General features: G+C 63.5%; 100 protein-coding genes, 6 tRNA genes and 1 other RNA gene (2 of these 107 cut by a window edge). 58 read left to right on the forward strand and 49 right to left on the reverse strand.

Annotated features, from left to right (window positions below):
* Positions 1–303: the beginning of a tRNA (N6-isopentenyl adenosine(37)-C2)-methylthiotransferase MiaB gene (gene miaB / locus AC5WNI_RS03175; protein WP_175090591.1), read on the reverse strand. Its footprint begins 1,047 nt before the window's first position; only the first 303 of its 1,350 coding nucleotides appear in the window; its start codon is at positions 301–303; its stop codon lies beyond the left edge, outside the window.
* A gap of 834 nt (positions 304–1,137) precedes the next feature.
* Between miaB and AC5WNI_RS03180 the strand changes: the two genes are divergently transcribed.
* Together AC5WNI_RS03180 and tmpT are read left to right on the forward strand one after the other, a co-directional pair.
* Positions 1,138–1,836, forward strand: coding sequence for a TIGR04211 family SH3 domain-containing protein (locus AC5WNI_RS03180; RefSeq protein WP_175090590.1), 699 nt, complete (start codon positions 1,138–1,140; stop codon positions 1,834–1,836).
* Between the two features lie 40 nt (positions 1,837–1,876).
* A complete protein-coding gene (gene tmpT, locus AC5WNI_RS03185; RefSeq protein WP_487885908.1) occupies positions 1,877–2,548 on the forward strand; it encodes a thiopurine S-methyltransferase in 672 nt (223 codons plus the stop codon).
* Between the two features lie 137 nt (positions 2,549–2,685).
* On the opposite strand, the gene AC5WNI_RS03190 is transcribed toward tmpT, so the two are convergent.
* The 3 genes from AC5WNI_RS03190 to ggt all read right to left on the reverse strand — a co-directional run bounded on the left by AC5WNI_RS03190 (position 2,686) and on the right by ggt (position 6,697).
* Positions 2,686–3,291, reverse strand: a complete 606-nt coding sequence (locus AC5WNI_RS03190) for a YajG family lipoprotein (RefSeq protein WP_495928669.1) — start codon at positions 3,289–3,291, stop codon at positions 2,686–2,688.
* 178 nt (positions 3,292–3,469) lie between these two features.
* A complete protein-coding gene (locus AC5WNI_RS03195) occupies positions 3,470–4,753 on the reverse strand; it encodes an MFS transporter (protein ID WP_282627796.1) in 1,284 nt (427 codons plus the stop codon).
* Positions 4,754–4,936: 183 nt separating this feature from the next.
* Entirely contained in the window at positions 4,937–6,697 is a 1,761-nt protein-coding gene (gene ggt / locus AC5WNI_RS03200) for a gamma-glutamyltransferase (RefSeq protein WP_285461932.1), read from the reverse strand.
* A 350-nt stretch (positions 6,698–7,047) separates the two neighbouring features.
* On the opposite strand from ggt, the gene rpe reads away from it, so the two are divergent.
* Both rpe and AC5WNI_RS03210 read left to right on the forward strand, forming a co-directional pair.
* On the forward strand, positions 7,048–7,755 hold the full coding sequence (rpe, locus tag AC5WNI_RS03205) for a ribulose-phosphate 3-epimerase (RefSeq protein ID WP_043335268.1): 708 nt from the start codon (positions 7,048–7,050) through the stop codon (positions 7,753–7,755).
* Positions 7,756–7,759: 4 nt separating this feature from the next.
* The gene (locus AC5WNI_RS03210) at positions 7,760–8,095 is read left to right on the forward strand and encodes a GIY-YIG nuclease family protein (RefSeq protein ID WP_348994684.1); all 336 of its coding nucleotides are present in this window, start codon (positions 7,760–7,762) and stop codon (positions 8,093–8,095) included.
* A 99-nt stretch (positions 8,096–8,194) separates the two neighbouring features.
* On the opposite strand, the gene AC5WNI_RS03215 is transcribed toward AC5WNI_RS03210, so the two are convergent.
* A complete protein-coding gene (locus AC5WNI_RS03215) occupies positions 8,195–9,496 on the reverse strand; it encodes an NAD(P)/FAD-dependent oxidoreductase (protein WP_175090585.1) in 1,302 nt (433 codons plus the stop codon).
* A 466-nt stretch (positions 9,497–9,962) separates the two neighbouring features.
* Between AC5WNI_RS03215 and AC5WNI_RS03220 the strand changes: the two genes are divergently transcribed.
* The 5 genes from AC5WNI_RS03220 to trpC all read left to right on the forward strand — a co-directional run bounded on the left by AC5WNI_RS03220 (position 9,963) and on the right by trpC (position 15,113).
* Positions 9,963–10,610: a phosphoglycolate phosphatase gene (locus tag AC5WNI_RS03220; RefSeq protein WP_285461944.1), complete on the forward strand. Its 648-nt coding sequence runs from the start codon at positions 9,963–9,965 to the stop codon at positions 10,608–10,610.
* Between the two features lie 108 nt (positions 10,611–10,718).
* Positions 10,719–12,206, forward strand: a complete 1,488-nt coding sequence (gene trpE, locus AC5WNI_RS03225; protein ID WP_175090614.1) for an anthranilate synthase component I — start codon at positions 10,719–10,721, stop codon at positions 12,204–12,206.
* 323 nt (positions 12,207–12,529) lie between these two features.
* Entirely contained in the window at positions 12,530–13,165 is a 636-nt protein-coding gene (locus AC5WNI_RS03230) for an anthranilate synthase component II (RefSeq protein ID WP_254627205.1), read from the forward strand.
* 77 nt (positions 13,166–13,242) lie between these two features.
* A complete protein-coding gene (trpD, locus tag AC5WNI_RS03235) occupies positions 13,243–14,289 on the forward strand; it encodes an anthranilate phosphoribosyltransferase (RefSeq protein WP_175090584.1) in 1,047 nt (348 codons plus the stop codon).
* Positions 14,289–15,113 carry an indole-3-glycerol phosphate synthase TrpC gene (trpC, locus tag AC5WNI_RS03240; protein WP_175090583.1) on the forward strand — a complete coding sequence of 275 codons (825 nt, stop codon included), beginning with the start codon at positions 14,289–14,291 and terminating at the stop codon, positions 15,111–15,113. The genes trpD and trpC overlap by 1 nt, the downstream gene beginning before the upstream one ends.
* A 154-nt stretch (positions 15,114–15,267) precedes the next feature.
* Here the strand turns inward: trpC and AC5WNI_RS03245 are convergent, their stop codons facing one another.
* The 7 genes from AC5WNI_RS03245 to ugpB all read right to left on the reverse strand — a co-directional run bounded on the left by AC5WNI_RS03245 (position 15,268) and on the right by ugpB (position 22,559).
* The gene (locus tag AC5WNI_RS03245) at positions 15,268–16,086 is read right to left on the reverse strand and encodes an HAD family hydrolase (RefSeq protein WP_487885910.1); all 819 of its coding nucleotides are present in this window, start codon (positions 16,084–16,086) and stop codon (positions 15,268–15,270) included.
* Between the two features lie 105 nt (positions 16,087–16,191).
* Positions 16,192–17,013 (reverse strand): DeoR/GlpR family DNA-binding transcription regulator, encoded by an 822-nt coding sequence (locus AC5WNI_RS03250; protein ID WP_175090581.1) that lies wholly within the window; start codon positions 17,011–17,013, stop codon positions 16,192–16,194.
* The gene (locus tag AC5WNI_RS03255; protein ID WP_368448291.1) at positions 17,010–17,837 is read right to left on the reverse strand and encodes a glycerophosphoryl diester phosphodiesterase; all 828 of its coding nucleotides are present in this window, start codon (positions 17,835–17,837) and stop codon (positions 17,010–17,012) included. The genes AC5WNI_RS03250 and AC5WNI_RS03255 overlap by 4 nt, the downstream gene beginning before the upstream one ends.
* A 213-nt stretch (positions 17,838–18,050) precedes the next feature.
* Complete coding sequence (gene ugpC / locus AC5WNI_RS03260) at positions 18,051–19,166, reverse strand: sn-glycerol-3-phosphate ABC transporter ATP-binding protein UgpC (RefSeq protein ID WP_495928672.1); 1,116 nt, start codon at positions 19,164–19,166, stop codon at positions 18,051–18,053.
* 98 nt (positions 19,167–19,264) lie between these two features.
* Positions 19,265–20,110, reverse strand: coding sequence for a sn-glycerol-3-phosphate ABC transporter permease UgpE (gene ugpE / locus AC5WNI_RS03265; protein WP_175090578.1), 846 nt, complete (start codon positions 20,108–20,110; stop codon positions 19,265–19,267).
* Positions 20,110–20,985 carry a sn-glycerol-3-phosphate ABC transporter permease UgpA gene (gene ugpA / locus AC5WNI_RS03270; RefSeq protein ID WP_175090577.1) on the reverse strand — a complete coding sequence of 292 codons (876 nt, stop codon included), beginning with the start codon at positions 20,983–20,985 and terminating at the stop codon, positions 20,110–20,112. Before ugpA ends, ugpE begins: the two co-directional genes overlap by 1 nt.
* A 203-nt stretch (positions 20,986–21,188) precedes the next feature.
* Entirely contained in the window at positions 21,189–22,559 is a 1,371-nt protein-coding gene (ugpB, locus tag AC5WNI_RS03275; protein WP_175090576.1) for a sn-glycerol-3-phosphate ABC transporter substrate-binding protein UgpB, read from the reverse strand.
* A 342-nt stretch (positions 22,560–22,901) separates the two neighbouring features.
* Between ugpB and AC5WNI_RS03280 the strand changes: the two genes are divergently transcribed.
* Entirely contained in the window at positions 22,902–23,489 is a 588-nt protein-coding gene (locus tag AC5WNI_RS03280; protein ID WP_487885912.1) for a hypothetical protein, read from the forward strand.
* Between the two features lie 139 nt (positions 23,490–23,628).
* On the opposite strand, the gene AC5WNI_RS03285 is transcribed toward AC5WNI_RS03280, so the two are convergent.
* The 4 genes from AC5WNI_RS03285 to betI form a co-directional block, all read right to left on the reverse strand.
* Complete coding sequence (locus AC5WNI_RS03285; protein WP_175090574.1) at positions 23,629–26,097, reverse strand: acyl-CoA dehydrogenase; 2,469 nt, start codon at positions 26,095–26,097, stop codon at positions 23,629–23,631.
* A gap of 356 nt (positions 26,098–26,453) precedes the next feature.
* Positions 26,454–28,169, reverse strand: a complete 1,716-nt coding sequence (gene betA / locus AC5WNI_RS03290; RefSeq protein ID WP_495928675.1) for a choline dehydrogenase — start codon at positions 28,167–28,169, stop codon at positions 26,454–26,456.
* Between the two features lie 374 nt (positions 28,170–28,543).
* Entirely contained in the window at positions 28,544–30,025 is a 1,482-nt protein-coding gene (gene betB / locus AC5WNI_RS03295) for a betaine-aldehyde dehydrogenase (protein ID WP_285461941.1), read from the reverse strand.
* Positions 30,018–30,674, reverse strand: coding sequence for a transcriptional regulator BetI (gene betI, locus AC5WNI_RS03300; protein WP_175090571.1), 657 nt, complete (start codon positions 30,672–30,674; stop codon positions 30,018–30,020). The genes betB and betI overlap by 8 nt, the downstream gene beginning before the upstream one ends.
* A 424-nt stretch (positions 30,675–31,098) precedes the next feature.
* Here betI and AC5WNI_RS03305 point away from each other — a divergent pair, with 424 nt between their 5' ends.
* From AC5WNI_RS03305 to AC5WNI_RS03325, 5 genes are all read left to right on the forward strand, one after another.
* The gene (locus AC5WNI_RS03305) at positions 31,099–32,052 is read left to right on the forward strand and encodes a choline ABC transporter substrate-binding protein (RefSeq protein WP_439329793.1); all 954 of its coding nucleotides are present in this window, start codon (positions 31,099–31,101) and stop codon (positions 32,050–32,052) included.
* An 86-nt stretch (positions 32,053–32,138) separates the two neighbouring features.
* Positions 32,139–32,215, forward strand: a tRNA-Met gene (locus tag AC5WNI_RS03310).
* A 174-nt stretch (positions 32,216–32,389) separates the two neighbouring features.
* Positions 32,390–32,465: transfer RNA gene (locus tag AC5WNI_RS03315), tRNA-Asn, on the forward strand.
* 78 nt (positions 32,466–32,543) lie between these two features.
* Positions 32,544–32,619 (forward strand) — tRNA-Asn (locus AC5WNI_RS03320).
* Positions 32,620–32,715: 96 nt separating this feature from the next.
* Positions 32,716–32,791, forward strand: a tRNA-Asn gene (locus AC5WNI_RS03325).
* 451 nt (positions 32,792–33,242) lie between these two features.
* Here AC5WNI_RS03325 and AC5WNI_RS03330 read toward each other — a convergent pair.
* Complete coding sequence (locus AC5WNI_RS03330; protein WP_368448300.1) at positions 33,243–35,351, reverse strand: carboxy terminal-processing peptidase; 2,109 nt, start codon at positions 35,349–35,351, stop codon at positions 33,243–33,245.
* Positions 35,352–35,642: 291 nt separating this feature from the next.
* Between AC5WNI_RS03330 and AC5WNI_RS03335 the strand changes: the two genes are divergently transcribed.
* Positions 35,643–36,971 carry a M18 family aminopeptidase gene (locus AC5WNI_RS03335; protein WP_487886420.1) on the forward strand — a complete coding sequence of 443 codons (1,329 nt, stop codon included), beginning with the start codon at positions 35,643–35,645 and terminating at the stop codon, positions 36,969–36,971.
* A gap of 205 nt (positions 36,972–37,176) precedes the next feature.
* Here the strand turns inward: AC5WNI_RS03335 and AC5WNI_RS03340 are convergent.
* A tRNA-Met gene (locus AC5WNI_RS03340) sits at positions 37,177–37,253 on the reverse strand.
* A gap of 81 nt (positions 37,254–37,334) precedes the next feature.
* A complete protein-coding gene (locus AC5WNI_RS03345) occupies positions 37,335–38,669 on the reverse strand; it encodes an FAD-dependent oxidoreductase (RefSeq protein ID WP_487886414.1) in 1,335 nt (444 codons plus the stop codon).
* A 196-nt stretch (positions 38,670–38,865) separates the two neighbouring features.
* Here AC5WNI_RS03345 and AC5WNI_RS03350 point away from each other — a divergent pair, with 196 nt between their 5' ends.
* The gene (locus AC5WNI_RS03350) at positions 38,866–39,816 is read left to right on the forward strand and encodes a LysR family transcriptional regulator (RefSeq protein WP_487886413.1); all 951 of its coding nucleotides are present in this window, start codon (positions 38,866–38,868) and stop codon (positions 39,814–39,816) included.
* 148 nt (positions 39,817–39,964) lie between these two features.
* Here AC5WNI_RS03350 and ychF read toward each other — a convergent pair whose 3' ends face one another.
* The 8 genes from ychF to AC5WNI_RS03390 form a co-directional block, all read right to left on the reverse strand.
* Positions 39,965–41,056 (reverse strand): redox-regulated ATPase YchF, encoded by a 1,092-nt coding sequence (gene ychF, locus AC5WNI_RS03355; RefSeq protein WP_175088361.1) that lies wholly within the window; start codon positions 41,054–41,056, stop codon positions 39,965–39,967.
* A 288-nt stretch (positions 41,057–41,344) separates the two neighbouring features.
* Positions 41,345–41,929 (reverse strand): aminoacyl-tRNA hydrolase, encoded by a 585-nt coding sequence (gene pth, locus AC5WNI_RS03360; RefSeq protein ID WP_043335900.1) that lies wholly within the window; start codon positions 41,927–41,929, stop codon positions 41,345–41,347.
* Positions 41,930–41,961: 32 nt separating this feature from the next.
* A complete protein-coding gene (locus tag AC5WNI_RS03365; protein WP_175088360.1) occupies positions 41,962–42,594 on the reverse strand; it encodes a 50S ribosomal protein L25/general stress protein Ctc in 633 nt (210 codons plus the stop codon).
* 179 nt (positions 42,595–42,773) lie between these two features.
* Positions 42,774–43,715 (reverse strand): ribose-phosphate pyrophosphokinase, encoded by a 942-nt coding sequence (locus tag AC5WNI_RS03370; protein ID WP_172978614.1) that lies wholly within the window; start codon positions 43,713–43,715, stop codon positions 42,774–42,776.
* Between the two features lie 72 nt (positions 43,716–43,787).
* Positions 43,788–43,862: transfer RNA gene (locus tag AC5WNI_RS03375), tRNA-Gln, on the reverse strand.
* 29 nt (positions 43,863–43,891) lie between these two features.
* Positions 43,892–44,764, reverse strand: a complete 873-nt coding sequence (ispE, locus tag AC5WNI_RS03380; RefSeq protein WP_175088359.1) for a 4-(cytidine 5'-diphospho)-2-C-methyl-D-erythritol kinase — start codon at positions 44,762–44,764, stop codon at positions 43,892–43,894.
* A 50-nt stretch (positions 44,765–44,814) separates the two neighbouring features.
* Positions 44,815–45,459: a lipoprotein insertase outer membrane protein LolB gene (gene lolB / locus AC5WNI_RS03385; protein WP_175088358.1), complete on the reverse strand. Its 645-nt coding sequence runs from the start codon at positions 45,457–45,459 to the stop codon at positions 44,815–44,817.
* 122 nt (positions 45,460–45,581) lie between these two features.
* Positions 45,582–47,309, reverse strand: a complete 1,728-nt coding sequence (locus AC5WNI_RS03390) for a tetratricopeptide repeat protein (protein ID WP_487886394.1) — start codon at positions 47,307–47,309, stop codon at positions 45,582–45,584.
* Positions 47,310–47,948: 639 nt separating this feature from the next.
* Between AC5WNI_RS03390 and hemA the strand changes: the two genes are divergently transcribed.
* The 5 genes from hemA (at position 47,949) to AC5WNI_RS03415 (ending at position 52,771) form a co-directional block, all read left to right on the forward strand.
* Positions 47,949–49,220 (forward strand): glutamyl-tRNA reductase, encoded by a 1,272-nt coding sequence (hemA, locus tag AC5WNI_RS03395; protein WP_368448310.1) that lies wholly within the window; start codon positions 47,949–47,951, stop codon positions 49,218–49,220.
* The gene (prfA, locus tag AC5WNI_RS03400) at positions 49,217–50,302 is read left to right on the forward strand and encodes a peptide chain release factor 1 (RefSeq protein ID WP_285460091.1); all 1,086 of its coding nucleotides are present in this window, start codon (positions 49,217–49,219) and stop codon (positions 50,300–50,302) included. The genes hemA and prfA overlap by 4 nt, the downstream gene beginning before the upstream one ends.
* 1 nt (position 50,303) lies before the next feature.
* The gene (gene prmC, locus AC5WNI_RS03405) at positions 50,304–51,152 is read left to right on the forward strand and encodes a peptide chain release factor N(5)-glutamine methyltransferase (protein ID WP_285460092.1); all 849 of its coding nucleotides are present in this window, start codon (positions 50,304–50,306) and stop codon (positions 51,150–51,152) included.
* Positions 51,153–51,439: 287 nt separating this feature from the next.
* Positions 51,440–51,940, forward strand: coding sequence for an Lrp/AsnC ligand binding domain-containing protein (locus AC5WNI_RS03410; protein WP_043335877.1), 501 nt, complete (start codon positions 51,440–51,442; stop codon positions 51,938–51,940).
* A 72-nt stretch (positions 51,941–52,012) separates the two neighbouring features.
* Entirely contained in the window at positions 52,013–52,771 is a 759-nt protein-coding gene (locus AC5WNI_RS03415; protein ID WP_175088354.1) for a HesA/MoeB/ThiF family protein, read from the forward strand.
* 93 nt (positions 52,772–52,864) lie between these two features.
* Here the strand turns inward: AC5WNI_RS03415 and gatB are convergent, their stop codons facing one another.
* The 3 genes from gatB to gatC all read right to left on the reverse strand — a co-directional run bounded on the left by gatB (position 52,865) and on the right by gatC (position 56,215).
* Positions 52,865–54,319, reverse strand: coding sequence for an Asp-tRNA(Asn)/Glu-tRNA(Gln) amidotransferase subunit GatB (gene gatB, locus AC5WNI_RS03420; RefSeq protein WP_175088353.1), 1,455 nt, complete (start codon positions 54,317–54,319; stop codon positions 52,865–52,867).
* Positions 54,319–55,797 (reverse strand): Asp-tRNA(Asn)/Glu-tRNA(Gln) amidotransferase subunit GatA, encoded by a 1,479-nt coding sequence (gene gatA / locus AC5WNI_RS03425; RefSeq protein ID WP_285460094.1) that lies wholly within the window; start codon positions 55,795–55,797, stop codon positions 54,319–54,321. The genes gatB and gatA overlap by 1 nt, the downstream gene beginning before the upstream one ends.
* A 130-nt stretch (positions 55,798–55,927) precedes the next feature.
* On the reverse strand, positions 55,928–56,215 hold the full coding sequence (gene gatC / locus AC5WNI_RS03430) for an Asp-tRNA(Asn)/Glu-tRNA(Gln) amidotransferase subunit GatC (RefSeq protein ID WP_054555110.1): 288 nt from the start codon (positions 56,213–56,215) through the stop codon (positions 55,928–55,930).
* A 329-nt stretch (positions 56,216–56,544) separates the two neighbouring features.
* Between gatC and AC5WNI_RS03435 the strand changes: the two genes are divergently transcribed.
* The 7 genes from AC5WNI_RS03435 (at position 56,545) to tldD (ending at position 67,451) form a co-directional block, all read left to right on the forward strand.
* Positions 56,545–57,582 carry a rod shape-determining protein gene (locus tag AC5WNI_RS03435; protein ID WP_043332576.1) on the forward strand — a complete coding sequence of 346 codons (1,038 nt, stop codon included), beginning with the start codon at positions 56,545–56,547 and terminating at the stop codon, positions 57,580–57,582.
* A gap of 64 nt (positions 57,583–57,646) precedes the next feature.
* On the forward strand, positions 57,647–58,624 hold the full coding sequence (gene mreC / locus AC5WNI_RS03440; protein ID WP_487886001.1) for a rod shape-determining protein MreC: 978 nt from the start codon (positions 57,647–57,649) through the stop codon (positions 58,622–58,624).
* Positions 58,624–59,106 (forward strand): rod shape-determining protein MreD, encoded by a 483-nt coding sequence (gene mreD, locus AC5WNI_RS03445; RefSeq protein WP_043332574.1) that lies wholly within the window; start codon positions 58,624–58,626, stop codon positions 59,104–59,106. Before mreC ends, mreD begins: the two co-directional genes overlap by 1 nt.
* A gap of 102 nt (positions 59,107–59,208) precedes the next feature.
* Positions 59,209–59,967, forward strand: coding sequence for a Maf family protein (locus tag AC5WNI_RS03450; protein WP_487885995.1), 759 nt, complete (start codon positions 59,209–59,211; stop codon positions 59,965–59,967).
* Positions 59,968–60,151: 184 nt separating this feature from the next.
* Complete coding sequence (rng, locus tag AC5WNI_RS03455; protein WP_175088351.1) at positions 60,152–61,615, forward strand: ribonuclease G; 1,464 nt, start codon at positions 60,152–60,154, stop codon at positions 61,613–61,615.
* Between the two features lie 80 nt (positions 61,616–61,695).
* Positions 61,696–65,994 (forward strand): YhdP family phospholipid transporter, encoded by a 4,299-nt coding sequence (locus AC5WNI_RS03460; protein ID WP_487885996.1) that lies wholly within the window; start codon positions 61,696–61,698, stop codon positions 65,992–65,994.
* The gene (gene tldD / locus AC5WNI_RS03465; protein WP_175088349.1) at positions 65,991–67,451 is read left to right on the forward strand and encodes a metalloprotease TldD; all 1,461 of its coding nucleotides are present in this window, start codon (positions 65,991–65,993) and stop codon (positions 67,449–67,451) included. Before AC5WNI_RS03460 ends, tldD begins: the two co-directional genes overlap by 4 nt.
* A gap of 88 nt (positions 67,452–67,539) precedes the next feature.
* On the opposite strand, the gene yjgA is transcribed toward tldD, so the two are convergent.
* The gene (gene yjgA, locus AC5WNI_RS03470) at positions 67,540–68,043 is read right to left on the reverse strand and encodes a ribosome biogenesis factor YjgA (protein WP_285460096.1); all 504 of its coding nucleotides are present in this window, start codon (positions 68,041–68,043) and stop codon (positions 67,540–67,542) included.
* A gap of 76 nt (positions 68,044–68,119) precedes the next feature.
* Here yjgA and pmbA point away from each other — a divergent pair, with 76 nt between their 5' ends.
* A complete protein-coding gene (gene pmbA, locus AC5WNI_RS03475) occupies positions 68,120–69,490 on the forward strand; it encodes a metalloprotease PmbA (RefSeq protein WP_175088347.1) in 1,371 nt (456 codons plus the stop codon).
* Positions 69,491–69,591: 101 nt separating this feature from the next.
* Here pmbA and mgtE read toward each other — a convergent pair whose 3' ends face one another.
* The 12 genes from mgtE to AC5WNI_RS03535 all read right to left on the reverse strand — a co-directional run bounded on the left by mgtE (position 69,592) and on the right by AC5WNI_RS03535 (position 80,711).
* A complete protein-coding gene (mgtE, locus tag AC5WNI_RS03480) occupies positions 69,592–70,947 on the reverse strand; it encodes a magnesium transporter (RefSeq protein ID WP_175088346.1) in 1,356 nt (451 codons plus the stop codon).
* Between the two features lie 414 nt (positions 70,948–71,361).
* The gene (locus tag AC5WNI_RS03485; RefSeq protein ID WP_175088345.1) at positions 71,362–71,631 is read right to left on the reverse strand and encodes an HPr family phosphocarrier protein; all 270 of its coding nucleotides are present in this window, start codon (positions 71,629–71,631) and stop codon (positions 71,362–71,364) included.
* Positions 71,618–72,541, reverse strand: a complete 924-nt coding sequence (gene rapZ / locus AC5WNI_RS03490) for an RNase adapter RapZ (protein ID WP_175088344.1) — start codon at positions 72,539–72,541, stop codon at positions 71,618–71,620. The genes AC5WNI_RS03485 and rapZ overlap by 14 nt, the downstream gene beginning before the upstream one ends.
* Positions 72,542–72,678: 137 nt before the next feature.
* On the reverse strand, positions 72,679–73,149 hold the full coding sequence (locus tag AC5WNI_RS03495; protein WP_043332557.1) for a PTS sugar transporter subunit IIA: 471 nt from the start codon (positions 73,147–73,149) through the stop codon (positions 72,679–72,681).
* A 9-nt stretch (positions 73,150–73,158) separates the two neighbouring features.
* The gene (gene hpf / locus AC5WNI_RS03500) at positions 73,159–73,467 is read right to left on the reverse strand and encodes a ribosome hibernation-promoting factor, HPF/YfiA family (RefSeq protein ID WP_175088343.1); all 309 of its coding nucleotides are present in this window, start codon (positions 73,465–73,467) and stop codon (positions 73,159–73,161) included.
* 651 nt (positions 73,468–74,118) lie between these two features.
* A complete protein-coding gene (locus tag AC5WNI_RS03505; RefSeq protein WP_487885997.1) occupies positions 74,119–75,567 on the reverse strand; it encodes an RNA polymerase factor sigma-54 in 1,449 nt (482 codons plus the stop codon).
* 233 nt (positions 75,568–75,800) lie between these two features.
* Complete coding sequence (gene lptB, locus AC5WNI_RS03510) at positions 75,801–76,541, reverse strand: LPS export ABC transporter ATP-binding protein (protein ID WP_487885998.1); 741 nt, start codon at positions 76,539–76,541, stop codon at positions 75,801–75,803.
* A 3-nt stretch (positions 76,542–76,544) separates the two neighbouring features.
* A complete protein-coding gene (lptA, locus tag AC5WNI_RS03515) occupies positions 76,545–77,123 on the reverse strand; it encodes a lipopolysaccharide transport periplasmic protein LptA (protein WP_225347607.1) in 579 nt (192 codons plus the stop codon).
* A gap of 108 nt (positions 77,124–77,231) precedes the next feature.
* Entirely contained in the window at positions 77,232–77,915 is a 684-nt protein-coding gene (gene lptC, locus AC5WNI_RS03520) for an LPS export ABC transporter periplasmic protein LptC (RefSeq protein WP_175088341.1), read from the reverse strand.
* Positions 77,915–78,484: a KdsC family phosphatase gene (locus tag AC5WNI_RS03525; RefSeq protein ID WP_487885999.1), complete on the reverse strand. Its 570-nt coding sequence runs from the start codon at positions 78,482–78,484 to the stop codon at positions 77,915–77,917. The genes lptC and AC5WNI_RS03525 overlap by 1 nt, the downstream gene beginning before the upstream one ends.
* Positions 78,485–78,612: 128 nt before the next feature.
* Positions 78,613–79,668 (reverse strand): KpsF/GutQ family sugar-phosphate isomerase, encoded by a 1,056-nt coding sequence (locus AC5WNI_RS03530; RefSeq protein WP_285460098.1) that lies wholly within the window; start codon positions 79,666–79,668, stop codon positions 78,613–78,615.
* 98 nt (positions 79,669–79,766) lie between these two features.
* Complete coding sequence (locus AC5WNI_RS03535; RefSeq protein WP_175088339.1) at positions 79,767–80,711, reverse strand: calcium/sodium antiporter; 945 nt, start codon at positions 80,709–80,711, stop codon at positions 79,767–79,769.
* A gap of 303 nt (positions 80,712–81,014) precedes the next feature.
* On the opposite strand from AC5WNI_RS03535, the gene AC5WNI_RS03540 reads away from it, so the two are divergent.
* The 9 genes from AC5WNI_RS03540 (at position 81,015) to hisD (ending at position 88,346) form a co-directional block, all read left to right on the forward strand.
* Positions 81,015–81,935 (forward strand): ABC transporter ATP-binding protein, encoded by a 921-nt coding sequence (locus AC5WNI_RS03540; RefSeq protein ID WP_175088338.1) that lies wholly within the window; start codon positions 81,015–81,017, stop codon positions 81,933–81,935.
* Positions 81,932–82,732, forward strand: a complete 801-nt coding sequence (mlaE, locus tag AC5WNI_RS03545) for a lipid asymmetry maintenance ABC transporter permease subunit MlaE (protein WP_175088337.1) — start codon at positions 81,932–81,934, stop codon at positions 82,730–82,732. Before AC5WNI_RS03540 ends, mlaE begins: the two co-directional genes overlap by 4 nt.
* Entirely contained in the window at positions 82,732–83,196 is a 465-nt protein-coding gene (mlaD, locus tag AC5WNI_RS03550) for an outer membrane lipid asymmetry maintenance protein MlaD (RefSeq protein WP_043332545.1), read from the forward strand. The genes mlaE and mlaD overlap by 1 nt, the downstream gene beginning before the upstream one ends.
* A gap of 124 nt (positions 83,197–83,320) precedes the next feature.
* Positions 83,321–83,983: an MlaC/ttg2D family ABC transporter substrate-binding protein gene (locus tag AC5WNI_RS03555; protein ID WP_175088336.1), complete on the forward strand. Its 663-nt coding sequence runs from the start codon at positions 83,321–83,323 to the stop codon at positions 83,981–83,983.
* Positions 83,984–83,997: 14 nt separating this feature from the next.
* The gene (locus AC5WNI_RS03560; protein ID WP_254626951.1) at positions 83,998–84,369 is read left to right on the forward strand and encodes an STAS domain-containing protein; all 372 of its coding nucleotides are present in this window, start codon (positions 83,998–84,000) and stop codon (positions 84,367–84,369) included.
* Between the two features lie 223 nt (positions 84,370–84,592).
* A complete protein-coding gene (locus tag AC5WNI_RS03565) occupies positions 84,593–84,847 on the forward strand; it encodes a BolA family protein (RefSeq protein ID WP_043332541.1) in 255 nt (84 codons plus the stop codon).
* Between the two features lie 12 nt (positions 84,848–84,859).
* Complete coding sequence (gene murA / locus AC5WNI_RS03570) at positions 84,860–86,125, forward strand: UDP-N-acetylglucosamine 1-carboxyvinyltransferase (RefSeq protein ID WP_495928692.1); 1,266 nt, start codon at positions 84,860–84,862, stop codon at positions 86,123–86,125.
* Positions 86,126–86,208: 83 nt separating this feature from the next.
* Positions 86,209–86,853 carry an ATP phosphoribosyltransferase gene (gene hisG / locus AC5WNI_RS03575; RefSeq protein WP_043332537.1) on the forward strand — a complete coding sequence of 215 codons (645 nt, stop codon included), beginning with the start codon at positions 86,209–86,211 and terminating at the stop codon, positions 86,851–86,853.
* 188 nt (positions 86,854–87,041) lie between these two features.
* Complete coding sequence (gene hisD / locus AC5WNI_RS03580; RefSeq protein WP_487886000.1) at positions 87,042–88,346, forward strand: histidinol dehydrogenase; 1,305 nt, start codon at positions 87,042–87,044, stop codon at positions 88,344–88,346.
* Between the two features lie 116 nt (positions 88,347–88,462).
* Here the strand turns inward: hisD and AC5WNI_RS03585 are convergent, their stop codons facing one another.
* Positions 88,463–89,779, reverse strand: a complete 1,317-nt coding sequence (locus AC5WNI_RS03585) for a S1C family serine protease (protein ID WP_175088333.1) — start codon at positions 89,777–89,779, stop codon at positions 88,463–88,465.
* 187 nt (positions 89,780–89,966) lie between these two features.
* On the opposite strand from AC5WNI_RS03585, the gene AC5WNI_RS03590 reads away from it, so the two are divergent.
* The gene (locus AC5WNI_RS03590; protein WP_495928696.1) at positions 89,967–90,734 is read left to right on the forward strand and encodes a Nif3-like dinuclear metal center hexameric protein; all 768 of its coding nucleotides are present in this window, start codon (positions 89,967–89,969) and stop codon (positions 90,732–90,734) included.
* 87 nt (positions 90,735–90,821) lie between these two features.
* On the opposite strand, the gene AC5WNI_RS03595 is transcribed toward AC5WNI_RS03590, so the two are convergent.
* Complete coding sequence (locus tag AC5WNI_RS03595) at positions 90,822–91,274, reverse strand: Z-ring associated ZapG family protein (RefSeq protein WP_043332529.1); 453 nt, start codon at positions 91,272–91,274, stop codon at positions 90,822–90,824.
* Positions 91,275–91,787: 513 nt separating this feature from the next.
* Between AC5WNI_RS03595 and zapE the strand changes: the two genes are divergently transcribed.
* The 8 genes from zapE (at position 91,788) to AC5WNI_RS03635 (ending at position 98,519) form a co-directional block, all read left to right on the forward strand.
* Positions 91,788–92,945 (forward strand): cell division protein ZapE, encoded by a 1,158-nt coding sequence (gene zapE / locus AC5WNI_RS03600; protein WP_043332526.1) that lies wholly within the window; start codon positions 91,788–91,790, stop codon positions 92,943–92,945.
* Positions 92,946–93,196: 251 nt separating this feature from the next.
* Complete coding sequence (gene rplM, locus AC5WNI_RS03605) at positions 93,197–93,625, forward strand: 50S ribosomal protein L13 (RefSeq protein WP_043332524.1); 429 nt, start codon at positions 93,197–93,199, stop codon at positions 93,623–93,625.
* A 13-nt stretch (positions 93,626–93,638) separates the two neighbouring features.
* The gene (gene rpsI, locus AC5WNI_RS03610) at positions 93,639–94,028 is read left to right on the forward strand and encodes a 30S ribosomal protein S9 (protein ID WP_043332522.1); all 390 of its coding nucleotides are present in this window, start codon (positions 93,639–93,641) and stop codon (positions 94,026–94,028) included.
* Positions 94,029–94,245: 217 nt separating this feature from the next.
* On the forward strand, positions 94,246–94,842 hold the full coding sequence (petA, locus tag AC5WNI_RS03615) for a ubiquinol-cytochrome c reductase iron-sulfur subunit (protein ID WP_175088330.1): 597 nt from the start codon (positions 94,246–94,248) through the stop codon (positions 94,840–94,842).
* The gene (locus AC5WNI_RS03620) at positions 94,842–96,104 is read left to right on the forward strand and encodes a cytochrome b (RefSeq protein ID WP_285460101.1); all 1,263 of its coding nucleotides are present in this window, start codon (positions 94,842–94,844) and stop codon (positions 96,102–96,104) included. Before petA ends, AC5WNI_RS03620 begins: the two co-directional genes overlap by 1 nt.
* Complete coding sequence (locus tag AC5WNI_RS03625; RefSeq protein ID WP_254626950.1) at positions 96,101–96,913, forward strand: cytochrome c1; 813 nt, start codon at positions 96,101–96,103, stop codon at positions 96,911–96,913. Before AC5WNI_RS03620 ends, AC5WNI_RS03625 begins: the two co-directional genes overlap by 4 nt.
* A 215-nt stretch (positions 96,914–97,128) precedes the next feature.
* Positions 97,129–97,755: a stringent starvation protein SspA gene (gene sspA / locus AC5WNI_RS03630; protein WP_043332516.1), complete on the forward strand. Its 627-nt coding sequence runs from the start codon at positions 97,129–97,131 to the stop codon at positions 97,753–97,755.
* A 167-nt stretch (positions 97,756–97,922) separates the two neighbouring features.
* Positions 97,923–98,519 (forward strand): ClpXP protease specificity-enhancing factor, encoded by a 597-nt coding sequence (locus tag AC5WNI_RS03635; protein ID WP_175088328.1) that lies wholly within the window; start codon positions 97,923–97,925, stop codon positions 98,517–98,519.
* 182 nt (positions 98,520–98,701) lie between these two features.
* On the opposite strand, the gene AC5WNI_RS03640 is transcribed toward AC5WNI_RS03635, so the two are convergent.
* Genes AC5WNI_RS03640 through AC5WNI_RS03655 form a run of 4 tightly spaced genes read right to left on the reverse strand, consistent with a single transcriptional unit; the run spans position 98,702 to position 102,237 of the window.
* The gene (locus AC5WNI_RS03640; RefSeq protein WP_054555092.1) at positions 98,702–99,280 is read right to left on the reverse strand and encodes a BON domain-containing protein; all 579 of its coding nucleotides are present in this window, start codon (positions 99,278–99,280) and stop codon (positions 98,702–98,704) included.
* 37 nt (positions 99,281–99,317) lie between these two features.
* Complete coding sequence (locus tag AC5WNI_RS03645) at positions 99,318–99,911, reverse strand: phosphoheptose isomerase (protein ID WP_043332512.1); 594 nt, start codon at positions 99,909–99,911, stop codon at positions 99,318–99,320.
* Between the two features lie 21 nt (positions 99,912–99,932).
* Positions 99,933–100,334: a YraN family protein gene (locus AC5WNI_RS03650; protein ID WP_495928703.1), complete on the reverse strand. Its 402-nt coding sequence runs from the start codon at positions 100,332–100,334 to the stop codon at positions 99,933–99,935.
* Between the two features lies 1 nt (position 100,335).
* Positions 100,336–102,237, reverse strand: coding sequence for a penicillin-binding protein activator (locus tag AC5WNI_RS03655; protein ID WP_495928705.1), 1,902 nt, complete (start codon positions 102,235–102,237; stop codon positions 100,336–100,338).
* Between the two features lie 196 nt (positions 102,238–102,433).
* On the opposite strand from AC5WNI_RS03655, the gene rsmI reads away from it, so the two are divergent.
* From rsmI to ftsW, 10 genes are all read left to right on the forward strand, one after another.
* The gene (rsmI, locus tag AC5WNI_RS03660; RefSeq protein WP_175088325.1) at positions 102,434–103,297 is read left to right on the forward strand and encodes a 16S rRNA (cytidine(1402)-2'-O)-methyltransferase; all 864 of its coding nucleotides are present in this window, start codon (positions 102,434–102,436) and stop codon (positions 103,295–103,297) included.
* A gap of 102 nt (positions 103,298–103,399) precedes the next feature.
* Positions 103,400–103,752: RNase P RNA component class A (gene rnpB, locus AC5WNI_RS03665), an RNA gene on the forward strand.
* A 284-nt stretch (positions 103,753–104,036) separates the two neighbouring features.
* Positions 104,037–105,023 (forward strand): 16S rRNA (cytosine(1402)-N(4))-methyltransferase RsmH, encoded by a 987-nt coding sequence (gene rsmH / locus AC5WNI_RS03670; protein WP_176676302.1) that lies wholly within the window; start codon positions 104,037–104,039, stop codon positions 105,021–105,023.
* Positions 105,024–105,273: 250 nt separating this feature from the next.
* Entirely contained in the window at positions 105,274–105,594 is a 321-nt protein-coding gene (gene ftsL / locus AC5WNI_RS03675) for a cell division protein FtsL (protein ID WP_175088323.1), read from the forward strand.
* A gap of 107 nt (positions 105,595–105,701) precedes the next feature.
* Positions 105,702–107,363, forward strand: coding sequence for a peptidoglycan D,D-transpeptidase FtsI family protein (locus AC5WNI_RS03680; RefSeq protein ID WP_054555193.1), 1,662 nt, complete (start codon positions 105,702–105,704; stop codon positions 107,361–107,363).
* Positions 107,364–107,468: 105 nt separating this feature from the next.
* Positions 107,469–109,067: a UDP-N-acetylmuramoyl-L-alanyl-D-glutamate--2,6-diaminopimelate ligase gene (locus AC5WNI_RS03685; RefSeq protein WP_487885872.1), complete on the forward strand. Its 1,599-nt coding sequence runs from the start codon at positions 107,469–107,471 to the stop codon at positions 109,065–109,067.
* A complete protein-coding gene (locus AC5WNI_RS03690) occupies positions 109,064–110,527 on the forward strand; it encodes a UDP-N-acetylmuramoyl-tripeptide--D-alanyl-D-alanine ligase (protein WP_495928707.1) in 1,464 nt (487 codons plus the stop codon). Before AC5WNI_RS03685 ends, AC5WNI_RS03690 begins: the two co-directional genes overlap by 4 nt.
* 9 nt (positions 110,528–110,536) lie before the next feature.
* Positions 110,537–111,619, forward strand: coding sequence for a phospho-N-acetylmuramoyl-pentapeptide-transferase (gene mraY / locus AC5WNI_RS03695; protein ID WP_175088321.1), 1,083 nt, complete (start codon positions 110,537–110,539; stop codon positions 111,617–111,619).
* A 13-nt stretch (positions 111,620–111,632) separates the two neighbouring features.
* Entirely contained in the window at positions 111,633–113,144 is a 1,512-nt protein-coding gene (gene murD / locus AC5WNI_RS03700; RefSeq protein ID WP_495928709.1) for a UDP-N-acetylmuramoyl-L-alanine--D-glutamate ligase, read from the forward strand.
* Positions 113,137–113,555, forward strand: the start of a protein-coding gene (gene ftsW, locus AC5WNI_RS03705) for a putative lipid II flippase FtsW (RefSeq protein WP_175088319.1). It continues 811 nt past the right edge of the window; the window shows 419 of its 1,230 coding nt (coding positions 1–419); its start codon is at positions 113,137–113,139; its stop codon lies off the right edge, out of view. The genes murD and ftsW overlap by 8 nt, the downstream gene beginning before the upstream one ends.

Here is a 113,555-nt window from a genome sequence, read left to right on the forward strand (position 1 = left end):
CATGTCCACATGCGGGGCACGCTTGCGCAGGTTGTCGCCTTCCTGACTGGCCACGCAGCCGCCGACGCCGATCACCAGCTCCGGGTTCTTTTCCTTGAGCTTCTTCCAGCGTCCCAGCTGGTGGAACACCTTCTCCTGCGCCTTCTCGCGGATGGAGCAGGTATTGAGCAGGATGACGTCTGCTTCGGATTCGTCGCTGGTGACTTCCATCTGATGCGATTCGCCGAGCAGATCCGCCATGCGCGCGGAGTCATACTCGTTCATCTGGCAGCCGTGAGTCTTGATGAAGAGTTTCTTCGCCATTGCCTTGTGTGAACGCTCTGAGCTGCGCACCCGGGCTTCGTGCGCCTCGCGCCCGGGCACCTGGTGGCGGCGGGCAGCGTCAGCGGTCAGGAGAAGCGGGCGCGACTTGTAATGAATGAGCCCCGGCGCCGATGGCTGGCCGGGAATCGAGGGCGCGACGATACCGTGCCAAGCGGCACGCTGATCGGGTCGAGGCCAAAATCGGGACGGCACAGTATAGGAGTCTGCCGGCCATGCGGCCAGCCCTGTCGCATCGCTGTCAGCAATGAGGAGGATGCCTGCCAACCACCGGTTCAGCCTGATGGTGGCTGTGGTATCCTCACGAGATAGTCCGCGCATGCCCTGACGCTACAACAGGGGCTTGGCATGTTTCATAGTTATCAGGCAGGTGTTGCGCAACGCACATCAGGCTGTCAATGGCTTGATTTGTTGAGGTTTTCATGCCGATAGCCCGGCTGCCTGAGCTGGTTAAAATTTGATCGATTTGTTGGCGGAGCAGGCATTTCGCCGTGCGCAGACCTGCCCCTTTGAGGTTGTCCCAAGACTTATCCACAGAAAGTGTGGATGTCTGAAGACACTGAAATGACAGTCTCGGATTTTTCTCGCGGCAATTTCGTTACCGTACGTCCAAGCGCGACAGCGATGCCAGGCAGGACGCCTTGCATTGCGCAACCTGGCAGACACCGCATGGGCAGACAGGGCGAGCTTCCCTTCGCCCAAAAGCGGTCGATCATGTTCGGCATGTGGGGACGCAGGGTTCAGCGTGTTTCCTCCGCGTCTCCACACGCCTGACACGGTCGGCTTACGCCCTTAGACAGCCATGAAGAACACGATATGACGCGATTCTCCATTACCAGCACCCCTTCATCTTTCGGTCTCCTGTCACCCCGATCGCCGTGTTCGTCGCTTGCGCGCTCACTGCGCCGTGTGGTGCTGGGGGCTGGCGTCGCCGGCAGCCTGCTGTTGGGCGCACCGCTGGCCAATGCGGCCACCGACCGTTGGGTCGCCGATGACCTCACCACCTTCGTGCGCAGTGGCCCGACGGATGGCTACCGCATCGTGGGTACGGTGAAAGCCGGCCAGCCGGTCGAGCTGCTCGAGGTCAAGAATGACTACAGCAAGATCCGCACTGCCAGCGGCGACGTGGTGTGGATTCCCTCCGCTGACCTGCAGGACACCCAGAGCGTCAATGCCCGGGTGCCAGAGCTGAGCGCCAGGGTCAAGGAATTGACAGCCAGGCTCGACGGCATCAATGAAGAGTGGGAAACCCGTGTCGAGGACATGAAGACCGGCCTCGAGACGCGTCAGGCGCGTATCGAAGAGCTTGAGCAGGCCAGCAACAGCCAGTCAGCCGAGCTTGCCCAGGCGCGCAGCAAGATGCAGGACATGGAAACCAAGCTCGATACCAAGAAGCAGGACCTGCTGATGCGCTACTTCATGTACGGCGGTGGCGTGGCGGGTGTCGGCCTGCTGGTCGGCCTGATCGTGCCGCATCTGCCGCGTCGCAAGAAGAAGCGTCACGGCTTCCTGTAAGGCATTCTGGTAACCGATAGCAGAGGGAGTGAGCCAGCTCATGTCGGCAGAAGATACGACGATGGACGCGACGCCGGCCAGTGACCCTTGGCTGGCGCGATGGCAGGAAGGGCGGATCGGCTTTCATCTGCCTGCCACACATTCGGCGCTGGAGCGCTGGTGGCCGCGACTTGAGATCGCGGCGGGCGCCAAGGTGCTGGTGCCGTTGTGTGGCAAGAGTCTCGACATGCGCTGGCTGGCGTCGCAGGGCTATCCGGTGCTGGGCATCGAGCTTGCCCGCCAGGCCTGTGAGCAGTTCGTCGCCGAAGGCGCCGGGGATGTCTCGCGCTATCGGCTGGAGCACTTCGAATGCTTCCGCCAGGGCATGGTCGAGTTGTGGTGCGGAGACTTCTTCCACTTCCATATCGACCATGTCGATCATCTGGACGCCTTCTATGATCGCGCCGCGCTGATCGCCTTGCCGCCGGCCACCCGGCAGCGCTATGCCTTCCATCTGGCGCAGCTGCTGCCCCCGGGCGCGCGTGGCCTGTTGATCAGTCTCGAGCGGCAGACGGAGCAGCATCAGGGCCCGCCGTTCCATGTCGCCGAAGACGAGATTCGTCAGCTGTTGAGCGCCAACTTCACGCTTGAGGTGCTGGAGCGTCGCGCCCCGGATGATCGCGGCCTGCGTGAGACGGTGTGGAGTCTGGTGCGCAAGGGACCGCGTCGCTGACGACTCAGGGGGGATCTTGTCAGTCAGGTCCAGTCTTCTTGAGGGCCCAGTCCTCATGAAAAACGCCACCGCCGCCCAATGGGCGGCGGTGGCGTTTTCGTTGGTGGCGAGCTGCTGATTGAGCTTGCTGATTGGACTTACTGGTCGAGCTGGCGGATCAGCGTGGTGTCCTGGAAGGCGCGAGTCAGTGCATCGCCGATCACCTCAGAGACCGTCTCGGTATTCTTCTCCTGACACGGCTTGAGGGCATAGCCCTGGTCACGCGTCGCGGTGTAGCTGCCGGTATAGCGCTGCTTGCCGGACACGGCGACGGCCTTGATCACGCCATTGAGTGTCGCGGTGTCGGTGATCAGGCCGCCGCGCTTCACGCCATAGGCCAGCTCGGTCAACGAGATGGTCAGCTCAGCAGCACCTTGGTTGGCCTGTTCGGCGGACACCGGCACGAAGCCCATGCGGCGCAAGGCGCTGATGGTCTGGGCCTCAAGCTTGGGCGTCAGGTCACCGGTCGGCACGACCAGATAGCTTGAAGCGTTGGTGGCGCCATCGCGAGAGCCGATGCGCTCGGACGGGCGTTCATCCATCACCTCTACCACGACCTGCTGACCATGGCCGACCACGCCCATCTCACCGACTTGTGGATTGACGTACAGGCGCTGCGGGCTGGTGCCGCAAGCGCTGAGAACTGCCGCAGTGGCGATCAGGGCCACGCTCATGCAGGTGGTACGCAATTGACGCATCATCATCAAAAATCCTTGGCCTTGGGCCGGTAATCGTGGAAGTCGTCTCGGTCATCCGCTGCCAATGAGTGGCGTGATGCGGGAGCCCGGAGACTGGATGGCGCGAGTATAGGGGCAGAATCATCCGTGGCGTAGTGGAAATTCATGCTCACGCATGTCACTTGATGGCGACATTCTCGAGAGTTCATGCGGGATCGACACGGCGCGCCAATGCCAGCAATCCCAGCAGGGGGCCGGGCAGCAACGTCAGCAAAAGAAGCGTGCCGTGACTGGCGATCAATGGAGTGAGCAGCGCGATCGAGACCAGTGACAGACTGAAGCCGCAGGCATTCATCAGGGCCAGTGCACTGGCCTGCAACTCCACTGGGGTACCGCCCGCCGCGAGTGCCGAGAACTGTGGGGAATCGATGGCGGCCAACAGGCTCCAGAGTGCGAGCAGGCAGAACAGAAGTCCGTAACCTGCCTCCAGTTGCATGGCGGCAACGAAGCACAGTGTCAGGGTGACGGAACCCGCCAGACCAAGGCGCGCGACCCACAGGCTGCCGCGTTTGCGTGATACCCAGCCACCGGCGATGCAGCCCGGTGCACCGACCGCGATCACGATGAAACTATGCAGGGCCAGAGTCGCGGGTGTCAGCGTCATGCCCGTTGCGCTTGCCATCCGCGACAACAGCCAGGGGACCAGTGCCCATAGCGTGTATAGCTCCCACATATGACCGAAGTAACCCAGTGCGCCGCGCACGAAACCCGGGTATTGCCAGGCCGCCATCCCGCGGGTGGCGCGCGCAAGAAAGGTGCTGCTGCCGGGAGTGATGCCGCTGGATGGTGGGGGATTCGCTGTCTGCGCCACGGGGGGTGGTGCCAGTAGCGCGATCAGGCCAGCGCCCGTGAGCGCCAGAAGTGAGGCCATGACGATGGCCGTGCCCCATGACAATGAGAGCCCGCCGCTCTGTTGCAGCGCCGCCAGTGCATGCGGTAGCGACGTGCCCAGCACCAGCATGCCGACCAGCCAGGCAAGTGCCGCGCCGGCTCGGTCAGGGGCGCTCTGCAACATCAGCTTCAAGCCGATGGGGTAGATGCCGGCCAGTGCCAGCCCCGTCAGCACGCGCAGGCTTGAGGCGCTGAGCAGCCCCGGCGCGATCAACAGTGCCAGATTGGTCAGCGCGCCCAGTACGCAGGAGACCATGAACAGATGGCGCGCGGCGAAGCGATCTGCAAGGCCTGCAAGTCCCAGCGCCAGGGTGCCGACGATGAAGCCGCCCTGTACCGAGGAGGTCAGTTGTCCGAGTGCCGCTGCGCTGTCGCTCGTGAAACTCCAGCTTTCCAGCATGGGGGCGAGTACGGCATTGGGGGTAAACCACAGGCTGGTGCCGAACAGCTGTGCCAGTGCGATCAAGGCGACCGGATAGCGGTTGGCCCATTGCCGCCAGCCAGAGATGGGCGGCGTGAGTGACTTGGTGGAGGACACGAGGGCACCTTGTAGGGCAGAGGGCATGATGGCGCAGCAAGACGCGAACGGGCGACACCGAAGTGTCGCCCGTCACAGATAGCCCGCCCCATCAATGGGGTCAAGACTAATAATATGGCATATAATTAGTCTGTTAACAATTTCCGCATGCAATCGCGTGAGACAGCCAGAACAGCGTGTCGATCAAAGCCCCATCGCCGAGGAAGTGGAACGGCGCGGGTCAGCACCGCCGTAGAAGGTGCCGTCGTCGATCATGATCGACTGGATGGCGCCCATGGCGTCCTTGGTCACTACCTTGTGGCCCATCGCCTCGAGCAGACGGATGGTGTCCTTGCTGATGCCCGCCTCGATGCGAATCTCGTCCGGCAGCCACTGGTGGTGGATACGCGGTGCGCTGACCGCCGACTGGATGTTCATGCCGTGGTCGATCACGTTCATGATCACCTGCAGGGTGGTGGTGATGATGCGCGAGCCGCCGGGGCTACCGGTGACGAGGAAGTTCTTGCCATCCTTCATCACGATGGTCGGGCTCATGGAAGACAGCATGCGCTTGTTCGGCTCGATCTTGTTGGCGATGCCGCCGATCAGGCCATAGGCATTCGGCACGCCCGGCTTGGCGGAGAAATCATCCATCTCGTTGTTGAGCAGGAAACCTGCGCCATCGACCACGATGCCGGAGCCATAGCTGAAGTTGATGGTGTAGGTATTGGAGACGGCCAGACCATTGCCATCGGCAATCGAGAAGTGCGTGGTCTGGTTCGACTCATACGGCTGCGGCTTGCCGGGCTTGACCTCACTGGAGGGCGTAGCCTTGTCGAGCTCGAACTGGGCGCGCAATTCCTTGGCGTAGTCCTTGGAGATGATGCCCGACAGCGGCACATCGACGAAGTCGGTATCCCCCAGATACTCGGAGCGGTCGGCGTAGGCGCGGCGCATCGCTTCCGCCATCACATGGATGGTGGCGGCGGAATTGAAGCCCATCGCCTGGATGTCATCGCCTTCGAGCATGTTGAGAATCTCGACGATGTGCGCGCCGCCGGAGGAGGGCGGGCTCATCGAGAAGATGTCATAGCCACGATAGGTGCCGTGGACCGGCTCGCGGATGGCCGGCTCGTAGGCCTTCAGGTCATCCAGCGTCATGATGCCGTCGTGACGCTCCATCTCGGCGACGATCAGCTTTGCGGTCTCGCCTTCATAGAACTCGCGCGGGCCATCGGCGGCGATGCGCTTGAGTGTCGCGGCCAGTTCCGGCTGCTTGAACAGCTCACCGGCTTGATAGTTGCTGCCATCCGGCTTGTAGAACACCTTGGCGGTGCTGTCCCACTTGGCCAGACGGTCCTTGGCATCGCTCAAGCCCTTGGCGAAGCGCGTCGGAATCACGAAGCCGTCTTCGGCCAGCTTGATGGCCGGGGCGAGGGCCTGCTCGAGGCTCAGGGTGCCGTAGTCTTCCAGCGCCTTTGCAAGGCCTGCGACGGTGCCGGGCACGCCTGCCGCACGGTGGGTGAAGCGTGACCACTCGGAGACCGCCTCGCCATTCTCATCCTGGAACATCGTCTCGCTGGCCGCCGCCGGGGCCTTCTCGCGGTAGTCGATGGCCACCACTTCGCCGGTCTTCTCATCGGACACCAGCATGAAGCCGCCGCCACCGATATTGCCGGAACGCGGCTGGGTCACGGCCAATGCGAAGCCTGCCACCACGGCAGCGTCGACGGCGTTGCCGCCATCGGCCAGCACATCGCGTGCGACCTGGGAGGCTAGGTAGTGGCTGGTCGCGACCATGCCGTGCTTGCCTTCCTGGGGGTGGAAGCGCTCGCCTTCCAGAATCGCGGAAGACTCGGCGAAGGCAGCGGGAATCGCCGTCGGCAGCAGGCCGGCCAGCGGCAACAGTGTGGCGGCGGCCAGCGCTTTCAGGTGTCTGCGGTTTGCGAGAGGGTTGTCGAACATGAGAGGTATCGGTTCCTGTTATCGTTATATGAGATGCGACATAACGCGTGCGCGCGAGGGACATGCGCAGAATGGCCAGCGAACTGCTTACTGGGCCGAGAGAACAGCTTAACTATCAGTTGCTAATGCACCAATTTCAACTTTGTACGGCAATATTCTTGTGGGTGTCTGATCTGGAAGAGGGATGTGGCGACTTGAAGGGAGTGGCTGTTGGTAGGGAGACAGATGGGGGCGGCGACGGATCGGTAGCGAGGGACCGTCAGGCTGGCGGTGCACATTCACACAGCGCCTGTCTTTTGTGAGAGGGTGGCGTAAAATGCCCCTTCCACTTCTCGCTGGCGCCTGATGACATGTCTGAACTACTGCCGAATGACTTCAAGATTGCCCCGTCGATCCTGTCTGCCGACTTCGCCCGTCTGGGGCAGGAGGTCGAGGATGTGCTGGCCTCCGGGGCCGATATCGTCCACTTCGACGTGATGGACAATCATTACGTGCCCAACCTGACCATCGGGCCGATGGTGTGCAAGGCGCTGCGTGATTACGGCATCAGTGCCGAGATAGACGCCCACCTGATGGTCACGCCGGTCGACCGCATGATCGGTGACTTCGCCGAGGCCGGTGCCAGCTACATCACCTTTCATCCGGAAGCCTCCGACCACGTCGACCGCTCGCTGCAGCTGATCCGTGATGCGGGCTGCAAGTCCGGTCTGGTATTCAATCCGGCCACGCCGCTGTCCTACCTCGACTACGTGATGGACAAGGTCGACATGATCCTGTTGATGAGCGTCAACCCGGGCTTCGGCGGCCAGTCGTTCATCCCCGGCACCCTCGACAAGCTGCGTGAAGCGCGTCGTCGCATCGATGCCTCCGGCTACAACATCCGTCTCGAGATCGATGGTGGCGTCAAGGTCGACAATATCGCCGAGATCGCGCGTGCCGGTGCCGATACCTTCGTGGCCGGTTCCGCCATCTTCAATGCGCGCAGCGACAGCGATGCCAACCGCTACGACAGCGTATTGGCGAAGCTGCGTGCCGAGCTTGCCAGCGTGCGCAGCTGATCGCGTGGCGGATGACAGCACGCGGGCTTGCGAAGCAGCCGACGGCTCGGCTCACGCCGGGACGCTCAGCGAGTGGTCGCTGTACGTACTCGAGACGGCCCAGGGGCGCCTCTACACCGGTATCAGTACCGATGTGGCGCGCCGTGTGAGCGAGCATGAGTGCGGCAAGCGCGGTGCACGAGCGCTGCGCGGCAAGGGGCCTTTGATGCTGTGTTATCAACAGTTGGTCGGCGATCGCTCGCGGGCGCTCAAGCTCGAATATCGCGTCAAGCAGCTGAGTGTGGCGGCCAAGCGCCGGCTGATCGCCGGTGAGATGACACTGGACAGCCTGCTCGACTGACGGTCTGCTGATTGCATGCTTGAAACGAAAACGCCCCCAGCGGTCTCCGCTGGGGGCGTTTTGTCGACTGGCGACCCTGCCGGGCAGGCTGTCTCAGTCTCAGTGCAGTTTCATCTTCGGACGCAGGTAACGGTTCAGGCCATCGACCACCACTGTCATGCCGGTCTTGACCACGCCGTGGATCGCCATCTGGTGCATGCGATACAGCGAGGCGTAGAAGAACTTGGCCAGGCGACCTTCGATGAACAGTGAACGCGCCGACGCACCGCGCATCAGCGAGCCGACGGCGTCGAAGTGCGCCAGCGAGATCAGCGAGCCGTGGTCCTTGAACACGAAGTCCTTGAGCGGCTTGTTGGCCATCGCGGCGCGCAGGTTCTTGACCATCAGGCTGGCCTGCTGGTGAGCGGCCTGGGCACGCGGCGGAACGCGCTTGTCATCCGGCTGCGGGCAGCTGGCGCAGTCACCGAGCGCGAAGATGAACTCATCATCGATGCTCTGCATGGTCTGGTGCACCTTGACCTGGTTGTTGCGCTCGGTGGACAGGCCCAGCTCGGACAGGAAGGCGGGCGCCCGGATACCGGCGGCCCAGACGCTCAGGTCGGCTTCGATCAGGGTGCCATCGGCAGTGGTGATGCCGCGTGAGTCGGCGCAGGTCACCCGGGTATCGACGTGGATATCGACGCCCAGCCTGGTCAGCTCCTTGGCAACCGGCTTGCCGATGCGTTCCGGCAGGGCGGGCAGGATGCGCGGTGCAGCCTCGATCAGGTGGACCTTGACCTGGCGGTCTTCCAGCGAGGAGAAACCGTAGCTGTGCAACATCTTGGAGGCGTCGAACAGCTCGGCGGAGAGTTCGACCCCGGTGGCGCCGGCGCCGATGATGGCGACGTTGAGCTGCTGGCGCTCGCATTCCTTGCCGTTGGCGCTGAAGCGTAGGAAGGTGTCGAGCATGTCGCGGCGGAATTTCTCGGCCTGCTGCGGGCTGTCCAGGAAGTGGCAATGCTCGGCGACGCCTTCGGTGCCGAAATCATTGGACACGCTGCCCAGTGACAGTACCAGATAGTCATAGCTGAGCTGGCGGGCAGGCAGCAGCACGTTGCCCTTGGCGTCATGGATGGCGGCCAGAGTCAGCTGCTTCTCTTCACGCTCCAGGCTTTCCAGAGTGCCGCGCTGGAACTTGTAGCCGTGGGCCTTGGAATGGCCCTGGTAGGAGACTTCATCGAGACCGGAATCCAGCACGCCGGTGGCCACTTCGTGCAGCAGCGGTTTCCAGATGTGCGTGGAATTGCGGTCGATCAGAATGATCTCGGCTTTCTTCTTGCGGCCCAGCTTGTGGCCCAGTTTGGTGACGAGTTCCAGACCGCCGGCGCCTCCGCCAACGACTACGATGCGGGGAATGGCCATTGAGTGCTCCTGAGAGTGACAAGGTCGAAAAGGACAAGCAGAAACTGGCTGTCGCCGGAGCGTCGGGTCGCGCATTTTTTCGTTGTCACTGGCGCCACACCCGGAGGGACGGTCGACGGAATGGCGCTATGGTAACGTGGCCACTGGCGTGCTAATAGTGGCAAGGTGAAGGAATGTAATTTTTTTACGGATTTTTCCAACAAAACAGATGAAACCATGCGTTGCGTGGATGAATGACGGACGATTCTCATCCCGTGACAGCCGGATTCAGCGGGTGGTCTCAGGAGGCCAGGTGAGCGAAAAGACGGTGATGCAGACTTTTGAAGAGGCGCCTGTCCAGATTGCGCCTCATTCAGCTTCCACACCTTGCGATACCGCGCATGGCGGGGGTGCTCTCGGGGCCCGGCCCGAGCAGGCACAGGGCCTCGATCACGGACTGGCGCATCCGGCGTTGCGGGGCATCGGGATGGTGGCCTTCGATCTGGATGGCACCCTCATCGACTCGGTGCCGGATCTCGCCCATGCGATCGACAGGATGCTGATCGATGCAGGCTTGACGGTACTCGGGGAAGGCCGCGTGCGCGACTTCGTCGGCAATGGATCGCGGGTGCTGGTGGAGCGCGCCCTGGCAGCACATGGCCTGGCGACCGATGACCTGTCACGGGTCGAGCAGGCGCATCAGAGTTTCCTGGCACATTACGCCGCCGATCCCAGCTCACGGACACGGCTCTACCCCGGTGCGCGTGAGTGTCTGGAAGGCCTGCGCCAGGCCGGGATCCCGCTGGTGCTGATCACCAACAAGCCGGAGGCCTTCATCGAACCGTTGCTTTCGCACTTCGCGCTGAGCGAGCACTTCGCGCTGGCGCTGGGCGGCGACAGTCTGCCGACGCGTAAGCCGGACCCCGCGCCCCTGCTGTTCGCCGCCGAGCGGCTGGGAGTGCCGCCGCGTCAGGCCTTGATGGTCGGTGACTCGCGTCACGATATCGCGGCAGGCCGCGCCGCCGGCTTCCGCACCCTGGCGGTGCCTTACGGCTACAACCATGGCGAGCCGATCTCGCGCAGCCATCCGGATCACATCGTCGACTCGCTTGCCGAGCTTGTCGTGGCTGACTGAGCCTGCCAGACAGCGCTGCCGCCAGCGACACGCGATGATAGACTGAGCCCCAGACAAGCCGGCCTCGTGCCGGCAACGCACCCTCCGTGGAAGGAACTGCAGGTCATGATGACCCCACAACACTTCGCTGAACTGGCCGAAGCCGGTTACAACCGCATTCCCGTCACCCGTGACGTGCTGGCGGACCTCGACACGCCACTGTCTACCTATCTCAAGCTGGCCGACATGCCGTGGACCTTCCTGCTGGAGTCCGTGCAGGGTGGCGAGAAGTGGGGGCGCTACTCCATCATTGGCCTGCCGTGTCGCGAGCGCATCGAGGTGCGTGGCCAGGTGGTCTCGCATCTGATCAATGGCGAGCAGACCGGCATGACCGAGGTCGAGGACCCCCTCGACTGGATCGAGCAGTTCCAGACCCGTTTCCGTGTGCCGGTCATCGAAGGTGCGCCGCGCTTCAATGGCGGTCTGGTCGGCTACTTCGGCTATGACACCGTGCGTTATATCGAACCGCGCCTGCGTGGTGTCGAGAAGCCGGACCCGCTGGGCGTGCCGGACATCCTGCTGATGGTCGCCGATGAGCTGGTGATCTTCGACAATCTGTCCGGGCGTCTGACGCTGTTGACCCACGCCGACCCGGCAACGCCGAACGCCTACGAGGCCGCCTGCGAGCGTCTCGAACGTCTCGAGATCCAGCTGCGCAGCGCGACGCTGAATACCGTCAGCCCCGGTACCGGCGGCGAGCCGGTCAAGGAGACCGACTTCACCTCCGGCTTCACCGAGGAAGGCTTCAAGGGTGCAGTGGATAAGATCAAGGAATACGTGCTGGCCGGTGATGTCATGCAGTGCGTGCCGTCTCAACGCATGTCGATTCCCTATCGTGCCGCGCCGCTGGATCTCTACCGCGCACTGCGCAGTCTGAATCCCTCGCCATACATGTTCTTCTTCAATTTGGATGACCACCACGTCATCGGCTCGTCGCCGGAGATTCTCTCGCGTCTCGAGGATGGCGAGGTCGCGGTGCGTCCGATCGCCGGGACTCGCGTGCGCGGCGCCACCGAAGAGGAAGACCTGGCGCTGGAGAAGGACCTGCTGTCAGACCCCAAGGAAGTCGCCGAGCACCTGATGCTGATCGACCTGGGCCGCAATGATGCCGGTCGCATCAGTCAGACCGGCAGCGTCAAGGTGACGGACCAGATGGTGGTGGAGCGCTATTCCCACGTCATGCACATCGTCTCCAACGTCACCGGCAAGCTGAAGGAAGGCCTGGGGCCGATGGATGTGCTGCGGGCCACCTTCCCGGCCGGTACCCTGTCCGGCGCGCCGAAGATTCGCGCCATGGAGATCATCGACGAGGTGGAGCCGGTCAAGCGCGGTATCTATTCCGGCGCGGTGGGCTATCTCTCCTGGCACGGCAACATGGATACCGCCATCGCGATCCGCACCGCGGTGCTCAAGGACAAGGTGCTGCACGTCCAGGCTGGCGCCGGAATCGTGGCCGATTCCGTGCCGCAGTCCGAGTGGGATGAGACCCTCAACAAGGGGCGTGCACTGTTCCGTGCCGTGGCGATGGCGGAGCGCGGTCTGGACAACCTGGACTGAACGGCGCGCCACGCATTTCGGGAGTGACTCGCCAGTGTTCGCGGGTCGCTCCCTGCAACGGCGCATGTGATTGACACTCCTGGCAGCTCAACGCACTATTGATCCCATGACGCTACGTGACCCGCACGACCTCAGCCAGCAGTGGTGGCGCTCCTGACAAGGGGGCGGCTTTCGCATGTCTGAAGTTCGAGGACGTACGACCAGAAGAATGCCGCCGACCAGGGCGGCATTTTTGTTGCTGGACGGCGGGAACGACACCACAGGAGAGCGGGCAGGCCGGTGAATCACGGCGCATGATCCGCTCCCGAGAATGGACACTGACCATGCAGACATTCACTTCGCAGGACGCCAGCACGCCACGCGTGCTGATGATCGACAACTTTGACAGCTTCACCTACAACATCGTCCAGTATCTGAGTGAGCTGGGCGCGGAAGTGCTGACCGTGCGCAATGACGCCATCACCCTCGAGCAGATCGAGGCGCTCGGCGCTTCACATCTGGTGCTGGGCCCGGGGCCGTGTACGCCCAACGAGGCCGGCATCACGCTGGAAACCATTCATCACTTCGCCGGCAAGCTGCCGATTCTGGGCGTGTGCCTCGGTCACCAGGCCATCGGTCAGGTCTATGGCGGCAAGGTGGTACGTGCCCCCCAGGTGATGCACGGCAAGACCTCCGCCGTGCGTCACGACAACAGCGGTGTCTTCGCCGCGCTGGCCGAGCCGCTGGAAGTCACGCGTTATCACTCGCTGGTGGTCGATCGCGAGAGCCTGCCCGAGTGTCTGATCGTCACCAGCTGGACGGATGACGAGGATGTCACGCCTCAGTTGATCATGGGCCTGCGTCATCGCGAGCTGGATGTCGAAGGCGTCCAGTTCCACCCCGAGTCGATCCTGACATTGCAGGGGCATGAGCTTCTGGCTAACTTCCTGCGCCGTGGCGAGGCTGCGAAAGCCGCTTGAGCGGGCGTTGATCGCAAGAGTCACATCCTATTTTTTCATGCGTCAGTCGCTGAGGCTGGCGCCTGCGGAGACACAACATGCAGATGCGTGAGGCGATTGGCGCCGTGATGCGCCGCCAGCACCTGAGCTACGACGACACTCATGCGGTCATGACGGCCATTATGACCGGCGAGGCGACCCAGGCGCAGATCGGGGCCTTGCTGATGGCGCTGTCGATGAAGGGTGAGACCGTCGATGAGCTGGCCGCCGCCGCCCAGGTGATGCGTGAGCTGATGACGCGTGTCACGGTGCGTGCCACCGATGCAGTGGATATCGTCGGCACCGGCGGTGATGGTGCCAACCTGTTCAATGTCTCCACGGCGGCAAGTTTCGTGGTGGCGGCCGCGGGTGGCCATGTGGCCAAGCATGGCAACCGCAGTGTGTCGTCATCGTCCGGCAGTGCCGACCTGCTTGAATCGGCTGGCATCAATCTGGCGCTGGACGTCGAGCAGGTCGCACGCTGCATCGATGATATCGGGGTCGGCTTCATGTTCGCGCCCAATCATCACGCAGCCATGAAGCACGTGATCGGCCCGCGCCGCGAGATGGGTGTGCGTACCATGTTCAACATTCTCGGTCCGCTGACCAATCCGGCCGGCGCCACCCGTCAGGTGCTGGGGGTCTATGACCCGGCGCTGGTACCGCTGATGGCCGAGGTGCTCAAGCGCCTCGGGGCCGAGCATGTGCTGGTGGTGCACAGCGATGATGGTCTGGACGAGATCTCGCTGGCGGCATCGACGCTGGTCAATGAACTCAAGGATGGCGAGATCCGCGAATACCGCATCGCGCCGGAAGACTTCGGTATCGCGCGCCAGTCGCTGGAAAGTCTGGCGGTGGAGACCTCGGATGCCAGCCTCAAGCTGGTGCAGCAGGCGCTGCGCGGTGATGAAGGCCCGGCCAGCGACATCGTGGCGCTCAATGCCGGCGCGGCTCTTTACGTGGCGGGCATCGCGGACAGTCTCAAGGAGGGGGTCAGCATTGCCGAGGACGTGCAGGCCAGCAAGCTGCCGTTCGAGAAGATGAAGGAGTTGGCAGATTTCACCCGTGTCTACGCCCAGGTCAATGATGAAGGAGCGACCCGCTGATGAGCACCGAGCAGACGACTGACAAGGCATTGCCGACTATCCTGGCCAGGATTCTGGCGCGCAAGGAAGAAGAGATCGCCGAGCGCAGCGCCGCGGTGAGCGAGGCGGATCTGCAGGCTCTGATCGAGAAGCAGAGCGCGCCGCGCGGCTTCATCGAGGCGTTGACGTCACGCATCGATCGTGGCGAGCCGGCCATCATCGCCGAAGTGAAGAAGGCGTCTCCCTCCAAGGGCGTGATCCGTGAAGACTTCGCGCCCGCCGAGATCGCCGTGGCCTACGAGCAGGCCGGCGCTGCCTGCCTGTCGGTGCTCACCGATGCCGACTTCTTCCAGGGGCATGAGGACTTCATGATCGAGGCGCGCGACGCCGTCTCGATTCCGGTGATTCGCAAGGACTTCATCATCCACCCGTATCAGGTGCTGGAAGCGCGTGCCATCGGCGCCGACTGCATTCTGTTGATCGTTGCGGCGCTGGACGATGCGCGCTTGAGCGCTCTGCATGATCAGGCGCGTGAGCTGGGCATGGATGTGCTGGTCGAGGTGCATGACGGCGAAGAGCTCAAGCGTGCACTGGCGCTGGGCATCGAGCTGGTCGGCATCAACAACCGTGACCTGCGCACCTTCGAGACGTCGCTGGAGACGACGCTGGACCTGCTGGCCGACATGCCGCAAGGCGTGCGTGTGGTCACCGAATCCGGCATCCATACCCGTGACGATGTGGCGAAGATGCGCGACGGTGGTGTCCATGGCTTCCTGGTGGGAGAAGCCTTCATGCGCTTTGATGATCCGGGTGAAGGTCTGCGGGGATTGTTCTTCGCGGATTGATAGCCGGTAGTTTGTGTTATTTGTTATCTTATGGATAACAAAAGCCCGCATGGTGATGCCATGCGGGCTTTTTCATGCCTGTCTGCTGACTTATGTATAAAAAGCCTGGGGCCGTCATCCTGCTGGAGGTCTATACCCGCCATCAGTCACAGGGTCAGGCGTCTGTCTTGACGCTCCCGACTCCCTTGCGTGCCGTAAGAAGAGCCTCGGCGATTTCCTCGACCCCGGCGCCATGACTGTGGCGTGTCACCCAGCTGGGCTCCCAACCCAGTGCCGCGCGGTGCTGGATGATATTGGCCACGCCTACGGTGTGACGGAAGGTCGCGAACATCGGCGCATCATTGGGCGCATCGCCGACGTACATCACCTCCTGCTCCAGCTGCATGCGGTCCAGCCCGAAGGTCTCGGTGAGGACCCGCACCGCCATGCGCGCCTTGTCGAACTCGCCCTGCCACGCATTGATGTGGATGGAGCTGGCGCGCGCCTGAATGCCAGCGGCCGTGAAGCCGGCGATGATGGCACGAATCTCGCTATGGGCCAGCGGGCCGACCGCCTGACAGTGGTCCACCGCGACATCGGCGAAGCGGAAGGGCTGGTCCTGGGCCAGTGCTGCGCACGGATGGTTGAGCAGCAGCTGGCGGGCGACGGTCATGACGTGGCGCTGGCGAGCGCGCAGGCGCTGCTCGTCTTCCCACCAGGTGGTGAGAACGCGCTGCCCCTGGCGGCGGAAGGCAAAGGCGCCGTTCTCACCGATCACGCTGGCGACCGGCCAGGCGCGCGCGATGTGATCACACCAGCCCGCACAGCCGCCCGTGACGGGAATGACCTCGATGCCGGCGGCATCCAGACACTCCAGCGCCGCCAGCGTCGATGCCGCGAGCCTCCCTTCATGGGTGAGGGTGTCATCGATATCGGTCAACAGATACCGGATATCCGACAGGGTGCTGGCAGGACAGTGGGCGAAGGCTTGCATGGTGATTCCAGGAGTCCTCAGAAGGTAAGCGGGAGCGCGGCTGTCATCCGTCGCGTGTCCCTTCAGTATCGTCGATGCGTGACGGCTTGCGCGACGCGCCTCGGTTCAGGCGGTGAAGCGCACCGACAGGCTCTGCTGGCTGGCAGCCTCCAGCGCGCTGCGATAATCGGGCTGATGGGGCAGCTCATCGGTGACCAGCAGGTCGATCTCCTCGAGCGGGGCGATGCGGCACATGGCGGCGCGCCCCCATTTGCTGGCGTCGGCGACCAGAATCCTGCGCTGGGCGTGGCCGATCAGTGTACGACTGACCGCAGCTTCCTCCGGGTCGAAATCGAGCAGCCCACCGGTATCGAGACCACCACAGCCGAGGACCGCGATATCGACCTGATGACGCGCGAAGAAGGCCACGGTGGCACTGCCGACCACATCGAGATCCTGTGGGCGCAGTTGTCCTTCCGCCAACTGGACGGCGACATCCGGATGGGTCGAGAGCGCCTGAGCCACCTGCAGATTGTTGGTGATCACGCGCAGGCCGCGCCGGGCAAGCAAGGCTTCGGCGACCGCTACCACGCTGGTGCCGATGCCCAGCGCCAGGGTGGCGCCATCGGGAATCTCGGCGACCACGCTGGCGGCCATGGCCTGCTTGGCGGTTCGTGCCAGCATGATGCGCTGGGTATGACCCAGGTTGTAACCGCCCGGTGGGCGCTCGATGCCGCCGTGGCGTCGACGCGCCAGCCCGCGCTCACACAGCACGGCAAGATCACGCCGGATGGTCTGGGGCGTGACGTCGAAGGCATGGGCCAGCGGGTCGACCGCCAGTTGGCCCTCGCGGGCCAGTCGCTCGAGAATCTGTTGCTGGCGCGTCGTCAGTGCGTCATTGCTCGCGTGTTCGACGCTGCGACTGTCGCGCTCGATGCCCGGGCTCATGTCCGGGATAGCCCTTGCGTAGTGGTGTCATTCGGCAGAGTGGGCTCGCGATCCTCCTCGCTGAAGATGGCCGGGTCATCGCTGATGACGGCATCCACACCCCAGGCCCAGCGGGGTGCGAAGGCCGCCGCATCATTGGGCGTGTAGCAGAGCAGCTTGTGGCCTCGGCTGGTGACGGCACTGGCCGCGGCCCGCGTCAGGGCGCGCCAGTCGGCATGCACGGAGCTTGCGTTCAGCTCATCGGCCAGGCTCTGCCAGTCATCGGGGATGTCATCGAAGAGCAGGCCGATATGCACCTGTGGGTCGCGTTGACGCGTCAGGCGCAGCGCCTGGGGATCAAACGACGAGATGATCAGGTGTGAGGCGGGTAGATGGGCGCTGGCCATCGGAATGGCGGCATCGACCAGCGCCTGGGCATCGTGGCCGGGACTGAGCTTGAGCTCCAGATTCAGACGCATGTCCAGGCGTGCGATCAGCTCCAGCGCCTGCTTGAGCGAGGCCATCCGCTCACCGGCAAAGCACGCATTGAACCAGCTGCCGACATCGAAGGTCTGCACGCTGTCCCAATCGAGATTCTTGAGCTTGCCACGCCCATCCGAGCAGCGATTCACGCCGGCATCGTGCCAGATGACCGGTGTGCCGTCGCCCAGCAACTGCACGTCCAGCTCCACCCATTGAAAGCCGGCCTCATGCGCTGCCTGAATGGCGGCCAGGGTGTTTTCCGGCGCATAGGCCGACAGACCGCGATGCGCGATCGCCAGGGGCAGGGACAGAGCGTTGTCGGTTGAGCGTGATGAGTCAGCTGAATGTGACGATGAAGACATGGTGAATCCTCACAGAAAGAATGGCATGTCTGCCCGCTACGCAGCTGCGGCATCGATCAGTCGAGACGGGGCACTGAGGCACAGGCGCGAGACTGATCAGGGCAGGTCCCAAGCATTACCATCCAATGTTGACGTTATCAGGGCAAGGGGTTCAGTTGGCCCGCGACGGGATGGCCGCGCCTGCTTGATGACAGCGCTTTACGACGACAGCGGTCATTTGATGGCCGCTGTCACCTGCTCGCGGGTTGCCAGCCGCTTGCCGTCGGCGCCGAACAGGTGGGCACGCGCCGGAAGGATGGCCAGGCGCAGTGTCTGTTCTTCCGTGACGGCGTGCTCGCCATCCAGTCTCACTACCAGCGGCTCGCTCTGGCCATGCAGTCGGCAGTACGCGAGGGTGTCGGCACCCAGCGGTTCGACCAGCTCGATGCGCGCCTCAAGCTCCGCGGCCCCTGCGGGCAGGGCATCGTCTGTCTCCAGCATCTGCAGGTGCTCGGGACGAACGCCGAGGGTCAGCTCATCCCCCATGGTCAGGCCTTCGCCCTGCAGGGCAATGGTTGCGCCACACGGCAGTACGAGGCCTGCCTGTACCTGGGTGGCGCTCAGGAAGTTCATCGCCGGGGAACCGATGAAGCCGGCGACGAACTGACTGGCGGGCTGATCATAGAGCGCCATCGGCGTACCGAACTGCTCGACATGGCCGCCGTTCATCACCACCAGGCGATCCGCCAGGGTCATGGCTTCGGTCTGATCATGGGTCACGTAGACGGAAGTGACCTTGAGGCACTTCTGCAGGCGGCGGATCTCGAGACGCATCTGCACGCGCAGCTTGGCGTCCAGATTCGAGAGTGGCTCATCGAACAGGAAGACCTGCGGCTTGCGCACGATGGCGCGCCCCATGGCGACACGTTGACGCTGGCCGCCGGAGAGCTGCTTGGGGCGGCGATCGAGCAGTTCGGTCAGGCCCAGCAGCTCGGCGGCCTCGCTGACGCGCTGCTGGATCTCGTCCTTGGGCGTGCGCCGATTCCTGAGGCCGTAGGCCATGTTGTCGAACACGCTCATGTGCGGGTAGAGCGCGTAGTTCTGGAACACCATCGCGATATCGCGCTCGGCGGGTTCCAGGTCATTGACGCGCTTGCCGTTGATCTCCAGATCGCCCTCGGAGATGTCTTCCAGACCCGCCAGGGTGCGCAGCAGGGTCGACTTGCCACAGCCGGACGGGCCGACGATGACGATCAACTCGCCTTCGCCGAAAGCCAGGTCGATGCCATGCAGGGCCTTGTAGCCATTGGGGTACTGCTTCTTGAGCTGCTTGAGCGCCAGTGTTGCCATGAGTCATGTATCCAGAGCGGTGGCGTGACGGGCAAGTCTGCCCATCACGGTGTAACGGGATCAGGGGCGGACGAGGTGTCGCAGGTCGGAGCGCGAGATCACTTCTCGCTGTCCACCAGGCCCTTGATGAAGTAGCGCTGCATGAACAGGATCACCAGCACCGGTGGGCCCATGGCCAGCAGCGTGGTGGCGGTGACGTCCTGCCACGGCACCAGACCATCACCGGTGGTCAGCATGCGCTTGAGGCTGACGACGATGGTCAGGTAATCGGCATCGGTCGTGATCAACAGCGGCCACAGATACTGATTCCAGCCGTAGATGAACATGATCACGAACAGCGCCGCGATGTTGGTCTTCGACAGCGGCAGCAGGATGTCCTTGAGAAAGCGCCACGGCCCGGCGCCATCGATGCGCGCGGCCTCGACCAGTTCCGCCGGAATGGTCAGGTAGAACTGACGCAGCAGGAAGGTCGCGGTGGCGCTGGCGATCAGCGGCAGGATCAGGCCGGCGTAGCTGTCCAGCATGTTGAGGTCGGCTACCACCTTGAAGGTCGGCAGGATACGCACCTCCACCGGCAGCATCAGGGTGATGAAGATCAGCCAGAAGCACAGCTTGCGGAAGCGGAACTCGAAGAAGACGATCGCGTAGGCGGCCAGCACCGAGATGATGATCTTGCCGATGGCGATGCCGAGTGCCATCAGCATCGAGTTGAACAGCAGAGTCATCACGTCGGCGCCAAGACTGCTGACCGGGTCTGCCAGCAGATGACGGTAGTTGTCCAGGCCAGCCTCGCCGATCCAGACGGGGGCGACATTGGAATAGAGGTCACCCATCTCGTGGGTGCTGGCGCTGAAAGCGATCCAGACCGGCAGGAAGAACACTGCGCAGCCGACGATCAGCAGGGCATGGCTTGCGATATCAAGCCCGGGGCGGTTATAGCGCATCAGTACTGCACCTTCTTCTCGACATATCTGAACTGGATCAGCGTCAGCACGCCGACGATGACCATCAACAGCACGGATTGGGCAGCACTCGAACCCAGGTCCTGCCCGACGAAACCATCTTCATAGACCTTGTAGACCAGGGTGCGCGTCGAGCCGGCCGGGCCGCCCTGGGTGGTGGCATCGATGGTGCCGAAGGTCTCGAAGAAGGCGTAGACCACGTTCATCACCAGCAGGAAGAAGCTGGTCGGCGAGAGCAGCGGGAAGGTGATGGTCCAGAAACGCCGCCAGGGGCCGGCGCGATCCATCGCGGCGGCTTCCAGCAGACTCTTGGGAATCGCCTGGAGGCCGGCGAGGAAGAACACGAAGTTGTAGCTCATCTGCTTCCAGATCGAGGCCAGCACCACCAGCAACATGGCCTGATCGCCATTGAGCTTGTGGTTCCAGTCGATGCCGATGGCGGACAGCAGCTCCGGCAGGATGCCCAGCGTCGGATCGAACAGGAACAGCCACAACACCCCGGCAACGGCGGGTGCCACGGCGTAGGGCCAGATCAGCAGGGTCTTGTAGGCATGTGCGCCGCGCAGTACGCGGTCCGCCAGCACGGCCAGTCCCAGCGCCAGTGCCATGGCACCGAAGGCCACCGCAAAGGAGAAATAGGTGGTCGTCCATAGTGTCGTGAGGTATTCCGGCTCGCTCAGCACGCTGACGAAGTTGCTCAGCCCGGTGAATTCCCGCGAGAGACCGAAGGCATCCTCGACATAGAAGGCCTGTTCGATGGCCTGGTAGGCCGGCCAGAAGAAGAACACGCCAACGATCAGCAGCTGGGGTGCCAGCAGTATCCAGGGCGTTATGGGGTGTCGATTGAAATGGGCCATGCAGCAGGGGTCTCGCAAGCAAGGAGGGGCTGGGTGGTTCCATCGGTAACACGGAGCCGGCAAGCCTCGGCCGCTCCTGCACCATCACGCCGTGAGAGAAGGGAAAGGACACCGGATGTCGGATGTGCTTTCCGCTCTCTGGCGATTGAGAATGGCGGGAGGGCGGGCCTGGCATGGGCCCGCCCTCCCCGGTGTGGCGATGATCAGCCGTTGGCGCGTTCGAACTTCTCGAGCAGCGAATCACCACGCTTGACGGCGTTGTCCAGGCCGTCCTGCACGCTTTCCTTGCCGGAGAAGATCTTCTCCAGCTCTTCATTGATCACGTCACGAATCTGCACCATGTTGCCCAGGCGCAGCCCCTTGGAGTTCTCGGTCGGCGTCGCGGAGGTCATCTGGGTGATGGCGACGTCGGTACCCGGGTTCTCGGCGTAGAAGCCCTGTTCACGCGTCAGCTCTGCCGCGGCAGTGGTGATCGGCAGATAGCCGGTGAACTGGTGCCAGTCGGCCTGCACTTCGGGCTTTGAGAGGTACTGGAAGAACTTGGCGACACCCTGGTACTCCTCATCGCTGTGACCGGACAGTACCCACAGCGACGCGCCACCGATGATGGAGTTCTGCGGTGTCTCGATCACGTCGCTGTCATAGGGCAGCGGTGCGACGCCGAACTCGAAGCCCTTGGCGCTTTCCTTGACGCCGGCATAGCTGGCGGAAGAGCCCATCATCATTGCGCACTCGCCGGAGTAGAACTTGGGCGCCGCATCATCGAAGCGACCGCCGAATACGAAGCGCTTGTCGGCCTGCCAGTCGTCGAGACGCTGGATGTGATCGACCACGGCGGTCGTGTTGAATTCAAGGCGGGTATCAGTGCCGGCGAAGCCATTGGCCTGGCTGGCGAAGGGCACGTCGTTGCGCGCCGAGAAGTTCTCGAGCATCACCCAGGACGGCCAGGTGGTGGTCAGACCACAGCTGGCGGCGCCGGAATCGACGACCTTCTTGAGCGCAGCGCCCATTTCCTGCCAGGTCTGCGGGAGGGACTCGACGCCCGCCTCGGCCAGCACGTCCTTGTTGTAGTAGGTCACCGGCGTCGAGGAGTTGAACGGCATCGACAGCATCTTGCCGTCGGTGTCGGTGTAATAGCCGGTGACGGCAGACAGGTAGGCGTTAGGGTCGAAGGCGGTGCCTTCCTGCGGCGCGAAGTCTGCCATCAGCTGATGCACCGGGACGATCGCGCCCTTGGCGCTCATCATGGTGGCGGTGCCGACCTCGAAGATCTGCACGATGTCCGGGCCCTTGCCGGCGCGGAAGGCGGCGATGGCGGAGGTCATGGTCTCGGAGTAGTTGCCCTTGAAGACCGGCTTGACGACGTAGTCGTCCTGGCTTGCATTGAAGTCGGCCGCGATCTCGTCGACCTTCTTGCCGAGCCCGCCCCCCATGGCGTGCCACCATTCCACCTCGGTGGCGGCGAGGGCGCTGGCGGAGGCGGAGGCGAAACCGATGGCCAGCGCGAGGCTGGCGAGGCGACGAGTCGCGGTGGCAGTCGTGCGGGTGCTTGCATGATGAGTCGGGCGGCGCATGGTCAAACTCCTGAGAGGTTCCCCTGGCCAGCTTCCGCAAGTAAAGAAGAAGGACGCTGGCCGCTGACGATCGATGGCGACGATCAAGTGAACATTTTCTTGTTCTTTTGATGATCGTCCGAAAAGCGTAGACGACTCTATAGCGCCCGCCTTACAACTTTGTGACAGGAAGATGTTCATTCGAGCGAGGCTGAACTTATGACTGAGCAGCCGCCGTGTGGCGCCGCCAGCTCGGCTCAGGTTGGCAAGCGAGGCGCCGGGGGCAACTCAAGGCCGGAATAAGCGGCCGGCGAGCGAGTGTGCTAGTCTTGCGCGCTGAAAATGCCTGTGGCGGAGAACGCGATGAAAGTGGTTGAAGTGAGTGCCGGTGCCCGACGTGATGCCTGTCTGGCGATGCTGTGCGCCGAAGTCCATGGCCGCGAAGGGGGGCTGGATGCGCTGGTGAGTTACGCCGGCGTGCGTGGGGTGTGGTTCGAGAATGAGATGGCGCGCCTGTTCGCGCTGGTCGACGATGCCGAGCGCATCCACTCTGCCGCGCTGCTGGTACTCGACGAGAACGCACGTGGCCTGAATCTGGCGCTGTGGGCGACGCCGACGGTGCATCGCGGTCATGACCACGGCATCGCGCTGGTCTCCCAGCTGGCCGATCACGGTCGCCTGCAGGCACGCATCACCGACAGCTCACTGGTCGGCGTGCTGCGTCGCGCCGGCATCAACGACTGGCTGGAGGCTGAGGCCGAAGGGGATCAACCGCGTGAGCTGGTCGGCATGAATCCGGCGGCGCGTGTCGGCAACCTGGCGGCCCTCGACGCGCCGCTGCGCCTGGACCGCGAGCGCATCAAGCGCTCCTTCAAGGCGCGCCCGAAGGACTTCGAGACCTACAAGAACGCCTTCGTGCGTGACCTGGAGCACTTCGCGCGTCATATCTGAGGATGAGATGACGCAAGCGAATGGCATGCCCTGCCAAGACAAAGGCCCCGCTCATTGAGCGGGGCCTTTGTGGTTCTGCGATCAGTGATCAGTGATCAGTGATCAGTTCGTGCGTCGATCACGTGGGCGTCGCCAGTGATCAGGCGGCGTCCTGCTGCGGGTTGGAGGCGGTGCCGTCACTCGCCATCGGCTTGCGCACGAAGGCGTCGAATTCGAAGTGGTCGACGGTCAGCATGTCGAGCACCTCGGCTTCGAAGACGCGCATGAAGTCGCCATCCTCTGCTGAGAGGATGCCTGCCTCGACCGCCGCTTCGATACGTGCTTCCGGTGACAGGGCATCGGCCGGAATCTCGCCCTTGTGGTAGGCCTTGGCCAGCGCCTTGTAGATCGGCTCGGCGCGCGGATAGTCCTTGAGCAGCGCGTTGTAGCGGGCGAGGGCGTTGTCCTGCTGGCCTTCGTCCTGGGCGTCCCAGGTGTTGTCGGTCAGCTTGGCACGCAGTGCAGTGTCGGTGGAAACGGCACGGGCGACCTCGCGGGTCAGGCTATCCCTGGGCATGGCGAACTGACGGCCACGCGGCAGGGCGATCACGCGCAGGGCAGTGCCCAGCGCACGGTTGGGCAGGTTGGCGAACAACTCATCCAGTGCCTTCTCCGCGCGGTGCAGCAGCCATTGCATGCTGTAGTGGAACAGCGCCTCTTCGTGTTCGCAGGCCTCGGTTTCGTGCCACTGCTTGAGCGTCAGTGATGCCAGATAGAGGTTGGACAGCACGTCACCCAGGCGCGCCGACAGCATTTCGCGCGCCTTGAGGCTGGAGCCGAGGCTTGCCATGGCTGCATCGGCGGACAGCGAGAAGGCGGCGCTGAAGCGATTGATGTGGCTGGCGTAGGGTGTGGCAACGGTGTCGAAGCCACTGGCCTTGCCACCGATACCGAAGCTCTGGGTGAAGGCGCGTGCCGCGTTGCCGAAGATCAGGCCGGCATGGCGGAAGAAGGCCTTGTCGAAGGCGTTCAGGTCATCGGCGTCCTTGGCGGCCAGCTCTTCCAGCACGTAAGGATGGCAGCGGATCGCGCCCTGACCGAAGATCATCAGGTTGCGGGTCATGATGTTGGCGCCTTCCACCGTGATCGAGACCGGAGTGCCGGCGTAGGCCACGCCAATGTAGTTGCGCGGGCCAAGCGTCACGCCGCGTCCGCCGTGGATGTCCATGCCATCGGCCAGCAGCGAGCGAGCCATCTCGGTCAACTGGCTCTTGAGGATGGCGGAAGGCACCGCCGGCTTGTGGCCGTTGTCGATCATGTTGGCGGTGTGCAGCACCGACGCCTGGCTGATGTAGTTCATCGCGGCCATGCGCGCCAGGGGCTCCTGAACGCCTTCCATCTCGGCCACCGGCAGATTGAACTGACGGCGGATGCGCGCAAAGCCGGCGCTCCAGCCCAGTGCGTAGCGCGAGATGCCCGCAGAGCCGGATGGCAGGGTGATGCAGCGACCCACCGACAGACACTCGACCAGCATCTTCCAGCCCTGGCCGGCCATCTGCTCGCCACCGATCAGGTAGCTGAGCGGAATGAAGACGTCCTTGCCGAAGATCGGACCATTCATGAACGGCGCACCGATCGGGTGGTGACGACGGCCGATGTCCATGCCGTCGGTGTCACGCGGAATCAGGGCACAGGTGATGCCGATGTCTTCCACGTCACCCAGCAGGTGCTCGGGGTCGAACATGCGGAAGGCCAGGCCGACCACGGTGGCGACCGGCGCCAGGGTGATCCAGCGCTTCTCGAAGTTCAGGCGAATACCGACGACTTCCTCGCCATCATGCATGCCGCGACACACGATGCCGGTGTCCGGGATGGAAGTCGCATCACTGCCGGCACGCGGGCCGGTCAGGCCGAAACACGGGATCTCGCGGCCATCGGCTAGACGCGGCAGGTAATAGTTCTTCTGTTCTTCGCTGCCGTACTTGAGCAGCAGCTCGCCCGGGCCGAGGGAGTTGGGCACGCCGACGGTGACCATCAGCGTCTCGTTGACTGCCAGCTTCTGCAGCACCAGCGACTGCGCCTTGGCCGAGAAGCCCAGGCCACCATATTCCTTGGGAATGATCATGCCGAAGAACTTCTCGCGCTTGAGGTATTCCCACAGCGCTTCGGGCAGATCGGCACGCTCGCGTGCGATCTCCCAACTGTTGGTCATGCCGCAGGCGATAGAGCACTGCTGGTCGATGAAGGCCTGCTCTTCGCTGGAGATGCCCTCGTTGCGCTGTGCGGTCAGGGTGTCCCACTGCGGCTTGCCGGAAAAGAGCTCGGCGTCCCAGAACACGGTGCCGGCTTCCAACGCCACCTTCTCGGTGTCCGAGACCTTGGGGGAGACCTTCTTGAACATCGCGAACAGACGCGGGCTGAGCCACTTGCTGCGCAGGGCCGGCAGGCCACATACCGCGACCAGTGCCGCGCCGATCAGCAGTAGGCAACCCAGCACCGGCGCGTCGACCGCCAGGCCGACGATGCCGATGATGGCGAGAACGCCGATGGCCGCGAGGGCCCCGGCTTCGCGTGCCATGACGGCCAACAGACCGGCAATGGCGACAAGGATGAGGATGAGCTGCGTCATGGCAGGATCTCCGGGTGGCGAGGGATGGTGTCTTTGCATGGTGTTACTACAGCGTAGCAGCCATGCGTTTAGAACGGTTGTTTGAATTGTCTTCAGCGTATCCCATGTTGCTCGACCCTGCAGTACGCCCAAGGTCTAAGGTGTGCGGATTCGTTCTCGAAAAGGACAGCCGCCCGGGCCAGGCAGTCGGAGAGCGCAAGACCGGGGTGAGTGGCTGTTTCTGACAGGCATGAAAAAGGCCCCGCAATGCGGGGCCTTGGACGGTCGATAGCGCTTGCGTGCGTGAGGCCAGACTACCTGTCGCAGGCGTTGATCAGTGCTTGGTCATCGACCCGAGCTCAGTCATTGATCAGTGCTCAGCCATTGATCGGCGCGGAATCGATCTGGCGCTTTGCGGGCTGTTTGGCCGATGTGCCCGGCTCGACCACGAAGTAGTCAGCGTCGGACGGCGGCAGCGGAGCACGGCCCCGAATCTTGTCGGCCATCTTCTCGGCCAGCATGATCGTCGGCGCGTTCAGGTTGCCGGTGGGGATGACCGGGAACAGCGAGGCATCGACGACGCGCAGGTTGTCGAGGCCATGTACGCGACCGGCACCATCGACCACGGAGGTCTCGTCACTGCCCATGCGGCAGCTGCCGCACGGGTGGTAGGCCGTCTCGGCATGATTGCGTACGTACTCGTCGAGCTGCTCGTCTGTCTGGACATCAGCACCCGGCGCCAGTTCGCGGCCACGGTAATCATCCAGTGCCGGCTGAGCGATGATCTCGCGAGTCAGGCGAATGGCGGCGCGGAACTCTTCCCAGTCCCGCTCCTCGGCCATGTAGTTGAAGAAGATCGAGGGCGCGGCCTTGGGGTCGAGAGAGGTCAGTCGGACACGACCCTTGCTCTGGGAGCGCATGGAACCGACGTGTGCCTGGAAGCCGTGGCCCTGCACCGCGCTCTTGCCGTTGTAGCTGATCGCGATCGGCAGGAAGTGATACTGCAGGTTCGGCCAGGCTTCGTTGTCATCGCTGCGAATGAAGCCGGCGGCCTCGAACTGGTTGCTGGCACCCACACCAGTCCCCTTGAGCATCCACTCCAGGCCGATGGGCGGCTGGTTGTACCACTTGAGGGACGGGTAGAGCGAGATCGGCTTGGTGCACTCGTACTGGATGTAGAGCTCGAGGTGATCCTGCAGGTTCTCGCCCACGCCCGGCAGGTGGTGCACCATCTTCACGCCCAGCGGCTCGAGATGTTCACGGTTGCCGACGCCTGAGCGCTGCAGGATCTGCGGCGAGGCGATGGCGCCGGCGCACAGCAGCACTTCCTTGCGCGCACGCACGCGGTGGTCCTGGCCCTTGCGCTCGTACTTCACACCGACCGCCGTCTTGCCTTCAAACAGGATGACGTCGGTGGTGGCACGCGTCTCGATGGTTACGTTGGGGCGCTTCTTGGCGGTATCCAGATAGCCGCGCGCGGTGGAGGCACGACGGCCTTCCCTGGTCACGAAGCGGTCCATCGGGCCGAAGCCCTCCTGCTGGTAGCCGTTGACGTCTTCGGTGGCCGGGTAGCCCGCCTCGATGCCTGCCGCGATGAAGGCATGATAGAGCTCGTTGTTGCCCTGCTTGGGCGTGGTGACAGACACCGGGCCGTCGCCGCCATGGTAGTCATTCGGGCCGATATCGCGTGTCTCGCACTTGCGGAAGTAGGGCAGGCACTCACGATAGTTCCAGTCGGCCAGGATGGGGTCCTTGGCCCAGTTGTCGTAATCCAGCGCGTTGCCGCGGATGTAGCACATGCCATTGATCAACGAGGAGCCGCCCAGGCCCTTGCCGCGACCACATTCCATGCGACGGTTGTTCATGTGCGGCTCAGGGTCAGTCTTGAAGTCCCAGTTGTAGCGCTGACCCTGCAGCGGGTAGGCCAGGGCGGCGGGCATCTGGGTACGGAAGTCGAAGCGGTGGTCGCGGCCACCGGCTTCCAGCAACAGCACGCTGACGTCGGAATCTTCGCTCAGGCGGGTGGCCAGCACGTTGCCGGCACTGCCGGCACCGATGATGACGTAGTCGTATTCACGCTCGAATTGGCTCATGAAATCTCCTTTCGTATCAGATGCCACATGCGGGCGCAGGACGCCCCGTCGACGACGAGGGGTGGCCACTGCCGGGCGGATGGATACGGTGATGTGTCTGTGAAGAGTCGTCGGGGCACCGCATGACAGCAAGCTGCCACAGGGGACTCGACGACTCATCGGAATTCGGGCACCGCGCGCGGCGCTGGCGAGCGACACGGCGTGCAGCCGGCATGGCGAGTGTTCGACATGCCGGCAGGTGGGGCATCTGGCGCTTCGTCTTGCTTAGTCCCGGTACTTGAGGCCCGGTCTTGAGGGCCGGTATTGAGGCCCGGTACTTCAGCCTCTGGCGCCAGAGGATGCTGCTGTCGTCAGGCCTTTCGGCCAGTGATGGCTCAGAAGGCGGACTCGAACGGGCCCATCTCGATCAGCACGGACTTGGTCTGGGTGTAATGAGACAGCGTCTCGACACCGTTCTCGCGACCGATACCGGACTGCTTGTAGCCGCCGACCGGCATCTCGGACGGCGACTCGCCCCAGGTGTTGACCCAGCAGATACCGGCTTCGAGCTGGTGAATCACGCGATGCGCGCGGTTCAGGCTCTCGGTGAACAGGCCAGCCGCCAGTCCATAGGTGGTGTCGTTGGCGCGACGGATGACTTCCTCTTCACTGTCGAAGGACAGGATGGACATCACCGGACCGAAGATCTCTTCCTGCACGATGCGCATGTCATCGCTGCAGTCGGTGTAGACGGTCGGTGCGACCCAGGCGCCCTTGGCGAAGTCGCCTTCGCTCATGCGCTCACCGCCGACCAGCAGACGTGCGCCGTCCTGCTTGGCGATCTCCAGATAGGAGACGACCTTGTCCAGGTGCTCGAAGCTGACCAGCGGACCGAAGGTGGTGGCGCGATCCTGCGGGTCGCCGGCCTTGATGCGCGCGACGCGCTCGACGATCTTGGCCTCGAAGGCCTCCTTGACGCTGGCTTCGACGAAGACGCGGGTGCCGTTGGTGCACACCTGACCGGAGCTGTAGAAGTTGGCCATCATGGCGCCGTCGGCGGCGCGGTCGAGATCGGAGTCGGCGAATACCAGCAGCGGGGACTTGCCGCCCAGCTCCATGGTGACTTCCTTGAGGCTGGAAGAGGCGGAAGCGGACATGACCTTCTTGCCGGTACCGGCTTCCCCGGTGAAGGAGATCTTGGCGATATCCGGGTGCTCGGTGAGCATCACGCCGACGCGGGCATCGCCCTGCACGACATTGAACACGCCGTCCGGCAGGCCGGCTTCGGTGAAGATCTCGGCCAGCTTCAGTGCGCTCAGCGGCGTGACTTCGCTGGGCTTGAAGACCATGGCGTTGCCGGCGGCGAGGGCCGGGGCGGACTTCCAGCAGGCAATCTGGATCGGGTAGTTCCAGGCACCGATGGCGCCGATGACGCCCAGCGGCTCCTTGCGGGTATAGACGAAGGCTTCCTGACGCAGCGGCATCTGGCTGCCTTCGATGGCCGGCGCGAGGCCCGCGTAGTACTCGAGTGCATCGGCACCGGTGACGATGTCGACCGCTTCGGTCTCGGACAGCGGCTTACCGGTGTCGAGTGTCTCGAGCAGCGCCAGTTCGTCGTTGCGCTCGCGCAGCAGATCGACGGCGCGGCGCAGGATGCGTGAACGCTCCATGCCGGTCATCGCGGCCCACACCTTCTGACCCTGCAGGGCGCTTTCGACGGCGGTATCGACGTCGGCACCGCTGGCCTGCTGGATCTCGGCGATGACTTCGCCGGTGGCCGGGTTGACGGTCTCGAAGGTCTCGCCGGAGGTAGCCTCGACCCGACGGCCACCGATGTAGAGGGTCTGGGTCGGGAAGCTTGCGTTGCCGTTAGCCATGCGTGCGCTCCTTACTGGGTTCAGGGGAAGTGGGGGAGTCTGTCGCGTTCAGGGATACTGTCATGTGACGTGTCAGCTGGTAGTCGGCATATTCGTAGGCGAGGCGGCGTGCGCGCTCGACATCGAGGCCGGTCGGGTCCAGCGTACCGCGCAACCACAAGCCGTCGATCAGGGCGGCCAGTCCGGCCGCGGCATCACGTGCCTCGTTCAGCGGCATGCAGCGGCGGAACAGGGCACACAGATTGGAGATCAGCCGCCTGTCGTTGACCCGCTGCAGGCGTTCCAGCGGAATGCGGTGCATGCTGGAGGCCCAGAAGGCCAGCCAGGTCTTGGAGACACTCTGACTGACCTGGCTGCGGTCAAAGTTGCCGTCGATCACCGCGCGCAGATGGCTGCGGACGTCATCATCTGCCAGTGCGGCGCGACGCTCACTGACGGCGCTGCGCAGGTCAGTGAGAATCTGGCGCATGGTGGCTTCCATCAAGCCATCCTTGCCGCCGAAATAGTGGCTGATGATACCGGTGGATACACCTGCGTGACGGGCGATACGGGCCACGGTCGCGTCGGCGAGTCCTGCCTCATCGATGGCTTGCATGGTGGCCTGGATCAACTGGCGGCGGCGGATAGGTTCCATTCCCACTTTGGGCATCAACGGAGTCCTTTTCGTATATCGGGTCGGTGTGACACCGGGTGTGGCCATGGTACTGGATCATCACCGGTTTGCCGCGAGCGCTGCACCATGCTGTCGTGTGCAAAGTTTTTATTGAACGTTCAATTAACAAAAAGTGTAGAGGCTGGTTCTCGATGCGTCAAGTTGAGGCAGGGCGGGGCAGCCAGGGGGCTGTCCACAGGCAGTCCGGGAGGGCATCAGAGGGGAGGCGGGCGAGGAATCGAGGCCAGATGGCGGCCAGCGACAGGCGGGCATGAAAGACTGTGGGTTGGCGAGGTCGGTTGGTAAAAGCGCTACAGTGCGGTAGAACATGCAGGTGCAGCATGTCGATCTCAACGTAGGTTGAACGTTGTGCCGGCGCTCGAGAGTTGACTGACAATGAACAATAAAACAAGGGGTTAGCATGAAACGATCACCTGGTAAGGTGCTGTTGGCACTGGGCGTCATCGCCGTGCCGGTCATGGCGAATCAGGCCCAGGCCGCCGTGACGGAAGAATGTCGCACGGTACGTTTCGCCGAAGTCGGCTGGACGGACATCACGGCCACCACCGCCCTGACGCGTGCCGTGCTGGAAGGGCTGGGCTATGAGACGACCTCTGACACCATCTCGGTGCCGATCGCCTATGCCGGCATGAAGAATGATGACTTCGATGTCTTCCTGGGCAACTGGATGCCGTCGATGGCCTCCATCAGTGACCCCTACATCGACAAGGGGCAGGTCGATCGCCCGCGCGCCAATCTCCAGGGCGCGAAATACACCCTGGCGGTGCCGCAGTATGTACTGGATGCCGGCGTGACCTCGGTGGCGGACCTTGCCGACAATCTCGAGAAGTTCGACGGTCGCATCTACGGGATAGAGGCGGGCAACGACGGCAACATGATCATTGCCGACATGATCGACGACGACGCCTTCGGCATGGGCGAGTTCGAGATGATTGACTCCTCGGAAGCCGGCATGCTGGCGGAAGTGAAATCGAAGATTGCCGCCAAGGAGTGGGTGGTGTTCCTTGGCTGGGAACCGCACCCGATGAACACCCGCTTCGAGATGGGCTATCTGGAAGGGGCCGATGATTACTTCGGGCCGAATCTGGGCGGTGCGACGGTGTATACCAACACCCGCGCGGGCTACAGCGAAGCATGCACCAACGTCGGGGCCCTGCTTTCCAATCTCGAGTTCACCCTGGAGATGGAAAACCAGTTGATGGGTGACATCATGGATGGCGGCGAAGACCCGGATGACGCGGCGGCCAGTTGGCTCAAGCAGAACCCGCAGGTGCTGGAGGCCTGGCTCAAGGGGGTCGAGACCGTGGAGGGCCAGCCTGGCCTTGCCGCGGTGAAGACATCGCTGGGGATCTGATCGGCCCGTCGGGCTCGTCTGTTGAGCTTTTGATAAAAAGTGCTTGCAATTCAGCAGCCTGACCTGCAATATACGCCTCGTCGTGTGGCTACATAGCTCAGCTGGTTAGAGCACATCACTCATAATGATGGGGTCCCCTGTTCAAATCAGGGTGTAGCCACCAGTGATTCCAAGGCCTGCATCCGTGCGGGCCTTGTCACATCTGGATGTCGCTTCGTGCGCTTTCGGAGGTGGATCCGGCAGGAGGAATCCAGCGAGTTCTGCGGTGGTCTGAATGGCCGAAGGTGGTTGACGCCATTGAGTATTTCCGTATAATTCGTCGCGTGTTCAAGGTTGTTCCTCGATAGCTCAGTTGGTAGAGCAAATGACTGTTAATCATTGGGTCACAGGTTCGAGTCCTGTTCGAGGAGCCAATAGCACATGCAGCATGCTTGAAATGTCAGCCTGATAGCATCCATGATGATGTCACTGGCATATGGATTTCCGGTCGTTCCTCGATAGCTCAGTTGGTAGAGCAAATGACTGTTAATCATTGGGTCACAGGTTCGAGTCCTGTTCGAGGAGCCAATCCAAGGCTTCCTGCCAATGCCGGAAATGACGCTGATAGATGAGTTCCTCGTCGTCAGCTTCGATATCGCCCTGATATCGATCGATATTTGTTGTTCCTCGATAGCTCAGTTGGTAGAGCAAATGACTGTTAATCATTGGGTCACAGGTTCGAGTCCTGTTCGAGGAGCCAATATCATTTCCCTGCTTCCCCTCGTGTTCTCTGCTGGTGGCATCATCGCTGCCTGAGCTTTGCTTGTTGCTTTGCGCTTGAGCTCTGTTCGTAATCCTGGCTTGTCAGCCCTGCTCATCAATCCGTTCCTGCTCCTCCACCTGTCAGATGTCTCGTGCTTTCTGCCTCGAGCGTGCTCTCGCGTCGCCAGCCTTCTGCTGTCGTTCTCTACGCGGCTCTGCCTGACGTTGTGATGCTGGCCATTGTGTTTCTGCTGCTGCGCTTTCTGTCTAGTTGCTGCTGTCTGTGCGTTGTTGTGCGCGCGTTGCTGCCTCGCGCGGCCGTGATGCTGCGTGCCACAGACTTTCTTTGTGGCAAGAAAAAGCCCCTGCGCTCGGTGTTGCATGAGAGCAGGGGCCTTGGCGGTCGACCAGCTTCGTCAAACGCGGGTCATGGCGCGAGTCCTGAGGGCCTAGCGATCACCGGTGAGGTGGGCGTAGTCGAGCAGGATCTCGGCACTTTCCTGAAGCTGGGCCTGATCGATCGGGTCCTTGGCTTCCTTGTCGCTGCTGCCTTCTTCGATATCGGCTTCCTGCTCGGGAACGCTCTCGGGGGAAGAGATGTGGTCGCTGGCGGCATCGAGTTCGGCAAAGCTTGTCAGTGGCTCGAGGTTGAGGGCACGACGGCGTTTGTTTTCCAGTGCCAGCTGCTCGGCTTCCTGGGCATCCATCTCGCGTTTGCGCTGCTCGCGATTGAGGCTGATGCTGGTCTGCTGCGCGCGCAGTGCCTTTGACAGCGCGACTTCGCTCTTCAGGTAGCTGAAGTTGGGGTCCTGTTCGACGCGGCTCTGGTGGCGGGCGCGCAAGGCGGCCAGATAGCGTGCTGGTTCACCGTAGCGGCGATACTTCACCGGGCGTACCTGGTCCCAGGGCAGCGCGTAGTCGAGGCTGGATTCGCCGATCTCCTGCGGGTCGATGACGCTGGGGAAGGCGATGTCCGGCTTCACACCCTTGTTCTGGGTCGAGTCGCCGGAGATGCGATAGAACTTGGCGCGGGTCAGCTTGATCTCGCCTTCGCTCAGCGAGGAGATGGTCTGCACCGTGCCCTTGCCGAAGGTCTGGCTGCCGAGTATCGGGCCGCGGCCGTAGTCCTGGATCGCGCCGGCGAAGATTTCGGATGCCGAGGCCGAGAGGCGGTTGACCAGTACGGTCAGCGGGCCGTCATAGTGGGTGCCGGCGTCGGTATCGCCGTAGAGGCTGATACGGCCGCGTGCATCACGCACCTGCACGGTGGGGCCGCGATCGATGAACAGGCCGATCATCGAATTGGCTTCCTGCAGGGCACCGCCGCCGTTGTTGCGCAGATCGAGAATGATGCCTTCCACCTGCTTGGCCTTCAGTTCATCGATCAGGCGCGCCACGTCGCGGGTGGTGCTGCGGTAGTCGTCTTCACCGGCCTGCCAGGCATCGAAATCGACATAGAAGGCGGGCACATGAATGACGCCGATCCTGTGGACGCCATCATCGCGCTTGACGTCGATGACCTTGGCATTGGCGGCCTGGTCCTCGAGCTTGACGGTGTCGCGGGTGATATCCAGCTCACGCGTCTTGGTGACATCCAGTGACTGGGCCGGGATCACTTCCAGGCGCACGACGGAGCCCTTCGGGCCACGGATCAGGTCCACGACATCATCCAGGCGCATGCCGACCACGTTGGTCCACTCGCTGTCGCCCTGGCCCTGGCCGACGGCCACGATGCGGTCAGCCGGCTTGAGTTCGCCATCCTTCTCGGCAGGGCCGCCGGGCACGAGGCTCGAGACCTTGACGTATTCGCCTTCGGATTGCAGCAGGGCGCCGATGCCGTCCAGTGACAGCTTCATCTGGATGTCGAAGGATTCACCCTGACGCGGCGAGAAGTATTCACTGTGCGGGTCGATGCTGCCGGTCACGGCATGCATCACCAGCGTCAGGATATCTTCATCGTTGGTCTGCTTGATGCGCTTGAGCTGATTGGAATAGCGCTCGCTGAGCGTCCTGGCGATCTCGTCATCGCTCTTGTCGGACAGCGACATCGACAGCCAGGCATTCTTGAGGCGCTTGCGCCACAGCTCGTCGAGCTCCTGCTCGCTATCGGCCCACGGGCTGTCCTTGCGGTCCAGCGCCAGGCGATCGTCCTTGTCGAAATCGAAGCTCGGCTTGGCATCCAGCGTCTTCACCAGCCAGGTGAGGCGTGCGGTGAGGCGTTGTTGATAGCGATCGTAGAGTCCATAGAGGCGCTCGAGGTCACCATCGACCATGGCGTCGTCGAAATCATGACGCAGGTCGCTGAATTCGCTGATGTCCGCATCCAGCAAGTAGGCTTTCTGGGGGTCGAGAGTCTTGAGGTATTGCGTGAAGGCGCGGTTGGCCCAGTGGTCATCCAGGGTCACATCTTCGTAATGCCCATAGCGCAAAGACTCGGCAACTTCGCGAGCAGCCTGTGCATCGGCGTCAGTAGGGGTGACCGCGGCACTGGCAGGGCCGGCCATGGCAAGACACAGGGCAACGAATGCCGTGCGCCGGACGTTTGCGAACAGGCTCATCAATGAAGCACTCCCGATTCATGTACACTCTGCTCCCTGAACGACCTCCCCGCAGGGGGTCGAGCGGGCATTGTAGCAGTCTCATGCACCATACACAGTTGTCTGGCGTTGATGCGTTGGGGTTGTGAAAACTCTGTCAGCGCAGGCCTTTGGCTGGCATGTCGCGCCTTTGGACGCCCCCTGTGTGGTGACTGGATGGCAGTCGTGTCATCGAAGGGTCATCACAGGTTTTCCCATCATGTTTCTTCTTATACAGTGCCTTGCATATATCTTCGAGGACCAGACGCCATCATGACTCATGCGATTGCGGATTCCCGCGTTCCCGCACTGCTCGACTTCCTGTCTTCTTCTCCCACGCCGTGGCACGCGACGGCTTCCATGGCGCAGCGTCTTGAGCAGGCGGGCTACCGTCGCCTCAGCGAGACATCTTCCTGGCAGCTGGCGCCCGGTGATCGCGCCTATGTCACGCGCAATGATTCCTCGTTGATCGCCTTTCAGCTCCCGAAGGGTGATACGCCGCTGAGCTCACTTCGGATGATCGGTGCGCACACCGATTCGCCTTGTCTGCGTTTGAAGCCCAATCCGGCACAGGTCAGTCAGGGCTGGTTGACGCTGGGTGTCGAGACCTATGGCGGCGTGTTGCTGAGCACCTGGTTCGATCGCGATCTGGGGCTTGCGGGGCGTGCCCAGGTGCGGCATGCGGACGGTCGTCGCGAGACGCTGCTGCTGGCGGTCATGCGTCCGTTTGCCTGCGTGCCGAGCCTGGCGATCCATCTGGATCGTGACGTCAACAGTGGGCGTGCCATCAATGCCCAGACCCAGATGTCAGCCGTGGTCATGCAGCTGGATGACGAGGCCGGGACGCCCGCGGAGGCCTTCAACGCGCTGTTGATCGATCTGATCGAGGAGCAGCACGGCGTGCGGGTCGCGGATGTCGTCGACTTCGAGCTGGGCCTGCATGATCTGCAGCCGGCGGCGCAGTCGGGGCTGAAGGGCGAGTTGATCACCAGTGCCCGCCTCGACAATCTGCTGTCCTGTTTCGTCGGTCTCGAGGCGCTGCTGGAGGTCGACGGCAGTCAGGGGGCGCTGTTCATCACCACCGATCATGAAGAAGTCGGCAGTGCCAGCGCCTGTGGTGCCCAAGGGCCCTTCCTTGCCGATGTGCTCAAGCGCATCAATCACTACGTCGGCTTGGACAGCGAAGAAGGCTATCAGTGCCTTGTGCAGCGCTCCTTGATGATTTCTTGCGATAATGCTCACGCCGTGCACCCCAATTTCGCGGACAAGCATGATGCGGGGCATGGGCCGAAGTTGAATGCCGGGCCGGTCATCAAGGTCAATGCCAATCAGCGTTACGCCACCAACAGCACCACGGCCGGGCTGTTCCGCGAGATGTGTCGCGAGCAGGATGTGCCGGTGCAGACCTTCGTCAGTCGTGCCGACATGGGCTGTGGCAGCACCATCGGGCCGATCACCGCCAGTGAGGTGGGGGTGCCGACCCTGGATGTGGGGCTGCCGCAGTGGGGCATGCACTCGATTCGTGAGACATCCGGCAGTGCCGATGTCGCCATGCTGATCAAGGTGCTGGTAGCCTTCTGCAATCGCGAGCAGCTGGACTGAGTCGAGCCGGAGTGTGCTGGGAGAGCGGGCGCGTAGTGTAAGAAGACGAGCCCGGAAAAAGGGCGGCCTGTGGGTCGCCCTTTTTGTTGCCTGTGACCTGGCTCGAGGGCTACGGCGCAGGGCGCCGGATGCGCGAGTCATGTGTATAGATCGCGCACAACGAAAAAGGCCTGACTGCAAGCAGTCAGGCCTTTCGAATCCTGGTTGGTGGCTACACCCTGATTTGAACAGGGGACCCCATCATTATGAGTGATGTGCTCTAACCAGCTGAGCTATGTAGCCGTCCAACGGAGGCGAATATTACGGATTGTCCGTGATGTTGTCAATGCATCAGCGCGAAAAAGTGGCAGGGAATTCATCAGGCTAGCGTCCAGGCCGCGCAGCGAGGGCTTCAGGTAGGCTGTCGGAGAGAGTGCTGGGGAGAGCCTCTCGCGAGATGGCGCGTGCGATGAGGTCGCCACTGGCGCAGGCCAGCGTGAAGCCCAGACTGCCATGGCCGACGTTCAGCCACAGATTGTCCGGGCTGTTCACTTGCCGGGGACGGCCGAGGATCGGCGGCCCCTTGGGCGTGCTGGGGCGCAGTCCGGCCCAGGGAGTGGCCTGCGCGAAATCGCCGGCTTCGGGGAAGGTATCGCTGGCCAGCTTGCGCAGGGCGGCAATACGCTGATCATCCAGTTCGGGGTGGAAGCTGTCGCGTTCCCGCTGGCCGATATCCACCATTGCCGCGACGCGCAGCTGGCGTGATGCCGACGACTCCAGGTCGGCGTAGACCACCTTGCGTGCCGAGTCGGTGACGCTGATGCGCGGCGCGGCCGTCTCGGGGGCGTCAGCTGTCAGTGGCAGGGTGAGGCTATAGCCCTTGAGCGGCTGCAGGGGCAGGCGGATACCCAGGGGGTGTGCCAGCTCGGCGGCATGATTGCCGGCCGCGATGACGACCTCTTCGACGGCATGGCGTTCTCGGTGGCCATCAAGATGTCTGAGCTCGAGCTGCGCGATGCGCCCGTTGCGTGCGCTCAGCGGGGCGACGCGGGTATTGGCGATGCGTGTATAGCGCCCGGAGGCCTGCAGCTTGTGCTCCAGCGCCTGACAGAAAGCATGGCAATCCGCCGTCTCGTCCGAGGCGCTGAAGATGCCGCCCGACAGATGGGCTTGCTGGTGGGTCAGTGAGGGCTCCAGCGCGATGCATTGGCGTGCATCGAGTACCTGTTGGTCCTGCGGGGCGACGCGCGCGGCGGCCGCCTTGTCGAGCGCTTCGGGATCACGATGGATCACCAGCTTGCCGCGCTGCTGCCAGGCGAAGTCGCCGAGCGCATCTCGTGCGCGCCAATCGCTCATGATCGCCTGGCTGTGCAGCGCCAGCGAGAGCATCTGAGTTGCGCTGGCCTGATGGGTAGGGTGATTGCAGGCGGCCACAAATCGGGCCATCCAGCGCCATTGTGCGGGGTCAAGATTGGGGCGCAGTTTCAGCGGTGCCTCGTTGCCTGCCAGCAGCCACTTGATGGCCTGGCGGGGCACGCCGCTATCGGCCAGTGGTGCCACATAGCGATAGCTCAGCTGACCGCCATTGGCGCGGCTGGTCTCGCTGGCAACCTCGGCATGGGCGTCGATCAGGGTCACGCAGTGGCCGGCGCGCACCAGGGCGTGGGCACTGGCGAGGCCGATCACGCCGCCTCCGATGACAGTCACGTGGCGTTGCATGCTGGGCTCCCGGGTCGTGAAGGTCGTGAAGGTCGTGTTGCGTTGTGCTCGAGCTTGCCGGTCGCTTGCGTGAGTGGCGAATGAAAAGAATGTGTCGCGTCATAACCCGAGGTTATGGGGTAACCTGATGCACAGGCGCTCAAGTGCGCCCTCAAGTGAGCCCTCTAGATAAGATAACCGGACAGGAAGATAGTGCATGCGGCTCAGGGACCTGGAAATCTTTCACGCTGTCCTGCAGGCCGGCAGCGTGACCGGCGCGGCGAGGTTGCTGCATATCTCCCAGCCGGCGGCGAGCAAGGCGCTGCAGCAGGTCGAGCGCCAGTGGGGCATCACGTTGTTCACGCGCAGTGCAGGGCAGCTTCATCCCACCGAGGAGGCGCGCAAGCTGGAAGCGGCCAGCCAGGGAATGCTCGGTCAGCTGGACGATGTGAGGCGGCTGGTCGATGGCTTGCGCGAGGGCGAGGCACGCACGCTCAAGGTGGTGGCGACGCCTGCCATCGCCCAGCAATTGCTGCCACAGGCACTGGGTCAGTGGCGCAGGCGTCAGCCACGGGTCAGCTGTGAGCTGGCGACCCAGCATACCCGCGAGATCGTCGATGCCCTGTTGCTGCATGAGGTCGATATCGCCTTCACGCTGAGTGCGCCGACGCATCCTGCACTGATGACGCGTCCGCTGGTGCGCATGCCGCTACTGGTGCTCGCGCCCGAAGGGTATTGGGCACAGGACTGTCAGCAGACGCCGATGACGGTGGCGGAGCTGGCCGGTCAGCGCCTGATCGCCCTGGGGGCGCACGATCCGCTGGCGCGGCGACTCGATGGTCTGCTGGCGAGCGTGGCGCAGGAAGCTTCAAGCGCTTTGCCATCTTCACCGCGCATCGTGACGCGAGTGCAGACCTATCCCCTGGCGGCGGCGCTGGTTCAGGCGGGGGAGGGGCTGGCGGTGGTCGATGCACTCACGGCGCATGCCGCCACTACGGAGCGCGGCTTGAGCGCGCGTCAGCTGCCCCAGGCGGGTGAGCTGGTGCTGAATGCCATGTGGCGACGCGAGGCGGGTCGTTCGCGGCTGGCGCAGACGCTGGCAGATCAGCTCGCCAGACAGGCCGCGCAGTGGCTGCAGGTGCCGCTGGTAGAGCCCTCGGTGAACTGAGCCTACTGCTGGCTGAGCTTCCGCTGGATGAGGTTTCCGCGCCACAACGCAGAACGCCCCTGGCCTCGTGAGAGATCAGGGACGTTCCGTCAGGACAGGCTGTCAGGGCATCAGCTGGGCCCGGGCGTCGCCGGGCACCTGTGAGCCATCAGACATTGAAGCGGTAGTGCACCACGTCGCCATCCTTGAGGATGTAGTCCTTGCCTTCCAGGCGCCACTTGCCGGCATCCTTGGCGCCTTGCTCGCCCTTGTAGGCGATGAAGTCGTCATAGGAAATGACTTCGGCACGGATGAAGCCTTTCTGGAAGTCGGTGTGGATGACACCAGCGCCTTCCGGTGCGGTAGCGCCGATCTTGACGGTCCAGGCACGCACTTCCTTCACGCCAGCGGTGAAGTAGGTCTGCAGACCCAGCAGCTCATAACCGGCGCGGATGACGCGGTCCAGGCCCGGCTCTTCCATGCCCAGCTCATCGAGGAACATCTCGCGCTCTTCCTCGTCCAGCTCGGCGATCTCGGCTTCGATCTTGTTGCACACCGGCACGACGCTGGCGCCTTCGTTGGCGGCAATGCCGCGCACGATATCGAGGTAGGGATTGTTCTCGAAGCCTTCCTCGCTGACGTTGGCGATGTACATGGTCGGCTTGAGGGTCAGGAAGCCGAAGCCGCGCACGATCTTCAGGTCGTCATCGCTGAGGCCGAAGCTGCGCAGCGGCTGGCCTTCGGCCAGGTGCGGCTGGATACGTTCCAGCACGGCCTTGGTGGCGATGGCTTCCTTGTCGCCGCCCTTGGCGACACGGGTCAGACGCTGGATGCTGCGCTCGACGCTGTCGAGGTCGGCCAGGGCCAGCTCGATGTTGATGGTCTCGATGTCGGCGGCCGGGTCGACGTGGTTGGCGACGTGGATGACGTTGTCATCCTCGAAGCAACGCACCACGTGCGCGATGGCGTCGGTCTCACGGATGTTGGCCAGGAACTTGTTGCCCAGACCTTCGCCCTTGGAAGCGCCCGCGACCAGACCCGCGATGTCGACGAATTCCATGGTGGTCGGAATCACCTTCTCCGGCTTGACGATCTCGGCCAGCGCGTTCAGGCGAGGGTCAGGCATCGGCACGATACCGGTGTTCGGCTCGATGGTGCAGAAGGGGAAGTTCTCGGCGTCAATGCCAGACTTGGTCAGTGCATTGAAGAGAGTGGACTTGCCGACGTTCGGCAGGCCGACGATGCCGCAATTGAAACCCATGGCGCTAGATCCTGGTGTGACGTATCGAATGGGGCGTGGCACTGGCAGTCGTCTCGACCAGCAGGCTCTGAGTGCACAGACACTGGGCATGCGGGGAAACGAGTGGGCAGGCACGGAATGAAGACAGGCGGGAAGTGTAAGGCCTCATGCCGCCGAGGTCATCCATTGGGCGCATGTCGCGCGACAAATGATGCCTTTTGCTGCTGATCGCGTGGCGAGACACGCATACGCAAGCGAGGTGATGCGCTGAGCGAATCACCGAAATTCGGAGAGGGGTGATGCAGAGGTTCAGCTCTTGAAGGAGTGCAGGCGATTCATGGCCCGTGCCCATTCGCCACTGATGGCGTCGGGGAGGGTCATCACCACTTCGTCGATGGCGTCGTCGATGGCCTGGCGTTCAGCCTTGCCGGGACGCCCGAGCACGAAGTTGGTCACCAGCTTGGCATTGCCGGGGTGGCCGATGCCGATGCGGGCACGATGGAACGACTTGTCGTTGCCCAGTGCACTGATGATGTCGCGCAATCCGTTGTGACCACCATGGCCGCCACCCTGCTTGTAGCGGGCGGTGCCGGGGTCGATGTCCAGCTCATCGTGAGCGACGAGCAGTTCATCCGGTGCGAGCTTGTAGAAGTTGCACAATGCGGCCACGGCCTGACCGCTGCGATTCATGAACGTCGATGGGAACAGCAGATGCAGATCCTGACCTGCGAAGTGGACCTTCGCGTACTGGCCATGGAACTTGCGTTCCGGACGCAACGTGGTGTGACCGTGGCGCGCAAGAGCGTCAAGGAGCCAGACGCCGGCATTGTGACGGGTGTCTTCGTATTCGTTCCCCGGGTTACCGAGGCCGATGATCGCTTTCACTCGTGACATGCGTCGTCTGGCTCCTTGATCAGAAGGCTGCGTTATTCTGCAGCGGCTTCTTCGCCTTCAGCGGCATCTTCTGCGTCAGCAGAGATGTTCGGACGAGTGACGTTGACCACAGCGGTGTCGTGATCGGCACCGTGAGACAGTGCAACGGACTCGGCGCCTTCCGGCAGAGCGATGTCGGACAGGTGCAGGGTGTGGCCAACTTCCAGCTTGGACACGTCCAGCTCCAGGTATTCCGGCAGGGCTTCCGGCAGGCAGCTGATTTCGACGTCGGTTGCCAGAATGTGCAGGACGCCGTCCTGATCCTTGACGCCGACACAGGCTTCCTGACCAGTGATGTGCAGCGGCACGTTCATGGTCAGTTTGTGGGTCGGGTCGATGCGCAGGAAGTCGATGTGAGTCAGCAGCGGCTTGAACGGGTGACGCTGCAGGTCACGGATGACGACTTTCTCGGCCTTGCCAGCAACATTCAGGGTGATGATGGAGGAGTAGAACGCCTCATCGTCAACCGCCTTGTACAGGCTCGGCTTGTCGACCATGATCGGAGTCGGGGCCTTGTCGGCGCCGTAGACGATTCCCGGCACGAAGTCGTTCGTACGACGCAGGCGGCGGCTCGCACCTTTCCCCAGGTCTTCACGAACTTCAGCATTCAGTTTGAACAGTTTCATTTTGCAGATACCTCAAGGGTCTAATGAGAATCCGGCAGCCCCCGCGACCAGAGCGCTGCCGGATCCATGAGGCCGGCCCGGAGATTTCCGGGCCGGCCGCTTGTTGGCAGATGATGGATCATCTGCCGGTGTCAGTGCCTCTTCCCCGAGCAGTGGCGAGCAGGGCCCGCCGCCAGGACTCAGTGGAACATGGCGCTGACGGATTCTTCGTTGCTGACGCGACGGATCGCCTCGGCGATCAGGCCAGCGACTGTCAGCTGGCGGATCTTGCCGGAACGACGCGCGGCGTCGGACAGCGGGATGGTGTCGGCCACCACCACTTCGTCGAGGACGGAGTTGGTGATGTTGTCGACCGCCGGGCCGGACAGGATCGCGTGGGACGCATAGGCCACGACGCGGTTGGCGCCATGATCCTTGAGTGCCTCGCCCGCCTTGCACAGGGTGCCGGCGGTATCGATCATGTCATCGACCAGCACGCAGGTGCGGTCCTTGATATCACCGATGATGTTCATCACCTGGGCCTGGTTGGCCTGGGGGCGACGCTTGTCGATGATGGCCAGCTCGCAGTTGAGCTGCTTGGCGATGGCACGGGCACGTACCACGCCGCCCACATCCGGGGAGACGACGATCAGGTTGTCATAGTTCTGACGTTCGATGTCGTCGAGCAGGATCGGTGAGCCGTAGACGTTGTCCACCGGCACATCGAAGAAGCCCTGGATCTGATCGGCATGCAGGTCCATGGTCATGACGCGATTGACGCCAGCCTTGACCATCATGTCCGCGACCACCTTCGCCGAGATCGGCACGCGAGCAGAGCGCACGCGGCGGTCCTGACGGGCGTAACCGAAGTAGGGAACGACCGCAGTGATACGCGCCGCAGACGCACGACGCAACGCGTCCACCATCAGGATCAGCTCCATCAGGTTGTCGTTGGTCGGTGCGCAGGTGGACTGCATGATGAAGACGTCCTTGCCGCGAACGTTTTCGTTGATTTCTACCGCAATCTCGCCATCGCTGAACTGACCGACGGTTGCATGGCCCAGGCGGGTATCGAGGGCTTCAGCTACCTTGCGGGCGAGAGCGGGATTGGCATTCCCCGCGAATACCATCAGTTTTGACACGCGCAGCCACCTTTGGAGTCTTGTGGGATCTCGGGAGTGGAGAATTCCGGGTTGACCGGGAACGGCCAGGATTGGCTGGGGTACCAGGATTCGAACCTGGGAATGTCGGTACCAGAAACCGGTGCCTTACCACTTGGCGATACCCCAGCAACGTTCACTTCAACCAGTTGCTGTGCTCAGGCCGAAGCCAGAGCGGCATGTAGAGGGGAGATATTGCAACCGCGTGCCGAGAAGGCGTGCCACATCGGGCGCTCGAGTTCGAGTCGACCCAGCACCTCGCTGGCCTGTCGTGCGTCGTCAAACGCACAGAACACACAGGCGCCGGTGCCCGTCAGTCTGGCGGTGCCGAACTGGTCCAGCCAGTCCAGGGCGTCGGCGACTGCCGGGTACAAAGTGCGCACCACGACTTCACAGTCGTTGCGGCCCCCCTGCAGTGCGCGCGCCATACTAATCGCGAGGCTGGAACGTGTCAATTGCGGGTGGCCGAACACGGCGGGTGTGGCGACCTCGACACCGGGGTGAATCACCACGAACCATGGGGTGTCCAGCGGGGCTGGCTCAAGGCGTTCACCGATGCCCTCGGCCCAGGCGGCGAAGCCGCGCACGAACACCGGCACATCCGCGCCAAGCGACAGACCGAGCTCGGCAAGGGCGTCTTCGCCAAGCTCGAGCCCCCAGAGTCTGTCCAGTGCCAGCAGGGTAGTAGCGGCGTCGCTGCTGCCGCCACCCAGACCGCCACCCATCGGCAGCACTTTCTCCAGCGTGATATCGACACCGGGCAATACGGTGGGTGACGCGACCTTGCCCTGCGCGTGCGCTGCTTCTCGCAGCAGGCGCGCGGCGCGCACGATCAGGTTGGCCTCTTCGGGCACACCTTCGATAGGCGGTGAGAGGCGGATGGCCTCATCGTCGCGCAGCGTGAAGCTGAGGCTGTCGCCGTGCTCGAGAAACTGGAACAGCGTCTGCAGTTCGTGATAGCCATCGGCACGCTGACCCGTGATATGCAGCATGCGGTTGAGCTTGGCCGGGGCGGGCAGCGTGAGTGTCATGGTCGATGCGGATGTCGGAGTCGTCATGGAAGAAGGAGAAGGTGTCACGATTACAGCGCCTGCCACTGGTTGATGATGAGAGTGGCAGTGAGGTCGCCGTAGTAAAGCTTCATCTTGCGCGGTAGCCACAGCCCTTCGGCGCGGGTCCAATCCTGATAGTCCACCTCCCAGCCGTCCTGGTAGAGGGTGGTCGGGAAGCCCAGTGCATCCGTCTCGAGATCATGCTCGCCAGCGGCCGGTACACCGCGCACCCAGTTGTCGAGGGCGCCCAGCGGCAATGACCAGCCCAGTTGCGCCAGCATCAGGCTCTCGGCATCCGGGGCTTCGAAGTCGCCCTCGGAGGAGGAGAGGCGCACGCCATCGGCATCGCGGACCAGAGTCGTGCGTCCCGCGCCCAGCGGGCCGGTGATCAGCATGTGGTAATCATCGCCGTCCTGCTGCCAGTCGAGGTTGGCGCTGTGGCCTTCCTCGGGAGTGCGAATGCCGACCTTGCCTGCCAGCTGCCAGTGGGTCAGGGCGGCAAGTTGCGCGTCCTGTTGCTGCCAGTCGCCGTCGCTGCGCGTCAGATCACCGGCATTGTCGCTGGCCATCTGGCTGGCACAGCCGCTGAGCACCAGTGTCATGGCCAGCAGGGCTGGCCCGAGCAGGCGGCGTGTCTGGCTCAGCAGGGAGAGTGACAGGGGAGAAGTGATCATGACGCGAAAGCCTTCCGGATGGCGAGAAGATGAGTGACGGTGAGTGAGGCTCCACTCACTGGCGGGTCAGGATAATGGACTCGCCAGTGGGCAGAAAGTGCCGGGTAGCGTGGCTGCGTACTTCAGGGCGCATCTACCACCGGGCGTAGCTCGGGGATGTGCTGGAACAGGGCTTCGAGCTCGCTGGCTTCTTCAAAGCGCTCGCTCAGCTCTATCGCCAGGCTACGGGCTTCATCCTCGCGGCCCAGCGCCCATAGCACCTCGATGAGATGAGCGCCGATCTCGGCATCCTGCTGCTGGGCCCAGGCGGCTTCCAGCGGTGCCAGTGCATTGCCGAGGTCGTCGGTCAGATATCGGCCCCAGCCAAGGCTATCCAGAATGGCCGCGTCGTCGGGCGACAGCGCATGGGCGCGCTCGATCAAGGCCAGTGCTTCTTCAAGGCGACCCGTCTCCACCAGCAGGGTGTAGCCGAGCGCGTTGTAGGCGCTGGCGTTGTCGGGTTCCAGCGCGATGACTTCCCGCAGGTCTTCTTCCATGCCGCCCAGCTCATCATCTTCCAGACGGCGGATGCCGCGCAGGAACAACAGGCTGCCCAGCTCGCTTTCCAGCGTGTTGCGCGTGTCCGTCTCCTGGCCGGCGATGGCTTGCTTGAGCGCCTTGCGGCGCGTGGCGATGCTGCTGTTCAGCAGGGCCTCGGCCTCGGCATACGCCTCCTGGGAGTCGAGCAGGTCGATCTCGAAGCTCAGCAGCGTCATGGCATGGCGCGGATGGCGCAGGCGCTCCACGGCCAGTAACTGACGTGCCTCGTCCGTGCGCTCGTGTTCGACCAGCAACTGGGCGGCACGGGCGCGACTGGAGATGTAGCGCTCGCCGTCCGGCACCTGCCGGTAGTAAAGAATGGCGTTGTCGACATCGCCGCTGGACTCGGCGGCCAGCCCCAGCAGGGCGTAGGCGGCGTCCGGCACCGGGTCTTCATCGAGCAGCGGCAGCAGCAGGCGATGGGCGTCCTCGGGCGAATCGGCATCAAGATAGAGGCTGGCCAGCGCCAGACGCAGACGTGGCGCGTTGGGATGGCGGGCAATGAGGCTATCGATGCGCTCGCGTGCCGCGTCCAGATTGCCGCCGGCCAGTTCGGTCTGCGCGGCGCTCAGGATCAGGCGGCTGTCATCGGGAGCGATCTCAAGGCCTTGGGCCACCGCGCGGCGCGCCGCCACGAGACGCCCCGCGCTGCGTTCGATCTCGCTGCGCGCCAGCCAGAGCTCCGGCAACGTGGCGTGAGCGTTTTCCAGGCGTAGCAGGCGTGCACGCGCCGCGGTCTCATTGCCCAGCGCAGACTCGAACAGTGCCGCGGCAATCTCGGGCATCGGCTGCTCGGGATGCTGGGCGATATGCGTCTCCAGCATCGCCAGCAGGGGCTCGAGTTCGGCGCCGGCGTCGATCGCCTGCTCGGCCAGGGTCGCCAGATTGCCATTGCCGCCACTGGCGGTGAGCATCAGGCGTTGCTCGAGTGCAGCCTGCCAGTCGCCTCGCTCGACCGCCAGGCGGGCGCGGATGATGCCGGGCTCGCTGGCGGACTCATCGAGTTGCTGCCAGCGTTCGGCGGCGCGCTCCAGCAGGGCCGGGTTGTCGGCGAAACGAGCCGCGAGCACGGCGCGTCGCGCCAGTTCCGGGTCATCGAAGTGACGGCTGGCGGCCAGATAGCCATTGGCGGCGCGGGGGTAGTCACCGCGCTGTCCGGCGAGTTCGGCGCTCAGCAGCTGGTTGAGACTGTCGGCATCCAGGCCCTGCTGGATGGGAGGCGCCGTGGCCAGCGGGTCGGGCTGTGCCGACAGGGGCGCGGAGTCGCTCATCGACTGACAGCCGGTCATGCTCAGCAGTAACCCGCCTACGACGCAGGACTTCCACCCGCCGCGCGGGCGACGGGGGGTATCAAGAGAGGCGAGAGTATGCGGGGGGCTATGTTCAGCGGCAGTCGAAGCGTGCATGCAACCTCGCGTTTGTCGGTGGGGGGCAGGATGAGAGTACGGGGGCGGTTGAGCCGCAGGCCAGGTCATGCGCGTAGTGTGGCACTGACGAAGGCGTCGTGTCTCGCAGCATAACGGCTGGCGGCGAGCGGGGATAGCGTTGCCGATGCAAGGAAGTCGCATGCCCCGCCGGTCACTCGTATGCCGGCAGATACACCGCACGGGCTGATAGCGATAGCCTGCCAGCATCATGGAAAATCCTCATCGGCTGCGACATGCTGCGGGGTCGCGTGGTGCAGACGCTGTGGTAGAATGAGCGCGCTAATATTACGATCTCAGCCGCTTTGGCAGCCCTGTGTGCCTTTATGTCTGTCGCCCTTGTCCCCATTGAGTCGACAGGCATGAAAGCACGAAGCCCTCGCGGATTGCCTGCTGTCTCTGGTCGCTGCCTCGTGGCAGTCCAGAACCGAGAGCCGCCTGACATTGACGCCGCCCCCTGCCGGCCAGACCCTGACGACTGACTCCATGACCCTTCTTGCCCTTGGCATCAATCACCGCACCGCCGCCGTTGACGTGCGCGAACGCGTTGCTTTCACGCCTGCGCAGCTCGATGCCGCGCTGGGCGAATTGAAGCGCCTGCCGGCGGTCTCCGAAGCGGCGGTGCTGTCGACCTGCAATCGTACCGAGCTGTACTGCGTGACCAGCGATGGCGCCAAGTCGGTGCTCGAGTGGCTGGGGCGTTTTCATCGCCTGCCTGTGGAGGAGCTGTCGCGTTGCAGTTATCAGCACCTGGGGGAAGAGGCGGTACGCCACCTGATCCGTGTCGCGGTGGGGTTGGACTCGATGGTGCTGGGCGAGCCGCAGATTCTGGGGCAGCTCAAGGACGCCTATCAGTTCGCGCGCAACTCGGTGGGGCTGGGCGGTGAGCTCGAGCAGCTCTTCCAGCATATCTTCCAGGTCGCCAAGCAGGTGCGTACCGAGACCGGTATCGGCGAGAACCCCGTCTCGGTGGCCTACGCCGCCGTCAGCATGGCCAGCCACATCTTCGATGACTTCTCGCGGGCCAATGCCTTGTTGATCGGCGCCGGCGAGACCATCGAACTCGTCGCGCGCCATCTCAAGGAAGCGGGCATCGCCAACCTGTGCATCGCCAACCGCACCGTGTCGCGCGCCGAGCGTCTGGCCGATGAGCTGGGCGGGACTGCCATCGGCCTGGAAGGTATTCCTCATGCCCTCGAGAATGCCGATATCGTGATAGCCTCCACCGCCTCCCAATTGCCGATTCTCGGCAAGGGCATGGTGGAACGCGCGCTCAAGAAGCGCCGCTACAAGCCGGTGTTCATGGTCGACATCGCCGTGCCGCGCGATATCGAGCCGCAGGTCGGAGACCTCGACGACGTCTTCCTCTACACGGTCGATGACCTGCAGGAAGTGATCGACGAGAATCGTCGCCACCGTGAGTTGGCCGCTGCCCAGGCAGAAGAGTTGATTCGCCAGGGCGTCAACGCCTGGTTGCACCGCAAGCGGGTGCGCAGTGGCGGCGAAGTCATCAAGCGCTACCGTAGCCATGGCGAGCAACTGCGCGCCGAATGCGAGGCGCAGGCGCTGGCGGAGCTCGATCAGGGACGCGACCCCCAGGAAGTGGTCGCGCAGTTGGCACGCCAGCTGGCCAATCGCTTCATGCATCACCCGACGCTGGCACTGCGCCAAGCCTCGGGAGATGATCGCCAGGATATTCTTCAGACGGCCCAGACGCTTCTGCTCGCGCCGGCTGATTCATCACAGGACCCTTCATGAAAGACAGCCTCATCACCAAGCTCGACACCTTCCATGATCGCTTCGAGGAGATCTCCGCACTGTTGTCGGAGCCCGAAGTGATCGGGGACCAGGCCAGGTTCCGCGACCTGTCGCGGGAGTATGCCGAGCTTGAACCATTGATCGAGGCATGGCGCCGCCATCGCGGCCTGAACGAAGATCGTGATGCCGCGCTGGCGATGGCGGAGGACAGTGATCCCGAGATGCGCGACATGGCGCGTGAAGAAGTCCGTGATACCGATGCGGCGCTCGAGACGCTGGAAGCCGAGATCACCCAGCTGCTGATTCCGCGTGACCCGGATGACGGCGCCAACGTCTTCCTCGAGGTGCGCGCCGGCACGGGCGGTGACGAGGCGGCGCTGTTCGCCGGTGACCTGTTCAAGATGTACTCGCGCTACGCCGAGCTCAAGGGCTGGAAGGTCGAGACCGTCAGCGCCAGTCACGGGGAGCACGGCGGCTTCAAGGAAGTCATCGCCCGCGTGAAAGGCGATGGTGTCTACTCGCGCCTCAAGTTCGAGTCCGGCGCGCACCGCGTACAGCGCGTGCCCGCCACCGAATCCCAGGGGCGTATCCATACTTCGGCCTGCACCGTGGCGGTGATGCCCGAGGCCGATGAAGTCGGTGACGTCGACATCAATCCGGCCGACCTGCGCGTGGACACCTATCGCAGCTCCGGCGCCGGTGGTCAGCACGTCAACACCACCGATTCCGCGATTCGCATCACCCACCTGCCCACCGGTGTGGTGGTGGAGTGTCAGGATGAGCGCAGCCAGCACAAGAACCGTGCGCGCGCCATGTCACTGCTGGCGGCGCGCCTCAAGCAGGCCGCGGTGGATTCCCAGGCACAGGCCACCTCCGATGCCCGTCGCAAGCTGGTCGGCTCGGGTGATCGCTCCGAGCGCATCCGGACCTACAATTTCCCGCAGGGGCGTCTGACCGACCACCGCATCAACCTGACGCTCTACAAGCTCAATGAAGTGATCGCCGGCCAGCTGGACGAAGTGATCGAGCCGTTGGTGGTGGAATACCAGGCCGATCAGCTGACCGCGCTGCAGGAGCAATAAGGTGAGAATCGATGTCACCCTGGCAGCCGCGACTGCCCGTCTGAGCGAGGCGGGCAGCGATTCTCCGCGTCTGGATGCCGAGTTGCTGCTGGGCGAAGTGATGGGACGTGAGCGCACCTGGTTCTACACCTGGGGCGATCGGGATCTCGAGAGCGAGGCAGGCGCCGAGGGCGTGGCACGTTTCGAGGCGCTGCTGGCACGCCGGGCCGAGGGCCATCCCGTGGCGCATCTGCTCGGGCGGCGTGAGTTCTATGGTCTGACGCTGGCCTGCTCGCCGGTCACGCTGATTCCGCGCCCGGACACCGAGGTCATGGTGGAGTGCGCGCTGGAACTGGCCGAGGCCACCAGCGGCAAGCTGCTGGATCTCGGTACCGGCACCGGTGCCATCGCGCTGGCCTTTGCGCGTCATCGCCCACAGTGGCAGGTACTGGGGGTCGATCTCATCGAGGGGGCCGTGCAGCTTGCTCGCGGCAATGCCGAGCGTCTGGCGATCGCCAATGCCGAATTCCGCCAAAGTGACTGGTTCAGTGGCGTCATCGAGACCGGCTTTGCGCTGATTACCGCCAACCCCCCCTATCTGGCCGATGACGACCCGCATCTCGTGCTGGGCGATGTGCGCTTCGAACCGCGTTCTGCGCTGGTCGCGGAAAAGGCCGGCCTGGCAGATTTCCTGCATCTGATCGCGACGGCACCGCAGCATCTGGCCGCAGGTGGTCACCTGATGCTGGAGCATGGTCTCACCCAGGGCAATGAAGTGCGCGAGGCACTGCGTACCGGCGGTTTCATCGACGTCGAGACCCTGGAAGACCTGGGCGGGCGAGAACGCATCACGCTGGGCAAGCTGGCCTGATGCTCGCCGGGCACCGGTTAGCGGTGCCCGTGCGTGGTCCCCGCTGACATCTTCGCACTTGCTACCTCTGTAGTGCATTCCACCGTTTTCAGTGGAGTCTGCGTGGAATCCTCGTCACAGCACCGCTAGTGAAGGCGTATCCCCTGTTGGCCGGGTATGGTAGTAATGAACCTGCATGATTGGCATGGTCATCTGATAACCCCCTTGTTATCCGACGGCCTGACTGCACGGAAGCCAGGAACACGGATGATCCTGCTGCAAGTCACCCTGCTGGGAAAACTATTACAATGAAAGCAAAATCACGCTCTCTGGACCGCATCGACCTCAAGATTCTGCGTTGCCTGCAAGAGAATGCCCGTATCTCCTATGTCGACCTCGCCTCGGAAGTCGGCCTTTCCACCACGCCGTGCCTGGAGCGCGTCAAGCGCCTCGAGCGTGCCGGCGTCATCCGCGGTTACAAGGCGGTGCTCGACCCCAAGGCGCTCAAGGCCAATCTGTTGGTCTTCGTCGAGATCAGTCTCGAGACGCAGTCGCCGTCGGTGTTCGATGAATTCCGCCGCGCCGTCTCCAAGCTGCCGCAGATCCAGGAATGTCATCTGGTCTCCGGTCAGTTCGACTACATCCTCAAGTGCCGGATTCCGGAAATGTCCGCCTATCGTCAGCTGCTCGGCGATGTGGTGCTGACGCTGCCCGGCGTCAAGGAATCCAAGAGTTATGTGGTGATGGAAGAGGTCAAGGAGCAGTTCTCGCTGCATGTGCCCGATATCGAGGAACTGGATGCCAAGTAATGGCAAGCCCTGTTGGTGTCAGGCAGGGCGCGTGGCACCTCACTTCATTTACCGATAGGCGGCTTTTCTCCCATGCAAGATTCGCAATTGTTGCGTTACTCGCGCCAGATCCTGCTCCCCCAGGTCGACATCGCCGGGCAGCAACGCCTGTTGGCGGCGCGGGTCCTGGTGATCGGGGCGGGCGGCTTGGGCTGCCCGGCAGCGCTCTATCTGGCAGCCGCGGGCATCGGCACCCTGGTGGTGGCCGATGATGACCACGTCGAGCTGTCCAATCTGCAGCGTCAGATCGCCCATGGTGACGCCGACATCGATCAGCCCAAGGCGCAATCACTTGCCTCCTCACTGTTGGCGATCAATCCCGACATCGAGGTGATCGCGTTGTCCGAGCGGCTGCAGGGTAAGGCGTTGACCGAGCAGGTGACTGCCGCAGACGTGGTGCTCGATTGCACCGATCGCTTCAGCTCGCGCTTCCCGATCAACGCCGCCTGCGTGGCAGCGGGCACCCCGCTGGTGTCCGGCGCCGCGATACGCTTCTCCGGTCAGCTGGCAGTGTTTGATCGCCGTGAGCCACAGGCACCGTGTTATGGCTGCCTGTATCCGCCGGATGAGCTTGGCGATGAAGAACTGACCTGTGCCGAGAGTGGCGTCATCGCGCCGCTGGTCGGCATCATCGGCGCCTTTCAGGCGCTGGAAGCGCTCAAGCTGATCAGCGGTGCCGGCAGCGTGCATCGCGGCCTTGCCACCTTCGATGGCCTCAGTGGTGAATGGCGGCGCATGGGCCTCAAGCGCGACCCCGGCTGCCAGGTGTGTGGCAGTCGTGAGCCCGCATAGGCGGCAGTCAATTGCTGTTCGATAGAGCATGAAAAAGCCCCCAGCGTCGTGATGACGGTGGGGGCTTTTTCATTCAGCGACTGATGGACAGGCTCAGCTGAGGCTATCCAGCTTGTCTTTCAGCACCTTGTTGACCTGTTGCGGATTGGCGGTGCCGCGTGAGGCCTTCATCACCTGACCGACGAAGAAGCCGATCATCTTGCCACGCTTGTCCGGCTCGGCTTCCTGATACTGGGTCACCTGGGCCGGGTTGTCTGCGATCACCTGATCGACCACGGCTTCGATGGCACCGGTGTCGGTGACCTGCTTGAGGCCGCGTGACTCGATGATCTCGTCGGCGCTCTCGCCTTCGCCATCCCACAGTGCGGCGAACACCTGCTTGGCGGCCTTGCCGTTGATGGTCTCATCGACGATGCGCTTGATCAGGCCACCCAGCTGGGCCGCGGAGACCGGGCTGACGGTGATGTCGAGGTTTTCCTTGTTGAGACGACCGGCCAGCTCGCCCTGCACCCAGTTGGCGGCCTGCTTGGCGTCGCCGCAGACATCCTTCACTTCCTCGAAGAAGTCGGCCATCTCGCGGCTGGCGGACAGCACGCCGGCGTCATAGGCGGACAGGCCCAGTTCGCTTTCGAAACGTGCGCGCTTCTCGGCCGGCAGTTCCGGCAGGGTCTGGCGCAGGTGTTCGATGTAGGCCTCATCCACTTCTACCGGCAGCAGATCCGGGCACGGGAAGTAGCGGTAATCGTTGGCTTCTTCCTTGGTGCGCATGCTGCGCGTCTCGTCGGCGTCCGGGTCATACAGGCGGGTTTCCTGCACGACCTTGCCGCCGTCCTCGATCAGCTCGATCTGACGCTCCACCTCGAAGTGGATGGCGCGTTCGATGAAGCGGAAGGAGTTGACGTTCTTGATCTCCGCGCGGGTGCCGAAGGCTTCCTGACCCATGGGGCGCACCGAGACGTTGACGTCGCAACGCAGCGAGCCTTCGGCCATGTTGCCGTCCGAGATGCCCAGGTAGGTGACGATGGCGTGGATCGCTTTCACGTAGGCCACCGCTTCCTTGGCGGAACGCATGTCCGGCTCGGAGACGATTTCCAGCAGTGGTGTGCCGGCACGGTTGAGGTCGATGCCGGTCATGCCCTGGAAGTCTTCGTGCAGCGACTTGCCGGCATCTTCCTCGAGGTGGGCGTGATGGATGCGGATCGACTTGCGCGTGCCATCTTCCAGAAGGATCTCGAGCACACCCGGGCCGACGATGGGCTGATCCATCTGGCTGGTCTGGTAGCCCTTGGGCAGATCCGGATAGAAGTAGTTCTTGCGTTCGAACACCGAACGGCCGGCAACGGCGGCATTGACGGCGAGGCCGAAGCGCACGGCCATGGCCACGGCCTGCTCGTTGAGCACCGGCAGGGTGCCCGGCAGACCGAGGTCCACGGCGCTGGCCTGGGTGTTGGGCTCGGCACCGTAGGTGGTGGAAGAGCCGGAGAAGATCTTTGACTGGGTGGCGAGCTGAGCGTGAACCTCAAGCCCGATTACGACTTCCCATTGCATCAGGCTTGCTCCTGTCCGAATTCCGGGCGCTGGCGGTGCCAGTCGGTGATTTGCTGGAACTGGTGCGCGACGCCCAGCAGGGTCTGCTCACCGAAGTGCGGGCCGAGGATCTGCAGCCCCACCGGGCGCTTGCCTGCCAGGCCGGCCGGCACGCTGATGCCCGGAATGCCTGCCAGGTTGATGGCGATGGTGTAGAGATCCTGCAGGTACATGGACAGCGGGTCCTTGTGTGCGCCGAGATCGAACGCCGGGGTCGGTGCCGCCGGGCCCATCAGCACATCGACCTGATCGAAGGCATCGAGGAAGTCCTGGCGGATCAGGCGACGCACCTTCTGGGCCTTGATGTAGTAGGCATCGAAGAAGCCTTCGGACAGGGTGTGCGTGCCGATGATGATGCGACGCTTCACCTCGTCGCCGAAGCCTTCCTCGCGAGTGCGCTTGTAGAGGTCTTCCAGGTCCTGCGGGTCATTGCAGCGATGGCCGAAGCGCACGCCGTCATAACGCGACAGGTTGGAGGAGGCCTCGGCCGGCGCGATCACGTAGTAGGTCGGGATGGCCAGGTGGGTATGCGGCAGCGAGATTTCCTGCACGCTGGCACCGGCATCCTCGAAGACCTTGATCGCGGCACGCACGGAAGCTTCGACTTCCTCGGACAGGCCTTCGCCGAAGTATTCCTTCGGCAGGCCGATCTTCAGGCCCTTGAGGTTGTAGTCCAGTCCTTCGACGTAATCCGGCACGCCACGCACCACGCTGGTGGAGTCGCGCGGGTCTGCGCCGGCGATCACGTTCATCAGGCGCGCGCAGTCTTCGGCGGAGCGAGCCATCGGGCCGCCCTGATCGAGGCTGGAGGCGTAGGCGATCATGCCGTAACGCGAGACGCGACCGTAGGTCGGCTTGAGGCCGGTGATGCCACAGAAGGCGGCCGGCTGGCGGATGGAACCGCCGGTGTCGGTGCCCAGCGCGGCCGGTGCGAGGCCTGCGGCGACGGCGGCGGCACTGCCGCCGGAGCTGCCACCCGGTACGGCGGACAGATCCCACGGGTTCCTGACGGCACCGTAGTGGCTGTTCTCGTTCGAGGAGCCCATCGCGAACTCATCGAGGTTGGTCTTGCCGAGAATCACCACGCCCTCGGCCTTGAGCTTCTCGATCACGGTGGCGTCGTAGGGCGAGACGAAGTTGTCGAGCATCTTCGAGCCGCAGCTGGTGCGCACACCTTCGGTGCAGAAGATGTCCTTGATGGCCATCGGGACGCCGGTCAGCGCGGCGGCATTGCCGGCGGCACGGCGTGCATCGGCGGCATCCGCATCACGCAGCGCTTCTTTGCGGCACAGGGTGATGTAGCTGTTGAGCTCGCCATCGAGGCGTTCGATACGGGCCAGGAAGGCTTCCGTCAGCTCGCGACTGGTGTATTCGCCGGCCTCCAGGCCTTGCGCCAGCTCACTGAGCGTCTTGTCATGTAGTGCAATGGACGATGACATGTTCGATTCCATCAGTGCAGACGATGCGCCGGGCATCATCCGCAGAAATTCCGGGGCGGACGGGGCGTGCCGCGTGACGTGGTATCCGATGGCAGTCGGTCACGATGCGTGAGCGATCTGCCAGGCGAGATCACTCGACGACGCGCGGAACCAGATACAGACCCTGCTCTGTGGCCGGGGCCACCTGCTGAAAACGCTCGCGCTGATTCGATTCGGTGACTTCGTCCGCGCGCAGGCGTTGCGTGGCTTCCAGCGGGTGCGCCAGCGGTGCGACGCCGTCGGTATCGACCTGTTGCAGCTGGTCGACCATGGCGAGAATCCGGTCGAGATCCTCGACGTAGGCTTCGGCATCCTGCGAGGCAAGACCCAGGCGTGCGAGGTGAGCGGCACGCAGCACATCTGAATGTTCAAGGGCCATTGAAGTTTCCCTGTCTTGGCTTCGAGAGGCTTGAGGTGACGGCAGGAGTCAGAGACGACCACGCGAAATCAGACTGGCGCGACGAGCGCGAAAAGCCGAATTCGAAAATTGTGGTGTCCCGGCAAACCCGATGCCCGTTACCCTGTAAAACAGCGCGCTTTGCAGCGATGGAGCAATCTGTCGCCGAATGCGCCGTTACAGTGTGATTCGGCGTGAAATGTACCACATCTGCGTCGCTCTGGCAGGCGTGTCAGCTTGCCGCCATGGGGTGGCAATGGTACCGTTCGCGTCTGCACAGGGTTCCGGTCTGGACTAGGTGATCAACTTCCATGTTTAAACGTTTACGTGGGCTGTTCTCGAGCGATCTGTCGATCGATCTGGGTACTGCCAACACGCTTATTTATGTGCGCGGTCGCGGTATCGTGCTCGACGAGCCCTCAGTCGTGGCCATTCGCCAGTCCGGGAATGCCCGCAGTGTGGCGGCCGTCGGTGCCGATGCCAAGCGCATGCTGGGGCGCACCCCCGGCAATATCACGGCCATCCGACCGATGAAGGACGGCGTTATTGCCGACTTCACCGTTACCGAACAGATGCTCCAGCATTTCATCCGCAAGGTGCATCAGAGCACCTTCCTGACACCCAGCCCTCGTGTGCTGGTGTGCGTGCCGTGCATGTCGACCCAGGTCGAGCGTCGCGCCATCAAGGAATCGGCCGAAGGGGCCGGCGCGCGTGAGGTCTACCTGATCGAGGAGCCGATGGCTGCCGCGATCGGTGCGGGCCTGCCGGTGGAAGAGGCGATGGGCTCCATGGTGGTCGATATCGGTGGTGGTACCACTGAGATCGCCATCATCTCGCTCAACGGCGTGGTCTATTCCGAATCCGTGCGTATCGGCGGTGACCGCTTCGACGAAGCCATCACTTCCTATGTGCGTCGCCATTACGGCAGCCTGATCGGTGAGGCGACGGCCGAGCGCATCAAGGAAGAGATCGGTTGTGCCTACCCGGGTGGCGAGCTGCGCGAGATCGACGTGCGCGGCCGCAATCTGGCCGAGGGTATTCCGCGTTCCTTCACGCTCAACTCCCACGAGATTCTCGATGCGCTGCAGGAACCGCTGGCGGCCATCGTCTCGGTGGTCAAGAGCGCGCTCGAGCAGTCTCCGCCGGAGCTGGCTTCCGACATCGCCGAGCGTGGCCTGGTGCTGACCGGTGGTGGTGCGCTGCTGCGTGACATCGACAAGCTGATCGCGGAAGAGACGGGCCTGCCGGTGATCATCGCCGAAGACCCGCTGACCTGCGTGGCGCGCGGCGGTGGCAAGGCGCTGGAAATGATCGATCAGCACACCTTCGAGCTGCTGTCGAGCGATTGACCTCGTCCGGGGCCGGGCATGCTGTGTGCTGTACGGCTGGTCCCGGCCTGTCGGAGGACGTGCTATCAAACCCCTGTTCACGCGTGGCCCCGTGCCCGGCTACCGCATGCTGCTGTGCGCGGTGCTGTCACTCGCGCTGATGTTTGCCGAAGATCGCTTCAGCTGGATGGTCGATGTGCGCGCCAGCATGGCGACGCTGGTATCGCCCGTGCAATGGGTCGTCAGCTTGCCGACGGAAGGCCTCAGCTGGGGCGCGCTGGTGTTTGCCGATCAGCAGGAGCTGGCCGACGAGAACCGCGCGCTGCGCGAACAGCTGCTCAATCTGTCCAGCCGTGTGCAACGCATGGCGAGCCTGACCTCCGAGAATACGCGCCTGCGCGAATTGCTCAATGCCGGGCAGCGTAGCGACATCCCCTATATCACCTCCCAGTTGCTGACCCTCGATGCTGACCCGTTCTCCCACCGCATGGTGGTGGACCGCGGCGAGCAGGATGGCGTGCGCATCGGCTTACCGGTACTCGATGCCTATGGTCTCGTCGGGCAGGTCATCTCCACGTCGGCCTATAACAGTCGAGTGCTGATGATCAGTGATGCCAGCCACGCCGTGCCGGTCGAGATCAATCGCAATGGCCTGCGCTTCATCGCCCAGGGCAGCGGCAAGATCGATCAGGTCGATGTGCTGCATGTGCCGGATACCGCCGACATTCGTGTCGGGGATCTGCTGGTGACTTCCGGGCTGGCGCTTCGCTTTCCGCGCGGCCTGCCGGTAGCACGTGTCACCGAGGTCTATCATGATCCCGGCAAGCCGTTCGCCCGCGTGAGTGCCGAGCCCATCGCGCAGCTGGAGCGATCGCGCAACTTCCTGATCCAGATGCCGCCGCCGGTGGATACCGACAACCTGTATGTCGATGACAGCCTCGATGAGTTGCCGCGTGACAACCTGGCGGCGCCCAGGCCCGAGGGTGACGATGCCGCGCAAGGCTCTGCCGAGGATGCGGCAGACGCTCAGGCACCCACCGACGCTGCCGGGGAGGACAACTGATGGCCTTTCGTCCCCAGACCACCTTGCTGTGCTGGTTCTCTCTGCTGCTGGCGCTGTGTCTGCAGGTCATGCCATTGCCGGATGTGTGGCTGATCTGGCGGCCCCAGTGGCTGGGTCTGATGCTGGTCTACTGGTGCATCGTCTCGCCGCAGAGTGTCGGAGTCTTCCACGGCTTCCTGTTCGGGCTGGCGCTGGATGTCCTGCAGGGCGCACCGCTGGGGCACAACGCCCTGGTGCTGTCGCTGACGGCCTTCATGGGCGTGCTGCTCTATCAGCGTATTCGCGCCTATTCCCTGCTGCAGCAGGCGTTGCTGGTGATCGTGGTGCTGGGCATCGCACAGTTGCTGGATCAATGGCTGCGCAGCCTGTTCGGTGCCGGCCCGGTCAGCCTGTCGTTCCTGCTCTCGGCGGTCATCGGCGGCGCGCTGTGGCCGTGGCTCTATACTCTGCTGCAGATGCTGCGTCGGCGGGTCGCGGCCTGAGTGCCACTCGCACATCGATAGCACTTCTTGTGAGCTTCCAAAAGCCGCCTACGGGCGGCTTTCTGGTACTTGTCAGCCATGTTTATCTTCACGAGGTCTTCCATGTCATCCGCTTCCAGGCCATCCACTTCCGATGCCGACAGCCCCGCTTCCTCGCTCTTTGCGAACTCTGGCGCCACGACGCAACGCAACGTGATGTCTCAGGGCGTTGCTCAACAGGGCTCTGATCAACAGGACGCTGCTGATCCGGGATTGATTCTGGCCTCGGGGTCGCCGCGTCGTCGTGACCTGCTGGCCAGTATCGGCATCCAATGTGAGGTGGCGCCGGCGGATATCGATGAGACGCCGCAGGCCAATGAGTCGCCGGAGCATTACGTGCTGCGTCTGGCGCGAGAGAAGTCGCAGGCCGGTTTCGCGGCTCTGGCGCAGCGGACGACAGGTCGGATGGTGGGGCGGCGAGTGCTCGGCGCGGATACCGCGCTGGCACTGGATGGACGCATTCTCGGCAAGCCGCGCGACGAGTTGGACGCGCGCGAGATGCTGCTCAGTCTCTCGGGGCGCAGTCATCAGGTGCTCAGTGGTGTGGCGCTGTGTCATGGCGACGCCGGGCGCGACATGCGCTGCGAGAGCGAGCTGGTCGAGAGCCGCGTGACCTTTCGTACCATCACCCCGGAGGAGGCCGCGCGCTACTGGGCGACCGGTGAGCCCGCTGACAAGGCGGGTGGTTACGCCATCCAGGGGCTCGGCGCCGTCTTTGTCAGTCATCTCGAGGGCAGTTACAGCGCCGTGGTCGGGCTGCCGCTGCATGAGACCGCACAGCTCTTGAGCAAGGCGGGCGTTCAGCCGTGGCAACCGCTCTGACGGGCGATGTCCCACGCTGCATCAGTCGGGCGTCGAGTCAGCGCACCAGCGTCATCACGAAGACGATGGCTTGCGTGCGTGGCACAAAATACCCGTTGCAGGAAATCCTTAGTCGATAGATCACAGCCGGGGGCTCCCTAGCTATGTCATAATCGCAAGCAACGACTTTACAAGGACTTGCGCTATGAGCGGCGAGGTATTGATCAACCTGACACCGATGGAGACCCGCGTGGCGGTAGTCGAGAACGGTGTCCTGCAGGAAGCCTTCATCGAACGCAGCGGGCGACGCGGCATCGTCGGCAACATCTACCGTGGCAAGGTGGTGAGAGTATTGCCCGGCATGCAGGCGGCCTTCATCGATATCGGTCTCGAACGGGCGGCCTTCATCCATGCCCAGGAAGTCATGCCGGCGCATACGCCGCATGATGAGCAGCTCTCGATCCGCGAGCTGCTCAGCGAAGGCCAGCCACTGGTGGTGCAGGTCACCAAGGACCCCATCGGCACCAAGGGCGCCCGGCTGACCACGCATCTGTCGGTGCCGTCACGCTATCTGGTCTACATGCCGGACTCGCCGCATACCGGCGTGTCGCAGCGCATCGAGAGCGATGTCGAGCGTGACCGCCTCAAGGAGATGACCGAGCGCTGCCTCACGGAGCTTGATCCGGAGGCGCCCGGCGGCTTCATCCTGCGCACCGCCGCCGAGGGCATCAGCGAGGCGGAACTCAAACAGGACATGCATTTCCTGCTGCGCCTGTGGCGCAAGGTCAGTGAACGTCGCCTCACGGCTGCCGTGCCCAGCGTCATCTACGATGATCTGCCACTGTTCATGCGCACGCTGCGCGATGTGATGCGCGACGAGATCGAGCGCGTGCGCATCGATTCCCGCGAGAACTATCTGCGTCTCAAGGAATTCTCCAGCGAATTCATGCCGGACATGGAAGGGCGCATCGAGTATTACCCCGGCGAGCGACCGATCTTCGATCTGTTCAGTGTCGAGGATGAGCTGCACAAGGCGATGGGTCGCAAGGTGCAGCTCAAGAGTGGTGGCTATCTGGTGATCGACCAGACCGAGGCGATGACCACCATCGACGTCAACACCGGTGGTTTCGTTGGCCATCGCAACCTCGAAGAGACCATCTTCAAGACCAATCTCGAGGCGGCGACCGCCATCGCGCGCCAGCTGCGGCTGCGCAATCTCGGCGGCATCATCATCATCGACTTCATCGACATGGAAGAGACCGAGCACCAGCGCCAGGTGCTGCGGGTGCTCGAGAAGTCGCTGGAGCGTGATCACGCCAAGAACAAGATGACCGGTGTGACCGAGCTGGGTCTGGTGCAGCTGACGCGCAAGCGCACGCGAGAGAGTCTGGAGCAGGTACTGTGCGAGGCCTGTCCGACCTGTCAGGGGCGCGGCACCCTCAAGACGCCGGAGACGGTCTGCTATGAGATCTTCCGCGAGATCATGCGCGAAGAGCGAGCCTACAGCCCGGATACCTACATGGTGCTGGCCTCACAGAATGTGGTCGATCGACTGCTGGACGAGGAATCCGCGGCCGTGGCGGACCTCGAGAGCTTCATCGGCAAGACCATCCGTTTCCAGGTCGAGGCGCATTACACCCAGGAGCAGTACGATATTGTGCTCATGTGATCTGTCAGCCACCGTGCCTGCGATGAAGCCGGGAGTCGCGTTATCCACATCGTGAGTCTGTCCTGTTCGGAGAACCATCAGTGACCCGTTCTACCTCACCAGAGGCGGCACGTTCTACCTCGCAAGAGGCGGTGCAGGAGGGCGTCGACGACACCCCGTCTTCGCCCGCTGCGGCGCCAGCGCCACCCTCGCGTGGGCGGCGCTGGGCGCGCGGGCTGCTGATGGCGCTCGCGGTACTGCTGGCGTTGCTGGCCATCCTGATCGGGGGCCTGCGCTGGTGGTTGACCACGCTGGATTCGCGCAGTGAGTCCATCAGTGACTTCATTGCCACCCAGACCCACTCCAATGTTGGGATGTCATCGCTTGAGGGCCGAATGGATCACCTTGATCCGGCCATCAAGCTGTCCGGTCTGAACCTCTTTCGTCCCGACGAGATGCAGGCGGCGCCACTGTTGAGCGTGTCCCATCTGGAAACCCGTCTCGATGTGCTCTCCTCCCTGCGCCATCTGGCGCCTGTCTTTGATCGCGCCACCGCCACCGGCGTCATCGTGCACCTGTACCAGCGTGAAGATGGCAGCTGGGGCTGGCCGGGGCCGCCGCGTCCTCCCGAAGCGCTCGAACCCGAAGGGCAGGTGAGCCTTGCGCAGACGGAGCAGGGGCTGGCGCTGCTGGCGCGTCAACGAGTGCGGCTCGAGGATGTGCGTCTGGTGCTGCATGGTCGCAACGATACCCTCAACCTGAATGCCGCCGAACTGTTGCTGTCGGGAGAAGGAGACCGCGCGCATCTGGAAGGCCAGTTGCGGGTTGGGGAATCGCCTCAGGCCGGAGTCAGCGCCGTACTGGAAGTGCTGCCGGGAGACGACGGCCTCGCCGACTACTCGGCCCAGCTGCAGGTGGAGCTGGACGCCGGTGCGCTGGCGAGTGTCGGTCGCCTGATGGGCGAACGCGACAGCCTGATGCTGCGCGACGCCGATGGCAACGCGACGCTGTGGGCGCGCTGGCGTGACGCGCGGCTGGAAGATGCTCGCCTGCGTCTCGATCTCAATCGTCTGACGCTGGATCACCATGGCGCCCAGCTGGCGCTCAAGGACATTCATGCACGTGGCCAGTGGTTGCGTGACCTGGCGGGCAGTGATCGCTGGCAGGCCTGGCTCAATCAGATCTCGGTCGGCGCCACGCAACTCGATGACGCCCCGGCGGCCGGCGCTCCGGTGGCCGGCACTCCGGCGGCCGGCGCCCCGGTGGCAGGCAGTAACGGCCAGACGCCGCAAGCGGCGTCATCGCCAGAAGCCTCCACGGCGCTTGCCAGCCTGCCCGAGCGTATATCGCTGTCGGGGGATCTCGCCGATGGCAGCGTGTCGCTGGTCACCAGCAGTTTCGATCTGGAAAAGGTGGCGCGCTGGCGCAATGTGCTGGCGCTCGGCGAGCTTGGGGATGTGCTCGAGTCTCTCGATCCGCGTGGCACGGCCAACGGCCTCTCCCTGTCGCTGGCCGGGATCGGGCTCGATACCCCGCTGACCATGACGCTGGCGCTGGGCCTGACCGGAGCAGAGGTGGAACCCTGGCAGGGCGCCCCGGGACTCGGCCCCCTGGCGGCCTGGGTCACCGCGCAGAGTCTTGAGGAGGGCGGCATCGCGAGCCGGATCGCGTTTCGTGGCGACCCGGGCATGCGCTTCCACTTCCCCGAAGTCTTCGGCGACGGCTGGCAGCTCGAGGCCGCCGACGGAGTGGTCGAGGTCAAGGTCGATGACAGTGGCAGCAGCGTCACGGGGCATGACCTGCATATCCAGCGCGCCGGCGCCGATGTGACGGGCGGCTTCGGCCTGCAGATTCCCGCTCAGGATCATGACCGCTTCCAGCTGGATCTCGAGATGCGCGACGTGAATGCCCGCAGCATTCCGCTGGCCTCCTGGTTGCCGATGAAGGTGCTGGACCCGGCGTTGAGCGAGTGGTTGACGCGCGATGTCGCGGGGCAGGTCCCCGAGGGTAGCCTGCATCTCACCCAGGTGTGGGATGACGACAATGGCGAGGATGGCTATGGACCCGGCGATTCGCTGGACCTTGAGCTGGCCATCGAGGACGGGCGACTCGGTTACGCCGAGGGCTGGCCTGCGCTGGAGGGCGTGAAGGGCAACCTCGCGCTGCACGACAATGCACTGAGTGCCACGGTCGCGGCGGCGCACTCTCAGCCTGCCACGGCGCTGGGCGGTGCAGCACCTCTGTCGGTGCGTCAGGCCGATGTCGACATGCAGGACAATACCTTGAGTATCCAGGGGGATGTGACCGGCAGCGTCGAGGCGCTGTTCGATCTGCTCTCGCATGCGCCGCTCGAGGATACCGCTGCGTTGCTCGCCGAATGGCAGGGCAAGGGCTCGGTGGGTGCGTCCATGGATATTCGCGTGCCCCTGGAGGACGCCGAGCAGGCGCGCATCACGGCGGCGGGCAAGGTCGGCGAGCGCCAGGCGGCGACGCTTGCCTTCCCGGGGCCGGGCATCGAGGTTGACGATATTCGCGGGCCGCTCGAGTTCGTGCATGACCCTTCCCACCCCGAGGGGCGTCGTGAGCAGTTGACCGGCAACCTCTCCGGCAAGCTGTTCGGCGGTGCGGTCAAGGCAGCGCTCAACATCGGGCAGGCAGATTCACACAGCAAGGGCGCGATCACCTTCGATGGCAAGGCGCCATTGGCACCGGTGCTGGGCTGGCTGGGCGCGCCCGAGCACCTGATCGGCGATGCCGCCGAGAACACTCGGGTCGCCTTGCAGGACGGCGAGACGCCGCGTGCGCTGGGCGGCGAGTTCAACTACCAGGCGCGCCTGATGCTGCCCGATGACGGCGCCACTCTGGCGCTCTCGAGTGACCTCAAGGGAGTGGCCATCAATCTGCCGGCACCCTTTGGCAAGACGCGAGAGGAGGCGGCCCCACTGGCGGTGGATATCGGTCTCGCGGAGGGTGGCGGTGATGTGCGACTCGACAATCGCGCCCGGGCACGCTGGAAAGGCGGCAATACGCGTGATGATAGCAGCACGGTGCCGATAACGGGGCAGTTGTGGCTGGAGCGTTGGCCGAGCGACCCGCAGTGGCCCACCCAGACCGGCTGGGACATCGCCTGGCGCACTCCGACCCTTGCCCCTGAGCTCTGGAAGCCGTGGGCGGGAGCGCTCTCCGGTGAAGGTGGCGCGAGTGGAGAGGGCAGCGCGAGTGGAGAGGGCAGCGACGCTGAGCAGAGCGATCCCCTGCGTGCCTTGTCACGCCTGCGCGTTGCCACTGATTGTCTGATGATCCAGTCCCGGTGTACGGGGCCGATGACGCTGGAGGCCGCGCCGCGCCAGAGCTCGCAGCAGCAAGGGCTGGGGCTGGCCGCGACGCTGGATGGTCAGCTCGCCAGTGGTGAGCTGGTGTGGCAGTCAGGTGCCGCGCGACCGCTGATTCTGGACCTGGACACTCTGAATCTCGACGCCCTGTGGCCCGCGGATGCCGAGCAGGAGACGCAGACCGCCAGTGTGCCAGGCAACTTTACCGAGGCTATCGATGTCGGCATCGAGCCGACGCCGTATCCCGCCGAGCTTGCCGACCTGCCCGCGGGCAGTCTGCGTCTGGCACACCTCATCTGGCGCGATCAGCAGCTGGGGCCGATCAGTGCCGACTGGACCGCCGACAGCCAGCAGCTGGTGGTGTTGCCGCTCTCCATCACGCTGGGCAGGATCACCGCAGTGGGCAACATCACCTGGGAAGATGCCGGCGCCAACAGTCTGACGCGCGCTCGCCTGTCCGCCGATGGCAGTGACCTGGGCGGGTTGCTCGAGCGTCTCTCCCAGCCCCGCGGCATCGAGGCGGACCGCGCCCGGGCCGAGGTCAAGCTGGCCTGGCCCGGTGCGCCGCAGGACTTTGCCCTGTCACGCTCCAATGGTCGCGTCGAGATCAAGCTGGATGACGGACGCTTCCTGAATCTGGGCTCGACCTCCGCCCGCCTGCTGGGCTTGGTCAATGTGGATAACCTGCTGCGCCGCCTGTCGCTGGACTTCTCTGACGTCACCGACAAGGGGACGGCCTTCGACAAGGTGCGCGGCGCAGCGACGCTCTTCGATGGGCGGCTGGAAAGCGATGGCTCCTTGCGTATCGAGGCGCCGTCCACCACCGTGACACTCAACGGGCAGGTCGATCTGCTTCGCGGTACCCTTGATCAACGCATGGCCATCACGGTACCGGTCAGCCAGAACCTTCCGCTGGCCGCCGTGCTGGCAGGCGCACCCGCCGTGGGCGGGGCGCTGTTCGTGGCCGACAAGATCTTCGGCCGCTTCATCGACAAGGTGACGCAAATTCACTATCGGGTATCAGGCCCCTGGGGCGACCCGAACATTACTCTGGAAAGTGCCGAATGACGCAAAATGCGAGTTCCGGTCGCGTGCTCGACGATGCCGCGGCCCTGTTGCTGACCCCGGGCGGGCTCAGCTTGGATGATCTGGATGCTGGCCTGGCACATGCCATGGGCCCGGGCACAGACTATGCCGATCTCTACTTCCAGCGTATCTGGCAGGAGAGCTGGGTGCTGGAAGACGGCGTCGTCAAGGACGCCAGCTACAACATCGATGGTGGTGTGGGCGTACGCTCACTGGCGGGGGAGAAGACCGGCTTCGCATACTCCAATCAGATCGATGCCGCCGCGCTTGCCGACACTGGCCGTACTGCGGCGGGTATCTCGCGCAGCGGCAGCAGCGGTACGGTCGCAAGCTCGATCATCACCCAGGCTCCGTCCTTCTATGCGGGCATCGACCCGTTGAATGGCCTGAGCGCCGAGGACAAGGTCGCGATGCTCAAGGAAGCGGACCGCATCGCGCGCAGCCTCGACCCCTCCATCAGTCAGGTGTCGGCCTCGCTGTCGGCGCTTTACGAAGTGGTGATGGTGCGTGCCAGCGATGGCACCCTCGCCGCGGACCTGCGTCCGCTGGTGCGTTTCAACATCAGCGTGATCGCGGTGCGCAATGGCCGTCGCGAGCGTGGCAGTGCCGGTGGCGGTGGCCGTTTCCCGGTGACTCGTCTGCGCGATGAAAATGTCGCCGAGCGTTACGCGCGTGAAGCCGTGCGTCAGGCGCTGGTCAATCTCGAGGCCATCGATGCACCGGCCGGTCAGATGCCGGTGGTGCTGGGCAATGGCTGGCCGGGCGTGCTGCTGCACGAGGCGGTCGGTCATGGTCTGGAGGGTGACTTCAACCGCAAGGGCAGCTCTGCCTTTTCGGGCCGCATGGGCGAACAGGTCGCGGCACGCGGCGTCACCGTGGTCGATGACGCGACCCTGGCCGATCGCCGTGGCTCGCTGTCCGTCGATGACGAAGGCACCCCGGGGCAGTACACGCCGCTGATCGAGGACGGCATCCTCACCGGCTACATGCAGGACAAGCTGAATGCTCGCCTGATGGGCATGGCGCCGACGGGCAACGCGCGTCGCGAGTCCTTCGCCCATCTGCCGATGCCGCGCATGACCAATACTTACATGCTGGGTGGCGATCGCGATCCGCAGGAGATCATCAAGAGCGTCAAGCGTGGCCTCTACGCGGTCAGCTTCGGCGGCGGTCAGGTGGATATCACCTCCGGGCGCTTCGTGTTCTCGGCCAGTGAGGCCTACCTGATCGAGGACGGCAAGGTGACCACGCCGGTCAAGGGTGCGACCCTGATCGGCAATGGCCCGGAAGCGATGGGGCGCGTCTCGATGATCGGCAACGATCTCGAGCTGGATACCGGGGTCGGCGTGTGTGGCAAGGACGGCCAGTCCGTGCCCGTCGGTGTCGGCCAGCCGACCCTGAAGCTCGACGAATTGACGGTGGGAGGCACCCAGTCGTGAGCCGATGAGGCTGAACGACAGGGAGCAGATATGACGACGCCGCCGTGGCAGGGCCGCAGCGGCGTCGATGAAGCGGGAAATGCCAGAATCAGAGATCGAGTTCGGCACGCAGCAGCTTGAAGAGCTTCTTGGCGCTGTTGGGCTGCTTGCCGGCATCACGTTCGGCACGTGAGTTGCGGATCAGCTGACGCAGTGCCTGGCGGTCCACCTCGGGGTAGTCCTCGACGAAGATCACGAAGGCTTCGTCATCCTCGATCAGGCGGTCACGCCAGCGCTCCAGGCGCTGGAAGGAGGCATCACGACGGATGCTCTGCTGTTCCATGCTCTGGAAGACGGCGTTGATAGCCTCGAGGTCTTCCTTGCGCATCAGCTTGCCGACGTACTGCATGTGACGACGCAGGCCCTCGTGACTGCGAATGCGGCCGCATTCATCGATGGCGGCCAGCATGTCATCGGAGAGCGGGAACTTGGCGCGCTGCCCGGCCGGCATGTCGATGATCTTCTTGCCCAGCGCTTGAAGTTCGATCATTTCACGCTTCATCTGGGATTTGCTGGGACGCTCGACGAGCTCCTCAGGTCTTTCTTTACGCATGCCAATTCCAACGAGTCGGGGAAATTTGCGGCAGTATAGCATTGCCAGCGCCCCGTCTCCTCAGAAGGAGAACAACATGAGCCAGGCCTTTGATGCCGTTGCTCAGCAACAACTGCTCGAGCGTCGCGTCAGCGAAGCTCTCGAGCTTGCCCGCAGCTTGGGTGCCGACGCCTGTGAGGTCGGTGCCAGCGTCGATCAGGGCGTCAGCATCTCGGTGCGTGACGGCGAAGTCGAGACGGTCGAACTGTCGCGTGACCAGGGCATCGGCGTGACCGTCTATCTCGGCAACCGCAAGGGCAGTGCGACATCTTCCGATGCCGGCAGCGATTCGATTCGTGCCGCGGTCGAGAAGGCGGTCTCCATCGCGCACTATACCGGCGAAGACAGCTTTGCCGGTCTGGCGCCGGCCGAGCTGATGGCCACCGACTTCCCTGATCTCAAGGCGCATCATCCCTGGGCGATCAGCGTCGATGAAGCGACCGACCTGGCACTGGCCTGTGAGCGTGCCGGGCTGGAAGTGGAAGGCATCGCGCAGTCCGAAGGCGCCAGCTTCTCCAGTGGCGAAGGCGTGCAGGTCTATGGCAACAGCCACGGGTTCCTGGCCAGCCAGTGCGGCAGTCGTCACTCGATGTCATGCATGCTGATCGCCAAGGATGCACAGGGCATGCAGCGTGACTATGACTACACCAGCGTGCGCAATCCGGCAGACCTGCGTTCCCCCGAGTCGGTGGGGCGTGAAGCCGCTCGCCGCACGCTTGCGCGTCTGAATGCGCGCAAGGTGGCGACGGGTCGCATGCCGGTGATGTTCGACCCGCAGATGTCGGCTGGATTGATCGGTCACTACCTGTCTGCCATCGCCGGCGGCTCGCTGTATCGTGAGTCCAGCTTCCTGTGCGATAGCCTGGGTCAGCCGCTGTTCCCCGACTGGTTCACGCTGGGCGAGAAGCCGCGGGAAGTCGGTGGCATGTCCAGCGCCGCCTTCGACAATGATGGCGTCGCGACGCGTGACAATGTCTACTTTGCCGACGGCAAGGTGCAGAGCTACATGCTGAGCGCCTACAGTGCCCGTCGCCTGAACATGCAGACCACCGGCAACGCCGGCGGCGCGCGCAACGTGCGCATCACCGCGCCGCTGACCTCGCTCGATGAGATGCTCAAGCAGATGGGTACCGGCGTGCTGGTGACCGAGTTGATGGGCCAGGGCGTCAACGGCGTCACGGGTGACTATTCACGCGGTGCCTCCGGTTTCTGGGTCGAGAACGGGGAGATCCAGCATGCGGTCGAGGAATTCACCATTGCCGGCAATCTGCGCGACATGGCGGCCAATCTGCTGGCGGTAGGCGATGATGTCGATACGCGTGGCAGCATCCACAGCGGTAGCTGGCTGATCGATGGCATGACCGTCGCGGGCATGTCCGAAGGCGAAGACGGTGAGCTGGAAGGCTGATCACTGACGCTTCTGTCTCGTGTGACAGGCGAAAAACAACACGGCCGCTCCCGAGGGGGCGGCCGTGTTGTTTCTGGTGTAGTCACTAACCGCGTCGGGCGTTACAGATAGAGCCAGGTCGCCAGCCCCAGGAAGGCCATGAAGCCGATCACGTCGGTCACGGTGGTCAATATCACGCTGCCGGAAAGAGCAGGGTCGATATTGAGCTTCTTGAGCAGTACCGGCAACAGTGTGCCCGTCACGGCGGCGATCAACAGGTTGATCATGATCGCGGCGCCGATGATCGCCCCCAGCTGGACATCCCCGAACCATACGATGGCGATGCCTGCCACCACCACGGCCCATAACAGGCCGTTGAGTCCCGCGACGATGACTTCGCGCTTGAGTAGCCAGCTGACATTGCCACTCTTGACGTGCCCCAGCGCGATACCACGGATCAGGACGGTGAGTGCCTGAGAGCCCGCGATGCCGCCCATGCTGGCGACAATGGGCATCAGCACGGCCAGCGCGGTGATCTTCTCGATAGTGCCTTCGAACATGCCGATCACGGCGGAGGCCATGAAGGCGGTCAGCAGGTTGATACCGAGCCAGACGGCGCGGCGCCACGAGGTCCGTATCACGGGAGAGAAGGTGTCTTCGTCCTCATCCATCCCCGCCATCGACATCACCTGGTGCTCGGCGTCGCCACGGATGACGTCGACCACGTCATCGATGGTGATGCGACCCAGCAGGTTGCCATCGCCGCCGACCACGGGCGCCGAGATCAGGTCGTGCTTCTCGAACAGCGAAGCGACTTCGTTCTCCGGCATCAGGGCCGGGATCACCACGCTGTCGGTGTCCATCACTTCGCGCACCGTGACGCCGGGGTCCGAGACCAGCAGGCGGTTGATGGGCAGCGCACCGATGAATTCATCGCGTCGTGAGACGACCAGCAGGGTATCGGTGGAGTCGGGCAGGCGCTCGTGGCGGCGAATGTAGCGCAGCACCACGTCCAGGGTGATGTCCGGACGAATGGTGATGGTGTCCGTGTTCATCAGGCCGCCGGCGGTATCCTCCGGGAAGGACAGTACCGTTTCGACGCGCAGGCGCTCCTGCGCCTCCATGGAGTCGAGGACTTCGAGAATCACCGTATTCGGCAGGCGCTGCAGGATGTCGGCGACATCATCCGGCTCCAGGTTCTCGGTGGCGGCGAGAACGTCGACGGCGTCCATATCCTTGAGGAAGTCGGTCTGGATGTCTTCGCCAAGGTATTGGAGGACATCGCCCTGCAGCTCGGCATCGACCAGCTCCCAGAGCAGATTACGCTCCTTGGGGGGCGAGGATTCCAGCAGGTGGGCCACGTCCACCGGCGCGAGGCCGCGATTGAGCATGCGTCTTGCCTGTTCCAGCTCGCCGCTTTCCAGCGCCTGTGACAGGCGATCAAGTCTTGGCTTGAGTTTACGAGACGTCTTGCTCATCTGTCGGCTTCCCCTGTCGACATGAAGGACAGTGCTGATTCTACCATTGGCGTAGGGGGGCGCGTCGACAAAAGAAAACAGTGTTTCTTATCAAAAGAACAATCTACGTTCCGTCACTGGCGCAAAAGCAGCGTTGCATGGCTGCCAAGGCAAGGATAGGTGCAGGGCCAGGGATAAGGGTAGGCGTGAGGGCAGGTGCAAGAACAGGCGCGAGACGCCCTGCGTAAACAGTGATGGAGCTGCCCAGGGGCGCTGCGCGAGGGGGCTGACCGAAAAGGGAGCGGGCCGAAAGGAAGGCTGTGCGCAAAGGGCGAAAGGGGCAGGGAGGCAAGCGCCAGAAGAACGTGTCGCAATGCACATCCCTGATGTACAGCGCTAATGCATGGCGCAAATGTACAGCGCTGTCAGTGGCGGTTATTCGTCTTCCTCGAAACGCGCCTCGAACAGCGCCTCGATGGCCAGCATCGCCTCATCGGCCTGTTCGCCCTCGACATCGATCAACAGCGTGGTGCCGCAGGGTGCGGCAAGCATCAGCAACGCCATGACATTGGCTGCATTGGCGCGTCGCTCGCCATGGCTGACCATCACCGTTGCGCAATAGGGCGCACAGCAATTGACCAGCTTGGTGGCTGCGCGGGCGTGCAGCCCGCGGCGGTTGGTCAGCGTCAGCTCACGAGAGGGCATCGCGATGCTCCTGCTGATCACTTGTCTCACCTGGGTTGCTCAGCGCGGTATGAATGCCCAGCTCGCGGTGACGCAGGCGCACCTCAGGCAGGCGCTCGGCAAAGTAGCTCGCCAGCTGCTCGCACAGGTAGACGCTGCGATGCTGGCCGCCGGTACAGCCCACGGACACCGTCAGGTAGCTGCGGTTGCTGTCCTGATAGGCGGGCAGCCAGCGTTCCAGCCAGCCGGCGATATCGTCATGCATCGCCTGGACGGTGGGGTAGCGCTGCAGGAATTCGGCCACGCTGTCATCGCGACCGGTATCGCCGCGCAGATTGATGTCCCAGTACGGGTTGGGCAGGCAGCGGGCATCGAACACCATGTCGGCGTCGGTCGGCACGCCATGCTTGAAGCCGAAGGATTCAAAGGTCAGCGTCAGGTGGCGAGAGCTGTGCTGGGCGACCTGCTCGGTGATCCGCGAGCGCAGGTCGTGCACGCTCAGGTTGGTCGAGTCGATGACCAGATCGGCCTTCTGGCGAATCGGGGCGAGCGTCTTCTGCTCGATCTCGATGGCCTCGGCCAGGGTGTGGTCGTTGTCGCGCGTCAGAGGGTGACGACGCCGGGTCGCCGAGTAGCGTTCCAGCAGCACTCGCGAATCGGTGGTCAGGTAGACGACCTGCACGTCCATGCCACTCTGGCGGACGTTGTCGAGCAATTCGGGGAAGCGGGTCAAGGCTTCCGGCAGGTTGCGGGCATCGATGGAGACCGCGATACGTCGGCGTGCCGGGCTGTCCTGTTCGAGCTGATCGACCAGTGGCGCCAGCAGCATGCCGGGCAGATTGTCGATGGCATAGTAGCCAATGTCTTCCAGCGCCTGGAGAGCGATGGATTTCCCGGAGCCGGAGCGGCCGCTGATGATCACGATCTTCATGAAGTGCTCTCCAAGGGCGAGGTCAACGTCGAAAGAATGCAGGGGTGGGGCAGAAGGTTGCCCGCTATCAGTGCGCTGTACGTCGGCCGATGGGAGGCCAGCAAGACGAAAGCCCGGACGATGTCCGGGCCTGTGATTCAGCGCGCCGGTAATTCGGCGATGGCTTGGGTCAATGCCTCAAAGAGTGCACGCTGGCTGTCTGCCTGGCGCAGGGCCGAGCGATTGGTCGGGGAATTGAGCAATTCCGCGACCTGCCCGAGCAGCGTCAGATGGGTCTCGTCCGCTTCCTCAGGCACCAGCAGCACGAACAGCAGATCGATGGGTTCTCCGTCGATGGCATCGAAGTCGATGGGTTCACCGAGCTTCAGAAACGCAGCGATTGGTGTCTTGCAATGCGGGCTGCGTGCATGGGGCACGGCCACACCGTGGCCGATGCCGGTCGACCCCAGTCTCTCGCGCCCGATCAGGCGCGAGAAGACTTCCTGGCTATCCAGGCTGGGAATGTTCTGTGCGATGAAGGTGCTGAAGAATTCAAGCACCCGCTTCTTGCTCCCCCCGGGGACACCGTAAAGGGTGCGCTCGGGGGGAAGGATCTGATCAAGTGTCATGGCTGAAGGTCAACGGGTCCCGGTGCCCTGAGCACGAGCCTGGGACTTTTCCTTGTGTTTGACCAGCTGGCGATCCAGCTTGTCGGCGAGCGCGTCGATGGCAGCGTACATGTTGGGGTCTTCTGCCAGGGCGTGGAGGTCAGCGCCTGCTGCGTGCAAGGTGCAGGCAGCCTGCTGGCGCTCCTTCTCGATCGACAGTGTCACCTGAACATTGGTGATGTTGTCGTAATGCCGTTCGAGGCGAGCGAGCTTCTCGTTGACGTAATCGCGGAGAGGATCGGTAAGTTCCACATGATGCCCGGTGATATTCACTTGCATGGACACGCTCCTTTATCCAGCGGGTTGCCATTCAATTGTAACCCTTTTTGACTACGAGCAAACCCTGATCGGACGCTCTGCAACAGGCTTGACGACCACCGTCTGGCGATGTTTTCGCGCCCTTGCCAGCGGCGTCAGATGTCGTGAGCGTCTGTACCGACAATGCCCAAGCTTTGCGCAAAGATCAACGCTGCGCTGCATCGTGGCTCAGTGCTTGTCTTCAACTCAGTGAGGGGTAACGGAATGGACTTCAAGGTCACGCTTGAAGGGTGGTGCATGAAAGGCGCGCAAGAAGACGGGTTTTCGTCGCCAATCCCTGCATGTACGCCGCCTTTCAGGCGCTTGGGTTGCGTGGAGCAAGCAGCGTGCCGGAAGGATCACCGAGTGACATCCCGGTGCAATACGGCTAAAAGTGACTTTAAAAACATGCGATTGACGGTAAATGATGCAGCCGGAATGATGGATTTTTGCCATCATCCTGCGCGCCATGATGGGCCATTGACGAGCGGTTGACGGAATGACAGGGCGCGCGACAGGCGCGCCGGTGTCAGTAATGTCAGAGGCTGGTGAGAGAGAAAACCAGCGTTTGAGGTTGGCGGCAACGGCCATGATAGGAGGGAGACCAGGCGCATGGCAGCCGCAGATGACACATCAGGCCAGACGCTTGCGCTCGCTGGAGGATGGGATGCCCATCGCTTCGCGATACTTGGCCACGGTACGGCGTGCGACCTCGATGCCATCGCTGGCGAGCAGGTCGACCAGGCGTGAGTCGGAGAGAGGCTTGCGAGCCGGCTCTTCCGCAATCAGCTTGCGGATGCGGGCACGAATGGCGGTGCTTGAGTGGGCGTCGCCACTACCGCTGCCACCGACCTGGCTCGAGAAGAAGAACTTGAGCTCGAAGACGCCGCGCGGGGTGTGGATGTATTTCTGGGTCGTGACCCGCGAGATGGTCGATTCGTGCATCTCGACCACTTCGGCGATGTTGGCCAGAATCAGTGGCTTCATGCCTTCCTCGCCTTGCTCGAGGAAGTCGATCTGGCGCGCCATGATCTCGCGGCCGACCTTGAGCAGGGTGTCATTGCGTGATGACAGGCTCTTCATCAGCCAGCGCGCTTCCTGCAGGTTGTCCTTGAGGAAGGTGTTGTCGGCGGACTTGTCGGCACGCTTGATCAGTGCGGCGTATTCCGGCTGGATGCGCAGCTTGGGCAGCGCTTCCGGGTTGAGCTCGACCTGCCAGCCGTGGCGGGTATGACGCACCAGTAGATCAGGGACCACGTAATCGCTGGCGGGCTCGCCCCAGGCGGATGCCGGACGCGGATCGAGCGCGCGCACCAGGCGGATGACGTGATCCAGCTCGTCATCGTCAAGGCTCAGTCGGCGCTTGAGCAGCTTGCGATCATCGTTGCCCAGTGCCTCGAGGAATTGACGTACCAGGCGACGCGCCTGCGCCAGCAGCGGCAGATCATCCGGCAGCAGCGCCAGTTGCAGCAGCAGGCACTCGCGCAGGTCGCGGGCGAAGACGCCGGTCGGGTCGAACTGCTGCAGACGCAGCAGTACCTGCTCGAGCTCGGAGGCCTTGAGGCCGGGCAGGCCCTGGCCGCGCAGACCATCGACCAGCTCATCGAGTGACAGGCTCAGGTAACCGGCACCGTCGACGGCATCGATCAGGCTCTCCGCCATCTGGCGTTCACGGCCATCGAGGTCGGTCATCGCCAGCTGCCAGCGCAGGTGGTCCTGCAGGCTCTCGACGCTGGTATTGCGATCGAAGTCCGGCCCTTCTTCGCTCCCGCTGCCACTGCCGGAGCTGGTCAGGCTACCGGCGTGGTCCTGGTAGAGGTCCGACCAGTCACTGTCGAGAGGGTATTCCTCGGGAATCTCGCTCGAGGAGTCGGCAGTGGAGATCTCGCTCGTATCCTGTGTCTCGATGACATCCAGCGACTCGTAGTCCTCGTCGAGCTCCAACATGGGGTTGGACTCGAGGGCTTGCTGAATCTCCTGACGCAGGTCGAGCGTCGACAGCTGCAGCAGCTGGATCGCTTGCTGAAGCTGCGGCGTCATGGTCAGCGAGGTGCCGAGGCGGAGTTGCAGGGTGGGTTTCATGGAGTCAGTCAATTCACGGCAAAGGAACGTGCTTACTACGCTATACCGTGACTCGGGCCACTGACAAGTGGTTGCAGTGAATATTCAAGCAACTTGCATGCCATGTTTACACCAAGGTGGTATGGACGTCATGCATGCGCCTGATGTCAGACATGAAAAAGCCGCTACGCGATAAAATCACGCAGCGGCTTATGAAGCTTTCGCCGTGGGAGGGCTCAGCGCATCCGCTGGCCCTAGAGCGTGAACTCGTGGCCCAGGTAGACGTCGCGTACCTGCTGGTTGGCCAGGATGGAGTCCGCGTCACCGTGAGCGATGATCTGACCATCGCCGACGATATAGGCGGTGTCACAGATATCGAGTGTCTCGCGCACGTTGTGGTCGGTGATCAGCACGCCGATGCCACGGTCACGCAGTTGACGCACGATGCTCTTGATCTCGCCCACCGAGATGGGGTCGACGCCGGCGAAGGGCTCATCGAGCAGTACGAAGTCCGGCTCGGTGGCCAGTGCACGGGCAATCTCGACCCGACGACGCTCCCCGCCGGACAGGCTCATGCCGGCACTGGCACGAATATGCGTGATGCTGAATTCCTCGAGCAACTCTTCAAGACGTGCCTTGCGGCCATTGCGATCCAGATCCTTGCGGGTTTCCAGAATCGCCATGATGTTGTCGGCCACCGACAGCTTGCGGAAGATCGACGCCTCCTGCGGCAGATAACCGATGCCGGCGCGTGCGCGTTGATGCATGGCGGCAGCGGAAAGGTCCTTGTCGTCGATGGAGACGTCGCCTGCATCGGCGCGCACCAGCCCGACGATCATGTAGAACGAGGTCGTCTTGCCGGCGCCGTTGGGGCCCAGCAGGCCGACGATGTCACCCTGACGGATCTCAAGCGAGATGTCCTTGACCACCTTGCGGCCCTTGTAGGCCTTGGCCAGATGGCGAGCGCTCAGCGTACGCGGGGTAGCAGCAGTCATGACTCAGTTTTCCTTGCTGGCATTGGCGCCGCGCGGCGTCAAAGTCATGTGTACGCGACCGCCTTCGGTCTGCTGTGCCGTCTTGCTGTTGTTGGCGTTCACCTGGCGCTTGTCGAGGAAATACTCCACGTAGCCGCCTTCGAAGGTGTCATCGCCTTTCTCGAGACGCGCATTGCCGACCAGCTCCACGCGGCGCTCCAGCGCATGATAGCGGATGGTGTCGGCCCAGCCCTTGACCAGCTTCTCGTCGGGTGCGGGTTGCTGTTCCAGGTAGGCACGCTTGCCGGTGGCCTTGACCAGCGAGATCTCGCCGCTGCCGGCGCGGCTGATATCGACGCGGCTGGCATCGAGCTTCATGCTGCCCTGGCGCATCTCCACCTGGCCGGTGTAGGTGGCTGTGCCGGCCTTGTCATCGAGAGACAGGGCGTCCGCGGCGATGTTGATCGGCTGGCTGGCATCGCTGTCCAGCGCCATGGCGGCCGGGGCGAAGGTGGACATGCCCAGTGCCAGGCAGAGCGCCATGACACCGCTGTTGAGGGTCTGGCGACAGGCCGTCAAGGGCTTGCGAGTCGTGGAAGTCATGGTGGCTCCTTGGCATGACGGGGTCGCCGCCCGAGCAATGATGCCATCGAGCGGCAGGGAAGAAGGTGTTGCGGCGCGGGTCATGGCGCGACGGCCAGCCCGGCAGGTTCATTCACCGCTGGCAGGCGCTGCCTCGAAGGTGCTGTTGATGCGCCCGTCATCGGTAGTGGTGCTGTCGGTGCCCGAGTCGATGCGCTCGGCTTCCTTGCTGGCCTCGCTCTGGCCCGTGCCGGGTTGCAGGACGCTGCGCACGCGGCCCTGCAGCACGGCGGAATCCCGGGAGAGGTCGGCGCTGAAGCTGTCGCTTTCGACATGCTGGCCATTCTGGGTGATCACGACCGGCACGTCACTCCAGGCGCGATTCTGATCACGGCTGTAGTGCAGAACATCGGTATCGAGGGTCCAGCGGTCATCGGGCTGGCGCAGTCTGGCATTGCCCTCGAGAGTGAAGGTGTCGCCGCCGGCGCTCAACACGCCACTGTCCCCCGTGGCATACCAGCGGCGGTCTTCACTGTCGTTGGTGCGAATCTTCGGGGTCTGCGCCCGGGTCACGTCATCGCCTGGCGTATGCTCGATATGCGGCGAGCTCATGGACTGGATCGCCACGCCGCGCGCATCGAAGCGTGTCATGTCTGCCCCGTCGAGATAGTAATCCGGCTCACTGCTGTCGACCTCGACATTGACGGTCGATTCCAGGCTGTTGCGCTGCTCGATCAGCGCCAGCACGCCACCGACGAGCAGCAACAGCAGCATCAGCCAGAGACGCGGAGAAGGGCGGGGCAGACGTAACATCAGGGGCGCGACTCCTGCAGGTAGGTATCCAGCACCGAGGCCCAGTGGCCCTGTGCCTTGAGCAGCAGATCACAGAGCTCGCGTACGGCACCATCGCCGCCCTGGCGTGAGGTGACCCAGTTGGCCTCGCTCATCACGTAGGCCATGGCGTTGGGCACGCTGACGCCGAGACCGACACGACGAATGGCCTCGCGGTCCGGCAGGTCATCGCCACAATAGGCGACCTCTTCCAGCTCGACCCCGTACTCGCGGCACAGGTCGGTCAGCGCGACCAGCTTGTCTTCACGGCCCTGGATGACATCCTGAATGCCCAGTTCCTTGGCGCGACGCTCGACCATCGGTGAGCTGCGGCCGGTGATCAGCGCGACGCGAACGCCACTGCGCAGCACCAGCTTGAGGCCATGGCCATCCTGGACGTGGAAGGACTTGGTCTCGACACCGTTGGCATCGTAGTGCAGGCGGTTGTCGGTGAGCACGCCATCGACATCCAGCGTCAGCAGGCGCACGCGGCGTGCGCGGTCGATGATGTCCTGCGGATATTCTTCGCTCAGGGAATTCGTGTCGCTCATGGTCTTTCTCCTCGCACTCCGTGCATGCTTGACGCTGTCCTGTGAACGGCGCTGATGGGCGTTGAGCGGTAGCGTCTACTGTCGGGACGATCTGCCGTCGAACAGAGACAGCGAACGCCCGCGGGAGTTCAGATCACGCCGCTGGCCAGCAGGCCGTGCATATGGATGGCTCCGATGGGGTGCTCATCCTCGTCACAGACTACCAGAACGCTGATGCGGTTTTCTTCCATGATACGCACCGCTTCGGCAGCCAGCATGCTGGCACGCACGGTCTTGCCGCCGCGGGTCATGACATCATCGACCTTCAGCGCGCGCAGATCGCCGTGCTGGTCGAGTGTGCGGCGCAGGTCACCATCGGTATAGACGCCGACCAGGTGGTCGTCATCATCGATCACGCAGGTGAAGCCCATGCCTTGACGTGTGATCTCGAGCAGCGCATCGCGCAGCGGGCTGCCGAGTGCCACGCGCGGCAGGGCGTCGCCATGATGCATCACGTCCTGGACTCGCAGCAGCAGGCGGCGACCCAGGCTGCCGCCCGGGTGGGAAAGGGCGAATTCCTCGGCAGTGAATCCGCGGGCCTCCAGCAGTGCCACTGCCAGGGCGTCGCCCATCACCAGCGCAGCGGTGGTCGAGGCGGTGGGTGCCAGGTTCAGCGGACAGGCTTCCTGGGCAACGCTGGTGTCCAGATGCGCCTCGGCATCACGCGCCAGGGTCGAGCCGGGTTTGCCGGTCATCGAGACCAGCGGGGTGCCCATGCGCTTCAAGAGCGGCAGCAGCGCAGTGACTTCGGCGGTCTCTCCGGAGTTGGACAGCGCCAGTACCACATCGGCCGGCGTGATCATGCCCAGGTCGCCATGGCTGGCTTCACCGGGGTGGACGAAGAAGGCCGGGGTGCCGGTGCTGGCCAGGGTGGCGGCGATCTTGCTGGCGACATGGCCGGATTTGCCCATGCCGGTCACGATGACGCGGCCCTTGGTGGCGAGCATCAGCTGACAGGCGCGGTCGAAGTCGTCATCGAGATGGCTTTCAAGCGCGGCGATGGCCGCCTCTTCAATGGCGAAGGTGCGACGGGCGCTGGCGCGAAAATCCGCCTGGCTGGCCGGAGTCTCATCAGCGGCGGCGGACTGGCTGGATGCTGAGGCGCCAGGTGCGGTGGCGTGTGGAGTGCTGGAAGGCTCTGTCATGATCGAATTGTTGCCTGTGGTTGGCCAGGGCTCAGGCCGCGCGGAAAGGGCGTGTATCCCGCGCGGCGGCGTGGCAAACGATGATGAAGACGCTGCCGTCAGCGAGTCAGGCTGATGGCAAGCCAGGCCGTGTAGGCCAGATAGCCGGCGAGCAGGATAACACCCGGGCCACGGCCGATGCGCCCACGGCGCTGCCAGATGAGCAACGCGGCCAGCAGCAGCGTCAGCCCCAGCATCACCGGATAGTCACGGCTGATGGCGCTGCCATCCACCGGACCCGGCGCCAGCAGGCCCGGCACGGGCAGCACGGCAAGGATGTTGAACAGGTTGGAACCGATGACATTGCCGATGGCGATGTCGTGATGGCGCTTGAGGGCGCTGGCCACGCTGGCGGCCAGTTCCGGCAGGCTGGTGCCGATGGCGATCACGGTCAGGCCGATGATCAATTCCGGCACGCCGAGTGCCTGGGCGATGTCGGTCGCCCCCCACACCAGCGCACGCGAGCTGGCGATCAATACCGTCAGACCGACCAGTAGCCAGAAGATGGCGCGTCCGGTGCTCATCTCGGGTACGTCATCCTGGCTTTCCGTCTCGCTTGGCGAGTCGACCTTGAACAGCCACACCAGCGTGAAGACCAGCAGGGCCAGCAACAGGATGCCATCGAGACGCTCAAGCCCGCTGTTGGACAGCGCATAACCGCCCAGCGCCGTGGCCGCCAGCAGCAGCGGCAGCTCGCGGCGCACCAGCCCGAAATGCACCGGAATCGGGGCGATCAGCGCCGTGACGCCGAGCACCAGGCCGATATTGGCTATGTTGGAGCCAAGCGCATTGCCGGTCGCGATATCCGGAGTGCCATCAAGAGAGGCCATGATGGAGACGACGATCTCGGGGGCAGAGGTGCCGACCGAGACGATCGTCATCCCGATCAGCAGTTTGCTCATCCCGGCGCGCCACGCAGTGGCCGCGGCTCCTTCGATGAAGCGATCAGCACTCCAGACAAGGCCAATCAGGCCGATGACGACTGCGAGGATGGGATATAGCATCAGAACTCTCGGGGCAGGGGGCAGGGCGGTGGCGTATCGCCGGGAACCGCGCCATTAAACGCATCCCCCCAATCCTTTGCAAGGCAGTGGCCGTGTTCCCATTGTTGAGCGCATTGCTGACCGTGTCGCTCCCCGCGGCACGGCTCTGTTGCCTTGATGAGACTGGCGGCGCAGGGGTGGGTTCGGATACGATGTTCGCTAACTAACTTGATCCTTGGATCCCATGACTCGGACATTCGTCCTGTTCACGAGCCGACTGCGTGTGGCTTGTCACGGCGAAGGTCCCTCACAGCGGATGCTTCTATGACTGATTTGCCCGGTCAGACCGCAACCCGGACGGGTGCGGACGGCCAGGATGCGCAGGCTTCTTCACGCGGCGCGGCAGGCGAGATCAATCTCGATGACGCCCTGATTCGTGTCGAAGGCCTGCGGTTCACCCGTGGAGAACGCGAGATATTCTCCGGCATCGACCTCAAGATCCCGCGCGGCAAGATAACCGCCATCATGGGGCCTTCCGGTACCGGCAAGACGACACTGCTCAAGTTGATCGGCGGCCAGTTGACGCCCTCGGCGGGGCGCGTCGAGATCGCCGGGTTGCACGTGCATGGCCTGTCGCGGCGCGAGCTGTTTCGCATGCGCCGTCGCATGGGCATGCTGTTTCAGAGCGGTGCCCTGTTCTCCGACCTGAGCGTGTTCGAGAACGTCGCCTTCCCGTTGCGCGTCCACACCGACCTCCCCGATGCGATGATTCGTGACATCGTGCTGATCAAGCTCGAATCCGTCGGGCTGCGCGGCGCGCGTGAACTGATGCCGGCCGAACTCTCCGGCGGCATGACACGGCGTGTCGCGCTGGCGCGAGCCATCGCGCTGGACCCGGACCTCATCATGTACGACGAGCCGTTCGCCGGGCAGGACCCCATCTCGATGGGCGTGCTGGTCAATCTGATCCGGCGCCTCAACGATGCGCTGAGCATGACGGCGCTGGTGGTCTCGCACGACATCAAGGAAACGCTGACCATCGCCGATTACGTCTATGTGATCGCCGATGGCAAGGTGATGGCGCAGGGTACCCCCGAGGCGCTGAACGCCGAATCGGACCCGCGCGTGGCCCAGTTCATCCACGGTAAGCCGGATGGCCCGGTGCCCTTCCATTACCCCGCCCCGGACTTCGCCGGCGACATTCTCGATGGTCGCGAAGCGGCAACCCGCAGGAGAGAGTCATGAGTGGTCTGAATCGTGGCCCGCTCGGGGCCATCACGTCACTGGGCCGCAGCAGCATCGACGTGATCGCGGCCATCGGGCGTGCCGGCATGCTGCTGGTGCAGGCCGGTATCGGCATCCCGTCCCGTGAGGGCATCGGCCTGTGGATGCGGCAGATGCACTTCGTCGGTGTGCTGTCGCTGGCCATCGTGCTGGTCTCGGGGCTGTTCATCGGCATGGTGCTGGCGCTGCAGGGCTACACCATTCTGGTCGGTTTCGGTGCCGAGGAGGCGCTGGGGCAGATGGTGTCGCTGTCACTGCTGCGTGAGCTGGCACCTGTGGTCGCGGCCTTGCTGTTCGCCGGGCGTGCGGGGTCGGCGCTGACGGCGGAGATCGGCCTTATGAAGGCCACCGAGCAGTTGACCAGCATGGAGATGATCGGCGTCGATCCGCTCAAGCGCATCGTCGCGCCGCGCCTGTGGGCCGGGTTCGTCTCGCTGCCGCTGCTGACCATCGGCTTCAGTGTCGTGGGGATCTGGGGCGGCAAGCTGGTGGGGGTCGACTGGCTGGGCATCTACGAGGGCGCCTACTGGAGCAGCATGCAGTCGAACGTCGATTTCATCGGTGATGTCATGAATGGCGTCATCAAGTCACTGGTCTTCGGGCTGGTGGTCAGCTGGATCGCCGTCTTCCAGGGCTATGACCTGATCCCTACCTCGGAAGGCATTTCGCGCGCCACCACACGTACCGTGGTTTATTCATCTTTGGCGGTGCTGGGACTCGACTTTGTCCTCACGGCCGTCATGTTCGGAGAGATTTGATGAAACGTACCCGCATGCTCGAGTTCGGCGTGGGCCTGTTCATACTCGCTGGTTTCCTGGGAATGGTCTTCCTGGGGCTGCGTGTCAGCGGCGTCACGTTCCAGCAGGCCGATGACACCTTCGTGCTCAATGCCAACTTCTCAGGGATCGGAAGCCTCAAGGCGCGGTCAAAGGTCACGATGGCAGGTGTTGCCGTCGGCAGCGTCGAGAAGATCGAGCTGGACCCGAAGTGGTTTGACGCCCGTGTCACAATGAAGCTGGACAGCAGCCTGCGTGGCAAGCTGAGCAAGGACACCACCGCCGCCATCCTGACGTCCGGCCTGCTGGGCGAGCAGTACATCGGCCTGAGTACCGGGGGAGACCCGGACGTGCTGGAGGACGGCGACACCATTCGCGATACCCAGTCTGCACTGGTGCTGGAGGAGTTGATCCAGCAGTTCGTGTCCAATTTTTCGAAGAGCTGATTCTGGAAGCGCTGTTCATCGAAGCCCGGGCACCCGGCGCATGCGTGTAATACGCCGAAAGACCTGATTCGGTGCTTGCAGCTTCGCGTTCCAGCACGATGCACATTTTCAAGGAGCAACCCTGATGACCTCTAGCCTCAAGAAGCTGTTTCGTCCGTTGAGCGTGCTGAGCCTGTCCGCCCTGATGGCGCTGAGCCCGCTGGCCATGGCCGCCCCGCAGGAGCCGGACGTGCTGCTGCGCGACACGGTCGAGGGCCTGACCACCAAGATCGATAGCCGCGAGAGCTACTACAAGGACAACGTCGACGAGCTGGAAAGCCTGGTGGATTCCGCGCTGAAGCCGGTGGTGGATTATCGCTATATCGCCGCCAGTGTGATGGGCAAGTACTTCAAGGGCGCCTCTCCTGAGCAGCGCACCGAATTCTCCAAGGTCTTCCATGACACCCTGATCGGCACCTATGCCAAGGGTCTGGTGAGTTTCGATTACGCCAGGCTGGACGTGAAGGACAGCGAAGGCGAGCGTCGCTATGAAGACCAGGACACCGTCTACATGGACGTGGTCGATACCAAGGGCAAGGTCTACCCGGTGGCCTATTCCATGCGTCTGCGCAACGACGAGTGGAAGGTGGTCAACGTGATCGTCAATGGCGTCAACCTGGGCCTGACCTTCCGTAACCAGTTCGACCAGGCCATGCGTGACAACGGCCGCGACATCGATGCCGTCATCAAGGGCTGGCAGCCGGATGTCGACCTCGAGAAGGGTGAGGGGGATCAGGGCAACGGTTGAGCCCTGTCGTCGCCATGACCATGAAAACTCTCTTCGATCGCGAGGGCGTCACGCTGGAAGCCGGTGACGCACGGTTGAGCCTGAGTGGCCAGCCGGATTTCGACAATGCCGCAGAGCTGGCGGATTCCGGCAGGAAATGGCTGGGGCGCCGCGATGATGGGGTATCCATCGATCTCTGCGGCGTGGATAGCGCCAGCACCGCTACCCTGAGCGTGCTGCTCGAGTGGCAGCGCCATCTGGCGGAGCATGGTGGGCATGTCACTCATCTCGCGCTGTCCCCCGCCTTGAGCCGACTGGCGGCAGTCTCCGGACTGGAAAACCTGCTGCCGGGGCTGAATGTCGCTGAGATCAGCGCAGAGCCCCCGCTGTCACTCGAGACGTCCTGAGCCAGCGGTGGCCTGATTGTCTGTCAGGCTGCACCGCTTTGCTGGATGCTAGAGGCTTGTCCTAATCGCCATTCATGCGCGCGGCAACGTGGAGGCAGCGATTGACTGCCAATCGCGTTCCCGCGCGCTTTTGATTACCATGTGCGGTCATATCGCATCGATCGTCGCGCAAGGATTCCCTGCCACGATCCCGACATGTACCGCGAAGGAGTCATCGCCCGTCATGCAACCGAATGATGTCAAGGCCCTGCTCGAGGCTCGTATCGAGAACGTCGATTTTCATATCCAGGGTGAGGGCTGCAATTTCCAGGTCGTCGCCGTGGGGGATGTCTTTGCCGAGCTGAGTCGCGTCAAGGCCCAGCAGCTGGTCTACTCCGCACTCAATGACGAGATCCGCTCTGGCGCGCTGCATGCCATCAGCATTCGTACCTATACCCCGGCGCAGTTCGAAGCTGCCGCCGGCAACGCTCAGGGTTGACCGGAACATTTCATGGATAAGCTGATCATCACTGGCAACGGGCCGGTCAACGGGGAAGTCTGGGCCAGCGGCGCCAAGAATTCGGCACTGCCCATTCTGGCAGCCACGCTGCTGTCGGAAGGTCCCGTGACCATCAGCAACCTGCCGCATCTGCAGGACATCACGACCAGCCTCGAGCTGCTCGGGCGCATGGGCGTCGAGCCGGTGATGGGCGACAACATGACCGTGCAGCTCGATGGCTCCAAGGTCGAGCATTGTCACGCGCCCTACGACCTGGTCAAGAAGATGCGTGCCTCGATTCTGGTGCTGGGCCCGCTGCTGGCGCACTTCGGTAGTGCCGAGGTCTCGCTGCCGGGCGGCTGCGCCATCGGCTCGCGTCCGGTGGATCTGCACATCCGTGGCCTTGAGGCGATGGGGGCCGAGATCACGGTCGAGAATGGCTACATCCGCGCCAAGGCGCCGGGTGGCCGCTTGAAAGGCGCGCGTATCGTCTTTGACGTCGTGACCGTCACCGGTACCGAGAACCTGCTGATGGCCGCGACCCTGGCCGATGGCCGCACCGTGCTGGAAAACGCCGCGCGTGAGCCGGAAGTCGTCGATCTGGCCGAGTGCCTGATCGCGATGGGCGCCAGGATCACGGGCCAGGGCTCCGACACCATCGTCATCGACGGTGTCGAGAAGCTGCACGGTTGTGAATACTCCGTCATGCCGGACCGCATCGAGACCGGCACCTTCCTGGTCGCGGCGGCTGCCTCGCGCGGCAAGGTGCGTGTCACGCGTACGCGTGCCGACACCCTGGACGCCGTACTGGCCAAGCTGGAAGAAGCCGGCGCCACCATCACCACCGGTGATGACTGGATCGAGCTGGACATGCACGGCAAGCGCCCGAAGGCGGTCAATATCCGTACGGCGCCGTACCCGGCATTCCCCACCGACATGCAGGCCCAGTTCGTGGCGATGAATGCGGTCGCGGAAGGCGCCAGCACCGTGATCGAGACCATCTTCGAGAACCGCTTCATGCACGTGCAGGAGCTCAACCGCATGGGCGCCCACATCGCGCTCGAGGGCAACACCGCGGTCGTGACCGGCACCGAGCGCCTGTCCGGCGCGCCGGTGATGGCGACGGACCTGCGCGCCTCTGCCTCGCTGGTGATCGCGGCGACCGTCGCCGACGGCGAGACCATGGTTGATCGCATCTATCACATCGACCGCGGTTACGAGTGCATCGAAGAGAAGCTGTCCGGGCTGAACGTGATCATTCGTCGCTCCGCCGGCTGATCAGTGGCCCACCTCGCGCTGTCGGTGTTGATTGACCGACAGCGCGTGCCGAATTCCTACGTACAAGCACGGGCGAATACCCCATGAGCAAGCAACTGGTCGTCGCCCTCTCCAAGGGGCGTATCCTCAAGGAAACCCTGCCGCTGCTGGCTGACGCTGGCATCGAGCCGCTGGAAGATCTCGACAAGAGCCGCAAGCTGCTCTTCGATACCAATCTGCCGGACGTCAAGCTGGTCATCATTCGTGCCACCGACGTGCCGACCTACGTGCAGCTGGGCGCGGCCGATCTCGGGATCGCCGGCAAGGACGTGCTGCTCGAGCATGGTGCCGAAGGCCTGTACGAGCCGCTGGACCTGGAAATCGCCAAGTGCCGCCTGATGACCGCCGGTGTCGTCGGTCAGCAGCAGCAGGGCGCTCGCCGCCGTGTCGCGACCAAGTTCGTCGATGTCGCGCGTCGCTATTACGCCGAGCAGGGCATCCAGGCCGAAGTCATCAAGCTTTACGGCGCGATGGAACTGGCCCCGCTGATGAACCTGGCCGACGAGATCGTCGATATCGTCGACACCGGCAACACCCTGCGCGCCAACGGCATGGAGCCGCGGGAGCTGATCACCGACATCAGCACGCGTCTGGTGGTCAACAAGGCCGCCATGACAATGAAGCACGATCGTCTCAAGCCGTTGATCGATCGCCTGCGTCAGGCCGTGGAAGCTCGCCGCGAGGCGTGATGGCGGCGTGCTGTTGGCATCGGTCGGATACCCAAGGTCGCATAGATGACCGTGGCAGAAGATGACGCTCGAAACGCCAGCTGCCGCCCCCTGCTCATCACGATGCTTTTCAAGATGATGCGGGCAGGCGCTGGACAGAGCCCGTCCGGTTCAGCCTTCTCTGCCAAGCAATGAGAAAAGAGGTTCGCATGGATACCTTGATCAACCGGCTTGATAGCCGTGATACCGATTTTACCGCCCGCCTGGACCGCTTGCTGTCATGGGAAGGCGTGTCCGATGCAGAGGTTCAGCATCGAGTCACCGACATCCTCGCGCGCGTCAAGCAGGAAGGCGATGCGGCGCTGGTGGAGTTCTCCAATCGCTTCGACCGCCTGAATGTCTCGAGCATGGCCGAGCTGGTCATCGGTGCCGAGCGTCTGGCCCAGGCCTATACCGACCTGCCGGCGGATCAGCGCGAGGCGCTGGCCGTGGCTGCCGAGCGTGTGCGTGTCTATCACAAGCACCAGAAGCCGGAAAGCTGGTCCTTCAAGGACGAGCACGGCAGCCTGCTGGGCCAGAAGGTCACGCCGCTGGACCGTGCCGGGATCTACGTGCCGGGCGGCAAGGCGGCCTATCCGTCTTCCGTGCTGATGAATGCGATTCCGGCGCATGTCGCGGGCGTACGCGAGATCATCATGGTCGTGCCGACGCCGGACGGCGTGGTCAATGAGCTGGTGCTGGCCGCGGCGCACCTGGCGGGTATCGACCGTGTCTTCACCATCGGCGGCGCCCAGGCCGTGGCGGCGCTGGCCTATGGCACCGAGAGCGTGCCGCGGGTCGACAAGATCGTCGGCCCCGGCAACATCTACGTGGCGACTGCCAAGCGTGCGGTGTTCGGTCAGGTCGGTATCGACATGATCGCCGGACCGTCCGAGATTCTGGTGGTCAGCGATGGTGTGACCGACCCGGACTGGCTGGCGATGGACCTGTTCTCCCAGGCCGAGCATGACGAAGATGCTCAGGCGATCCTGATCGGGTGGGATGACGAGCACCTGGCCGCCGTCGAGGCCTCCATCGAGCGCCTGGCGCCGACCATGGAGCGCGCCGAGATCATCCTGACCTCGCTGCGTGAGCGCGGTGCCCTGATTCGCGTCAGCGGGCCGGAGCAGGCGCTGGAGCTGACCAACCGCATCGCGCCGGAGCACCTGGAGCTTTCGGTGGCGAATCCCGAGGAGTGGGTCGAGGGCGTGCGTCACGCCGGCGCCATCTTCATGGGCTCGCACACCTCCGAGGCGCTGGGCGATTACTGCGCCGGGCCGAACCACGTGCTGCCGACCTCCGGCACCGCGCGCTTCTCCTCGCCGCTGGGCGTCTATGACTTCCAGAAGCGTTCCTCGCTGATCCAGTGCTCGCCGGAAGGCGCGTCAGTGCTCGGGCGTACAGCCTCGGTGCTGGCACACGGCGAGTCACTGACGGCGCATGCGCGCAGTGCCGAGAATCGCATTCTCGACTGAGGTTGAGACTGAGCCTTGTCTGGTCAGTAAAAGAAGCCCCGCGACGGACACCGTCGCGGGGCTTCTTTCATCATGGAGCGGGTGTTCTGCTCAAGGCGTCGCGCCGATACTCTGGCTCAGTCCTTGTCCTGCAGGGTCGGTTCGGCGGCCGCCGGCGTGTTGTCGGGAATCGGGCGCTCGCCGACCTTGACGTCGATGTCCAGTGTCTTGCCGTCACGCAGCAGGCGCAGTTCCAGCGCATTGCCGGGTTTGACGGCGGCGATGTCGGCCATGGCCAGGCGTGCATCCAGCAGGCGCTTGCCGCCGATGGCGGTCAGGATATCGCCCGGACGCAGGCCGGCGCGTGCGGCAGGGCCGTCACGCAGTACGGCGGCCACCACCACGCCTTGCGGGGCGCTCAGGCCGAAGGAGTGCGCCAGCGACGGCGTCAGTTCCTGCACTTCCAGGCCCAGCCAGCCACGAATCACGCGACCGTGATCGACCAGCGATTCGAGGATGTCGCGCGCCAGGTTGGCGGGGATGGCGAAGCCGATGCCCTGCGAGCCGCCGGAGCGCGAATAGATGGCGGTATTGATGCCGACCAGTGAGCCGTCGGTGTTGATCAGCGCGCCGCCGGAGTTGCCGGGGTTGATCGCGGCATCGGTCTGGATGAAGTCTTCATAGGCGTTCAGGCCAAGATGGTTGCGCCCGGTGGCCGAGATGATGCCCATGGTGACCGTCTGGCCGACCCCGAAGGGGTTGCCGATCGCCAGCGAGACATCGCCGACATGGACCTGGGCGGAATCGGCGATCGCGACGGTGGGCAGGTTGTCGAGATCGATCTTGAGTGCCGCGAGGTCGGATTCCGGGTCCACGCCCACGACCTTGGCGAATGTCTCGCGGCCATCGCGCAGGGCGACCTGAATCTGGTCGGCGCCCTGGATGACGTGGTTGTTGGTCAGGATATAGCCGTCGCTGGAGAGAATGACGCCGGAGCCCAGGCTCGACAGCATGCGCTGGCTGCGCAGGGCGTCCTCCCCGTAGAACTGGTTGAAGAAGGGATCGGACATCAGCGGATGCTTGCTGTCGTCCTTGATCTCGCGCGAGGAGTAGATGTTGACCACCGCCGGTGCGGCAGCGTCCACTGCGGCCTGATAGCTGGCCGGGCCGCTGTTGCGCTGCAGCGGCGGTGCTTCACGCAGTACCGGGTCTGCCGACTCTTCGCGCTGCGCCGCTGACAGCGTCAGGCTCGGAGGCGGCAGTACCTGCTGATTGGCGGCGGAGTTCCGTGACGGGCTCGGATAGGGGGTGTTGCCTGCCTGCTCGCTCTGCTGCGGGGCGGGCTCGCCCAGGCCCAGCGTCGGAAAGCGGTCCAGCACGACGACGGCCAGCAGGACGCCGGTGACGACGGGCCATAGTAGCGGGAGCAGTGTACTGCGAAGAGAACGGGGCATCGGATTACCTGATGAAAAGTCTGCGCATCGACGCGATGCTGCGGACATGAAGATGGATAGCCTGATAGTCCGCGTGCCAACGCGAAGGGATGGCCCCGGTCAAGGCGCGACACGCTTACATGGCGCCGATGCGCCGTTACAATGCTCGCCAGTGTAACACTCGATGATTCTGACTGCTGGAGGCCCAATGGCTGATCGTGACACGCTGATGAAGGCACTGGATGGCTGTCTGGAGGCGCAGGCCTTCAAGGACTATACCGTCAATGGCTTGCAGGTGGAGGGGCGTCGTGAGGTGCGCCGGGTGATGACCGGCGTGACGGCCAGTCAGGCGCTGCTCGATGAGGCGATCGCCTGGCAGGCCGACCTGGTGCTGGTGCACCACGGCTACTTCTGGAAGAACGAACCGGCCCAGATCACCGGCATGAAGCGTCGGCGCCTCAAGACCTTGCTGGCCAATGACATCAATCTGGCGGCTTTCCACCTACCGTTGGATGCGCATCCGACCCTGAGCAACAATGCCCAGCTGGCCGAGCGTCTGGGGCTGGTCAGTGAAGGTTGTCTGGATGGCGTGCCCGGGCGTGGTCTGGTGCATGTCGGGCGCCTGGCCGCTGAGGTGGAAGGGCTGGACAGCGCCGCGCTGGGGGCCGAGTTCAGTCGGCGTCTCGGGCGTGAGGCGCTGGTGGTGGCCGGTCATGATCGCCCCATCAAGCGCATTGCCTGGTGCACCGGCGGCGCTCAGGACTATATCGGTCTGGCCATCGAGGCCGGCGTCGATGCCTTCCTCTCGGGCGAGATTTCCGAGCGCACCACCCATAGCGCCCGTGAAGAGGGAGTGACCTACTTCGCGGCGGGGCATCATGCGACCGAGCGTGACGGTGTGCGTGCCCTGGGCGAATGGCTGGCCGCCGAGCATGGTGTGGAGCACCGCTTCGTGGATATCGACAACCCGGCGTGACATCTGATGCCGGAAACGACAACGACCACCTCTCGAGGTGGCCGTTGTCGTTGTCAGATGCCGTGAAATGTTCACGACAGCAAACGATCAGATACGCGGCGGGTTGGTGGCCGGAGTCTCGCCTTCACTCGGTTGCGGCTTCAGGCCGAAGTCCTCTGACAGGGTGCCGCGGTTGTCGGCGTAATCCCGCGGCAGGTCGACCTTGTCGGTCTCGCTGTCGTCCGGCGTGGTGTCGGTGTCCAGCAGGCGGCGCTTGAGCTGGCTGTCATCGCACAGCGCGGTGGCGCCAGTGGCCAGGTGCTGGCGCAGCTCATTGCCGGCACGCTGGATCTGGTCGGTCAGGTCGCTGGCCTTGGAGAAGTGGTCATTGAGGGCATCGCGGAACTGGGTCAGCTCCAGCTCGCGCTCAGCCAGCTTCTGGCGGGTCTTCTGATTGCGGGCCACGTTGGCATTCAGCAGGTGGTAGCACAAGGCGCCGATACCGATGCCAGCCAGAAAACAGGCAATGGCCAGGATCCAGTCAATGTTGCTCTCGTTCACGTCGCTCTCCTTGTGTCACGACTGCGGTGATCGTCACCGCTGGGGCATGGTAGCGCTGAGATACAATGCCGGTATTCAATGATGTTCCATCACGCCGATCTCGGGATCGGTCTGGTGTCCAGCAGGTCAGCGCCGCTTGCCGCTGTCCTTCTTGCCTTGGTCTTTCCTGGCTCAGTCTTTCGTGCCGCTTGCGTTTCGAAAGCGTCCACGCGCCATTATATCGGTGTGGTGCAGCGATGCGTCAATTCACTCGGCGCGCGACCTTGGTCGCCTGTCGTCGCAGCCGGTGGGGTGTGGGTGGATACCAGCCAATGCCTTGCGAGTGATGAGCGCGGTGAAAGCCACCTCGCACAGCCGATTGCTGGCCGGCGAGTGGGTAAAGCGGCCATCAAGGCGTATAATGCCGCGCAATTTCGTTCTTGCCTGCCCGCCGTGTCGGGTCAGGCGTGTTCTTGTTCTTTTCATGTCAGGCGTGCGCCAGTGCGTGGCGCCTGACCTGCAGCGGGTTTCTCAATGCCAGCACCGACGCCTCTCGAGAAGTACCAGGCAGACCTCAAGCGTGATGACTTTGCCTACGATGCCGCCCAGGAAGATGCGGTCCGCCATCTGCAGCGTCTCTACGACGACCTCGTGCGCACGCCGCGTCAGACGCCTGACAAGGTGTCCGACGCGACGGGGGGCGGCGGGCTGGGCTCCAAGGTGCGTCGTCTGTTCGGCAAGCCGTCACGCACGGCGCCTGTCGATGAAGCGCCCGAGATCATGGGCCTCTACTTCTGGGGCGGCGTGGGGCGTGGCAAGACCTATCTCGTCGATACCTTCTACGAGAGCCTGCCGTTTGCCGACAAGATGCGCACGCACTTCCACCGCTTCATGCAGCGTGTCCACAACGAGCTTGGCCACTACAAGGGCGAGAAGAACCCGTTGACTCTGGTGGCGGCCAAGTTCGCCGTCGAGGCGCGCGTGATCTGCTTCGACGAATTCTTCGTCAAGGACATCACCGATGCGATGATTCTCGCCACCCTGTTCGAAGAGCTGTTCAAGCAGGGCGTGGTGCTGGTCGCGACCTCCAATATCGTGCCGGACGACCTCTACAAGGACGGTCTGCAGCGGGCGCGCTTCCTCCCGGCGATCGACCTGGTCAAGCGTCACTGCACGGTGGTCAACGTCGATTCGGGCATCGACTACCGTCTGCGCGCGCTGGAGCATGCTGAGCTCTTCCATAGCCCGCTGGGCGATGACAGTGCCGCGCGGCTGGCGCGGGAATTCCGCTCCATCGCCGGTGCCGAAGGCCATGCCGATGAAGGTCTGAGCATCAATCACCGCGTGCTGCACGCCCTGCGTCGCCATGAAGACGTGGTGTGGTTCCACTTCGACGAGCTGTGTGATGGCCCGCGTAGCCAGAATGACTACATCGAGCTGGCACGTGAGTTCCACACCGTGCTGGTGTCCGAGGTGCCGCAGATGGGGCGCGACAGTGACGACCAGGTGCGTCGTTTCATCAACATGGTCGATGAGTTCTATGACCGTGGCGTAAAACTGCTGATGAGCGCCGCGACGCCCGTCGAGGACCTCTACACCGGCGGCAATCTGGATTTTGAATTCCAGCGCACGCTGTCACGTCTGCAGGAAATGCAATCGCGTGAGTATCTCGCGCTGCCGCACAAGCCGTGAGACCTGCGGCAAGGGCAAAATAGCCTTTGTGGTAGGCGGGCATGACATGTACAATGCGCGCTCGCTCGAACTGTTGACCGGTTCTCGAGCCATCCTGAGTCATTCACTCCTGATGGGCGAGGGCAGTCTGGAGATGAGAGGTCAGTGACTGCGCAAGCAGCATGCCGCTCGCTGCCAGACGTCGGACAACCAAGAAAAATAGGGATTGGTCGCGCACACAAGTGCAAGACCCGACTATAGGTGATTCATCCATGAAGACGTTTACTGCTAAGCCGCAGTCCGTCCAGCGTGACTGGTTCGTCGTCGACGCAGCCGGCAAGACGCTGGGCCGTATGGCTACCGAAATTGCTCGTCGCCTGCGCGGCAAGCATAAAGCCGAGTACACTCCGCACGTTGATACTGGCGATTACATCGTCGTCATCAACGCCGAGAAAGTCGCTGTGACCGGTCGCAAGGCAGAAGCCAAGACCTACTACCGTCACACCGGTTACCCGGGCGGCCTGCGCTCCATGAACTTCAACCAGATGATCGAGCACAAGCCTGAGCGCGTGATCGAACTGGCTGTCAAGGGCATGCTGCCGAAGGGCCCGCTGGGTCGTGCCATGCAGTCCAAGCTGAAAGTCTATGCTGGCTCCGAGCATCCGCACGCTGCGCAGCAGCCGCAAGAACTGAACATCTGAGGGAAGCATCGCCATGACACAGCAGCACTACGGTACCGGGCGCCGCAAGACTTCTACCGCGCGCGTCTTCCTGAAGCCGGGCACCGGCAAAATCACCGTCAACCAGCGTGACCTGAACGACTACTTCGGTCGTGTGACAGGCCGCATGGTTGTTCGTCAGCCGCTCGAGCTGACCGAAACTACCGAACAGTTCGACGTCTACGTCACTGTTGCTGGTGGTGGTGGTTCTGCCCAGGCCGGCGCTATCCGTCACGGCATCACTCGTGCCCTGATGGCTTACAACGAAGACTTCCGTCCGGCCCTTCGCGCCGCCGGTTACGTCACTCGTGACGCCCGTGAAGTCGAGCGTAAGAAAGTCGGCCTGCGCAAGGCCCGTCGTCGTCCGCAGTTCTCCAAGCGTTAAGAGAACTCGCGTCGACCACAAGAACGTCCAGTGCCCGCAAGGGCGCTGGGCGTTTTTTTTGCGGTCTTGCTACACGATTGACGAAAGCGGCTTTGGTCAAGGTGGCTTTCTTGAGTTGTGAGCGCTCTGTTCTTGCCCTTTAATACAAGCAAGCATCAAATGCTCGGCAAGTGGATGGCCCAGCATCAAGCGGTAGTGTTTGGGGGATAACAATAAAATGTCAGATCATGCTGTGAACCGAGGGCGACGCCGCTTCCTCGTCAGCGCAACTGCCGTGGTCGGGGCGGTAGGGGTGGTCGGTATCGCAACGCCCTTTCTGGCGTCCTGGCAGCCAAGTGCGCGTGCCCGTGCGGCAGGCGCGCCTGTCACGGCGGATATCTCGCGGCTGGCACCCGGCCAGCAGATGACCATCGAGTGGCGCGGCAAGCCGGTGTGGGTGGTGCGTCGCACTCCCGAGATGATCGCCGATATCCGCGCCATCCCTCCCGCAGAGCTGCAGGACCCCGAGTCACTGCGTCCCCAGCAGCCTCCTTATGTCGATGCCGTGCTGCGTTCCATCAAGCCGGAATATGTGGTGTTGGTGGGAATCTGCACGCACCTGGGCTGCTCGCCTGGTTATCGTCCCGAGATCGGCGCGGCGGATCTCGGCGCGGACTGGCCGGGCGGCTATCTGTGTGCCTGCCATGGGTCCAGGTTCGATCTCGCCGGGCGAGTCTTCACCGGAGTGCCGGCGCCTTCGAATCTGGAGGTGCCGCCGCATCGCTACGAGAGTGAGCAGGTGCTGGTGGTGGGTGTCGACGAGGAGGCTGCCTGATGGGGAATCCAAACCGTGCCAAGGCGCCGCGCGGCATCATGCGCTGGATCGATGATCGTCTGCCGGCCACCCAGTTTCTGCAGGACCACCTGACCGGCTATTACGCGCCGAAGAACTTCAACTTCTTCTACTTCTTCGGCTCGCTGGCCTTGCTGGTGCTGGTCAATCAGATATTGACCGGCATCTGGCTGACGATGAGCTATACGCCGAGTGCCGAGGAGGCCTTTGCCTCCATCGAGTACATCATGCGCGATGTGGAGTACGGCTGGCTGATCCGCTACATGCATTCCACCGGCGCCTCGGCCTTCTTCGTGGTCATCTATCTGCACATGTTCCGTGGCCTGCTCTATGGCTCCTACCGTGCGCCTCGCGAGCTGGTATGGATCTTCGGCATGTGCATCTATCTGGCACTGATGGCCGAGGCCTTCATGGGCTATCTGCTGCCCTGGGGGCAGATGTCCTACTGGGGGGCGCAGGTGATCATCTCGCTGTTCACGGCGATTCCGGTCATCGGGGCAGATCTGGCGCAGATGATTCGTGGCGACTATCTGATCTCGGGAATCACCCTGAACCGCTTCTTTGCGCTGCATGTCATCGCCTTGCCGCTGGTGATCGTCGGGCTGGTGGTGCTGCATCTGGTGGCGCTGCACGAGGTGGGCTCGAACAACCCCGATGGCATCGAGATCAAGGACAGGAAGGACGAGGCGGGGCAGCCGCTGGATGGCATTCCGTTCCATCCCTATTACACGGTGAAGGACCTCGTCGGCGTCGGCGTCTTCCTGTTCGTGTTCTGTGCGGTGATCTTCTACTTCCCCGAAGGTGGCGGCTACTTCCTGGAGACGCCCAACTTCGAGCCGGCCAATTCGCTCAAGACGCCCGAGCACATCGCGCCGGTATGGTACTTCACGCCGTTCTACGCCATGTTGCGCGCGGTCAATTATCCGCTGTTCGGCGTGGATGCCAAGTTCTGGGGCGTGGTAGTCATGGGGCTGGCAATCGCCATCCTGTTCGTGCTGCCGTGGCTGGATCGCTCGGCGGTGCGCTCGATCCGCTACAAGGGTTGGCTGTCGCGTATCGCCATCGTCATCTTCGTGGTCAGTTTCGTGACGCTGGGCGTACTGGGGGTGATGCCGCCCACGCATGAGCGCACGATCATCGCGCAGCTGGCGACCGTGGCATATTTCGCCTTCTTCATACTGATGCCGCTGTATACGCGCTTCGAGACGACGCGAGCGGTGCCTGACAGAGTGACGGGCCGATGAGCGCGCTGATGGGTGGGGCAAAGGGGTGGCTCAAACGCGGGCTGGCAGCAGGGTTGCTGGCCGTAGTGAGTCTGATGGGGTCGGGTATGGTGAGCGCGGCGAGCAGTGCGGTGCCGCTGGAGACGATGCAGCCGGATCTGCATGATCAGCCCTCGCTGCAGCGTGGCATGCAGCTTTACACCAATTACTGTCTCGGCTGTCATGGCCTGCAATATCAGCGTTACTCGCGCGCCGCGGAGGATCTGGGGATGCCCGAGGACCTGGTCGAGCAATATCTGATTCTCTCGCCAGCGCTCAAGATCAATGACACCATGCGCACGGGCATGCAGAAAGAAGACGCGGCCGGCTGGTTCGGCACGCCGCCACCGGATCTGTCGCTCGAGGCGCGTCTACGCGGCACTGACTGGATCTACACCTACCTGAAAAGCTTCTATCGCGATGCGTCACGTCCGTGGGGCGTGAACAATGCGGTCTTCCCCCAGGTCGGCATGCCGCATGTACTGGAACCGCTGCAGGGCGTGCAGGAAAAGGTCTGTGGGCAGAGTGATCTGGCGGTAGCGGGGGCGGAAATGGATCCCGACACGGGGCGTTATGCGTCCTGTGATATTCTAGAGATCACCCAGCCTGGCAGCATGACGGTTGGGGAGTTCGATCAGGCGATGTGGGATCTGACCAATTTTCTGGCCTATGTCGGCGAGCCTTCGCGACTCAAGGCTGAGAGCATGGCCCCCAAGGTGTTAATATTCATTCTGATCTTTACCTTGCTGGCGTATCTTCTCAAGAAGGAATACTGGCGCGACATTCATTGATGGCCCCCGGGGCGGGGTCTCAGTGATAATGGCGAGCCGGCAGTGACGGGCGCGCGGCTGATCAGTCGCGCGCCCGCTTGCGTCGCCTCGAGGTGGCGCAGGCTGACCCTCTGGCAGGGCCCGTTGTGACAAGGGCAGGCCAGAGGAAACTTATCCCCGTTTGTCAGGCCAAAAGCTGACACGGGCATGTCTCGAACAGATGCGAGGACAGTTTCATGGGTGTTGTGGCCAAGCGTTCATCGATGACCTTCTACTCCGGTGGTGACGACCACTTCAGCCACCGTGTACGGATCGTGCTGGCCGAGAAGGGTGTGGCAGTCGATATCATTGATGTGGATGATGACAGCCGTCCGGCCGAACTGGCCGACCTGAACCCGTACAACAGTGTGCCGACGCTGCTGGATCGCGACCTGGTGCTCTACGAGTCCAAGGTCATGATGGAATATCTGGACGAGCGTTTCCCGCATCCGCCGCTGTTGCCGGTGTATCCGGTGGCGCGCGCCCAGAGCCGTCTGTGGATGCATCGCATCGAGCGCGAATGGGTGCCGATGATGGAAACCATCCAGACAGGCACCAAGAAGGAAGCCGACAAGGCGCGCAAGGAATTGCGTGAAAGCCTGATCGGCATTTCCCCGATCTTCGACGACATGCCGTTCTTCATGAGCGACGAGTTCTCGCTGGTGGACACCTGCATTGCCCCGATCCTGTGGCGTTTGCCGACACTGGGAATCGAGCTGCCGGAGAAGCAGGTCAAGCCGCTGCTGACCTACATGGAGCGGTTGTTCGGGCGTGATGCCTTCAAGGCGTCGCTGTCCGAGGCCGAGCGCGAGATGCGCATCTGATCCGTGCGTGACCCTTCGGTCACTGATCGATCGGTCACGCATTCGGGCTTTCGCCCTCGCTCATCAGTCCGTGAATGACGGATGTGAGCGATGTGCGGGGCGTTGGCCCGTTGGCGGAATGGACTTCGGTCGTCGCTGACACTCATTGCAGTTCAAGAGGTTCTCCCATGCTTTCCAGTCGCCCTTATCTGGCACGCGCACTCTACGAGTGGCTGCTGGATAACGACAATACGCCGTACATCGTGGTGGACGCCGAGCAGGAAGGTGTCCAGGTACCGCGTCAACATGTCCAGAATGGTCAAATCGTGCTGAATATCGCACCCGGTGCGGTGCGTGATCTGTTGATCGCCAATGAAGGGGTCAGCTTCAATGCCCGCTTCGGTGGCCAGCCGATGCACGTCAGCGTGCCGACGGCGGCTCTGGTCGCGCTGTATTCGCGTGAAAACGGTGTCGGTATGGTCTTCGGTCACGAGCCGGTGATGCCGGGTGCCGATGAGATGACATTCGGTGAAGTCGCGCCAGATGCCGAGCCGGCCGCCGCGGCGCGCCCGACGCTGGCCAGTGTCGGCAGTGTTCCTGCCGAGGAAGAGGCGCCTGTCTCGGAATCAGCGGATGCGCCCATCGAGTCAGGCTCAGGCGCTGATGCCGAAGTCGCCGGTGAAGAGCAGGCGTCAGACTCGGCCAGCGACGAGCAGGGCGCTGATGACAATGATCAGCCCAAGCCGCCGCGCAAGGGGCGTCCTTCGCTGCGCGTGATCAAGTAATCCTGTCGGCAGGTGGGGCGATGGATGAGGGTTGGCCATTGTCCGCCTGGTGTCGCTCCTGTCATGAAAAATGCCCCGCAGGCTTCGGCCTGCGGGGCATCTTTTATTCTGGGTGCTATTTATTCAGGGCACTTTTCGTTCAGGGCGCTTTGCATGTCAGGTATGCAAGCGCGCCACCTCGATCAGTCGAGGTACTCGAAGACCTTGGCGATACGCTGGATACCGCCGACTTCGGAGACCTTGCTGACGATCTGGTCGGCTTCGGCGCGGGTCACGATACCCATCAGGTAGACGCTGGCATTCTCGGTGAGCACCAGGATGCGGCCGGAGTCGATGTTGGCATCCGCCGCCAGCGTGGCCTTGACGCGCGTGGTCAGCCAGGTGTCCTGCACGCGCTGGCTGGCCGGGGCATTGGCGCTGATTTCCAGCGCGTTGTGCACCTGGCGTACGCGACGCACATCCTTGGCGATGTCCGTGGCCTTCTGCTTCAGCTCGTCACTGGCGACCTGGCCGGTCAGCAGCACCATGCCGTTGTAGGAGTTCACGTTGACGTGGGCATCATTGAAGCGGGCATCGGTCTTGCCGAGATTGACCTCGATCTTGGTCTCGATGCTCTCGTCTTCCACCTGGGCGCCCAGGGTGCGATCGCCATAGTCTTCGTCGATCGGGCCGCTGTTGGTCAGGTCGGCGACGGTGGTGCAGCCGGCTAGCGTCAGGAAGCCGGCGGTGGCCATGAGGGAAAGCAGGTTCTTGGGCGTCATGCCGTTTTCTCCTGGTGAATGCCGTGGGGCGCGCGGATTACTCGTTGCTGCCGAACAGCTGATGATCAATCAGGTCGCACAGGCAGTGGATGGCCAGTAGATGGACTTCCTGGATGCGTGCCGTAGAGGTGGCGGGGACACGAATCTCGCAGTCTTCACTGCCCAGCAGTGACGCCATGTCACCACCGTCACGGCCGGTCAAGGCCACGACGCGCATGTCGCGGTCGTGAGCCGCCTGGATGGCCTGCACCACATTGGCGGAGTTGCCGCTGGTGGAGATGGCCAGCAGGATGTCACCGGGCTGACCCAGGGCGCGGATCTGCTTGGAGAACACCTCGTTGTAGCTGTAGTCGTTGGCGATGGACGTCAGCGTGGAGGTGTCGGTGGTCAGCGCGATGGCTGGCAGGCTTGGGCGCTCACGCTCGAAGCGGTTGAGCAGCTCGGAGGAGAAATGCTGGCTGTCGCCGGCGCTGCCGCCGTTGCCGCAGGCCAGGATCTTGCCGTCATTGACCAGACTCTGGACCATCATCTGGCTGGCCGCTTCGATGAAGGGCGGCAGCACTTCGCTGGCGTAGGTCTTGGTGTCAATGCTGGCGTTGAAGTGGCCGAGAATACGCGATTGGAAATCCATGATGGCTCTTGGTCGTTGGCTTCAGAACGCTTCGAAGGCGTGGCGAATCCAGTGAATGGAACGAGGGGAAGCCCCCTCCACGCCTACCACGTCGAAGCGGCAGGAACATGATAGCCCGTGCTGGGCCAGATAAAAACGCGCGGCAGTGATCAGCCGGCGTTGCTTGGTATGGGTCACGCTTTCCAGTGCGCTGCCGAAGCGGGAGTTGGCCCGGTAGCGCACCTCGATGAAGACCAGGGTCTCGGCGTCACGCATGATCAGGTCGATCTCGCCGCCCTTGGCATGCTGGTTGCGAGTGACGGGTGTCAGGCCACGCGCTGCCAGCCATTGTTCTACCTCGGCCTCGATGACGGCGCCGCGCGCTCGGGCGCGACGCTGGGGAGGCGGGTGCGCCTTGTCAGAGGGCGAGCCGGCGCGTGCCATGTCAGGGCGTGTAGGCTTCGACGGTGCGGCTGTTGGCGCCTTTCAGTGGCGGACGCGGTACGCCACCTCTGAATTCCGCCCAGGGCAGCGTGCGCTCGATGCGACCATCGTGGCGCGGGAAGAGGCTGCCGGTGGCGCCGAAGAGTTCGCCGCCCGCACCGGCCAGCATCAGCGGTACGCGCTGGGCCAGACGATAGGCATCGACCCCCATGGCGTTGAGCTTGAGCATGCGCGGTGAAGCATCGGACAGTGCGCGGTAGGTATCGACTTCCGGCAGGGATGCCTTGCCGCCTGAGGAGGCTTCCGGCACTTCCCAAGGAATGTCCACGAAGTCGACGCCATTGAGGTCGCCATCCTGATCGGGCTGCGGTGCGCCATCATAGAGATGGGAGGTGCCGTAGATCGGCAGGTCGCCCGCGTAGTAGAAGTCCAGCATCGGCGGAACCTGGCGAGCATAGCTCGGCAGCGCCAGCAGGAAGATCATGTCGATGTTGCCGGAATGGGCGCGGCCGTATTTGCTGCCGGATTTCTTGGCGGACTTCATGCGCGCCTGATCCTGGCTGGAGACCGACAGCAGGTCCTTGACGGCTGAGCTGACGGCGCCCTTGGGGTTGTAGCGCTCGACGGAGACGATATCGCCGCCTTCCTGCTCGAAGCGGTCGCGGAAGGCGCTGTAGACGCGCTGGCCCCAGGCATTGTTGGGCACCAGCGCAGCGGCGCCACGATGGCCGTCGAGTGCGGCGCGCATGGCGACCTGGCGGGCTTCGTCCTCGGCGGAAAGGCCGTACTGGAGCAGGTTGTCGGCACGGTTGCTGTCATGGGTGCCGTAGTTGAGGGCCAGCGTCGGCAGCGGCAGGCTGTTCTGGGTCTCGAGCTGACTGACCAGCTTCTTGTCCAGCGGGCCGAGCACAACCTGGGCGCCATCCATGGTGGCGCGGGCATACAGGGTCTTGAGATCCGCGCTCGAGGTATCATAGAAGCTCAGCTGCGGTGTGGCCTCGGCATTGTCGATGGCGCTGCGATGGCGTGCCTCGATGCCTTCACGGATGGCCTGGGCGATCCGCTTGAGTGAACCGGACTCGGGCAGGAAGACGGCAATCTTGCGCACCTCCTGGCCGGACAGCTCACGCAGGTCGAGAATGCCCTGCGGCATCTGGCGCGCGGCGGGGTGCTGCGGATTGGCGTCCGACCAGTCGTTGATGGCGGAGAACATCTGGTCGATGTTGCCACCGAAGCGACGCTGCAGACGCAGCAGGTCCGTCCAGTCACTGGCGGTGGGGCTGGCACTGGCCAGCTCATTGAGCTGAGTGGGCGAGAGGCGCGTGAGCTGCTCCCACAGGGTGTCGTTGATGCTCAGGTCATCGCTGTCGGCCTGCAGGGCGATCAAGGTCTGGGCGCTGGCCAGGGGTTCGCCGACCATGCCGAGTGCCAGGCCGCGTCGCTTGCGCAGTGTGCGCTGGTCATCGCTGGACATCTGTATGCCGTCCTCGAGCACCGAGGTGGCCAGGATCGTGTTCCAGCCGTCCTGCTGCTCAAGCGCGATGCGCGACAGCAGCAGGGCCCATAGCACGCGTCTCTGCGGCTCGAGGCTTGCCGGATCGATGTCGGATGCGATGGTGATCGCCTGCGCGTTGTCGCCGCTGCGTGCTAGGATGTCCGCAGCTTGCAGGCGCGTACTGGCCGCTTGCTGACCCTGTTGCTGCTCTGCCTGAGCGAGCAGGGCATCGGCCCCGGGGCCGCTTGAAAGCGGTGACTGTCCGGCACACCCTGCCAGCAGCAGGGCGGAGGCGGCGAGGCCCGCCAGCGTTCTCAGGCCGGAACGTGAACGGCGCGCGGCCTCCTGCCGGATGGCTGACGAAGTGCCCAGCGTATTGGCTGATGCACGGTTCCATGTCTGGCGCATGTACGACGGTCCCTTGGCTGATGGGCGATGTGGTCAGGGCTGCATCGCCACCTACTGTGATGAAGGGTGAAAGGCATCATGGCACTCGGTCGATCAGGGCCACGCATGCAGCGTCCTTCGGATGAAATGTCCCAAGGCAATCTGCCTGTGTCTGACGACCATTTCTACCATTGAGTTCAACGAGTCGAAGCATTGAATGTCCGAGTCTTCTGAAGGCGTATTGTACGTGGTCGCCACGCCGATTGGTAACCTCGATGATCTCAGTCCCCGCGCCGCGCGGGTGCTGGGAGAAGTGGACCTGATCGCAGCCGAGGATACCCGCCACAGTGCGCGGTTGCTGCGTCACCTGGGGCTGGAAGTGCCCATGATGTCCTTGCATGATCACAACGAGCGTGGCCGTGTCGATCAGCTATGTCAGGCGCTGGAGGCAGGTCGACGCGTCGCGCTGGTCTCCGATGCCGGCACGCCGCTGATCTCCGATCCCGGTTTCATCGTCGTGCGCGCATTGCGCGAGCGTGGATTCAAGGTAGTGCCGCTGCCGGGGCCGTGTGCGTTGATCACCGCCCTCAGCGCGGCGGGTCTGCCGACGGATCGTTTCACCTTCGAAGGTTTTCTGGCCCACAAGGGCGGCCCGCGTCAGGCGCGCCTTGCCGCGCTGCGCGAGGATAGCGCCACCCACGTGCTGTACGAGTCTCCGCACCGCATCCAGGCGCTGCTCGGCGATATTCGCGAGGTGCTTGGCGAGCGCCGGGTCGTGCTGGCGCGTGAGCTGACCAAGACCTTCGAGACCTTTCTCGATGGCACGGCAGCCGAGCTGCTGGCGCAGATGGACGCTGACAGTGATCAGACCCGCGGCGAGTTCGTGGTCATGATCGAAGGCGCGCCGGCACGTGACGGCGACGAGGCGGCCAGTGTCGAAGGCGACGCCCTGTTGCAGGTGCTGTTCGAGGAGGGCGTCGGCGTCAAGCAGATGGCCGCCATCGCCACACGTCTGGTGGGCGGGCGCAAGAAAGCCTGGTATGCCAAGGCGCAAGCCATGAAGGACGCGGCGGAGGAATAGGCAAACCTCTGTCACGCCAGAACTTTTTGCCGCTGCCATTGTTCGGCCTGCGCGGGCTTCGTCTTGTGAAAGGCCCATGACACTGGTAGTCTTGCGCGCTTGGGAGACGGCCAGACAGTCGCCGCCAGCGCAAGCTGGGGGAGGAAAGTCCGGGCTCCATAGGGCAAGGTGCCAGATAACGTCTGGGCGGCGCGAGCCGACGGCAAGTGCAGCAGAGAGAAGACCGCCTACGTCAGCTTCGGCTGACCGGTAAGGGTGAAAGGGTGCGGTAAGAGCGCACCGCGCGGCTGGTAACAGTTCGCGGCGAGGTAAACCCCACCTGGAGCAAGACCAAATAGGCCCCCTATGCTGCTGCCCGCAGTGGGGGCGGGTTGGTTGCTTGAGCCCTGAAGTGATTCAGGGCCTAGATGAATGACTGTCCACGACAAGACCCGGCTTATCGGCCATCTCCCGCCTTATAACGTCAGTGTGCTGCCATTCTTCGCGATGCGAGTGATGGCAGCACACCTTGAATTCGCATGACCGGCGCCGTCCGCTGCGTGTTTCGTGAAGACCATTGCAGTTGGATGGCAACGAACACGCAGCCGTGACAGGCGCCGGTTGTCGGTTATGGCACTTGAACTCGTGTTTCAGCCGCTTGTCTGCTGCACGCAGGTGTTGTCTCCGCTCTTATGCTGTCGGTGTCCATTGCCACCGGCTTTCACTGCTCGCATCGCGTGCCAAGGTCCAGAGTTTCGTCATGTCCAAGCCCAGCGCTCCTTCCGTTACCGAGTCTGTCGATACCGAGTCTGTCGAAGTGGCTGATCGCTTCGCGCATGTCAGTGTCATGCTCGATGGCGCGGTCGATGGTCTGATTCAGGACACTGCCGGCGTCTACTTCGACGGCACCTTCGGTCGCGGTGGCCATTCGCGTCTGATCCTGTCGCGTCTGGCACCCGAGGGACGTCTGATCGCCTGTGATCGTGACCCCCAGGCGCTGGCGGAAGCCGCGACCATCGATGATGAGCGTTTCAGTATCCATGCCGGTGAATTCGCGCGTCTTGGCGAGTATGCCGAGCATGAGGGCGTGCACGGTCAGCTGGATGGCATCCTGCTTGACATCGGCGTGTCATCCCCGCAGCTGGATGATGCCGAGCGTGGCTTCAGCTTCATGAATGATGGCCCGCTGGACATGCGCATGGACCCCACCAGTGGCGAGAGCGCCGCCGAGTGGCTGTCGCGTGCCAGCGCCGAGGACATGGCCTGGGTCTTCAAGACCTACGGTGAGGAGCGTTATGCCAAGCGTCTGGCACGCGCCGTGGTGGAGCGTCGCGCCGAGCGTCCCATCACGCGTACCGGCGACTTTGCCAGCCTGATCAAGGATGCCCATCCCAACTGGGAGAAGCACAAGCACCCGGCGACGCGTGTCTTCCAGGCGATCCGCATTCACATCAATGGAGAGCTGGATGAGCTGACCCGCGCGCTGGATGCCGGTCTCGAGGCGCTCAAGCCCGGCGGTCGTCTGGTCGTGATCAGCTTCCACTCGCTGGAAGACCGCATCGTCAAGCGCTTCATGCGTGACAAGGCGCGGGGCGATCAGGCCCCGCGAGGCATGCCGATCCGCGAAGACCAGCTCAACAAGCGACTCAAGCTGGTGGGCAAGGCGCAGAAGGCTTCGCAAAGCGAAGTCGATGCCAATGTCCGTTCGCGCAGTGCGGTGATGCGCATTGCCGAAAAGCTCAAATAGCGTCTGTGCACCCTCTGGGGAATCGTGCCTCTTTCTGCGCCTGCCTACCGGCAGGCGCGCGCGCAAGTGGGCTGTGGTGAAAGGGCGACACAAGTGTTGCCGTGCTGCAACTCTTAGCGGCTAACGCCACTTGCTGACATAATGCGCCGGGCGCTTCAAACAAGTGAGCGAACATCGCGTTTGCACGTTGGCAGTCTGCAAGGATATTCGTGATGCGGGGCATCACGTTCAGAGTGATTAGGGAGTCGGCATGGCGGGACGGAGACAGGAGGGCTGGACGGGTAACTGGCCGATCAAGGTGCAGATGCGTTGGCGTCACCTGTGTTTCGCGGTGCTGATGCTCAGTCTGCTCGGCTCTGCCGCTGCCGTCGTGATCAGCTCCCACCTCTCGCGCGGCCAATATGCCCAGCTGCAGAAGCTGGAAGCGGCGCGCGATGACGCGCGTGCACGCTGGGGGCGGCTGCTGCTCGAGGAGAGCGCCTGGTCGGCACCGGCGCGTATCGAAAGCATCAGCATCGAGCGACTCGAGATGCGCGTCCCGGATGTCCACGATGTCGAGGTCATTCGCTGATGGCCGCGCGTCGCCCGCCTTCGTCTCGCCCGCGCAAAGCCGCCGGGGCTGAGACGCCCGCTCGTACCAAGGCCGCAAGTAGTGCCCGCAAGAGCGCACGCGCGGCCATGGGGCCTGCCCGCTATCGCATCATGCTCTTCATCGTGCTGGCCGGGCTTGTCGCTCTGGTCGGCCGCATCGGCTATCTCCAGCTCTTCGATCAGCAGTTCCTTCAGGATCAGGGCGATGCACGCACCCTGCGTGTCGACAGCATCAATGCTCACCGCGGCATGATCACCGATCGCACTGGTGAGCCGCTGGCGATCTCCACGCCTGTCATCACTCTATGGGCCGACCCGCGCAAGGTGCCCGATGACCCCGTGCGATTGTCATTGCTGGCGCGCGCGCTGGGCCAGAAGCCGGATGATCTGATCGCACGCGTCCGCCGCTATCGTGATGCCGGCAAGGGCTTCATGTACATCAAGCGCCAGATGACCCCGCCGCAGGCTCAGCCAGCCATTGACCTCGACATTCCGGGCGTCAGCCACAAGCAGGAATACAAGCGCTATTACCCCTCCGGAGAAGTCTCCGCCCAGTTGATCGGCGTGACCAATGTCGATGACAAGGGGCAGGAAGGGCTCGAGCTTGCCTACAATTCCTACCTTTCCGGCACGCCGGGCAAGCGACGTGTGCTCAAGGACCGCAAGGGGCGCCTGGTGCGTGACCTGCATCTGATCAGCGAAGCCAAGCCCGGTGGCGACCTGACGCTCTCCATCGACCTGCGTCTGCAATACATGGCCTACCGCGAACTCAAGGCGGCCGTGGCGGAGCACCGCGCAGATGGCGGCACCCTGGTGATGATGGATGCGCGCACCGGCGAAGTGCTGGCGATGGTCAATCAGAAGTCCTATAACCCGAACAACCGTGCCGGGCTCGATCCCGCCGGGCTGCGTAACCGCGCGATCACCGATGCCTTCGAGCCCGGTTCGGTGATGAAGCCGCTGTCGATGAGCGCCGGCCTTGCCTCCAGCAAGTATCAGCCGGACTCGGTGATTGATACCACGCCGGGTTACATGCGAGTCGATCAGTTCACCATTCGTGACTTCCGCAACTACGGCAAGCTCGACATGGCGGGCATTCTCTACCATTCCTCGAATATCGGCATGAGCCGCATGGCGCTGAGTCTCGAGGATGATGCGGTCTGGAATCGCTACTATGAGCTGGGCCTCGGCCAGGCGCCGGGCACCGGCTTCCCGGGCGAGACGACCGGCGTGCTGCCGCCGCCGACCAACTGGTCGCGCAGCAAGCGGGCCTCCATCTCCTACGGTTACGGTATCAGCGTCTCGGCGCTGCAACTGGCCAGTGCCTACACCGCGCTCGCCAACGACGGCCGTCGTGTGCCGCCGTCGCTGCTCAAGGTCAAGACGCCACCGGTGGGCGACCAGGTGATCTCATCGGACAACGCGCACGCCTTGCTCGGCATGATGGAGAAGATCGTGCAGCCCAACGGGCCTGCCAAGCGGGCAGTGGTCGAAGGCTATCGCATCGCCGGCAAGACCGGCACCGTGCGCAAGGTGACGGCCGGTGGCTATCAGAAGACCGCCTATCGTTCATTGTTCGCGGGTGTGGCGCCGGTGTCTGATCCGCGTATCGTGACCGTGGTGATGATCGAGAACCCCAAAGGGGAAGAATATTACGGCGGTCTGGTGGCGGCGCCCGTGTTCGGGCGTGTGGTGGGCAAGGCTTTGCGCCTGCTGGATGTGCCGCCGGACAGCAAGGTCGGTGAGTAACGCTTTTCATGTGGCATGGTCGTCGGCCTCGGGCAGGCGACTGCGTCTTTTTTCTCATGTAGTGAATACGTTCCGGGACATCGGGAACAAGGAAGGTCTTCCGACATGACTTCACCGCACGATTCCAGGCGCCTGGACGAGTTTCTGGCGCGCCCGTTGGCCACGGCGACAGACATGCTGGCAGCATTGCTGGCGTTGTGGCCAGGCGCCCTCGATGACGGTTGGCGTGCACGGCTTGCCGCGCGCGATGACTGGCACCTGACGATCGACAGTCGCAGAGCCGCGCAGGGCTCCCTATTCATTGCCATCCCCGGCCTCGCCAGCGATGGCCGAGACTATATCGCCGCGGCGATCGAGCGCGGTGCCGAGCTGGTGCTGGCCGAAAGACCTGCAGGCGGGGATGCACGTCTCGCGCTGCATTCAGATGATGCCAGAGTCGTCTGGCTCGAGAATCTGGGCGAGCAGCTCGGTGAGCTGGGCCGCCAGGCCTTCAGTGTGCCCGAGTCGCTGACGCTGGTCGGGGTCACGGGCACCAACGGCAAGTCTTCCGTCACCCATTACATCGCCGAGCTGGCCGAAGCGATGGGCACGCCCGCCGGCATGATCGGCACGCTCGGCATCGGGCGTCCCGGCGCGCTGGTCGCAGGCGAGCGCACCACACCCGACGCCCTGGCCGTGCAGGCGGCGCTCAAGGGCCTGAGCCTTGCCGGTGCCGAGCTGATCGCGATGGAAGTCTCTTCCCATGCGCTCGATCAAGGGCGCGTCAATGGCTGTCGTTTCACCGTCGCGGGCTATACCAATCTTTCGCGAGACCACCTTGACTACCACGGCAGCATGGCGGCCTATGCGGCGGCCAAGGCGAAGCTGTTCAAGCGGCCCGAACTCAAGCTTGCGGTGCTCAATGCCGATGATGCGCTGGCGCGTCTGATGCTGGCCGGCATGCAGCGCGGCGTGCGCGTGCTGGCGATGGGGCGTGATGACGTCGCGACTCTGCGCGTGCTGGATGTCTTCCCCGAGCCGCTGGGCCAGGTTGCCGTGATCGCGACGCCGGATGGCGAGCGCGAGCTGGGCCTCAATCTGATGGGGCGCTTCAATCTCGACAACGCCTTGCTGGCAATGCTGATCCTGCATGGCCTCGACTATTCGTTCGAGGGGCTGTTTGCCGCCGCGCCGCGTCTGACGCCGGTGCCGGGGCGCATGCAGCGCCTGAGCCGTGATGGCGCGCCTGTGGTGGTGGTCGACTACGCCCACACGCCCGAGGCCGTCGAGACGGCACTGGCCGCGCTGCGCGCCCACCTGCCGGCGCGGGATGATGCGCGCCTGTGGTGTGTACTCGGCTGTGGTGGCGATCGCGACAGCGGCAAGCGCCCGCTGATGGCCACGGCCGCTGAACAGGGTGCCGACCGTGTCGTGATCACCGATGACAATCCGCGTAGCGAGGATGCCGCCGCCATCCGTCAGCAGATGATGGCCGGTATCCATGCCCGTGAGCGCGTGCTGGATATCGCCGAACGTGGTGAGGCCATTGCCCAGGTCATCCGCGATGCTGGCGAGCATGATGTCATCCTGATCGCCGGCAAGGGGCACGAGGACTATCAGGAGATCGATGGTCAGCGACTGCCGTTTTCCGATGTGGCCCATGCGGTCGCGGCGCTGGAGCGTCGTGAGCTCTCGATGCTGGAAGGTCAGGAGCGTGACGCATGAGTGCGCCTGAACAGCCCGTCGCTCTGAGTACCTTCGAGGAACTGGCCGCGGTGCTCGGGGCGCAGTTGCCACCGGCATTGCGCGGTCAGGCGCTGGGCGCCATCGAGACGGACACCCGCAAGCTTGGCGAGCAGGCCGCGCCGCTTTTCGTGGCGCTGAAGGGTGAGCGCTTCGACGCCCATGACTTCCTCGCCCAGGCTCGCGCCAATGGCGCCGTCGCGGCGCTTGTCGAGCGGGCAGTGGATGACCCGCTGCCGCAGATCATCGTCGCGGATACCCGGCTGGCCTTCGGGCTGCTGGCGGCGGCGCGTCGCCGTGCCTGGGGGAAACCGTTGATCGCGGTGACCGGCAACAGTGGCAAGACCAGCGTCAAGGGCCTGGTGCATGCCATCCTCGTGCGGGATGCCGCGCGTTTCGAGGCCGAAAGCCTCGCCAATCACGGCAATCTCAACAACGATTTCGGCCTGCCGATGACGTTGCTGCGCTTGAGCGATGCCCACCAGCACGGCGTGGTCGAACTGGGCGCCAATCATCTCGGCGAGATCGCCTGGACGACGGCCCTGGCGCGCCCGCAAGTGGCGGTGATCACCAATGTCACCGGCGCCCATGTCGGCGAATTCGGCGGCATGGGTCAGATCGCCCAGGCCAAGGGCGAGATTCTGGCGGGCCTCAGCCCGTTGGGAGGACGACGCCCGGTCGCGGTGCTCAACCGTGATGACGCCTACTTCTCGCTTTGGCAGGCGCTGGCCGCGACTGGTCAGGCGATCGATATCATCGACTTCAGCGTTGCGGATGACGCTGCGGATGACACCGTGGATAGCGTTGATTGCCCGGCACGCCTGCAGGCGCGTGAGCTAGGCGCGGATGAACTCGGGCGTTATGCTTTCGAACTGACGTTTGATGGCCGCTCGCTCGGCCGTGTTCAGCTGGCGTTGCTGGGGCGTCACAACGTGGCCAATGCGCTGGCGGCCGCCGCGGCGTGCCTGGCACTGGGCATCGACAGTGATCTGGTTATCGCCGGGCTCGAGAGTGCCGAGAGCGTGCCCGGCAGGCTGGGCGTCGTGGCAGGCATCAATGGCTCGCGTCTGCTGGATGACAGCTACAACGCCAATCCCGGCGCCATGCTGGCGGCGCTGGATCTGCTGGCGACACTGCCTGCGCCGCGCTGGTGTCTGATGGGCGCCATGGGCGAACTCGGAGCCGACGCCGAGCGTCTGCATGCCGAGGTGGGCGATCACGCCCGCAAGCTGGGCATAGATTTCATTGCCACCTGCGGCGAGGGCGCTCAGGCGACTGCCGAGGCCTTCGGGGCCGGTGGCAAGCACTTTATCGAGCGGGCAGAGCTGGAAGCTTACGCCCGTAACCATCTACCCACCGGGGCCAGTGTTCTGGTCAAGGGGTCTCGCAGCGCTGGCATGGAGAATGTCGTTGCCGCGCTCAAGGTCGACGCATCAAGGTGAATGTGAGTCATGCTGCTGCTGCTTGCTGAGTTTCTGGCCCAATTCAATGGCGCCTTTACGGTTTTCAATTATCTGACCCTGCGCGTGGTATTGGCCACGTTGACGGCACTGTTGCTGTGTCTATGGCTGGGCCCCTGGGTCATACGCAAGCTCGTCGATGGCCAGATCGGCCAGGCCGTGCGCGACGATGGCCCCAAGTCTCACCTTTCCAAGGCCGGTACTCCGACCATGGGCGGCGTGATGATCCTGCTGTCGATGGCCGTCTCCACCCTGCTGTGGGGCGACCTGACCAACCTGTATGTCTGGGTGGTGCTGGCCGTCACGCTGGGTTTCGGCGCCGTCGGCTGGGTCGATGACTACCGCAAGGTGGTGGAGAAGAATCCGCGTGGCCTGCCGGCGCGCTGGAAGTACTTCTGGCAGTCGGTGGTGGGCATCGGCGCCGCCGTGGTGCTGTACCTGACGGCGAGCACCCCGGCCGAGACGGGCCTGCTGGTGCCATTCTTCAAGGACGTCGTCATCCCGCTGGGCGTGTTCTACGTGGTGCTGACCTACTTCGTGATCGTCGGCAGCTCCAATGCGGTCAACCTGACCGATGGCCTCGATGGTCTGGCGATCATGCCGACCGTGCTGGTCGCCATGGGCCTGGCCATCTTCGCCTATGCCTCGGGCAATCTGAAGTTCGCCGAGTATCTGCACATTCCGTTCATTGCCGGTTCCGGTGAGCTGGCCGTGTTCTGCGCCACCATCGCGGGTGCCGGCCTCGGTTTCCTGTGGTTCAACACCTACCCCGCCCAGGTCTTCATGGGCGATGTGGGCGCGCTGGCGCTCGGCGCGGCACTGGGGGTCGTGGCGGTCATCGTGCGTCAGGAAATCGTGCTGTTCATCATGGGCGGCGTCTTCGTGATGGAAACCGTCTCGGTGATCCTGCAGGTCGGCTCCTACAAGCTGACCGGGCGACGCATCTTCCGCATGGCGCCGCTGCATCACCACTTCGAGCTGAAAGGCTGGCCGGAGCCGCGCGTCATCGTGCGCTTCTGGATCATCACCGTCGTGCTGGTGCTGCTTGGCCTGGCCACACTCAAGGTTCGCTGAGGACGCATTCGCGATGACCCTCTCTGTCACCTCTCAAGCACCGGCCTCGCCGGTGCCTGCCAAAGGACCGACCCTGGTGGTCGGTCTTGGTGTATCCGGACAGGCGATCGCTCGCCATCTGAGTGATCGCGGCATCGACTTTGCCGTCGCCGATACCCGCAGCGCACCGCCTGGCCTCGAGAGCCTGCGCGAGCATGCGCCGCAGGCCGAGGTACATCTTGGCCCCCTGGAAGCGCTGGATCTGTCACGCTTCGGCGAGGTGGTACTCAGTCCGGGCATTGACCCGCGTCAGGCGGTGTTCGATGGGATTCGCGAGCGGCTGGTCGGCGAGATCGCACTCTTCGTGCGCGCGCTGGATGAGCGTGAGGCCCGCGACGCGCAGGGCAAGCGGCCCACGCTGGTCGCGATCACTGGCTCGAACGCCAAGTCCACCGTGACCACGCTGATCGCGCAGATGGCCGCGCGTGCCGGCCGTGACGTGGCGGTCGGCGGCAATCTGGGCACTGCCGCGCTGACCTTGTTGCGTGAGCAGCCCGATGCCGAGCTCTACGTGCTGGAGCTGTCTTCCTTCCAGCTCGAGACAACGCCTGAGCTCAAGGCCGATGTCGCCTGCTTCCTGAATCTCTCTGAAGATCACCTGGATCGCCACGATGGCATGTGTGGCTATCAGGCCGCCAAGCGCGGCATCTTCCGCGGCGCAGGCCTTGCGGTCATCAATGCCGATGACGCCTGGAGCTGGCCGGCCGAAGATGATGCGGTGGCGCGAGTCAGTTTCAGCGTGCAGCTCGGTGGGTCGGTCGATAAGTCGACCGATGAGGCTGCCAGGCAGGCGCAATGGTGCCTGGCGGAGCAGGGCGGCACGCTGTCGATGTGTCATGCCGAGTCTGGCCAGCTGCGCGGCGTGATGCCTGCTGCGGAGGTGCGTCTTGCGGGCCGCCACAACCAGGCCAATGCGCTGGCGGCACTTGCGATGGGCACGGCGATCGGCCTCGACGAGGTGGCGATGGTCGATGAGCTAACCAGCTTCGCGGGGCTGCCGCATCGTGGCGAACTGATCGCCGACGTGGCGGGCGTGCGCTGGATCAATGATTCCAAGGGCACCAATGTCGGGGCGACGCTGGCGGCGATCGCCGGTCTCGGGCCGACGCTCGAGGGCAAGCTGATATTGCTGGCCGGTGGCCAGGGCAAGGGGGCGGACTTCACACCGCTGGCGGCGCCATTGGCTCGTTATGCCCGTGAGGTGGTGGTGTTCGGACAGGATGCGCCGTTATTGACGCAAGCCCTGGCCGATGACGTCACCGTGACGCCAGTCATGACGCTGGGCGATGCCATGCGTCATGCTCGACAGATAGCACAGGCGGGTGACTGCGTGCTGCTGTCACCGGCCTGTGCCAGTCTTGATCAGTTCCCCAATTACATGGCGCGTGGCGACGCGTTCCGTGACTGGGTCACGCAGCACATCATGTCCGGTGCTGACGGCAATTCTGGCTCTGGCAGCAGCGACAAGGAAGCCTGCGATGCGTAACAAGGCCCGGCGAGTCCATGACACCTTGACGGCAGAGCGTCAGCCCGTCGACGGCTGGCTGCTGTTCTGCGCGCTGGCGATCCTGTGTATCGGCTGGGTAATGGTGACATCTGCCTCCAGCGAGATCTCGAGCGAGCGCTTCGATGGCAATGCCTTCTACTACAGCATGCGCCACGGCATCTTCATCGTGATCGGCCTGGTGGCCGCCTTCTGTACGTTGCGCGTGCCGATGTCCGCCTGGCAGCAGCGCAGCTTCGCGATGCTGATGCTGGGCTTCGTGCTGCTGGTGGTCGTGTTGGTGGTCGGGCGCGAGATCAACGGCGCCAAGCGCTGGATACCGCTGCCATTGGTCGGCGGGGTACAGGCCTCCGAGATCGCCAAGCTGTGCCTGATGATCTGGCTGGCCGGCTA

This window comes from Cobetia sp. PDI-12MA (assembly GCF_059507695.1).

Coding starts and splice junctions, on each gene's coding strand:
- AC5WNI_RS03335 (WP_487886420.1), top strand. CDS start 35,643: ATGACTCATGCGATTGCGGATTCCCGCGTTCCCGCACTGCTCGACTTC.
- AC5WNI_RS03245 (WP_487885910.1), bottom strand. CDS start 16,086: ATGCAAGCCTTCGCCCACTGTCCTGCCAGCACCCTGTCGGATATCCGG.
- AC5WNI_RS03250 (WP_175090581.1), bottom strand. CDS start 17,013: ATGAGCCCGGGCATCGAGCGCGACAGTCGCAGCGTCGAACACGCGAGC.
- AC5WNI_RS03220 (WP_285461944.1), top strand. CDS start 9,963: ATGGTGGCCTTCGATCTGGATGGCACCCTCATCGACTCGGTGCCGGAT.
- AC5WNI_RS03590 (WP_495928696.1), top strand. CDS start 89,967: ATGGCTGATCGTGACACGCTGATGAAGGCACTGGATGGCTGTCTGGAG.
- gatC (WP_054555110.1), bottom strand. CDS start 56,215: ATGGCCCTTGAACATTCAGATGTGCTGCGTGCCGCTCACCTCGCACGC.
- ispE (WP_175088359.1), bottom strand. CDS start 44,764: ATGACACTCACGCTGCCCGCCCCGGCCAAGCTCAACCGCATGCTGCAT.
- AC5WNI_RS03415 (WP_175088354.1), top strand. CDS start 52,013: ATGCAAGATTCGCAATTGTTGCGTTACTCGCGCCAGATCCTGCTCCCC.
- AC5WNI_RS03345 (WP_487886414.1), bottom strand. CDS start 38,669: ATGCAACGCCACGTGACTGTCATCGGAGGCGGCGTGATCGGCCTCGCC.
- rplM (WP_043332524.1), top strand. CDS start 93,197: ATGAAGACGTTTACTGCTAAGCCGCAGTCCGTCCAGCGTGACTGGTTC.
- zapE (WP_043332526.1), top strand. CDS start 91,788: ATGCCAGCACCGACGCCTCTCGAGAAGTACCAGGCAGACCTCAAGCGT.
- lptB (WP_487885998.1), bottom strand. CDS start 76,541: ATGACTGCTGCTACCCCGCGTACGCTGAGCGCTCGCCATCTGGCCAAG.
- AC5WNI_RS03565 (WP_043332541.1), top strand. CDS start 84,593: ATGCAACCGAATGATGTCAAGGCCCTGCTCGAGGCTCGTATCGAGAAC.
- tmpT (WP_487885908.1), top strand. CDS start 1,877: ATGTCGGCAGAAGATACGACGATGGACGCGACGCCGGCCAGTGACCCT.
- rapZ (WP_175088344.1), bottom strand. CDS start 72,541: ATGAAGATCGTGATCATCAGCGGCCGCTCCGGCTCCGGGAAATCCATC.
- AC5WNI_RS03285 (WP_175090574.1), bottom strand. CDS start 26,097: ATGACGCAGCTCATCCTCATCCTTGTCGCCATTGCCGGTCTGTTGGCC.
- mgtE (WP_175088346.1), bottom strand. CDS start 70,947: ATGAGCAAGACGTCTCGTAAACTCAAGCCAAGACTTGATCGCCTGTCA.
- AC5WNI_RS03190 (WP_495928669.1), bottom strand. CDS start 3,291: ATGATGATGCGTCAATTGCGTACCACCTGCATGAGCGTGGCCCTGATC.
- AC5WNI_RS03530 (WP_285460098.1), bottom strand. CDS start 79,668: ATGACAGAGCCTTCCAGCACTCCACACGCCACCGCACCTGGCGCCTCA.
- rpsI (WP_043332522.1), top strand. CDS start 93,639: ATGACACAGCAGCACTACGGTACCGGGCGCCGCAAGACTTCTACCGCG.
- hisD (WP_487886000.1), top strand. CDS start 87,042: ATGGATACCTTGATCAACCGGCTTGATAGCCGTGATACCGATTTTACC.
- gatA (WP_285460094.1), bottom strand. CDS start 55,797: ATGTCATCGTCCATTGCACTACATGACAAGACGCTCAGTGAGCTGGCG.
- AC5WNI_RS03620 (WP_285460101.1), top strand. CDS start 94,842: ATGGGGAATCCAAACCGTGCCAAGGCGCCGCGCGGCATCATGCGCTGG.
- lptC (WP_175088341.1), bottom strand. CDS start 77,915: ATGTTACGTCTGCCCCGCCCTTCTCCGCGTCTCTGGCTGATGCTGCTG.
- mlaD (WP_043332545.1), top strand. CDS start 82,732: ATGAAACGTACCCGCATGCTCGAGTTCGGCGTGGGCCTGTTCATACTC.
- mraY (WP_175088321.1), top strand. CDS start 110,537: ATGCTGCTGCTGCTTGCTGAGTTTCTGGCCCAATTCAATGGCGCCTTT.
- AC5WNI_RS03305 (WP_439329793.1), top strand. CDS start 31,099: ATGAAACGATCACCTGGTAAGGTGCTGTTGGCACTGGGCGTCATCGCC.
- AC5WNI_RS03330 (WP_368448300.1), bottom strand. CDS start 35,351: ATGAGCCTGTTCGCAAACGTCCGGCGCACGGCATTCGTTGCCCTGTGT.
- AC5WNI_RS03680 (WP_054555193.1), top strand. CDS start 105,702: ATGGGGCCTGCCCGCTATCGCATCATGCTCTTCATCGTGCTGGCCGGG.
- AC5WNI_RS03180 (WP_175090590.1), top strand. CDS start 1,138: ATGACGCGATTCTCCATTACCAGCACCCCTTCATCTTTCGGTCTCCTG.
- betB (WP_285461941.1), bottom strand. CDS start 30,025: ATGGCTAACGGCAACGCAAGCTTCCCGACCCAGACCCTCTACATCGGT.
- AC5WNI_RS03280 (WP_487885912.1), top strand. CDS start 22,902: ATGAAAGTGGTTGAAGTGAGTGCCGGTGCCCGACGTGATGCCTGTCTG.
- AC5WNI_RS03535 (WP_175088339.1), bottom strand. CDS start 80,711: ATGCTATATCCCATCCTCGCAGTCGTCATCGGCCTGATTGGCCTTGTC.
- hisG (WP_043332537.1), top strand. CDS start 86,209: ATGAGCAAGCAACTGGTCGTCGCCCTCTCCAAGGGGCGTATCCTCAAG.
- mreD (WP_043332574.1), top strand. CDS start 58,624: ATGGCCTTTCGTCCCCAGACCACCTTGCTGTGCTGGTTCTCTCTGCTG.
- AC5WNI_RS03255 (WP_368448291.1), bottom strand. CDS start 17,837: ATGTCTTCATCGTCACATTCAGCTGACTCATCACGCTCAACCGACAAC.
- lolB (WP_175088358.1), bottom strand. CDS start 45,459: ATGATCACTTCTCCCCTGTCACTCTCCCTGCTGAGCCAGACACGCCGC.
- rpe (WP_043335268.1), top strand. CDS start 7,048: ATGTCTGAACTACTGCCGAATGACTTCAAGATTGCCCCGTCGATCCTG.
- AC5WNI_RS03365 (WP_175088360.1), bottom strand. CDS start 42,594: ATGAAACTGTTCAAACTGAATGCTGAAGTTCGTGAAGACCTGGGGAAA.
- rng (WP_175088351.1), top strand. CDS start 60,152: ATGAGCGGCGAGGTATTGATCAACCTGACACCGATGGAGACCCGCGTG.
- ggt (WP_285461932.1), bottom strand. CDS start 6,697: ATGTTCGACAACCCTCTCGCAAACCGCAGACACCTGAAAGCGCTGGCC.
- AC5WNI_RS03540 (WP_175088338.1), top strand. CDS start 81,015: ATGACTGATTTGCCCGGTCAGACCGCAACCCGGACGGGTGCGGACGGC.
- ugpE (WP_175090578.1), bottom strand. CDS start 20,110: ATGCGCTATAACCGCCCCGGGCTTGATATCGCAAGCCATGCCCTGCTG.
- pth (WP_043335900.1), bottom strand. CDS start 41,929: ATGTCACGAGTGAAAGCGATCATCGGCCTCGGTAACCCGGGGAACGAA.
- trpE (WP_175090614.1), top strand. CDS start 10,719: ATGACCCCACAACACTTCGCTGAACTGGCCGAAGCCGGTTACAACCGC.
- AC5WNI_RS03230 (WP_254627205.1), top strand. CDS start 12,530: ATGCAGACATTCACTTCGCAGGACGCCAGCACGCCACGCGTGCTGATG.
- AC5WNI_RS03525 (WP_487885999.1), bottom strand. CDS start 78,484: ATGAGCGACACGAATTCCCTGAGCGAAGAATATCCGCAGGACATCATC.
- AC5WNI_RS03485 (WP_175088345.1), bottom strand. CDS start 71,631: ATGCCCTCTCGTGAGCTGACGCTGACCAACCGCCGCGGGCTGCACGCC.
- rsmI (WP_175088325.1), top strand. CDS start 102,434: ATGTCCGAGTCTTCTGAAGGCGTATTGTACGTGGTCGCCACGCCGATT.
- lptA (WP_225347607.1), bottom strand. CDS start 77,123: ATGACTTCCACGACTCGCAAGCCCTTGACGGCCTGTCGCCAGACCCTC.
- AC5WNI_RS03450 (WP_487885995.1), top strand. CDS start 59,209: ATGTCATCCGCTTCCAGGCCATCCACTTCCGATGCCGACAGCCCCGCT.
- murA (WP_495928692.1), top strand. CDS start 84,860: ATGGATAAGCTGATCATCACTGGCAACGGGCCGGTCAACGGGGAAGTC.
- AC5WNI_RS03645 (WP_043332512.1), bottom strand. CDS start 99,911: ATGGATTTCCAATCGCGTATTCTCGGCCACTTCAACGCCAGCATTGAC.
- AC5WNI_RS03560 (WP_254626951.1), top strand. CDS start 83,998: ATGACCATGAAAACTCTCTTCGATCGCGAGGGCGTCACGCTGGAAGCC.
- yjgA (WP_285460096.1), bottom strand. CDS start 68,043: ATGCGTAAAGAAAGACCTGAGGAGCTCGTCGAGCGTCCCAGCAAATCC.
- betA (WP_495928675.1), bottom strand. CDS start 28,169: ATGAGCCAATTCGAGCGTGAATACGACTACGTCATCATCGGTGCCGGC.
- AC5WNI_RS03655 (WP_495928705.1), bottom strand. CDS start 102,237: ATGCGCCAGACATGGAACCGTGCATCAGCCAATACGCTGGGCACTTCG.
- AC5WNI_RS03685 (WP_487885872.1), top strand. CDS start 107,469: ATGACTTCACCGCACGATTCCAGGCGCCTGGACGAGTTTCTGGCGCGC.
- betI (WP_175090571.1), bottom strand. CDS start 30,674: ATGCCCAAAGTGGGAATGGAACCTATCCGCCGCCGCCAGTTGATCCAG.
- ugpC (WP_495928672.1), bottom strand. CDS start 19,166: ATGGCAACACTGGCGCTCAAGCAGCTCAAGAAGCAGTACCCCAATGGC.
- AC5WNI_RS03555 (WP_175088336.1), top strand. CDS start 83,321: ATGACCTCTAGCCTCAAGAAGCTGTTTCGTCCGTTGAGCGTGCTGAGC.
- mlaE (WP_175088337.1), top strand. CDS start 81,932: ATGAGTGGTCTGAATCGTGGCCCGCTCGGGGCCATCACGTCACTGGGC.
- ugpA (WP_175090577.1), bottom strand. CDS start 20,985: ATGGCCCATTTCAATCGACACCCCATAACGCCCTGGATACTGCTGGCA.
- pmbA (WP_175088347.1), top strand. CDS start 68,120: ATGAGCCAGGCCTTTGATGCCGTTGCTCAGCAACAACTGCTCGAGCGT.
- AC5WNI_RS03435 (WP_043332576.1), top strand. CDS start 56,545: ATGTTTAAACGTTTACGTGGGCTGTTCTCGAGCGATCTGTCGATCGAT.
- trpC (WP_175090583.1), top strand. CDS start 14,289: ATGAGCACCGAGCAGACGACTGACAAGGCATTGCCGACTATCCTGGCC.
- rsmH (WP_176676302.1), top strand. CDS start 104,037: ATGTCCAAGCCCAGCGCTCCTTCCGTTACCGAGTCTGTCGATACCGAG.
- murD (WP_495928709.1), top strand. CDS start 111,633: ATGACCCTCTCTGTCACCTCTCAAGCACCGGCCTCGCCGGTGCCTGCC.
- hemA (WP_368448310.1), top strand. CDS start 47,949: ATGACCCTTCTTGCCCTTGGCATCAATCACCGCACCGCCGCCGTTGAC.
- AC5WNI_RS03505 (WP_487885997.1), bottom strand. CDS start 75,567: ATGAAACCCACCCTGCAACTCCGCCTCGGCACCTCGCTGACCATGACG.
- AC5WNI_RS03690 (WP_495928707.1), top strand. CDS start 109,064: ATGAGTGCGCCTGAACAGCCCGTCGCTCTGAGTACCTTCGAGGAACTG.
- AC5WNI_RS03640 (WP_054555092.1), bottom strand. CDS start 99,280: ATGACGCCCAAGAACCTGCTTTCCCTCATGGCCACCGCCGGCTTCCTG.
- ychF (WP_175088361.1), bottom strand. CDS start 41,056: ATGGGTTTCAATTGCGGCATCGTCGGCCTGCCGAACGTCGGCAAGTCC.
- trpD (WP_175090584.1), top strand. CDS start 13,243: ATGCAGATGCGTGAGGCGATTGGCGCCGTGATGCGCCGCCAGCACCTG.
- petA (WP_175088330.1), top strand. CDS start 94,246: ATGTCAGATCATGCTGTGAACCGAGGGCGACGCCGCTTCCTCGTCAGC.
- AC5WNI_RS03215 (WP_175090585.1), bottom strand. CDS start 9,496: ATGGCCATTCCCCGCATCGTAGTCGTTGGCGGAGGCGCCGGCGGTCTG.
- sspA (WP_043332516.1), top strand. CDS start 97,129: ATGGGTGTTGTGGCCAAGCGTTCATCGATGACCTTCTACTCCGGTGGT.
- AC5WNI_RS03390 (WP_487886394.1), bottom strand. CDS start 47,309: ATGAGCGACTCCGCGCCCCTGTCGGCACAGCCCGACCCGCTGGCCACG.
- AC5WNI_RS03625 (WP_254626950.1), top strand. CDS start 96,101: ATGAGCGCGCTGATGGGTGGGGCAAAGGGGTGGCTCAAACGCGGGCTG.
- ugpB (WP_175090576.1), bottom strand. CDS start 22,559: ATGCGCCGCCCGACTCATCATGCAAGCACCCGCACGACTGCCACCGCG.
- AC5WNI_RS03495 (WP_043332557.1), bottom strand. CDS start 73,149: ATGACACTTGATCAGATCCTTCCCCCCGAGCGCACCCTTTACGGTGTC.
- gatB (WP_175088353.1), bottom strand. CDS start 54,319: ATGCAATGGGAAGTCGTAATCGGGCTTGAGGTTCACGCTCAGCTCGCC.
- AC5WNI_RS03585 (WP_175088333.1), bottom strand. CDS start 89,779: ATGCCCCGTTCTCTTCGCAGTACACTGCTCCCGCTACTATGGCCCGTC.
- AC5WNI_RS03635 (WP_175088328.1), top strand. CDS start 97,923: ATGCTTTCCAGTCGCCCTTATCTGGCACGCGCACTCTACGAGTGGCTG.
- AC5WNI_RS03650 (WP_495928703.1), bottom strand. CDS start 100,334: ATGGCACGCGCCGGCTCGCCCTCTGACAAGGCGCACCCGCCTCCCCAG.
- prfA (WP_285460091.1), top strand. CDS start 49,217: ATGAAAGACAGCCTCATCACCAAGCTCGACACCTTCCATGATCGCTTC.
- tldD (WP_175088349.1), top strand. CDS start 65,991: ATGACGCAAAATGCGAGTTCCGGTCGCGTGCTCGACGATGCCGCGGCC.
- ftsL (WP_175088323.1), top strand. CDS start 105,274: ATGGCGGGACGGAGACAGGAGGGCTGGACGGGTAACTGGCCGATCAAG.
- hpf (WP_175088343.1), bottom strand. CDS start 73,467: ATGCAAGTGAATATCACCGGGCATCATGTGGAACTTACCGATCCTCTC.
- AC5WNI_RS03350 (WP_487886413.1), top strand. CDS start 38,866: ATGCGGCTCAGGGACCTGGAAATCTTTCACGCTGTCCTGCAGGCCGGC.
- AC5WNI_RS03410 (WP_043335877.1), top strand. CDS start 51,440: ATGAAAGCAAAATCACGCTCTCTGGACCGCATCGACCTCAAGATTCTG.